Annotated in this window: 102 protein-coding genes and 1 riboswitch (2 of these 103 cut by a window edge); of the genes, 63 read left to right on the top strand and 39 right to left on the bottom strand. The window is 66.3% G+C overall.

What is annotated here, in order from left to right:
- Positions 1-437, top strand: partial view of a Spy/CpxP family protein refolding chaperone gene (locus H7F35_RS11870; RefSeq protein WP_187113049.1) — the 3' portion only. 112 nt of this gene lie to the left of the window's left edge; 437 of the gene's 549 nt are visible here — the last part of the coding sequence; its start codon lies beyond the left edge, outside the window; it ends in the stop codon at positions 435-437.
- A 93-nt stretch (positions 438-530) separates the two neighbouring features.
- On the opposite strand, the gene H7F35_RS11865 is transcribed toward H7F35_RS11870, so the two are convergent.
- Complete coding sequence (locus H7F35_RS11865; RefSeq protein WP_187113048.1) at positions 531-866, bottom strand: serine/threonine protein kinase; 336 nt, start codon at positions 864-866, stop codon at positions 531-533.
- 216 nt (positions 867-1082) lie between these two features.
- Between H7F35_RS11865 and H7F35_RS11860 the strand changes: the two genes are divergently transcribed.
- The 4 genes from H7F35_RS11860 to H7F35_RS11845 all read left to right on the top strand — a co-directional run bounded on the left by H7F35_RS11860 (position 1083) and on the right by H7F35_RS11845 (position 4792).
- Complete coding sequence (locus H7F35_RS11860; protein ID WP_187113047.1) at positions 1083-1874, top strand: endonuclease/exonuclease/phosphatase family protein; 792 nt, start codon at positions 1083-1085, stop codon at positions 1872-1874.
- A gap of 11 nt (positions 1875-1885) precedes the next feature.
- Positions 1886-3169 carry a cardiolipin synthase ClsB gene (gene clsB / locus H7F35_RS11855; protein WP_187113046.1) on the top strand — a complete coding sequence of 428 codons (1284 nt, stop codon included), beginning with the start codon at positions 1886-1888 and terminating at the stop codon, positions 3167-3169.
- Between the two features lie 19 nt (positions 3170-3188).
- Positions 3189-4145 (top strand): lysylphosphatidylglycerol synthase domain-containing protein, encoded by a 957-nt coding sequence (locus H7F35_RS11850; RefSeq protein ID WP_187113045.1) that lies wholly within the window; start codon positions 3189-3191, stop codon positions 4143-4145.
- Positions 4146-4294: 149 nt separating this feature from the next.
- Positions 4295-4792: a polyhydroxyalkanoate granule-associated phasin gene (locus tag H7F35_RS11845; RefSeq protein WP_187113044.1), complete on the top strand. Its 498-nt coding sequence runs from the start codon at positions 4295-4297 to the stop codon at positions 4790-4792.
- 27 nt (positions 4793-4819) lie between these two features.
- On the opposite strand, the gene H7F35_RS11840 is transcribed toward H7F35_RS11845, so the two are convergent.
- From H7F35_RS11840 to H7F35_RS11830, 3 genes are all read right to left on the bottom strand, one after another.
- Positions 4820-6067 (bottom strand): metallophosphoesterase, encoded by a 1248-nt coding sequence (locus H7F35_RS11840; protein WP_187113043.1) that lies wholly within the window; start codon positions 6065-6067, stop codon positions 4820-4822.
- 133 nt (positions 6068-6200) lie between these two features.
- Positions 6201-6686 (bottom strand): hypothetical protein, encoded by a 486-nt coding sequence (locus tag H7F35_RS11835; protein WP_187113042.1) that lies wholly within the window; start codon positions 6684-6686, stop codon positions 6201-6203.
- Between the two features lie 118 nt (positions 6687-6804).
- On the bottom strand, positions 6805-7323 hold the full coding sequence (locus H7F35_RS11830; RefSeq protein WP_187113041.1) for a hypothetical protein: 519 nt from the start codon (positions 7321-7323) through the stop codon (positions 6805-6807).
- Positions 7324-7612: 289 nt separating this feature from the next.
- Between H7F35_RS11830 and H7F35_RS11825 the strand changes: the two genes are divergently transcribed.
- Complete coding sequence (locus H7F35_RS11825) at positions 7613-8281, top strand: hypothetical protein (protein WP_187113040.1); 669 nt, start codon at positions 7613-7615, stop codon at positions 8279-8281.
- 3 nt (positions 8282-8284) lie between these two features.
- Here the strand turns inward: H7F35_RS11825 and H7F35_RS11820 are convergent, their stop codons facing one another.
- The 6 genes from H7F35_RS11820 to dnaA all read right to left on the bottom strand — a co-directional run bounded on the left by H7F35_RS11820 (position 8285) and on the right by dnaA (position 22583).
- Positions 8285-10555, bottom strand: a complete 2271-nt coding sequence (locus H7F35_RS11820; protein ID WP_187113039.1) for an AAA family ATPase — start codon at positions 10553-10555, stop codon at positions 8285-8287.
- Between the two features lie 21 nt (positions 10556-10576).
- The gene (locus H7F35_RS11815) at positions 10577-13855 is read right to left on the bottom strand and encodes an AAA family ATPase (protein ID WP_187113038.1); all 3279 of its coding nucleotides are present in this window, start codon (positions 13853-13855) and stop codon (positions 10577-10579) included.
- On the bottom strand, positions 13855-17058 hold the full coding sequence (locus H7F35_RS11810; protein ID WP_187113037.1) for an AAA family ATPase: 3204 nt from the start codon (positions 17056-17058) through the stop codon (positions 13855-13857). Before H7F35_RS11810 ends, H7F35_RS11815 begins: the two co-directional genes overlap by 1 nt.
- Positions 17059-17217: 159 nt before the next feature.
- Positions 17218-19839, bottom strand: a complete 2622-nt coding sequence (gene gyrB / locus H7F35_RS11805) for a DNA topoisomerase (ATP-hydrolyzing) subunit B (protein WP_187113036.1) — start codon at positions 19837-19839, stop codon at positions 17218-17220.
- Positions 19840-19973: 134 nt separating this feature from the next.
- Positions 19974-21080: a DNA polymerase III subunit beta gene (gene dnaN, locus H7F35_RS11800; RefSeq protein WP_124459780.1), complete on the bottom strand. Its 1107-nt coding sequence runs from the start codon at positions 21078-21080 to the stop codon at positions 19974-19976.
- A gap of 123 nt (positions 21081-21203) precedes the next feature.
- A complete protein-coding gene (gene dnaA, locus H7F35_RS11795) occupies positions 21204-22583 on the bottom strand; it encodes a chromosomal replication initiator protein DnaA (protein WP_093242284.1) in 1380 nt (459 codons plus the stop codon).
- A 307-nt stretch (positions 22584-22890) separates the two neighbouring features.
- Between dnaA and rpmH the strand changes: the two genes are divergently transcribed.
- The 7 genes from rpmH to H7F35_RS11760 all read left to right on the top strand — a co-directional run bounded on the left by rpmH (position 22891) and on the right by H7F35_RS11760 (position 28595).
- Positions 22891-23025, top strand: coding sequence for a 50S ribosomal protein L34 (rpmH, locus tag H7F35_RS11790; protein WP_007834827.1), 135 nt, complete (start codon positions 22891-22893; stop codon positions 23023-23025).
- 86 nt (positions 23026-23111) lie between these two features.
- Entirely contained in the window at positions 23112-23552 is a 441-nt protein-coding gene (locus tag H7F35_RS11785) for a ribonuclease P protein component (protein WP_187114248.1), read from the top strand.
- Positions 23549-23836, top strand: a complete 288-nt coding sequence (yidD, locus tag H7F35_RS11780; RefSeq protein WP_056574909.1) for a membrane protein insertion efficiency factor YidD — start codon at positions 23549-23551, stop codon at positions 23834-23836. The genes H7F35_RS11785 and yidD overlap by 4 nt, the downstream gene beginning before the upstream one ends.
- Positions 23833-25530: a membrane protein insertase YidC gene (yidC, locus tag H7F35_RS11775; RefSeq protein ID WP_187113035.1), complete on the top strand. Its 1698-nt coding sequence runs from the start codon at positions 23833-23835 to the stop codon at positions 25528-25530. Before yidD ends, yidC begins: the two co-directional genes overlap by 4 nt.
- Before the next feature lie 73 nt (positions 25531-25603).
- Complete coding sequence (gene mnmE / locus H7F35_RS11770; protein ID WP_187113034.1) at positions 25604-27010, top strand: tRNA uridine-5-carboxymethylaminomethyl(34) synthesis GTPase MnmE; 1407 nt, start codon at positions 25604-25606, stop codon at positions 27008-27010.
- Between the two features lie 100 nt (positions 27011-27110).
- Positions 27111-27572 (top strand): Crp/Fnr family transcriptional regulator, encoded by a 462-nt coding sequence (locus tag H7F35_RS11765; protein WP_187113033.1) that lies wholly within the window; start codon positions 27111-27113, stop codon positions 27570-27572.
- 90 nt (positions 27573-27662) lie between these two features.
- Positions 27663-28595: a zinc ribbon domain-containing protein gene (locus tag H7F35_RS11760; protein ID WP_187113032.1), complete on the top strand. Its 933-nt coding sequence runs from the start codon at positions 27663-27665 to the stop codon at positions 28593-28595.
- A 33-nt stretch (positions 28596-28628) separates the two neighbouring features.
- Here H7F35_RS11760 and H7F35_RS11755 read toward each other — a convergent pair whose 3' ends face one another.
- On the bottom strand, positions 28629-30614 hold the full coding sequence (locus H7F35_RS11755) for a monovalent cation:proton antiporter family protein (RefSeq protein ID WP_187113031.1): 1986 nt from the start codon (positions 30612-30614) through the stop codon (positions 28629-28631).
- A gap of 86 nt (positions 30615-30700) precedes the next feature.
- Here H7F35_RS11755 and H7F35_RS11750 point away from each other — a divergent pair, with 86 nt between their 5' ends.
- The 4 genes from H7F35_RS11750 to H7F35_RS11735 are packed head-to-tail and all read left to right on the top strand — an operon-like array spanning position 30701 to position 33723.
- Positions 30701-31702: an SIS domain-containing protein gene (locus tag H7F35_RS11750; protein ID WP_187113030.1), complete on the top strand. Its 1002-nt coding sequence runs from the start codon at positions 30701-30703 to the stop codon at positions 31700-31702.
- Positions 31702-32250 carry a KdsC family phosphatase gene (locus tag H7F35_RS11745; protein ID WP_187113029.1) on the top strand — a complete coding sequence of 183 codons (549 nt, stop codon included), beginning with the start codon at positions 31702-31704 and terminating at the stop codon, positions 32248-32250. The genes H7F35_RS11750 and H7F35_RS11745 overlap by 1 nt, the downstream gene beginning before the upstream one ends.
- Positions 32247-32906, top strand: a complete 660-nt coding sequence (lptC, locus tag H7F35_RS11740) for an LPS export ABC transporter periplasmic protein LptC (protein WP_187113028.1) — start codon at positions 32247-32249, stop codon at positions 32904-32906. The genes H7F35_RS11745 and lptC overlap by 4 nt, the downstream gene beginning before the upstream one ends.
- 34 nt (positions 32907-32940) lie before the next feature.
- Positions 32941-33723, top strand: coding sequence for an SDR family oxidoreductase (locus tag H7F35_RS11735; protein WP_187113027.1), 783 nt, complete (start codon positions 32941-32943; stop codon positions 33721-33723).
- An 87-nt stretch (positions 33724-33810) separates the two neighbouring features.
- Here the strand turns inward: H7F35_RS11735 and H7F35_RS11730 are convergent, their stop codons facing one another.
- The gene (locus H7F35_RS11730) at positions 33811-34374 is read right to left on the bottom strand and encodes an RNA recognition motif domain-containing protein (RefSeq protein ID WP_187113026.1); all 564 of its coding nucleotides are present in this window, start codon (positions 34372-34374) and stop codon (positions 33811-33813) included.
- 260 nt (positions 34375-34634) lie between these two features.
- Positions 34635-34777, top strand: a riboswitch (yybP-ykoY riboswitch).
- Between the two features lie 53 nt (positions 34778-34830).
- On the opposite strand from H7F35_RS11730, the gene H7F35_RS11725 reads away from it, so the two are divergent.
- The 4 genes from H7F35_RS11725 to H7F35_RS11710 all read left to right on the top strand — a co-directional run bounded on the left by H7F35_RS11725 (position 34831) and on the right by H7F35_RS11710 (position 37958).
- Positions 34831-35394: a TMEM165/GDT1 family protein gene (locus H7F35_RS11725; protein WP_187113025.1), complete on the top strand. Its 564-nt coding sequence runs from the start codon at positions 34831-34833 to the stop codon at positions 35392-35394.
- 218 nt (positions 35395-35612) lie between these two features.
- A complete protein-coding gene (locus tag H7F35_RS11720; RefSeq protein WP_187113024.1) occupies positions 35613-36767 on the top strand; it encodes a homoserine O-acetyltransferase in 1155 nt (384 codons plus the stop codon).
- Positions 36764-37351, top strand: coding sequence for a methionine biosynthesis protein MetW (metW, locus tag H7F35_RS11715; RefSeq protein WP_187113023.1), 588 nt, complete (start codon positions 36764-36766; stop codon positions 37349-37351). Before H7F35_RS11720 ends, metW begins: the two co-directional genes overlap by 4 nt.
- A 19-nt stretch (positions 37352-37370) precedes the next feature.
- Positions 37371-37958, top strand: a complete 588-nt coding sequence (locus tag H7F35_RS11710) for an IMPACT family protein (protein ID WP_187113022.1) — start codon at positions 37371-37373, stop codon at positions 37956-37958.
- Here the strand turns inward: H7F35_RS11710 and H7F35_RS11705 are convergent.
- Entirely contained in the window at positions 37903-38817 is a 915-nt protein-coding gene (locus H7F35_RS11705) for an ion transporter (protein WP_187113021.1), read from the bottom strand. The two genes, H7F35_RS11710 and H7F35_RS11705, sit on opposite strands and share 56 nt — an antisense overlap.
- Positions 38818-38929: 112 nt before the next feature.
- Between H7F35_RS11705 and H7F35_RS11700 the strand changes: the two genes are divergently transcribed.
- Positions 38930-39436, top strand: a complete 507-nt coding sequence (locus H7F35_RS11700; RefSeq protein ID WP_187113020.1) for a polymer-forming cytoskeletal protein — start codon at positions 38930-38932, stop codon at positions 39434-39436.
- A gap of 30 nt (positions 39437-39466) precedes the next feature.
- Here the strand turns inward: H7F35_RS11700 and H7F35_RS11695 are convergent, their stop codons facing one another.
- Entirely contained in the window at positions 39467-40258 is a 792-nt protein-coding gene (locus H7F35_RS11695; RefSeq protein ID WP_187113019.1) for a DUF72 domain-containing protein, read from the bottom strand.
- 92 nt (positions 40259-40350) lie between these two features.
- Here H7F35_RS11695 and H7F35_RS11690 point away from each other — a divergent pair, with 92 nt between their 5' ends.
- Both H7F35_RS11690 and H7F35_RS11685 read left to right on the top strand, forming a co-directional pair.
- Entirely contained in the window at positions 40351-41859 is a 1509-nt protein-coding gene (locus H7F35_RS11690; protein ID WP_187113018.1) for a M20 family metallopeptidase, read from the top strand.
- Positions 41856-42707 carry an alpha/beta hydrolase gene (locus H7F35_RS11685; RefSeq protein ID WP_187113017.1) on the top strand — a complete coding sequence of 284 codons (852 nt, stop codon included), beginning with the start codon at positions 41856-41858 and terminating at the stop codon, positions 42705-42707. The genes H7F35_RS11690 and H7F35_RS11685 overlap by 4 nt, the downstream gene beginning before the upstream one ends.
- Positions 42708-42717: 10 nt before the next feature.
- Here H7F35_RS11685 and H7F35_RS11680 read toward each other — a convergent pair whose 3' ends face one another.
- The 6 genes from H7F35_RS11680 to H7F35_RS11655 form a co-directional block, all read right to left on the bottom strand.
- Positions 42718-43893: an MFS transporter gene (locus H7F35_RS11680; protein ID WP_187113016.1), complete on the bottom strand. Its 1176-nt coding sequence runs from the start codon at positions 43891-43893 to the stop codon at positions 42718-42720.
- Positions 43890-46811: a DUF4132 domain-containing protein gene (locus H7F35_RS11675; RefSeq protein WP_187113015.1), complete on the bottom strand. Its 2922-nt coding sequence runs from the start codon at positions 46809-46811 to the stop codon at positions 43890-43892. Before H7F35_RS11675 ends, H7F35_RS11680 begins: the two co-directional genes overlap by 4 nt.
- A 123-nt stretch (positions 46812-46934) precedes the next feature.
- Positions 46935-47396 (bottom strand): YidB family protein, encoded by a 462-nt coding sequence (locus tag H7F35_RS11670; RefSeq protein ID WP_222622019.1) that lies wholly within the window; start codon positions 47394-47396, stop codon positions 46935-46937.
- 101 nt (positions 47397-47497) lie between these two features.
- Positions 47498-48853 carry a M20/M25/M40 family metallo-hydrolase gene (locus tag H7F35_RS11665; RefSeq protein WP_187113013.1) on the bottom strand — a complete coding sequence of 452 codons (1356 nt, stop codon included), beginning with the start codon at positions 48851-48853 and terminating at the stop codon, positions 47498-47500.
- 100 nt (positions 48854-48953) lie between these two features.
- A complete protein-coding gene (locus tag H7F35_RS11660; RefSeq protein WP_187113012.1) occupies positions 48954-49685 on the bottom strand; it encodes a 16S rRNA (uracil(1498)-N(3))-methyltransferase in 732 nt (243 codons plus the stop codon).
- Positions 49686-49754: 69 nt separating this feature from the next.
- Entirely contained in the window at positions 49755-50852 is a 1098-nt protein-coding gene (locus H7F35_RS11655; RefSeq protein ID WP_187113011.1) for an aminoglycoside phosphotransferase family protein, read from the bottom strand.
- Positions 50853-51091: 239 nt separating this feature from the next.
- Between H7F35_RS11655 and H7F35_RS11650 the strand changes: the two genes are divergently transcribed.
- The 3 genes from H7F35_RS11650 to rsmA are packed head-to-tail and all read left to right on the top strand — an operon-like array spanning position 51092 to position 55869.
- Positions 51092-53674 (top strand): LPS-assembly protein LptD, encoded by a 2583-nt coding sequence (locus H7F35_RS11650; protein ID WP_187113010.1) that lies wholly within the window; start codon positions 51092-51094, stop codon positions 53672-53674.
- Between the two features lie 19 nt (positions 53675-53693).
- Entirely contained in the window at positions 53694-55100 is a 1407-nt protein-coding gene (locus H7F35_RS11645; protein WP_187113009.1) for a peptidylprolyl isomerase, read from the top strand.
- A gap of 4 nt (positions 55101-55104) precedes the next feature.
- The gene (gene rsmA / locus H7F35_RS11640) at positions 55105-55869 is read left to right on the top strand and encodes a 16S rRNA (adenine(1518)-N(6)/adenine(1519)-N(6))-dimethyltransferase RsmA (RefSeq protein WP_187113008.1); all 765 of its coding nucleotides are present in this window, start codon (positions 55105-55107) and stop codon (positions 55867-55869) included.
- A gap of 56 nt (positions 55870-55925) precedes the next feature.
- On the opposite strand, the gene H7F35_RS11635 is transcribed toward rsmA, so the two are convergent.
- The 4 genes from H7F35_RS11635 to H7F35_RS11620 form a co-directional block, all read right to left on the bottom strand.
- The gene (locus H7F35_RS11635) at positions 55926-56165 is read right to left on the bottom strand and encodes a hypothetical protein (protein ID WP_187114526.1); all 240 of its coding nucleotides are present in this window, start codon (positions 56163-56165) and stop codon (positions 55926-55928) included.
- A complete protein-coding gene (locus tag H7F35_RS11630) occupies positions 56144-56569 on the bottom strand; it encodes a barstar family protein (protein ID WP_086011111.1) in 426 nt (141 codons plus the stop codon). Before H7F35_RS11630 ends, H7F35_RS11635 begins: the two co-directional genes overlap by 22 nt.
- Positions 56570-56619: 50 nt before the next feature.
- Positions 56620-57033 carry a ribonuclease domain-containing protein gene (locus tag H7F35_RS11625; protein WP_187113007.1) on the bottom strand — a complete coding sequence of 138 codons (414 nt, stop codon included), beginning with the start codon at positions 57031-57033 and terminating at the stop codon, positions 56620-56622.
- 182 nt (positions 57034-57215) lie between these two features.
- Positions 57216-59564, bottom strand: coding sequence for an NADP-dependent malic enzyme (locus tag H7F35_RS11620; RefSeq protein ID WP_187113006.1), 2349 nt, complete (start codon positions 59562-59564; stop codon positions 57216-57218).
- A 165-nt stretch (positions 59565-59729) separates the two neighbouring features.
- On the opposite strand from H7F35_RS11620, the gene H7F35_RS11615 reads away from it, so the two are divergent.
- The 12 genes from H7F35_RS11615 to H7F35_RS11560 all read left to right on the top strand — a co-directional run bounded on the left by H7F35_RS11615 (position 59730) and on the right by H7F35_RS11560 (position 79761).
- Positions 59730-60797: an SPFH domain-containing protein gene (locus tag H7F35_RS11615; protein ID WP_187113005.1), complete on the top strand. Its 1068-nt coding sequence runs from the start codon at positions 59730-59732 to the stop codon at positions 60795-60797.
- A 140-nt stretch (positions 60798-60937) separates the two neighbouring features.
- Positions 60938-62422 carry a DUF4178 domain-containing protein gene (locus tag H7F35_RS11610; RefSeq protein WP_187113004.1) on the top strand — a complete coding sequence of 495 codons (1485 nt, stop codon included), beginning with the start codon at positions 60938-60940 and terminating at the stop codon, positions 62420-62422.
- Positions 62423-62470: 48 nt separating this feature from the next.
- Entirely contained in the window at positions 62471-62689 is a 219-nt protein-coding gene (locus tag H7F35_RS11605; RefSeq protein ID WP_187113003.1) for a DUF350 domain-containing protein, read from the top strand.
- A gap of 14 nt (positions 62690-62703) precedes the next feature.
- Complete coding sequence (locus H7F35_RS11600; protein ID WP_187113002.1) at positions 62704-64245, top strand: polyamine aminopropyltransferase; 1542 nt, start codon at positions 62704-62706, stop codon at positions 64243-64245.
- 117 nt (positions 64246-64362) lie between these two features.
- Positions 64363-66000: an FAD-dependent oxidoreductase gene (locus H7F35_RS11595; RefSeq protein ID WP_187113001.1), complete on the top strand. Its 1638-nt coding sequence runs from the start codon at positions 64363-64365 to the stop codon at positions 65998-66000.
- The gene (locus tag H7F35_RS11590; protein ID WP_187113000.1) at positions 65997-67106 is read left to right on the top strand and encodes a saccharopine dehydrogenase family protein; all 1110 of its coding nucleotides are present in this window, start codon (positions 65997-65999) and stop codon (positions 67104-67106) included. Before H7F35_RS11595 ends, H7F35_RS11590 begins: the two co-directional genes overlap by 4 nt.
- Positions 67103-67480 carry a DoxX-like family protein gene (locus H7F35_RS11585; protein ID WP_187112999.1) on the top strand — a complete coding sequence of 126 codons (378 nt, stop codon included), beginning with the start codon at positions 67103-67105 and terminating at the stop codon, positions 67478-67480. The genes H7F35_RS11590 and H7F35_RS11585 overlap by 4 nt, the downstream gene beginning before the upstream one ends.
- Positions 67477-67953, top strand: a complete 477-nt coding sequence (locus H7F35_RS11580) for a DUF2269 family protein (RefSeq protein WP_187112998.1) — start codon at positions 67477-67479, stop codon at positions 67951-67953. Before H7F35_RS11585 ends, H7F35_RS11580 begins: the two co-directional genes overlap by 4 nt.
- A gap of 430 nt (positions 67954-68383) precedes the next feature.
- Positions 68384-74398: an alpha-2-macroglobulin gene (locus H7F35_RS11575; RefSeq protein ID WP_187112997.1), complete on the top strand. Its 6015-nt coding sequence runs from the start codon at positions 68384-68386 to the stop codon at positions 74396-74398.
- A gap of 10 nt (positions 74399-74408) precedes the next feature.
- Positions 74409-75998, top strand: coding sequence for a DKNYY domain-containing protein (locus H7F35_RS11570; protein ID WP_187112996.1), 1590 nt, complete (start codon positions 74409-74411; stop codon positions 75996-75998).
- Between the two features lie 16 nt (positions 75999-76014).
- Positions 76015-78333, top strand: coding sequence for a penicillin-binding protein 1C (gene pbpC / locus H7F35_RS11565; RefSeq protein ID WP_261803608.1), 2319 nt, complete (start codon positions 76015-76017; stop codon positions 78331-78333).
- A 75-nt stretch (positions 78334-78408) separates the two neighbouring features.
- Complete coding sequence (locus tag H7F35_RS11560) at positions 78409-79761, top strand: esterase-like activity of phytase family protein (RefSeq protein WP_187112995.1); 1353 nt, start codon at positions 78409-78411, stop codon at positions 79759-79761.
- Between the two features lie 52 nt (positions 79762-79813).
- Here H7F35_RS11560 and H7F35_RS11555 read toward each other — a convergent pair whose 3' ends face one another.
- From H7F35_RS11555 to H7F35_RS11525, 7 genes are read right to left on the bottom strand one after another with little or no spacing between them, the layout of a single operon-like run.
- Positions 79814-80278 (bottom strand): Mor transcription activator family protein, encoded by a 465-nt coding sequence (locus H7F35_RS11555; protein ID WP_261803607.1) that lies wholly within the window; start codon positions 80276-80278, stop codon positions 79814-79816.
- Positions 80275-80895: a DUF3164 family protein gene (locus tag H7F35_RS11550; protein ID WP_187112994.1), complete on the bottom strand. Its 621-nt coding sequence runs from the start codon at positions 80893-80895 to the stop codon at positions 80275-80277. The genes H7F35_RS11555 and H7F35_RS11550 overlap by 4 nt, the downstream gene beginning before the upstream one ends.
- Positions 80896-80906: 11 nt before the next feature.
- Positions 80907-81305 (bottom strand): hypothetical protein, encoded by a 399-nt coding sequence (locus H7F35_RS11545; protein WP_187112993.1) that lies wholly within the window; start codon positions 81303-81305, stop codon positions 80907-80909.
- Positions 81302-81709, bottom strand: coding sequence for a hypothetical protein (locus H7F35_RS11540; protein ID WP_187112992.1), 408 nt, complete (start codon positions 81707-81709; stop codon positions 81302-81304). Before H7F35_RS11540 ends, H7F35_RS11545 begins: the two co-directional genes overlap by 4 nt.
- Positions 81706-81954, bottom strand: coding sequence for a hypothetical protein (locus tag H7F35_RS11535; protein ID WP_187112991.1), 249 nt, complete (start codon positions 81952-81954; stop codon positions 81706-81708). The genes H7F35_RS11540 and H7F35_RS11535 overlap by 4 nt, the downstream gene beginning before the upstream one ends.
- A complete protein-coding gene (locus H7F35_RS11530) occupies positions 81954-82355 on the bottom strand; it encodes a hypothetical protein (RefSeq protein ID WP_187112990.1) in 402 nt (133 codons plus the stop codon). Before H7F35_RS11530 ends, H7F35_RS11535 begins: the two co-directional genes overlap by 1 nt.
- Complete coding sequence (locus H7F35_RS11525; RefSeq protein ID WP_187112989.1) at positions 82355-82684, bottom strand: hypothetical protein; 330 nt, start codon at positions 82682-82684, stop codon at positions 82355-82357. The genes H7F35_RS11530 and H7F35_RS11525 overlap by 1 nt, the downstream gene beginning before the upstream one ends.
- An 83-nt stretch (positions 82685-82767) precedes the next feature.
- Between H7F35_RS11525 and H7F35_RS11520 the strand changes: the two genes are divergently transcribed.
- From H7F35_RS11520 to H7F35_RS11430, 20 genes are all read left to right on the top strand, one after another.
- Positions 82768-83490 carry an XRE family transcriptional regulator gene (locus H7F35_RS11520; RefSeq protein WP_187112988.1) on the top strand — a complete coding sequence of 241 codons (723 nt, stop codon included), beginning with the start codon at positions 82768-82770 and terminating at the stop codon, positions 83488-83490.
- Positions 83491-83681: 191 nt separating this feature from the next.
- Entirely contained in the window at positions 83682-84173 is a 492-nt protein-coding gene (locus H7F35_RS11515) for a lysozyme (RefSeq protein WP_261803606.1), read from the top strand.
- Positions 84170-84823 (top strand): hypothetical protein, encoded by a 654-nt coding sequence (locus H7F35_RS34750; protein ID WP_261803605.1) that lies wholly within the window; start codon positions 84170-84172, stop codon positions 84821-84823. The genes H7F35_RS11515 and H7F35_RS34750 overlap by 4 nt, the downstream gene beginning before the upstream one ends.
- Positions 84820-85089, top strand: a complete 270-nt coding sequence (locus tag H7F35_RS11510; protein WP_261803604.1) for a hypothetical protein — start codon at positions 84820-84822, stop codon at positions 85087-85089. The genes H7F35_RS34750 and H7F35_RS11510 overlap by 4 nt, the downstream gene beginning before the upstream one ends.
- Positions 85090-85225: 136 nt before the next feature.
- A complete protein-coding gene (locus H7F35_RS11505) occupies positions 85226-85705 on the top strand; it encodes a hypothetical protein (protein WP_187112986.1) in 480 nt (159 codons plus the stop codon).
- A 70-nt stretch (positions 85706-85775) separates the two neighbouring features.
- On the top strand, positions 85776-86705 hold the full coding sequence (locus H7F35_RS11500; RefSeq protein ID WP_187112985.1) for a hypothetical protein: 930 nt from the start codon (positions 85776-85778) through the stop codon (positions 86703-86705).
- A 37-nt stretch (positions 86706-86742) separates the two neighbouring features.
- Positions 86743-87093 carry a hypothetical protein gene (locus tag H7F35_RS11495; protein ID WP_187112984.1) on the top strand — a complete coding sequence of 117 codons (351 nt, stop codon included), beginning with the start codon at positions 86743-86745 and terminating at the stop codon, positions 87091-87093.
- Between the two features lie 17 nt (positions 87094-87110).
- Complete coding sequence (locus H7F35_RS11490; RefSeq protein ID WP_187112983.1) at positions 87111-87461, top strand: DUF1799 domain-containing protein; 351 nt, start codon at positions 87111-87113, stop codon at positions 87459-87461.
- Between the two features lie 89 nt (positions 87462-87550).
- Positions 87551-90286, top strand: coding sequence for a phage tail length tape measure family protein (locus H7F35_RS11485; protein WP_187112982.1), 2736 nt, complete (start codon positions 87551-87553; stop codon positions 90284-90286).
- Entirely contained in the window at positions 90283-90906 is a 624-nt protein-coding gene (locus H7F35_RS11480) for a hypothetical protein (protein WP_187112981.1), read from the top strand. Before H7F35_RS11485 ends, H7F35_RS11480 begins: the two co-directional genes overlap by 4 nt.
- The gene (locus H7F35_RS11475; RefSeq protein WP_187112980.1) at positions 90903-91526 is read left to right on the top strand and encodes a hypothetical protein; all 624 of its coding nucleotides are present in this window, start codon (positions 90903-90905) and stop codon (positions 91524-91526) included. The genes H7F35_RS11480 and H7F35_RS11475 overlap by 4 nt, the downstream gene beginning before the upstream one ends.
- Positions 91523-91939 carry a DUF6950 family protein gene (locus H7F35_RS11470; protein ID WP_187112979.1) on the top strand — a complete coding sequence of 139 codons (417 nt, stop codon included), beginning with the start codon at positions 91523-91525 and terminating at the stop codon, positions 91937-91939. Before H7F35_RS11475 ends, H7F35_RS11470 begins: the two co-directional genes overlap by 4 nt.
- Positions 91940-92070: 131 nt before the next feature.
- Positions 92071-96849 carry a hypothetical protein gene (locus H7F35_RS11465; RefSeq protein WP_187112978.1) on the top strand — a complete coding sequence of 1593 codons (4779 nt, stop codon included), beginning with the start codon at positions 92071-92073 and terminating at the stop codon, positions 96847-96849.
- Positions 96846-97448 (top strand): hypothetical protein, encoded by a 603-nt coding sequence (locus H7F35_RS11460; protein WP_187112977.1) that lies wholly within the window; start codon positions 96846-96848, stop codon positions 97446-97448. The genes H7F35_RS11465 and H7F35_RS11460 overlap by 4 nt, the downstream gene beginning before the upstream one ends.
- Before the next feature lie 39 nt (positions 97449-97487).
- The gene (locus H7F35_RS11455) at positions 97488-97934 is read left to right on the top strand and encodes a hypothetical protein (RefSeq protein WP_222622018.1); all 447 of its coding nucleotides are present in this window, start codon (positions 97488-97490) and stop codon (positions 97932-97934) included.
- A gap of 2 nt (positions 97935-97936) precedes the next feature.
- Positions 97937-99070, top strand: coding sequence for a hypothetical protein (locus tag H7F35_RS11450; RefSeq protein ID WP_187112975.1), 1134 nt, complete (start codon positions 97937-97939; stop codon positions 99068-99070).
- Positions 99070-99558, top strand: a complete 489-nt coding sequence (locus H7F35_RS11445; protein WP_187112974.1) for a DUF4376 domain-containing protein — start codon at positions 99070-99072, stop codon at positions 99556-99558. The genes H7F35_RS11450 and H7F35_RS11445 overlap by 1 nt, the downstream gene beginning before the upstream one ends.
- Before the next feature lie 606 nt (positions 99559-100164).
- On the top strand, positions 100165-100554 hold the full coding sequence (locus tag H7F35_RS11440) for a DUF3649 domain-containing protein (RefSeq protein WP_187112973.1): 390 nt from the start codon (positions 100165-100167) through the stop codon (positions 100552-100554).
- Complete coding sequence (locus tag H7F35_RS11435; protein ID WP_187112972.1) at positions 100551-102197, top strand: PepSY-associated TM helix domain-containing protein; 1647 nt, start codon at positions 100551-100553, stop codon at positions 102195-102197. The genes H7F35_RS11440 and H7F35_RS11435 overlap by 4 nt, the downstream gene beginning before the upstream one ends.
- Positions 102198-102204: 7 nt before the next feature.
- Complete coding sequence (locus H7F35_RS11430; RefSeq protein WP_187112971.1) at positions 102205-102570, top strand: DUF3325 domain-containing protein; 366 nt, start codon at positions 102205-102207, stop codon at positions 102568-102570.
- Between the two features lie 2 nt (positions 102571-102572).
- Here the strand turns inward: H7F35_RS11430 and H7F35_RS11425 are convergent, their stop codons facing one another.
- Positions 102573-103178, bottom strand: coding sequence for a short chain dehydrogenase (locus H7F35_RS11425; protein WP_222622017.1), 606 nt, complete (start codon positions 103176-103178; stop codon positions 102573-102575).
- Positions 103175-104242 carry an aldo/keto reductase gene (locus H7F35_RS11420; protein ID WP_187112970.1) on the bottom strand — a complete coding sequence of 356 codons (1068 nt, stop codon included), beginning with the start codon at positions 104240-104242 and terminating at the stop codon, positions 103175-103177. Before H7F35_RS11420 ends, H7F35_RS11425 begins: the two co-directional genes overlap by 4 nt.
- A 128-nt stretch (positions 104243-104370) precedes the next feature.
- Here H7F35_RS11420 and H7F35_RS11415 point away from each other — a divergent pair, with 128 nt between their 5' ends.
- Positions 104371-105345, top strand: coding sequence for a LysR family transcriptional regulator (locus H7F35_RS11415; protein WP_187112969.1), 975 nt, complete (start codon positions 104371-104373; stop codon positions 105343-105345).
- On the opposite strand, the gene H7F35_RS11410 is transcribed toward H7F35_RS11415, so the two are convergent.
- The 3 genes from H7F35_RS11410 to H7F35_RS11400 form a co-directional block, all read right to left on the bottom strand.
- Complete coding sequence (locus tag H7F35_RS11410) at positions 105287-106684, bottom strand: aminopeptidase P N-terminal domain-containing protein (RefSeq protein ID WP_187112968.1); 1398 nt, start codon at positions 106682-106684, stop codon at positions 105287-105289. The two genes, H7F35_RS11415 and H7F35_RS11410, sit on opposite strands and share 59 nt — an antisense overlap.
- Positions 106681-107394 (bottom strand): nucleotidyltransferase family protein, encoded by a 714-nt coding sequence (locus H7F35_RS11405; RefSeq protein ID WP_187114244.1) that lies wholly within the window; start codon positions 107392-107394, stop codon positions 106681-106683. Before H7F35_RS11405 ends, H7F35_RS11410 begins: the two co-directional genes overlap by 4 nt.
- Positions 107395-107540: 146 nt before the next feature.
- On the bottom strand, positions 107541-107921 hold the full coding sequence (locus tag H7F35_RS11400; RefSeq protein WP_187112967.1) for an S-adenosylmethionine decarboxylase family protein: 381 nt from the start codon (positions 107919-107921) through the stop codon (positions 107541-107543).
- A gap of 145 nt (positions 107922-108066) precedes the next feature.
- On the opposite strand from H7F35_RS11400, the gene H7F35_RS11395 reads away from it, so the two are divergent.
- From H7F35_RS11395 to H7F35_RS11385, 3 genes are all read left to right on the top strand, one after another.
- A complete protein-coding gene (locus tag H7F35_RS11395) occupies positions 108067-110169 on the top strand; it encodes a transketolase family protein (protein WP_187112966.1) in 2103 nt (700 codons plus the stop codon).
- Positions 110170-110235: 66 nt separating this feature from the next.
- Positions 110236-111237, top strand: coding sequence for a type I glyceraldehyde-3-phosphate dehydrogenase (gene gap, locus H7F35_RS11390; RefSeq protein WP_187112965.1), 1002 nt, complete (start codon positions 110236-110238; stop codon positions 111235-111237).
- A gap of 250 nt (positions 111238-111487) precedes the next feature.
- The gene (locus H7F35_RS11385; RefSeq protein ID WP_187112964.1) at positions 111488-111949 is read left to right on the top strand and encodes a hypothetical protein; all 462 of its coding nucleotides are present in this window, start codon (positions 111488-111490) and stop codon (positions 111947-111949) included.
- 18 nt (positions 111950-111967) lie between these two features.
- Here H7F35_RS11385 and H7F35_RS11380 read toward each other — a convergent pair whose 3' ends face one another.
- The 3 genes from H7F35_RS11380 to H7F35_RS11370 all read right to left on the bottom strand — a co-directional run.
- Positions 111968-112573, bottom strand: coding sequence for a hypothetical protein (locus H7F35_RS11380; RefSeq protein WP_261803603.1), 606 nt, complete (start codon positions 112571-112573; stop codon positions 111968-111970).
- A gap of 22 nt (positions 112574-112595) precedes the next feature.
- Complete coding sequence (locus tag H7F35_RS11375; protein WP_187112963.1) at positions 112596-113189, bottom strand: hypothetical protein; 594 nt, start codon at positions 113187-113189, stop codon at positions 112596-112598.
- A 99-nt stretch (positions 113190-113288) separates the two neighbouring features.
- On the bottom strand, positions 113289-113542 hold the 3' portion of the coding sequence (locus tag H7F35_RS11370; protein ID WP_187112962.1) for a putative quinol monooxygenase. The gene runs 55 nt beyond the window's last position; the window shows 254 of its 309 coding nt (coding positions 56-309); its start codon lies beyond the right edge, outside the window; the stop codon is at positions 113289-113291.

The following is a 113542-nucleotide window of genomic DNA, read 5'->3' as shown; positions in this document are numbered from 1 at the left end:
CGGTGGCCCAGGCCGACAGTGCTGCCGCCCCCAAGGCGCAGCACAAGCGCATGGACCCGGCCCAACGCATGGAGCGCATGCAGGAGCGCCGCGCCAAGCGCCTGGCCGCGCTGAAGGACAAGCTCAAGCTGACCTCGGCCCAGGAAGGCGCATGGAGCACCTTCACCGCCGCGAGCCAGCCGCCCGCCGGCCCGCGTCCGCACATGGACCGCGCCGAGTTCGCCAAGCTGACCACGCCGGAACGCCTGGAGCGCATGCAAACCCGCCAGGCCGAGCGCAGCGCGATGTTCGCCAAGCGCGCCGACGCCACGAAGACCTTCTATGCCGCGCTGACGCCTGAGCAACAGAAGACCTTCGACACGGAAACGGCGCACTTCGGCGACCACGGCCATCGCGGCCACGGTGGCCCGCGCGGCGCCGCTCCTGCCAAGGGCTGATCGCAGCCGCCAGGGCGCCGGCAACGGCGCCATCGAAGAAAAGCCCGCAGCGCGAAAGCACTGCGGGCTTTTTCATTCATCGGCGTATGTCGATCACTTCGGCGTGCCGGTCTTGTCGGTCGGATTGGTCGCGACCTCCGGGCGCTCGCCCTTCTCGCCGAAATGTGGCTTGACCTTGCGGGCCTCCTGGCTCACTTCTGCGCGTGAGCGCTCGCCGGTCGGCTGCGGCATGGCATTGGGCTGGTGATTGACCGTGGTTGTCGCCTCGCCCTTGGGCACCATGCTGTTGTCGTTGTTGCGGTTCTGCACGCGGGCTTCGGCCTTTACAGACTCTCGGGAGGCCGGCTCGGATGGGGCCTGGGCCAGGGCGATGCCGGCCGTGCCCATCAGCGCGGCGAGGACCGTGGTGCGAAAAATAACTTGCTTCATGGAATGCTCCTTCTGGTTTGTCTCGAATTCAATGGATGAAAGCGCGGGCTGTTTTCTCCAAGCGCTGAAACCACCGTAGGAGGCGCGAAATCCGCGCTGTGTGAGGGTGCGGCAGGCCTGCCTGTAGGAGCCGACCGCCCAGGCGTGAAAGCCGGTGAAGAAGGTGGCGCGTTCCTACAGGTGTGGCGGGCGGGCCAACGTACAACCGGCATACCGATGTCTTCTCCCCCCATTCCTGATGCTGCCGCGGCCCCCGCGCCGCCGACCTCGCTCAAGGTCATGACGGTGAACACCCACAAGGGCTTCACCGCGCTGAACCGCAAGTTCATCCTGCCGGAGCTGCGCGATGCGGTGCGCACGGTGGGCGCCGATGTGGTGTTCCTGCAGGAAGTGCTGGGCACGCATTCGCGCCACTCGCGCAAGGTGAGCAACTGGCCCGACGCGCCGCACTACGAATTCCTGGCCGACACCATGTGGCCGCAGTTCGCCTACGGGCGCAACGCGGTGTATCCCAAGGGCCACCACGGCAACGCGGTGCTGTCGAAATTCCCGATCGTGCATTTCCGCAACCACGACGTGTCGGTGAGCGGACCCGAAAAGCGCGGCCTGCTGCATTGCGTGCTGCGCCTGCCGGGTCGCGTTGTCGATGTGCATGTGATTTGCGCGCACCTCGGGCTGGCCGAGTCGCACCGGCAGCAGCAACTGGAGCTGTTGTGCCACATCGTGCGCGACGAGGTGCCGGTGGGTGCGCCGCTGATCGTGGCCGGCGACTTCAATGACTGGCGCAGCCGCGCGCACGAGATCCTGGCGCAAGGCGCCGGGCTGCGCGAAGTGTTCGTGCATGCCAACGGGCGTGCGGCCAAGACCTTTCCGGCGCGCTTTCCGGTGCTGCCGCTCGATCGCATCTACGTGCGCAACGCGGGCGTGCATGCGCCCGTGGTGCTGCCGCGCAAGCCGTGGTCGCATCTCTCGGACCACGCTCCGCTGGTGGCGGACATCGATCTGTGAACACCCCCGCCATGAGCAACAACGACAACAGCAACGACAACCACTGGATCGGCGGCAATCGCATCGAGCTGCTGGAAAACGGCGAGCAGTTCTTTCCGCGCGTGTTCGACGCCATCCGGCAGGCGCAGCGCGAAGTGATCGTCGAGACCTTCATCCTGTTCGAGGACAAGGTCGGCCTGCAATTGCACGCTGCCATGCGATCGGCGGCCGGGCGCGGCGTGAAGGTCGATCTGATGATCGACGGCTTCGGCTCGCCCGACCTCTCGCGCGAGTTCATCGAAGGGCTGACCTCGGTCGGCGTGAAGGTGCGGGTGTTCGACCCGGGCCAGCGCTTCATGGGGCAGCGGCTCAACGTGTTCCGCCGCATGCACCGCAAGATCGTGGTGATCGACGGCGAGCGTGCCTTTGTGGGCGGCATCAACTACTCGGCCGACCATCTGCTCGACTTCGGCCCCAAGGCCAAGCAGGACTATGCGGTCGAACTCACGGGCCCGGTCGTGGCCGAGATCCACCAGTTCGTGCTGCGCGCCATCGCGCTCGGCGGCAAGGGCGCGGGCTGGTTCCGTCGGCGTCTGAAGCAGGCGCCGCGCGCGACCGGCAGCCACGCTGGCGAGGCCGACGCGATGTTCGTCACCCGCGACAACCGGCGCCACACCAACGACATCGAGCGCCACTACCGCGCCGCGATTCGCGCTGCGCGCGAACGCATCGTGATCGCCAACGCGTATTTCTTTCCGGGTTACCGGCTCATCAAGGAGCTGCGGCGCGCGGCGCGGCGCGGTGTGGACGTGCGGCTGATCCTGCAGGGCGAGCCCGACATGCCGATCGTCAAGACCGCCGCGAGCATGCTGTACCACCACCTGCTGCACGCCGGCGTTCGCATCTACGAGTACTGCGACCGCCCGCTGCACGGCAAGGTCGCGCTGATGGACGACCAGTGGAGCACCGTGGGGTCGAGCAACCTTGATCCGCTGAGCCTGTCGCTCAACCTCGAAGCCAATGTGGTCGTGCGGGACGCGGCCTTCAACCAAGTGCTGTGGGAGCGCATGGACCGGCTCATGCAGCACAGTTGCAAGCAGATCGACACGGCGGACCTTGCGAGCGAATGGAGCGGCTGGCGGCTGGTGCGCAGCTTCTTTGTCTTCCACATCCTGCGCTGGTATCCGGCGCTGTTGGGCCGGCTGCCGCGCCATGTGCCGCGCCTGACACCTGCCGAGGCCACCGACCTTGCCAGCCGGCGCGACACCGGCACGAGCGATTCGGCCGGTGGTGCCACGCACACGGAAGCGGCTTGATGCAGACGCCGGCTCCACCATGAGCACGATGGCCCTCACCCGTCAGTCCTGGTGGCCCTGGGCCCGCCGTGTGGCGATGTGGGGCTTCTTCGGGCTGATCGCGTGGCTGCTCGTGAAGCAGGCGCGCACCATCGAGTGGGACGAGGTGCTCGATGCGATCCACATGCTGCCTGCGTCCGCCTTGCTCGCGGCGGGTGCGCTGGCGGCCTGCAGCTTTGCGCTTTACAGCACCTACGACCTGCTGGGCCGGTATGTGACGAAGCACAGGCTGGGCACCGGCACGGTGATGGGCGTGACCTTCATCAGCTACGCCTTCAACCTCAACCTGGGTTCGTTGGTCGGCGGCGTGGCGTTTCGCTACCGGCTCTATTCGCGCCTGGGGCTGGAGAACGAGACCATCACGCGCGTGCTGGGCTTCAGCATGCTGACCAACTGGCTCGGCTACCTGGTGGTGGCCGGCGCGGCCTTCTGCTTCTGGCCGCTGACGCTGCCGCCCGACTGGAAGATCGACAACGAAGGCTTGCGTATCCTGGGCGCGGTGTTGCTGCTGCTGGCAGTGGCCTACGTGGCGCTGTGCGCTTTTTCAAAGGGGCGCGTCTGGCGTGTGCGGGGTCATGAGTTCAGTGCACCCCGGTTCCCGCTGGCGCTGCTGCAACTGGCAATGTCGTGCGCCAACTGGTCGCTGATGGGTGGCGTGATCTGGTTCCTGCTGCAGGGCAAGGTCGACTATCCGCAGGTGCTTGCGGTGCTGCTGGTGGCGGCGGTGGCGGGCGTCATCACGCATGTGCCGGCGGGGCTCGGCGTGCTCGAAGCCGTGTTCGTGGCGCTGCTGTCGCACCAGGTGGCCGAAACGAAACTGTTGGGCGCGCTGCTGGCCTATCGCGCGCTTTATTACTTGCTGCCGCTGGTCGTGGCCACGCTGGGCTATCTGGTCACCGAAATGCGGGCCAAGCGGCTGCGATCGGGTCATTCGTAACTTTGTGAGCTGGCGGCGTGCGATCAGCGCGCACCTTTTGTCCTGAAATGCACGACTTGTTCACCGAAAGAGGCCGTTTTTGTTGCGGTGCAGCAATCGAAACTCACGAAGCCTATAGTGGGCTCACCACCTCTACGCGCCAGCCTCCCATGTCATCTCTTACTTCCACCGCCCGCCTTGCCGATCCATTGATGCAATGGGTCGATCTGGCCGTCAAGACCCACGAGATGCTGCTCTCTTCCGGCTCGGTGATCCGCATGCGGACCGAGCGCATCGCCAAGGCCGGGCTCACGCCCAGCGCGGCCGACCTCGCAGAGTTCCAGCTCATGGGCCACGAGAAGCTCGCGGCCGCGAGCGAATCGGGCATGGCGATGGCAAAGCAGTGGCACAGCAGCCACTTCTCGCTGGCGAACCGCGCGTTGCAGCAATGGTTGCAGGGCACCACGGCGTTCTTCTCGCTGGCGGGCAGCGTCACGCCAGCGCAGGCGGCGGCGCACAGCGATGCGCTCGTGCGGGCCACGACGCGCACCGCGACCACGGCAAGCCAGTTGTCGGACGCAGCGGCCGGCATTGCGCGCGAAGGGCTCAAGCCCATCCATGCCGCGGCCACGTCGAATGCGCGGCGCCTGGCCGAGCTGCAAGCCTGAGGGCGAAGACGCGGAGCAGGACGACGCTCAGGGCCGTGCAGGCACCAGCGTCAGCAGCGTGATTTCGGAGGGCGCGCCAAAGCGCTTCGGCGGTCCCCAGTAGCCGGTGCCGCGGCTCACATAGATCCACATGTCATGCAACCGGTGCAGGCCCGCCGTGAAGGGTTGCTGCATCGGCACGAACAGATTCCACGGAAAGAACTGGCCGCCATGCGTGTGGCCCGACAGCTGCAGCTGGTAGCCCGCCGCTGCCGCCAGCGTTGCACTGCGCGGCTGGTGCGCGAGCAGCACGCGCGTGTGCACCAGCGGCGGCGCGTCGAACAACGCAAGATGCGGGTCGCTGGCATGTGCCGCGTCGAAATGCCCGGCGGTGAAGTCGGTCACGCCGGCCAGTACCAGCGCGCTTTCAAACAGCTCTTCGTCGGTCTGCGCGCCGCGCACGTTGCGCGTCTGCAGCACCACGTGTTCGTTCAACAGCACCTTCAGGCCGAGCCGGCGCAGCTCGTCGATCCAGGCATGCGCGCCCGCGTAGTACTCGTGGTTGCCCGTGACCACGAAGGTGCCGTGGCGCGCCCGCAGTCCGGCCAGTGGCGCGATGTGCTCGCGCAGTTCGGGCACGCTGCCGTCCACCAGGTCGCCGGTGATCGCGATGGCGTCGGCGCCCAGGCCGTTGACCACGTCGACGATGCGCTGGATGTACGCGCTCTTGATCGTCGGGCCCACGTGGATGTCGCTGAGCTGCGCGATCGTGAAGCCTTCGAGCGCCTGCGGCAGCCCGCTGATCGGCACGTCCACCCGCTTCACGCCGGCCGTGCGGCGCGCGTTGAAAAAACCGATCAGCGACGTGGCCGTGGCCATGGCCAGCACGGCCAGCGCGCTCCATGGCCGCAGCGCGTTCCACGGCACCTGCAGCACGCCCAGCGCGCTCGCCAGCCAGGCGAGCAGCAGGCCGGCGTCGCGCACCAGTGTCAGCACGAACATCGACGAGAACCAGCCCATGCTGATCAGCCCGACCCACTTGAGCACGTCGTCCAGCGAACCATCGCGCCCGATGCGGCGCGACACGAAGGGCAAGGGAATCGTGGCCGCCGACACCACCAGCGCGAGCAACGCCAACGGCCACGCCGGCGTGAGCACGGCCAGCGCAGGCAGCAGGCGCAGCGCGATGTAGACGTGCAGCAGCGCGGTCAGGACACTCAGGGGGCGGATCGGCATCGGGGCAATGGGTTCGGGCACTGCCCGGGATACACCATCTGCAAGGCGCATGCCGCGCATTCAAGGCGCTCGAAGACGCGGCAGCCGCTATTTTTTCTATAGCGCAAGGCACCCGGATAGCGGGCGTTGTGGCCGAGCCGGGTCCGCGAATCTGCGCCGGCGAAAAGCGGTGCCTGTGCCCACTTTCGCCGCGCTACTGCACCGTGCGCGTGCCGGCCGAAGCCATGTCGGTGCCCGCCGGCCACACGAACGTGGCCTTGGTCGGCGCGCCCGGCAGCACATGCAGCGGTTGTTTCAACACCTGGTTGCCGAGTTGCGCTTCGACTTCGTAGTTGCCCGGCTCCAGCCGCGCCACCATGAACGGGCCGCCCGACACCACATTGTCGAGCAGCGCGGTGCCGCTGCCGTCGCGCACCGTCACGTGCACGTTGGCTGCGAAATCGGCACCTTTGTGATCCTTGACCGCGAACTCGAAGGTCGCGGGCCAGCGCGGCGACACCGTCTCCATCAGCTGCGCTTCATCGCTGCCGATGCCGCCGCTCATGTATTCGACGCCGTGCGCCATGTAGATCGGCGGGTTCACCGTCGCGTGGGCCGACGAAAGCGCCCCCAGCAGGACGGCGCCGAACAGCATGGCGGCCGCCAGGGGCCGCGTGCGCGATGGAAAACGGGAGGTCATGGTCTGGGTCCTTTCCTTGTCGTCGTGGCAAGAGGCCACGCGACCAATGTGCGGCGCGTGGCTTAGGAAAGGCTGACCGATCAAAGACTGGCACGCCGCTCGGACGCGCCCGTGTCTCTCAGCGTGCGGCGGAAGTCTGCGCCAGCGCCTGCGGCAGCGGCGGCGTCACCGAAGCCATGTCGAAATTCGATGGCCAGACGAAGGACGCACGCGCCGGCAGCCCAGCAATCACCACCAGCGACTGCGTGAGCGTCAGCCCACCCAGCGTCACGTTCACGTCGTAGGCGCCCGGATTGAGCCGCGCCAGCATGTACGGCCCCTGCGACTGCACGTCCAGCACGACCTGCCCGGTGTATTTCTGGCGCACTTCGACCAGGGCCTTGGCCGGGAAGCCCGGCTGCTGCGCGCCCTTGCCGTCGCTCACACCGAATTCGATGGTGGCGGCCCAGCGCGGCGACACCATTTCCATGAAGGCGGCTTCATCCCGGGCGGCGCCACCGCACATGTATTCGATGCCCTGCGCCACCTGGATGGGCGGGTTCGAGAACGCGTGGGCCGAAGACATGGCCCCGAGGAATGCTGCTGTACCGCCCAATACCAGCGCGGCCAGAGGCCGGCGGAGACGCGATGGGTTCATTGCTGTGTGGTCCTCGATCTTGCGTGACGTGAAATCCGTCGACGATTTTGCTTAGCAAGAGTCGGGCTAGATATAGCGTTTACGAGGAACGATCCTCGCCCGGAAGTTGAATGCTATTGTTTTCATAGCTGGTGACGCCCGTGTGACGGGCATGAAGTCAGTTTTATGACTTAGACCTCACGGAAACCCTGATATGGGCTGTTTTCGGGCGGCCTTGGTGCAGGATTCCGCAAAGGGGCACGGCGCACGCCCGCCGCGGTGCATCGCGGGCCGGAGATACTGCGGCCCCATGAAGCCCGACGACGACTACGACCCGATACGTGAGCGCCGCGAGGCGATGAATGCGTGGGAGCAAGGCCTACGGCCGAAGCCGGAGCGTCATTGGGCGCTGTGGCTGGCGCTGGCCGTGCTGGCGGTGTACCTGTTCTATCTGGGCGCCGAGTGGCTGCTGGCGCAACAACGGGCGGCGAGGCTTCCCACGGAACCGGTTGCGGCACCATCCCGCGTCGCTCCGCCCGTGCAGGAGACCCGGCCTGCGCCCGCCCCGCCCGTGACATCTCCCGGCGTGACCGGACTCGACACCTTCGATGTGACCAAGTGCCTGACCCCATCAGGCAAGGCGGCCTACTCCGATGGCCCGTGTCCCGAAGGCTCGCGCGCCACGACGGTCCGCCTGCGGCGCGACGTGAACATCGCCGACGGCATGAGCCCGGAAGCGCGCGAAGCCTCGATCCGCGACAACGCGGCCGTCGCCGCGCAACAGCACCAGTACGAACGGCAAGCCGCGCAGAACGCAGTGAACGAAATGGCCGAGTGCGGCGGCCTTGCCGAACACATCAAGTGGATCGACGCGGTCGGACGGCAACCGCAGGGCGCGTATTCACAGGATGGGCTGCGCGACGAGCGAAAGCGCACACGGGATCGGCAGTTCAGGCTGGGGTGCCCCCAGCAGCGCTGAGGTTCAGCTGGGCGCTGGCTTCGCCACGACCGACCCGTCCACCAGCACCACCTCCAGGCAAGCCCCGTCCGCGACAGGCCCGAACATCGCCCGCGCGACCGCAGCCACCACATGCTGCTCGACGGCGCGCTGTAAAGGCCGCGCGCCGTACTTCGGGCTGAACCCCTTGTCCGCGACGAACGCTACGACCTCGGGCGAAAAGTTCAGGCGCATGCCGCGGCGCGCCAGCCCTTCGCGCTGCGCGATCGCCTGCAGCTCCTGCACGGCGATGGCCTCGATGGCCATGCGCGACAGTGGTGCGAAAGGCACGACGCGGTCGATCCGGTTGAAGAACTCCGGCCGGAAGAACTGCCGGATGTCGTGCACCGCGCCGTCGCTCGGCGCCGGCTCGCCGAACCCCAGCGACGCGCCGTGGCGCACGCCCAGGTTGGTGGTCATCACGATCACGGTGCTGCGAAAGTCGGTCATGCGTCCGCGGCTGTCGCGCAGTCGGCCCTCGTCAAGCACCGTCAGCAGCAGGTCGAACACCGAGGCATCGGCTTTCTCGATCTCGTCGAGCAGCACGACCGAGAACGGCTGCCGCCGTACATGTTCCACCAGCTTCCCGGGCCGTTTGCCGGAGCCGATCAGGCGCGCGATCTGGAAGGCGTGCTGGAACTCGCTCATGTCGATGCGGAACAGCGGGTCCGTGCCACCACCAGCACCGAAGAAGTAGCGCGCCAGCGCCTTGGCTGCCGCGGTCTTGCCGACACCGGTCGGCCCGGCGAACAGCAGGGTCGCGATCGGCTTGGCAGGGTCGTTCAGCCCGGCCTTGAAGAGATAGACCACGTCTTTCAGGTGGCCGATGGCCGCGTCCTGGCCGAACAGCTTCTGTGCGAAGAAGTCGTGCACCTGCGTGTCGTCCAGCGGATGGTCGTCGCGCAGGAAGCTCTCGGGCAGGCCGGTGCTTTTCGCGAAGTGCGCGATGGTGGCGGTCTCGGTCACGATGCCTGTTTGCCCGGCGATGGCTTCGCGCACGCAATCGCCGAAGAAGCGCACTGCCTTGCCCGGAAAGCTGTCGTAGCGCACATAGCGGCCGAGCAGCCGGTAGCCGGTGTCCAGCGCCGGTCGCTCGATGTCGATCGACAGCGTGTTCTTCGCATGGCTCGCGAAGAGCTCGAGCACGCGGCGCGCGCGCACGCTGTCCATCTCGGGCAGGCGCAGGGTTTCGAAGCAGTCGATGAATCCGGGCAGCCGCTGGCGCGCAATCTCGAGTTCGCTGGGATTGGCTTCGCCGACCAGCCGCAGCGTGCCGCGGCGCAGTGCCGGCAGCAGGTAGGCGGCCATCGATTCCTCGGGGCTCTCGCCGCCGATCTGCAGCAGGTTCACGAAGTCCGTGACCCACAGCAGGCCGTTCGACATGTCCAGCCACTCGACCGTCTGGTCGCACAGCGCCTGCCATTCGCCGAGGTACTTCGCGCGGCCGACGAGCCGCTCGGCATGGCTGCGCCAGAAGGTCGGCGATGCGTCGCGCGCAACCGTGAGGCGGTGCGCCTTGCGGATCGCCTCGAGGATCACCACGCTCTTGCCGACGCCGGGCTCGCCGACCAGCAGCAGGTTGCCGCCGCGCGCGAGCCGCTCCGCGATCTCGTCGCTCAGGGCGCCCTGCTCCCAGGCCACTTCGGGAAACACATGCAGGCCGCGGCGCGCGCCGGTCTCGGGCAAGCGATCGGCCACGGCATCGAGCTGCGCATAGGCCTCGCGCAGGTGGCGTGGCACATGCTGCCTGTTCGTGGTCTTGTCGTCGCGCCGCACATCGATCTGGTCGAGCCACGGCGCGGCGGGCATCAGGAAGCGTTGCGCGGCCTCGGGCGAGAGTCCGTCGAGGCATTCGCGTGTGTAGTGCTCGATCAGCACCGGCAGTTGCGCGTCGTCGTAGTAATAGAAGCTCTGGTCGAGCCAGGGCAGGTAGCACTTGGCGTAGCCGTCTTCCTCGTTCTCGCCGAACACGGCGGCCACATGGAACTCCGTTGCCCGAGGCACCGGGAAGCTGCCCTTCTCCGTGCGGTGCGCGAGATTCACCGACACATGCACCAGCTTGAGCCGCGCGTTGTCGATGTCCGGCTCGGGCACGTAGCCGTCGCGCTCGCGTTCACGCTGCAGGGTCTCGGCCAGCGCAGCCTTCACGCGGCGGGCGTTGCGCTCGATCACCTGGAAGTCGGTGCCGAGCAGGATGCCGCAGACGGACGTGTCGTCGAGCTGCCAGCACACCAGGGGATACGAAAGCGTTGCCATGCGGATGCGGGTCTTTTTCTTTCAGTCCTGTGCTGCGGGTGTGCGGGCCGCAGCACGGCCGTCCCACAGCAGCAGGCGCCAGTCTTCTTCGGTGAGCGAGCCGCTGAACTTGCGCACGCGGCCGGAGCGCAGATCGGTCAGGCGCCGATGGTCGCCGGGTCGCGCGGGTTCGAGGCGGATGCGCACGATCTCTGTGGGCAGCGGTGTCGGCGCCGCATCGGGCGCTGCCTGCTCTGCGGACAGCAGCCGCACCGCCAGCGGCAACGGCCGGTCGTCGCCGGCGTACCAGAGATGAATGCCGCATTCCCCGCTGAATGCGTCGCGCAGGCCGATGCCCTCGAAGCAACGCACGCCGGCGCGCGGCGACGGCAGTTCGTGCAGATCGAGCTGCGCGATCAGCGTTGCGTAGTCGGCCCACGCAGTCTCGACTGTGGCCTCGCCGGCGCCGGTCTGCAGCGGCACGATTTCCACCGCCACGCGCTCGATGCCATGCCGGCCGAGGCTGTCGGCGCGGCCCGCTAACTGGTCAATCTCGAGCTGCCAGCGCACGAGTTCGGTGTCCATGCCGCGCACTGGCGACGCGCCCGCAAACAGTTGCTCGAAGAATTCCCGCATGTCCTGCTGCGCTATCAACTCGTCGAGCACCTGCTGGTGGCCCGTCTGGCGCCATTCGCGTGGCCGTGGCGGGCTTTGCCTGACAGTGCGTCCCGGCGCGACACGGTGCTCCGAAAGATCCCAGTTGCGGCGTGCCAGCACCTCGCGCAGCGGGTCCAGCCGCACTTGCAGCGCACGCAACGCCAGCGATTCGGGCTCTGCCGGCGCTGCGTCGAGCTGCGCACGCAGGCGTTCGTGCAGCGCGTCGGCGTTGGTTGCCAGTGCCTGGTAGCCGGCGGCCGAGCCGATGTCTTCCGGCAGCGGGACCGTGCGCCGCGTGGCGTAGTCGAGCACAGTGGCGCGGGTCGTCAGCCCGCCCTCGCCGAAGGCCACGTCCAGCAGCATCGGCTGGCCGCTGTGCGAAGCCGCCAGGCGCTGCGCGATGGGCTGCGTCAATGCACGCTCGATGCCGCGCTTCAGCGCCCGCGCGCCAAGCGCCTCGTCATGCCCGAGCCGCGCCAGATGATCCAGCGCCTGCGCCGAGACGTTCAGGAAGGTCAGCCTGCGCACGAAGCCGTCGCGTGCCAGCACGCGCTCCAGCTGCAGCCGGGCGATGGCGGCGATGTCGTCCGCACCCAGCGGCGTGAAGCCTACGACCTGGTCGATGCGGTTCAGGAATTCGGGCCGGAAGAAGCGCTCGACCGCCTCGCGGTAGGTGTGCGCCACATCGGCTTGTTGCCGCACGAAGCCGGTGTGGCGGCTTGCCGCGCTGGCGCCGAGGTTCGAGGTGAGCACGACCACGCATTGAGAGAAGTCGGTGGTGCGGCCCAGCGCATCGGTCAGCCGGCCCTCGCCGAGCACCTGCAGCAGCAGGTCGTGCACGGACGGATGGGCTTTCTCGATCTCGTCGAGCAACAGCACACAGGCGCGGCGCTGGCGAACGGCGGCGGTGAGCTGGCCGTCGGGACGGTAGGCGTCGCCGATCAGGCGGCCAGTCGCGTCGCCGTCGACGTATTCGTTCATATCGAAGCGCACCAGGCCGCCTTCGTCCTCGAACAGGAAGTCGGCAAGCAGCTTCGCCGCCTCGCTCTTGCCGACGCCGGTCGGTCCGATGAAGAGCAACGAAGACAGGGGCTTGCCAGGCGCCGCGAGGCCGGACTTGATCAGCGCGACGACATCGACCAGTTGCGCGCGCGCCTCGGGCTGGCCGATCAACCGTGCCGCGAAATGCGCCGCGGCTTCCGCCGGTGCCAGGCCGATCTGGCGGGAGAACAGCTTCTCGCGGAAGTGGTACGCCGCGGTGTACGCGGCCAGCACTTCGGCGCGGCCGACCTCTCCGCGCGCGTGGCGCACGGCAAGCCGGTCGAGCACGCGGATCGCGGAGCCCGGCAGCACCTCGTCGGCGGCGAAGCGGCGCTCCATTTTCAGCAGCTCGGCCACCGCGCCGGCAGCGATGCGGCACTCGTGCTGGCGCTCCAGCTCGGCACGGCGCCAGCCGACGATGCGGATGGCCGCCTCGCGCGATGGCGGCTCGACGCGGATCACGCGAAAAAGGTCGGCAAAACGGCGGTCGCGCTGCTGCACTTTCTGCCAGGCCTCGGGCGTGGCCTCGCCAATCATGGTGAAGGCGCGCTTTTCGAGCAGCGGGCGCAGCACATCGGCCAGCGTCAATGTGTTCTGCGAACTCTTGCCGATCGCCAGCAACGCGACGAGGTTGTCGCAGTACAGATGGTCGGGCCTGGCAATGCGGAAATCGTCGCGCAGGCGGAACTGCAGGTGCTGCAGCAGCACGGCCATGCGGCGTTGCCATTGGCCGATCACGCTCATGCCGGAGATCACGCGCATCGGGTCGAGATGCCAGATCTTCTGCAGCTTCGCGCGGTCGCGGCCGGTCTCGGAGGCCATGAATTGCCGCAGCGCGCCGTGCACCAGCGCCGTCTTGCCGGCGCCGCGCGGACCCACGAGCACGATGGCTCCGGCACCGCCGTCGGGCCGGTAGATCGCGCGGCCCAGTTCCTCGATCGCGTCGTCACGCAGGATCGCCTGGGTCAGTTCGTCCGGGTAGAGATCGTTCAGGTCGACGGCGGCGCGCGCCATCTCGGTCGGCCCGTCGCCGATGCCGTCGTCGCGCAACGCGGCGCGCAGGTCGTGCTCGCTCTCGAACGGGAAGCGCCCCTGCGCCAGGTGCATCGAGATTTCGAGCTCGCCGAGTTCGTCATTGGGCGCGGCCAGGTAGCGTTGCGGGTCGAAAGCGTCGCCCCGCTCCTTGCGCTGCTCGCGGAACCAGGCCTGGATGCTGGCCACCAACCGCTCGGTGCGCTGCGCCTTGTCGAGGTGCGATTCGCCGAGGTCGGCCACCGTGCCGTCGAGCTGCGGCAGGCAGGCGTAGCGGCGTCCGCCGACCGTGAAGTGGGCCGCGGCAAACGCGCCCTCGACCCAGCGGCGGCCGCTGTCGAAGCCCAGCGGCACGAGCTCGAAACGCAGTTCGGGTGCGAAGCCGAGCCACAGGCGCTCGTCGAGCGTGGCGCGCGTGCTGCGCGTGCCACGGAAGTGATGCACGACGGCCTGGCGCAGCTTGTTCAGCGCCGCTTCGTAGCGCATGGCCGTCGCATCGATTTCCGGCAAGAACAGGCAGCGCAGCCGGTAGCCCGCTTCCTTTCGATGCGTGACGAAAACCGGAATGCGCAGGCTGCCGCGTCCGCTCATCAGTCGTCCTCCCCGAGCAGCATGCGATCCATCAGCACGTCGAACTGGGCGTCGAGCGCGTGCTTCCACGCGGGCGCATCCGGGAACGGGGCGCGCCAGTCGGTCTGCTGCGCGGCCAGCACGCCTTCCCTGAGAACGCGGTGCACGGGCCGGCCGTCGAAGAAGTGCTGGCGATGCACGTTGTGCGGCGTCTTGAAGCCCGAGAGCGTGCCGCTGCGCACCGAGACCCAGGCGTCGGATTTGTTGCGGTCACCGACCCAGATGCGCCAGACGCCGCTTTCTTGGCGGAAGTAGTCGGACACCGCGGGGCCCTTGAGTTCGATCTCGAAGCCCACGATCAGGCTCTTGCGGCCCGATGCCTGCGGCCAGGGAAATTTCAGGTACGGGCTGGGCTGTGCCTCGTCATCGGTTTTCTCCTCGCGCTTTTCATCGCGCGCCTCGGTGTCGGCGGGCGGCGCGGGCTTGCGGGGCTCGTCGCCGAGCCGGACCACCTGCGAGCGGAATTCGAAACCGGCGAGCGCCGCGAGTTCGCACCACGCGTCATGCAGCGTGGTGGCCAATGCCGGTGCGGCGTAGAGGCCCACGGTGCAGACCCCGCTGTCGGGCCGCACCGCATGGAAGGCCTGCTGCTTGAACGCGGTGAAGCCGGCGCGCCACGCGGCGATGTCGGGCGGCGCATCGGACTCGCCGACCAACGCGAGCAGGGCTTGACCCTCGAGCGACATGATCTCGGCGAACAAGCCCTGCGCCGTCTGCTGCACAGCGCTCAGCGTGCGTGCGCGGCTGGCGGACGGCGTGCCGTCCCAATGTGGCAGGTGCGGTGCGCGGTGGCGCTTTTTTTCGTAGCGGCGCCGTTCGTCGTCGAGGCGGAACACGTGGTTCACCAGGTTCACGAAGAGCGGACCTTCGGTAACGCGCTGCCAATGGCGGCGCGCGTCGGCCAATGCCTCGGCGGTCAGCAGTGGCGCGTTGTCGATCGGGCGCTGCAGCGGGTCGACGCGCACGCCGAGCGGCTGGCCGGCTTCGCCCGTGCCGATCCGCACAGCCAGCGGCGTGACGTAGGCATGCGGCGACAGCGCATGCGCGAGCGGCAGCAGCAGTTGCTGGCGCAGCACGCGCTGCACGTCGCGGGCGCCATAGCGTTCGTCGCCGGGCAGCGCGGCGAGACGGGCGGCGACGCCGTCGTCGAGCGTCATTTCAGCGCTGCGTTCGAGCAGGCCTTCCCGCTTGCGCAGCAGCGTCATCTCGCGGCCGAAGATCGGCGCGCGCTCGGCGGCCGACAACGTGGCGAAGGGCACGATGTGGTCGATGCGATTGAACAGTTCGGGGCGCAAGGCCTGTTGCACCGCCTGCTCGAAGTGAGCGCGCGGATCGCCGCGCACCGCGCCCAGGCCCATCGGCATGCGCTGCATCGCCTCGGCGCCCAGGTTCGACGTCATCACCACAAAGCTGCCGCAGAAGTTGGCGGTGAGGCCGTCGCCGCCGGTCAGGCGGCCTTCTCCGAGCACCTGCAGCAGCAGATCGAAGAAACTGGGGTGGGCCTTTTCGAGTTCGTCGAAGAGCACCACGGAGAACGGCTGGCGCCGCACCGCGCCGATCAACACACCCTCGTCGCCGCCGAGATCGCCGAGCAGGCGCAGCACGGCGGCCGGGTCGGCGTATTCGCTCATGTCGATGCGGATCATGCGGTGCGGGTCGCCGAACATGAACTCGGCCAGTGCCTTGGCCGTCTCCGTCTTGCCCACACCGGTCGGGCCGATCAGCAGCATCGACGCGATCGGCTTGCCGCCGCGCGCAAGCCCGGCCTTGGTGGTGACAAGCAGGTTCGTCACGATGGACAGTGCCTCGGGCTGGCCGAACAGACGACTGCGGAAGAAGCCTTCGACTTCGTCGAGCGAGAGCGGCAGGCGCGCGTCGAGCATGCGCCGCGGCATGCCGGTCTCGGCGCAGAACGCGGCGAGCGCGTCATCGCGCCCGATCACTGCGCCTTGCTGGCCGCGCATGTGCAGGATCAACTCCTCGAAGAAGCGGATGCCCTTGCCCGGGAAGCCCGAGTACGGCGAGAAGCGGCGCTGGAGCGCGATCAGCTCGGACACCGCATCGGGCGAGACCTCGACACGGTGTTCGGCCGCCAGGGCCGCCACCGCGGTGAGCATCGTGCGCTCCTGCTCGGCCTCGGGCAGTTCAGGCAGGCGCACCGTCTGAAACAGCGCCGAGAAGCCGGGGCTGCGCAGGTCGATCTGCGAGAGTTCAGCGGGCGTGGCTTCGGCCAGCAGCATCAACTGGCCGCGTGCCAGCGGCTCGCGCAAGGCATCGCCCAGGCTGATGCTGTTGCCCTGGTACTGGCCGACCTCGAACAGCTCGGCCAGGTGGCCGACGTACAGCACCACCTCGCGCGCGGCCAGTTCACGGCACAGCGTGGTCAGCGCCTGCTGCCAGCTGCCGTCGCGCGTCAGGCCCTGGATGAGCCGTGCCGCGCTGGTTTCCCACGGAGAACCGGCGGCACGGTCGCGGCGCTCGCGTGTGTACTGATGGATCAGCGCCGTCTTGCCGCTGCTTTCCGAGCCGACGATCAACACGCTGCGCGCGAACCGGCCTTCCGCTGCACGCTTCAGCGCTGTCAGCGGCACAGCCAGCCCGACGGCGGTGCGCGAGCCGATGCTCATTTCGTCGGCCACCGTGGGAAGCAGCGGCTTGGCGCGATCGTCCTTCAGCTTGCGCAGGGCTTCGGCGCTGTGGAACACGAGGTCGAGCGGCAATTGCGCCAGCTCGACCTGTTCGAACCATTGGGCGGCCACCTGGCGACGCACGTCGGTCTGCCGGCCGGTGCGGCGGTGTTCGAGCACGATGGCCTCGCTCACGGCTTCGCGCAGGCGCTCCGCCTCGGCGAGCGCGACGATGCCCAGCGCGGGGACGTAGCCGATGCAGGGCGTGTTCGCCGGGCCGCTGGATAGAAACGCGACATGTCGGCAGCGGCGCGGCGGGTGCAGCAGCGGGTCGCTGCCACCCTGCAGGTCGACCTCGAACTCATGCCGCTCGAATGCCGGCGGGTCGCTGATCTGCACGGCCTCGAGATAGCGGCCCTTGTCGATCAGATGCGACTGCACCGCCTGCGTCATGCGCCGCGCCATTGCATGCGCGCTGCTGCCGAGCCACGCCATCTCGGGAAAGGCCAGCGAGGTGACGACGGTCTCGCCGGCCACGGTGGTCAGTTCGAAGAAGGCGAGGCTGGAGGGAATGGGAGGAGTCCTGTGGGCGCGAACGAAATTGGCGGAGATTCTGCCTCAAGGATTTGACACATCCGCCAAGCAAAACGCCCGGCAAAGGCCGGGCGTTCTGGGGTGCTGGGAAGCCTGGACGGCTTACACGTCGATATTCGCCGCCCGCAACGCGTTCTGCTCGATGAATTCCCGACGCGGCTCGACCTCGTCGCCCATCAGCATCGTGAACACGCGGTCCGCTTCGATCGCGTCGTCGACCTGCACGCGCAGCAGGCGGCGCACGGTCGGGTCCATGGTGGTTTCCCACAGCTGCGCGGGATTCATTTCGCCCAGACCCTTGTAGCGCTGGCGCGAGGTGGCACGCTCGGCTTCGCCGATCAGCCACTTCATGGCCTGGCGGAAATCGCCGACCTTTTCTTCCTTGGCGCGCTCGCCCTCGCCGCGTCGGACCAGGGCGCCCTCGTCGCTCAGCAGGCCGCGGAACGTGTTGGCGGCTTCGGCCAGCGCGGCGTAGTCGGCGCCGTGCACGAAGTCCTGCGTGAGCACGCTGCTCTTGATGTTGCCGTGGTGGCGGCGGCTGATGCGCAGCAGCGGCTTGTCGGTGCGGGCATCGAACTCGCTGCTTACTTCGGCCGGGATGCCGGTGGTGTTGAGCTCGCGCAGCTTGACCTGCAGCGCCGCGGCGGAGGCTTCGGCGGCCGGGGTGGTGTCGAGGTCGAGCTTCACGCCGTCGGCAATGGCGCGCAGCGCTTCGGCATCCATGAAGTTGCGCAGGCGCGCGATCACGGCCTCGGCCAGCTGGTGCTTGCGCGCCAGTTCGGCCAGGGTGTCGCCGGCGAGCGTGGTCGACGCGCTGCCGCCGGTCTGGATGCTCGCGTCCTTCAGCGCCACCTTGAGCAGGAAGGCGTTGAGGGCGGTTTCGTCCTTCAGGTATTGCTCTTCCTTGCCGACCTTGACCTTGTACAGCGGCGGCTGCGCAATGTAGATGTGGCCTCGCTCGACCAGCTCGGGCATCTGCCGGTAGAAGAAGGTCAGCAGCAGCGTGCGGATGTGGGCGCCGTCAACGTCGGCGTCGGTCATGATGATGATGCGGTGGTAGCGCAGCTTGGCAACGTTGAAGTCGTCCGCGCCGCTGCCAGCGCTGGTGGCGCCGGCACGGCCGATGCCGGTGCCGAGCGCGGTAATCATCACGAGAATTTCGTTGCTGGTGAGCAGCTTCTCGTAGCGTGCTTTTTCCACGTTCAGGATCTTGCCGCGCAGCGGCAGGATGGCCTGGAACTTCCGGTCGCGGCCCTGCTTGGCGGAGCCGCCGGCGGAGTCGCCCTCCACCAGGTAGACCTCGCACAGCGCGGGGTCCTTTTCCTGGCAGTCGGCCAGCTTGCCGGGCAGGCCCATGCCGTCGAGCACGCCTTTGCGGCGCGTCATTTCGCGGGCCTTGCGGGCTGCTTCGCGGGCGCGGGCGGCCTCGATGATCTTGCCGCAGATGATCTTGGCGTCGTTCGGGCGTTCCTGCAGGTAGTCGCTCAGCAGGCGGCCGACGATGTCTTCCACCGGCGCGCGCACTTCGCTGGACACCAGCTTGTCCTTGGTCTGGCTGGAGAACTTGGGCTCGGGCACTTTCACGCTCAGCACGCAGCACAGGCCTTCGCGCATGTCGTCGCCGGTGACTTCGACCTTCGCCTTTTTCGCGAACTCGTTTTCTTCGATGTACTTGTTGATGACGCGGGTCATCGCGGCGCGCAGGCCCGTGAGGTGGGTGCCGCCGTCACGCTGCGGGATGTTGTTGGTGAAGCAGAGAACCTGCTCGTTGTAGCCGCTGTTCCACTGCATCGCCACTTCGACGCCGATGTGCGTGCCGGGAATGCCGCCGTAGGTGTCGGCGGGCTTTTCGCCCTCTGCATAGAACGAGTTCGGATGCAGGACGGTCTTGCCCTTATTGATGAACTCCACGAAACCGCGCACGCCGCCGGCGCCCGAGAAGTCGTCTTCCTTGCCGCTGCGCTCGTCCTTCAGGCGGATGCGCACGCCGTTGTTCAGGAAGCTCAGCTCGCGCAGGCGCTTGCTCAGGATCTCGTAGTGGAAGTCCGAGTTCTCCTTGAAGATCTCGGTGTCGGGCAGGAAGTGGACTTCGGTGCCGCGCTTGTCGGTCTCGCCGATGATCTTCATCGGTGAGACTTCGACGCCGTTCACCATATCGAGCAAACGGTTCTGCACGAAGCCGCGGCTGAATTCGAGTTCGTGGATCTTGCCTTCGCGGCGCACGACCAGGCGCAGCTTGATGCTCAGCGCGTTCACGCAGGACACGCCCACGCCGTGCAGGCCGCCAGAGACCTTGTAGCTGTTCTGGTTGAACTTGCCGCCGGCGTGCAGTTCGGTGAGCGCGATCTCGGCGGCCGAGCGCTTGGGCTCGTGCTTGTCGTCCATCTTCACGCCGGTCGGGATGCCGCGGCCGTTGTCGGTGACGGAGATCGAGTTGTCGCTGTGGATGGTCACGACGATGTCGTCGCAATGGCCCGCGAGCGCTTCGTCGATGGAGTTGTCGACGACTTCGAAAACCAGGTGATGCAGGCCCGTGCCGTCGGAGGTGTCGCCGATGTACATGCCGGGGCGCTTGCGCACGGCTTCAAGCCCTTCGAGGATCGTGATCGAGCCTTCGCCGTAGCTGGTGTCGGCGGGTATGCCTTCGGGCGGCACGACCTGGACTTCAGGCGTGTAGACCGGCTCGGTGTGCGGCACTTCGGGCTTGTTTTCTTCAGCACTCATTCGGATATTCCTCTATCTCTCACGGCATTCACGTGATTTTTCGGGCTCTCAAAAGCTCAATTCATCGCCTCTTGAAAGCGCAAACCCGCGGAGGGCCGCGGGCTGTGTGCGCAAGGCGCTGTGTGGTCTGTCTGCTAGATACGCATCGGCATGACGACGTACTTGAAAGATGCGTTCTCGGGGATGGTTAACAAGGCCGAACTGTTGGAGTCGGCCAGGTCCAGCTTGACCATGTCCTGGTCCATGTTCGACAGCGCGTCGATCAGGTAGGTGACGTTGAAGCCGATCTCGATGGCGTCGCCGCCGTAGTCGATGTCGAGTTCGTCCTGGGCTTCTTCCTGCTCGGCGTTGTTCGATGCAATGCGCAGCGTGCCCGGCTCGATGTTCAGGCGCACGCCCTTGAACTTCTCGCTGGTCAGGATGGCGGTGCGCTGCAGGCTGGCCAGCAGCGGCGCGCGGCCCAGGGTGACAGTGTTCTTGTGGTTCTTCGGAATCACGCGGTTGTAGTCGGGGAACTTGCCCTCGACCAGCTTGGTGACGAACTCCATGCCGCCGAAGCTGAACTTGGCCTGGTTGTTCGCGAACTGCATCTCGATGGCGCCTTCGGCGTCCGACAGCAGGCGTTGCATTTCCAGCACGGTCTTGCGCGGAAGAATCACTTCTTGCCGCGGCACTTCGACGTCGAGCGTGGCGGAAGAGAAAGCCAGGCGGTGGCCGTCGGTGGCCACCAGACTCAACTGCTTGCCTTCGGCAACGAACAGGATGCCGTTCAGGTAATAGCGGATGTCGTGCACGGCCATTGCGAAGGACACCTGCGAGAGCAGGTCCTTCAGCGTCTTTTGCGGCACGCTGAACACAGGGCCGAAATTGGCGGCTTCCTGCACCAGCGGAAAGTCTTCGGCGGGCAGCGACTGCAGCGTGAAGCGGCTCTTGCCACCTTTGAGCACCAGCTTGCTTGCGCTCGATTCGAGGCTCACGGTCTGGTCGGACGGCATGGTGCGCAGGATGTCGATGAGCTTGCGCGCGCCGATGGTGGTGGTGAAGTTGCCTTCGTCGCCGCCGAGCTCGGCGGTGGTGCGGATCTGGATTTCGAGGTCGCTGGTGGTCAGCTGCAGCTGGCCGCCGGTCTTGCGGATCAGCACGTTCGCCAGGATCGGCAAGGTATGGCGCCGCTCCACGATGCCCGCCACCGACTGCAGCGCGGCGAGGACTTTGTCTTGGGTTGCCTTCAAAACGATCATGTGTGCTTACCTCTTCTCTTATCTCTTTGAATCTGCTTGGTAGTCGTAGATCGGAGCCTCACCCGCCCCGTCGAAGGCGCCATTCTCCGCTGTCCGAAGGGACACTTTGAACGACATCCGGCTTCAGCCCTTGAGCGTCTGTTCGAGCACGTGGAGCTGCTGGTTGAGCTCGGTGAGCTGCTGGCGCTCGCCCGAAATCTTGCGCACCGCGTGCAGCACCGTCGTGTGGTCGCGCCCGCCGAACAGCTCGCCGATTTCCGGCAGGCTTTTCTGCGTGAGTTCCTTGGCCAGGTACATCGCGATCTGCCGTGGCCGCGCAATGCTGGCCGGGCGTTTCTTGCTGTACATGTCGGCGACCTTGATCTTGTAGTAGTCGGCCACCGTCTTCTGGATATTTTCGACCGAGATCTGCCGATTCTGGATCGACAGCAGGTCGCGCAGCGCCTCGCGCGCCAGGGCGATCGAGATCTCCTTCTGGTTGAAACGCGAGTAAGCCAGGATCTTGCGCAGCGCGCCTTCGAGTTCGCGCACGTTGGAGCGCACGTTCTTGGCGACGAAAAAGGCCACTTCTTCCGGCATTTCGGCCGATTCGGCGCGTGCCTTGTTGATCAGGATGGCCACGCGCATTTCGAGTTCGGGCGGCTCGATGGCGACCGTGAGGCCCGAATCGAAGCGCGACACCAGGCGCTCGTGGATGTCGGCCAGCCCCTTCGGATACGTGTCGCTGGTCATCACGATGTGGGATTTCTTGGCGAGCAAGGCCTCGAACGCATTGAAGAACTCTTCCTGCGTCCGGTCCTTGTTGGCGAAGAACTGCACATCGTCGATCAGCAACAGATCGAGCGAGTGGTAGCGCTCTTTGAACTCATCGAAAGTCTTGCGCTGATAGGCTTTGACCACATCCGAAACGAATTGCTCGGCGTGGATGTAGAGAACTTTGGAATCCGGCTTGTCGGCCAGCAGCCGGTTACCCACAGCGTGCATCAAGTGGGTCTTGCCCAGGCCGACGCCGCCGTAGATGAAAAGCGGGTTGTAAAGATGGCCGGGCATGCCCGCCACGTGCATCGCCGCGGCGCGCGCCATGCGGTTGGCCGTGCCCTCGACGAGGGTGTCGAAAGTGAGGCCGGAATTGAGGCGGTTCTTGAAGCCGGCGGCCGCCGGTTCTTCGCCCGGGCCGGCCACGTCGCGCGGCACGTCCGTTTCGGTCATGACTGCCACAGGCGCAGAACGCACGGGGGCTTCGCGAGGAGCAAGCGCTAACTCGACAGCCACTGGCTGGCCGTACATCTTCTCGGCCATTGCGGCGATCTTGCCGGCGTACTGGGCCCGGATCCAGTCGAGTTTGAAGCGGTTGGCAACGAACACCGTCATGCGCGAAAGGTCGTCGGCGACCTGCGCTGTCAGGGGCTTGATCCAGGTGTTGAACTGTTGCTCGGACAGCTCCTGCGCGAGCTGGTCGACGCAGGCCTGCCAGAGGCTCTCACCGATGCCGTCAGTCGACATGGGCGCTTGAAAAAGTGAGGAAACCTTCGGGCATTTCTTGGTATAGGTATTGTGGATATTCTCTGCTGGAAGGCGCCCGGCATTCTAACTTGTCAAAACCTTATCCACACGCTGCCGAGGACGGTGAAAGGCCCGCAAATCCAGTCGAAGATTGTTCCCGGCGCCAATGTTTGCGATAATTGCGGGTTTCCCTGAAAACCTATTGCGTCTTTCGGGGGCCATCCCAAACACGCTCCCCCGGCGCCCCGCAGGTTCTTCATGCTTTACATGCGAAGGATCAGCGTGAACAGGGAACTAGGAAATCACCATGAAACGCACCTATCAAGCATCCAAAGTCCGCCGCGCCCGTACCCACGGCTTCCTGGTCCGCATGAAGACCCGTGGCGGCCGTGCCGTCATCAACGCACGCCGCGCCAAGGGCCGCAAGCGCCTGGCTGTCTGACGGCAGCCCACCTGCCGTTGCCAGCAGCCGACACGCCAGCGCAGGCTCCCGCAGCCATCGCGTCTGACGTGCCCGGCCCGGCTTCCATGCAGCGGCTCAAGACCCGCGCGCAATTCCAGGCCGTCCTCGCAGGTGCCACCGTGGCGCGCACTGCTCATTTCGCATTGCACCGTTGTGCGCTCGATCTCGCATCGAGCGCACAACCGTTGTTCGCGTCCGACGATGTCTGGCTGGGTGCCATGGTGCCCAAGCGCTGGGCGCGTCGCGCGGTCACGCGCAACGCCATCAAGCGCCAGATCTATACCGTGAGCGCCGCACCCGACGTCGGCCTGCCTCGTGCTGCGCACGTGGTGCGGCTGCGCGCGGGTTTCGATCGCAAGGAATTCGTGAGCGCCTCTTCGGACAAGCTCAAGGCAGCCGTGCGCGCTGAACTGCAGCAACTGCTGGCGCGTGCCGCGCGCCCGCCGGCGCCGCCGCGCGAGCGTTCCGAACGTTCTTCTTCCGCGCCTTCTTCCGGATCACCATGAAACGCCTGCTGATCGGCCTCGTGAAGGGCTATCGCCTGCTGCTGAGCCCCTGGCTCGGTCAGTCGTGCCGTTTCACGCCGACCTGCTCCGTGTATTCGATCGAAGCGCTCGAGGTGCATGGCGCACTCAAGGGCAGCTACCTCACCCTGCACCGCATCGCGCGCTGCCAGCCCTGGTGCCAGGGCGGCCACGATCCGGTTCCACCGAAATCACAGCGTCGCACTGACAAGTCAGGATCGCTGTTTTCGTCTCTTCTCTCCTCCGACAAGAAGTCTTCGTCATGAACGATATCCGCCGCACGATCCTGTGGGTGATTTTTGGGTTCTCGCTGGTGCTGCTGTGGGACCAATGGCAGGTCTTCAACGGCAACAAGCCGACCTTCCTGCCGTCGAGCAAACCCGCCGTGGTGGCCCCGGCCCCGGGCGGCACGCCCGCTGCCAACAATGGCGTGCCCACGGCTGCCAGCGCCACCGGCGGCAACGCCGGCGCCGTGCCCACGCAAGCCGCGGCGGCCGTGCCCCGTGAGCAGGTCAACGTCACCACCGACCTGTTCAAGGCCACGATCGACAGCGAAGGCGCCACGGTCAACCACCTCGAGCTGCTGAAGTACGACGAAGCCGACCGCACCAAGCGCGTCGTGCTGTTCGAGAACGGCTCCCCGGCCACGCGCTATGTGGCGCAGACCGGCCTGCTGAACACGGTCGACACCGGCGACCGCTTCCCCAACCACCTGACGCCGATGACGCCGAAGGCAGGTCCGCGCGAAATGGCCGACGGCCAGAACACGCTGGAAGTGAGCTTCGAGAGCGAGCCCGTCGGCGGCCTGAAGTACATCAAGACCTACGTGTTCCACCGCGGCGACTACGCCATCGGCGTGCGCCACGAAGTCGTCAATGTGAGCGACCAGCCCCGTGAAGCCCAGCTGTACATGCAGCTGCTGCGCCACGGCACGGTGGCCGCCGGCACGATGTTCGGCACCAACACCTTCACCGGTCCGGCCGCGTACACCAACGAGAAAAAGTTCCACAAGCTGGACTTCAAGGACATCGCCAAGGGCAAGATCGAACCGCCGCCGCCGGCCAACGACGGCTGGATCGCGATGGTTCAGCACTACTTCGTGTCGGCCTGGCTGCTCAAGGGCGACCCGGCCAGCGAACAGCTGCGTCGCGAATTCCGCGTGAAGGACCTGGGCGACAACCTCTTCACCGTGGCCATGGTGGCCACGCTGCCGAAGATCGCCCCGGGCGCCACGCAGGTCGTGAACAGCACGCTGTTCGCAGGCCCTGAAGAAGAAAAGAAGCTCGAACTCATTGCGCCGGGCCTGGACCTGGTGAAGGACTACGGCATCTTCGCGATCATCTCCAAGCCGCTGTACTGGCTGCTGAACCAGCTGCACGGCATCCTGGGCAACTGGGGCTGGTCGATCGTGGCGCTGGTGGTGCTGCTGAAGGCGGCCTTCTACTGGCTCAACGCCAAGGCCTACGCCAGCATGGCCAAGATGAAGGCCATCAACCCCAAGATCATGGAAATGCGCGAGCGGCTGAAGGACAAGCCGCAAGAAATGCAGCAAGAGATGATGCGGATCTACAAGACCGAGAAGGTCAATCCGATGGGCGGCTGCTTCCCCATCGTGATCCAGATTCCGGTGTTCATCGCGCTCTACTGGGTGCTGCTGTCGTCGGTCGAAATGCGCCATGCGCCATGGATTCTCTGGATCACCGACCTGTCGGCGCCGGACCCCTGGTACATCCTGCCGGTCGTGATGACGGCCACTTCGCTGTTCCAGACCTGGCTCAACCCGACGCCACCCGATCCGATGCAGGCCAAGCTGATGTGGATCATGCCGCTCGCGTTCAGCGTGATGTTCATCTTCTTCCCGGCCGGCCTGGTGCTGTACTGGATCACGAACAACACGTTGTCGATCGCGCAGCAGTGGTTCATCAACAAGCGGCTGGGCGTGCTGGGTACCAAGAAGTAGCCGCACATCAATCACCCCAGCCATCCGACAAAGGGCCGCGTAAGCGGCCCTTTTTGCTGAAAGAATCCGCACCATGCTCGCCCGCACCTCCGACCCCATCGTTGCCATTGCCACTGCCTCGGGGCGCGGGGCGGTCGGCATCGTTCGCGTGTCGGGTGCCAGGCTGGCGCCGTTGATCGATGCCATCTGCGGCCGCACGCTCAAACCACGCGAGGCCACCTACCTGCCCTTTCGCGATGCGGACGGCGAGCCGGTCGACCACGGCCTGGCGATCCACTTTCCCGCGCCCCACTCCTTCACCGGCGAAGACGTGCTCGAGCTGCAGGCCCACGGCGGCACGGTTGTTTTGCAACTGCTGCTGTCACGCTGCCTCGAAGCGGCGGCGCAGCCCGATGCGGTCACCGGCCGGCCTCGCCTGCCCGGCCTGCGGGTCGCCGAGCCCGGCGAGTTCAGCCAGCGCGCCTTTCTCAACGGCAAGATCGACCTGGCGCAGGCCGAGGCCATTGCCGACCTGATCGACGCCAGCACCGAGGCCGCCGCGCGCAGCGCTGGCCGTTCGCTGTCGGGCGCTTTCTCGCGCGAGATCCACACGCTGCGCGACGCGCTGATCAACCTGCGCATGCTGGTCGAGGCCACGCTCGACTTTCCGGAAGAAGAGATCGACTTTCTCCAGAAGGCCGACGCGGCCGGGCAACTGGTGAGGCTGCAGTCGCAATTGGCAGCCGTGCAATTGCGTGCGCGACAGGGCGCGTTGCTGCGCGAAGGCATCAAGGTCGTGATTGCGGGGCAGCCCAATGCGGGCAAGAGTTCGCTGCTCAATGCGCTGGCCGGCGCAGAGCTGGCCATCGTGAGCGCGGTCGCGGGCACCACGCGCGATGTGGTCTCGCAGACCATCCAGATCCACGGCGTGCCGCTGCATGTGGCCGACACCGCCGGCCTGCGCGAAAGCAGCGACGAGGTCGAACAGATCGGCGTGGCACGCGCCTGGGGCCAGATCGAGAGCGCCGATGCCGTGCTGTTCCTGCACGACCTGACACGCGCCGAGCTGCCGGACTACGCGGCCGCCGATGCTGAGATCCTGCGCGTCCTCCGCCAGAAGTTGCCCGCGAGCGTGCCCGTGCTCGACGTGTGGAACAAGCAGGATGCGGCGCCTTCCGCCCAGCCGGCGCAGGGCATCGCGCTGTCCGCCAAGACCGGCCTGGGCATCGAGGCATTGCGCGATCGGCTGCTTCACATGGCCGGCTGGCAGTCTGTGCCCGAGGGCGTCTACCTGGCGCGGGCGCGCCACGTGCAGGCGCTGGGCCGGGTCGAAACGCACCTTGGGTTGGCTGCGAGCCACCTGGCGGCGCAGGCCCAGCTGCTCGACCTGCTGGCCGAAGAGCTGCGGCTTGCGCAGAACGCGCTCAACGAGATCACGGGCGAGTTCGGTGCCGACGATCTGCTGGGCGTCATCTTTTCGCGCTTCTGTATCGGGAAATAGCGACACTTGGCGACAGGTGGCTGGCAAAAACGTAAACACTTGTAGCCGAATCTCGTGGCCATCGCGGATACTTCGGCACAGATGCGGGGTTGAGAAAAACATGTCCATCCAGAACCTGAGCCGCGCCATCGCGGAGAACACGAACCTCGACGCTTTTGCGTTGACGTTCAACGTCCAGCAATGGGAAACGCTTGCGGGCTATTTGCAGCCCATCGACGCGAGCGTCGGCGACGTGCTGATCGAACAGGGCACGCCGGACCGCTCGGTGTTCTTCATCGAGAGCGGCGCCATCAGCGTGCACCGCGTCAGCAGCAAGGAGCAGATGCGCCTTGCCGTGCTCACGCCCGGCTCGGTCGTCGGCGAAGGCTCTTTCTTCTCGCGCCAGCCGCACTCGGCCAATGTGGTGGTCACCGGCGCGGGTCGCGTGTGGCGGCTCAACGCCATCCGCTTTGCGGAAATGTCGAACCGCCAGCCCAACATGGCGCTGGAAATCGCAATGGCGCTCGGCGCTGTGATCGCCAAGCGCATGGCACACCGCTCCAAGCGCGTTGCCGTGACCTGAAGCCCGAGCAACACGTACCGCCAGCAGGCCCGCAGCGGCAGCCGCCGCTGTTTTTCGTTTTGGATCCCGAGAGTAGTCAGTAAGTAAGCCATGGCCTTGATCTGTCCGGTCTGCAGCACGGAAAACCGTGACGGCGCGAATTTCTGCAGAAGCTGCGGTGACCCATTGGTTGCCATGACGACCCGGATGCCCCCGGCCCCGAGCCCCGATCGCGAATGGGCCACCACCGCGCCGGCCCAGTTGCGCGCACCGACCATTCCGGCGCCGCTCTTCGATCCTGGCGAGCCTGTACCTTCGCGGTCCTTTTTCGGCAAGGCGCCTGTTGCCCCGCCGGAGGACGAAAGAACCCTGATCGCGGCGCCCGGTGAGCCGCCGCATGCGCCTTCGTCGCCTTCTGTTTCATCGTCGATGTCGGATGCCGCCCGGGCCGAGAGGGCTGAAAGAAAAAAGACCCGGGTCAAGGTCCGGCGAACGGTTCCCGTCGAACGGCCGCCGCGCAAGCGCGTGATCCTCCTGTGGCTGGGCCTGCTGGTGGTGGCACTGCTGATGATCGTTGCGGGCTGGTATGGCTACGGCACGCGCAAGACGCCGGTGGCTGTCGAGGAGGCTGCGCCGCCTGTTTCCGAGCCGGCTGCCGCAGCGGTGCCAGCGGTTGAAACGCCGCCAGCAGCGCCGGCTGCCGAGCCGCCCGCGCCAGCGCCCGAGGCAGAAGCGCCGCCAACTCCGACGACCACGGCTCCCAAGCCCACCGCCAAGCCGCGCAAGCAGGCGACGGTTGCCGCGCCGCCACCGAACACATCCGAGCTCCCCGCTCCAGCCGTCGCGGCAGCCCCGCCGCCGCCAGCGCCCGCTCCTGCGGCCGAGCCGCAGGCCATGTGCGGCGACCGCAACTTCATCGCCAAGGCGCAATGCATGGCCGCCCAGTGCCTGAAGCCCGAGTACAAGGCGCACGCGCAATGCGAGGCGGTGCGCCGTCAGCAGCGCATCGAAGAAGAAAAGCGCAATCCCACGCTGATCAATTAGCCCGCCTCAGGCTGGCGGACGCTCAGCAGGGCGTCAGCCTTTTTGCAGGCGCTCGATGGCGATCGCCAGCGCGGTGGGCTTGCCGGACAGCACCAGGGTGTCGCCATCCGACAGCACCGTGTCGCCGGCTGGCGTGCGGGGTTGGCCGTCGTGGCGGCGCAGGCTGGCCACGCGCACGTTCAGTGTCGGCAGCGCGATCTGTTCGAGGGTCTGGCCGATCGCGCGTGCACCCGATGTGAGGGTGAAGCTGTTGAGCCGCTCGTGGTCGATCTCGTCGGCGTTGTCGTCGTCGGCACCGTGGAAGTAGCCGCGCAGCAGGTTGTAGCGGGCGTCGCGCTGGTCCTGCACCACGCGGATCACGCGCCGCATCGGCACGCCGACCAGCGCCAGCGCATGGCTCGCGAGCATCAGCGAGCCCTCGATGGCCTCGGGCACCACCTCCGTCGCACCGGCCGCCTGCAGTTTTTCGAGGTCGTGGTCGTCCTGCGTGCGCACGATCACCGGCACATGCGCGGCGTGGGCGCGGGTGTTGGCCAGCACCTTCATCGCGCCCGGCACGTCGAGGTAGGTCACGACGACGGCGCTGGCGCGGGCCAGGCCGGCGGCCATCAGGGCCTGCAGCCGCGCGGCGTCGCCGAACACCACCGAGTCGCCGGCGGCGGCGGCCTGGCGCACGCGGTCGGGGTCGAGGTCGAGCGCCATGTAGGGAATGCCTTCGCGCTCGAGGATGCGTGCCAAGTTCTGGCCGCAGCGCCCATAGCCGCAGATGATCACGTGCTTGGCGGTGTTGATGGTCTTGCGCGCGATGCTTGTCATCTGCAGCGACTGTTGCAGCCAGTCGCTGGCCACCAGCTTTCGCACGATGGCGTTGCTGTACATGATGATGAACGGCGTGGCCAGCATCGACAGCACCATCGAGGCCAGCACCGGGTTGGCCAGCCACGGCGGCAGCAGGCTGCGCTCTTGTGCCAGCGTCAACAGCACGAAGCCGAATTCGCCGGCCTGCGCCAGATAGAGGCCGGTGCGCAGCGACACCCCCGAGGTGGCGCCCAGCACACGCGCCAGCACCGTCACCAGCGCCAGCTTGAACAGCAGCGGCACCAGCAGCAGCACGCCCACCAGCATCCAGCGCTGCACCACGATGTGCCAGTCGAGCGACATGCCGACCGTGATGAAGAACAGCCCCAGCAGCACGTCGTGGAAGGGGCGGATGTCGGTCTCGACCTGGTGCTTGTATTCGGTCTCCGACACCAGCATGCCCGCGATGAATGCGCCCAGCGCCAGGCTCAGGCCGGCCAGCTCCGTGAGCCAGGCCAGGCCCAGCGTGATCAGCAGCACGTTAAGGATGAACAGTTCTTCGCTGCGCCGCCGGGCCACCAGCGTGAGCCACCAGCGCATGATGCGCGGGCCGCCGTAGAGCAGCACGCCGATCAGGAAGGTCGCCTTCAGCAGCGCCAGGCCGAGCGCCTTGGCCAGCGCCTCGGGCGGCGCGCCGAGCGCGGGGATCAGCACCAGCAGCGGCACCACGGCCAAATCCTGGAACAGCAGCACGCCCATCACGCGCTTGCCGTGCTCGCTTTCGAGTTCGAGCCGCTCGGCCATCAGCTTGACCACGATGGCGGTGCTGCTCATGGTGAGCGCGCCCGACAGCGCCAGCGTCGTTTGCCAGCCCAGGCGCCAGGACGGCGGCAACTGCGTGGAGATGAGCAGCGCGCCGATCGTGGCGAAGGCCATCGTCAGCAGCACCTGCAGCAGGCCGAGCCCGAACACGTGCTTGCGCATGGCGCGCAGCTTGGGCAGGCTGAATTCGAGCCCGATCACGAACATCAGGAACACCACGCCGAATTCGCCCAGATGGCGGATGCCCTCGGAGTTCTGCGCCAGCGCAAACGCATGCGGCCCGATCAGCACGCCGGCCGACAGGTAGCCCAGCATCGGCGGCAGCTTCAGCGACCGGCAGACCACCACGCCGATCACTGCGGCCAGCAGATACAACAGCGTGAGATCGAACGAAGACATAGGCGCCGATGCTAGAGCAATGTCCGTGCCCCGGGCTTCCCCGGGCCATGAGGTTCCGGGCACCGCCCGGCCCGTAAAATCGGCCAATGAGTTCCCGCCCCGCCCCGGCCCATGTGGTCGACCCCGAAGCCATCCTCGCTCGGGCACGCGTCACCTTCGACATCGAAGCCGAAGCCGTTCTTGGTCTGAAGACCCGGGTCGGCCCGAGTTTTGTCGAGGCCGTGCGCAAGATCCTCGACGTTCGCGGCCGCGTGGTCGTGATGGGCATGGGCAAGAGCGGCCATGTCGGCCGCAAGATCGCCGCCACCCTCGCCTCCACCGGCACGCCCGCGATGTTCGTGCACCCGGCCGAGGCCAGCCATGGCGATCTCGGCATGATCAAGTCGGTCGACCTGGTGCTCGCGATTTCCAACAGCGGCGAGGTCGACGAGCTGACCGTCATCCTGCCGGTGGTCAAGCGCCAGGGCGTGCCCCTGATCGCCATGACCGGCCGCGCCGACTCCACCCTGGCGCGCCACGCCGACATCGTGATCGACGCCGGCGTGGCCAAGGAAGCCTGCCCCCTGAACCTCGCCCCCACCGCGAGCACCACCGCACAGATGGCGATGGGCGACGCGCTGGCGGTGGCGCTGCTCGACGCGCGCGGCTTCGGCTCCGAAGACTTCGCGCGCTCGCATCCGGGCGGCGCGCTCGGACGCAAGCTGCTCACGCATGTGAGCGACGTGATGCGCTCGGGCGACGAAGTGCCGCGCGTGCCGCCGTCCGCCACCATCAGCGAGCTGATGCGTGCCATGAGCATCAAGGGCTTCGGCGCTGCCGCCGTGGTCGAGCCGGACGGCCGCGCCTCGGGCATCTTCACCGACGGCGACCTGCGCCGCCTGATCGAAGCGGGCGCCGACCTGCGCACGCCCAAGGCCGCCGACGTGATGCACCGCGAGCCGCGCACCATCCGCGTCGACGCGCTGGCGGTGGAAGCCGCCGAGCTGATGGAGCAATGCGGCATCACCCGCCTGTTCGTGATCGACGGCGCGGGCGTGATCGTTGGCGCGATCAACACCAACGACCTGATGCGCGCGAAGGTCATCTGATGCCGCTCGAGTTCCAGGCCGAGACCTTGCTCGCCGCACAGGATGTGCGCATCGTCTTCTTCGACATCGACGGCGTGCTGACCGATGGCGGCGTGTACTTCACCGAACACGGCGAAACGCTCAAGCGCTTCAGCATCCTCGATGGCTACGGCCTGAAGCTGCTGCGCAAGGCGGGCATCACGCCGGCCGTGATCACCGGGCGCGATTCCAAGCCGCTGCGCGTGCGGCTCGAAGCGCTGGGCATCGAGCACGTGCGCTACGGCACCGAAGACAAGCTGCCTGCCGCCCAAGCCATGCTCGAACAGCTTGGCTTCAACTGGGCGCAGGCCGCTGCCATCGGCGACGACTGGCCCGACCTGCCGGTGTTGACCCGCGTCGGCTTTGCCGCAGCGCCGGCCAACGCGCACGCCGAGGTGCGCGGCATTGCGCGCTACGTCACCAAGGCGCGCGGCGGCGAAGGTGCGGCGCGCGAATTCTGCGATCTGCTTCTGACAGCCTGCGGCCAGTACCGGCCGCTGCTCGAGGCTGCCATGGGCCCGAACCGATGAACGACATCCAACGCGTGTGGAGCCAGGTGCGCAATGTGCTCGACCGCGCGACGATCTATCTGCCGATCATCCTGACGGCGGCCGTGGCGCTGGGCACCTACTGGCTGGTGCGCAATGCGCCCAAGCTGCTGGAGCCTTCCGCCAAGACCGCGCCCACGCATGAGCCCGATTACTTCATGCGCGACTTCGTGATCAAGAATTTCCTGCCCAGCGGCGAGCTGCGCAGCGAGCTTCATGGCACTGAAGGGCGGCACTATCCGGACACAGACACCATCGAGGTGGACAAGGTGCGCATGCGCTCCGTGTCCCCCGAAGGACTGGTCACGCGCTCGACGGCCAACCGCGGTCTGTCGAACTCCGATGGCAGCGAAATCCAACTGTTCGGCAATGCCATCGTCATTCGCGACCCGTCGGTGGGCGCCAACGGCAAGCCGATGCCGCGCCTCGAATTCCGCGGCGAGTTCCTGCACACCTTTCTCGACACCGAGCGCGTCACGTCGAACCAGCCGGTCACGCTCCTTCGCGGCACCGACCAGTTCACGGGCGACACGCTCGACTATGACAACCTGAGCGGCGTAGCCAACCTGAACGGCCGGGTGCGCGGCATGCTGATGCCGTCGCCGGCGATGGCTGCGGCTCCGGCCAAGAAGCGCTGAAGAAAAAAAGAAAACACCCGGAAGCCACTCACGCATGACCACGTCCCCGCTTGTCTTCATCACCGGCGCATCGAGCGGCATCGGCCAGGCCCTGGCCGCGAGCTTCAGCGACGCGGGCTATCGCCTGGCGCTGGTCGCACGGCGCACGGCGGAGATCGAATCATGGGCGAACGCCCGTCAGCTAAGCGCAGACCGCTACCAAATCTACAGCGCCGACGTGGCGCAAACGGACAGCATCGTGGCTGCCGGCGTCGCCTGCATCGCGCAGCAGGGGCTGCCCGACGTGGTGATCGCCAATGCAGGCATCAGCGTTGGCATCGACACGGCGCAGCGCGCGGACCTCGACGTGCTGGCGCAGACCTTCGCCACCAACAACGTCGGACTGGCCGCTACTTTCCATCCGTTCGTGAAAGCGATGGAAAAGCGCGGCAGCGGCCGGCTGGTCGGCATCGCCAGCGTCGCTGCCATTCGCGGGCTGCCGGGGCATGGCGCGTATTGCGCCAGCAAGGCTGGCGTGGTCGCGTACTGCGAGAGCCTGCGCGGCGAGCTGCACAACAGCGGCGTCAAGGTCGTCACGCTCTGCCCGGGCTATATCGACACGCCGCTCACGCAAGGCAACCGCTACGGCATGCCCTTCCTGATGAAGGCCGAGGACTTCGCCGCGCAGGCGCTGCGCGCCATCGAGTCCGGCACGAGCTACCGCGTGATTCCCTGGCAGATGGGCGTGGTCGCCAAGATCATGCGCATGCTGCCCAATGCCGTGCTTGACCGGGCGGTGCAGGGCCGCGAGCGCAAGAAGCGCAGCGGCGAAGCCTGAAGAAGAAAAAGCGCCAGGCACAGATCCATTGCCATTGAAAAAGGCTCCCGAGGGAGCCTTTTGTCTGTGTGCGTTGAAGCGCGGGAATCAGTAGCCGCTGTTGCCGCCACCACCGTAGCCGCCGCCACCACCGCTGCGACCACCACCGCCGCCGCCACGGGGGCCAGCGCCGTAGGGGCTGCGGAAACCGCCATCGCCACCACCGCCGCCGCCGCCACTGCGGCCACCACCGCCGCCGCCGTAGCCGCCGCCACCCGAGCGACCACCGCCGCCGCCGCTGCGATCGCCGCCACCACCACCGTAGCCACCACCGCCGCCGCCGTAGCCTCCGCCACCACCGCCGCCATAACCACCGCCGCCACCACCGTAGCCGCCGCCACCACCGCTGCGCGGGGGACGTGCTTCCATGGGACGTGCTTCATTGACGACGACGCTGCGGCCGCCCAGGGGCTGGCCGTTCATGCCGGTGATGGCTGCCTGTGCTTCCGCGTCACTGCCCATTTCGACAAAGCCGAAGCCCTTCGAGCGGCCCGTGTCGCGTTCCATCATGACCTTGGCGCTGGTCACTGCGCCGAACTGGCCGAAGGCCTGTTCGAGATCACCGTCGCGCACCGAGTAAGGCAGGTTGCCGACGTACAGTTTGTTGCCCATCAAGGGACTCCTATAAACACATCAAGAAAAGCGATGGAGTCCCGAAAGCATCACTCAAACGAGAGCCGTCGAGTCGCGCGAAACTGACCGATCACCGAACTGCCTCCCCACCAAAATTAAGAGGGAGGCTCTTGCATTATGGGTGAAATATGCGAAATGCAAGCAGAAAATTGATTCTTGAGGTAGCACTTGTCAAAACTAAAAAAGCGAGCGCACGCTTACCGAATTCAGCCGAGGTCTTGAGGGCTGCAGGTAGAATCCGCCCCGTCATTGGGGAGTAGCCGCCTTCCGACTTCGAGAAGGGCCCGCGTCAACAGACTTGTCCTGCCCCACACAGGACATGGCGCGTGCAGTGAAAACACCTGGCGAGACCTTTGACCGTGCAACTTCGGGAAATATGGCCGAAGGTGTTGCACGGTCAATTGCGTCCTTCGGCCCAAGGAACCCACGTTCATCATGGAAGCTTTTCTCGTTGCAACCGGCGTAGTTGCGCTCGCCGAAATGGGCGACAAGACCCAACTTCTGGCCCTCTTGCTCGCTGCCCGTTTCAGGAAACCCTGGCCGATCGTGCTGGGCATCTTCGTCGCCACCATCGTCAACCATGCCCTTGCGGGTGCCGTCGGCAACTACATCACGCACTGGCTGGGGCCCGAGGTCCTTCGCTGGATCCTGGGCGGCTCGTTCATCGCGATGGCCGCCTGGATGCTGATTCCCGACAAGCTCGACGATGACGACGCCCCCGGTGCCTCGCACTTCGGCGTCTTCGGCACCACGGTCATCGCGTTCTTCCTGGCCGAGATGGGCGACAAGACGCAGATCGCCACCGTCATGCTCGCAGCCCGCTTCACCCAGGACTATTTCTGGGTCGTTGCCGGCACCACGCTGGGCATGATGCTGGCCAATGCGCCTGTGGTGTGGCTTGGCGACAAGATCGTCAAGCGCGTTCCCATCAAGCTCGTGCATGGCATCTCCGCCGCGATCTTCCTGGTGCTGGGCGTCGTCATGATCGTGGGCTGGTAGAGGGGCGGGCTCCTTCCAGGAACACCGCGGAACCGGCTTTGCCGGGCCGCTGGTGTTGCCCCCGGAAAGGGGGTTGGAGAAGCGACACGAAGTGCGCGAAGCCTGGGGGATATACTTGCTCTGCGCCGATTTGCTACAGCTTGCGGGCGCTTTATAAATTCTGCTAAAGACGGCTGCCGGACCCGGCTCGTTTTTGGCGAGGCCGGGTTTTTTCATTCATGCCGTCACCTTTGGTCGTCACTTCGCAGTCGATGCAGTTCGCAGGCCCGCTGGCCTTGCGCAGCGGCACGTCGATCAGCGACTACACACTCGCCTACGAGACCTATGGCACGCTGAACGCCGACCGCAGCAATGCGGTGCTGGTGTGCCATGCGCTCAATGCCTCGCACCACGTCGCGGGGGTCTACGAAGGCCAGGCCCGCTCCGAGGGCTGGTGGGACAACATGGTCGGGCCGGGCAAGCCGGTCGACACCGACCGCTTCTTCGTGATCGGCGTCAACAACCTCGGCTCCTGCTTCGGCTCGACCGGCCCGATGCACGTCAACCCGGCCACCGGTCAGGTCTACGGCGCCGACTTCCCGGTGGTGACGGTCGAAGACTGGGTCGACGCCCAGGCCGCATTGCTGGACGAACTGGGCATCCGCACGCTTGCAGCCGTCATGGGCGGCAGCCTCGGCGGCATGCAGGCGCTGTCGTGGACGCTGCAGTACCCCGACCGCGTGCGCCACGCCGTGGTGGTGGCCAGCGCACCCAACCTCACGGCCGAGAACATCGCCTTCAACGAAGTCGCGCGCCGCGCCATCGTGACCGACCCCGACTTCCACGGCGGCCACTTCTATCAGCACGGCGTGATCCCCAAGCGCGGCCTGCGCATCGCCCGCATGATCGGCCACATCACGTACCTCAGCGACGACGTGATGAACGAGAAGTTCGGCCGCATCCTGCGCAGCGCTGTCGAGGGCGAGACGGTCGGCCTTAACTACCGCTACTCCACGCAGGACGTCGAGTTCCAGATCGAGAGCTACCTGCGCTACCAGGGCGACAAGTTCAGCGAGTACTTCGACGCCAACACCTACCTGCTGATCACCCGCGCGCTCGACTACTTCGACCCCGCCCGCAACCACGGCGGCAATCTCAGCACCGCGCTGGCGCAGGCCACGGCCAAGTTCCTGCTCGTGAGCTTCAAGACCGACTGGCGCTTTTCGCCCGCGCGCAGCCGCGAACTGGTGAAGGCGCTGCTCGACAACCGCCGCAACGTGAGCTACGCCGAGATCGATGCGCCGCACGGGCACGACGCCTTCCTGCTGGACGACGTGCGCTACATGGGCGTGGTGCGCTCCTACTTCGAACGCGTGGCGCAGGAATTCCAATGAGCGACCTCGACAATCAACGACTCATCGCTGCACTCGTGCCCGAAGGCTCGCGCGTGCTCGACCTCGGCTGTGGCGACGGCGCCCTGCTCGACCTGCTGCAGCGCGAACGCGGCTGCAGCGGCTATGGCGTGGAGATTGCCGACGGCAACGTGCTGCAGTGCATCCGCCGCGGCGTCGACGTGATCCAGCTCAACCTCGACGAAGGCCTCGCGATGTTCGATGACGCCTCGTTCGACGTGGTGCTGCAGATCGACACGCTGCAGCATCTGCGCAATGCCGAGGTCATGCTGCGCGAGACCGCGCGCGTGGGCCGCATCGGCGTCGTCGCCTTCCCCAACTTCGCGCACTGGCCCAACCGCCTGAGCGTGGCGCGCGGCCGCATGCCGGTGACGCGCCGCCTGCCCTACCAGTGGTACGACACGCCCAACATCCGCGTGGGCACCTTCAAGGACTTCGAAGTGCTGGCCGGCAAGAACAAGCTGCGCGTGCTCGATTCGTTCGGCCTGCAGAACGGGCGTGACGTGCGCTGGCTGCCGAATGCGCGCGCCAGCACGGCGGTCTTCAAGTTCGAGCGGGGCGGCTGAGCCGCAAGCGCCGCACCGGATGAGCTTCACGCTGGCGCAACCGGTTCACAGCGAGCTGGTCATCAAGAAGAGCCGCTTCATCGGTTGCGTGCAGCCGGTGCCCGACCGGGCCGCTGCGCTGGCCGTCGTCGCCTCGCTGCGGGCCGAGCACCCCGCGGCTGCGCATGTGTGCTGGGCCTTGATGGCCGGTGGCCAATCAGCGGCCAACGACGACGGCGAGCCCGGCGGCACGGCCGGCCGGCCGATGCTGGAAGTGCTGCGTCATCAAGAGATCGAGGGCGCGCTCGCGACCGTGGTGCGCTACTTCGGCGGCGTGAAACTCGGCGCGGGCGGCCTCGTGCGGACCTACACCGACGCCATCGCGCAGGCCCTGCTGGGCGCCACGCTCGTGCCGCTGGTGCGGCAGCGCAGCCTGCGGTGCGCAGTGCCCTATGCGCTCGAGGGGCTGTTGCGGCGCGAGCTTGCCGCAGCAGGCGCGGTGCTCGATGAGGTGCAGCACGGCGACGATGTGCACTTTGCCTTCACGCTCCCCGCACCCGACGCCGATGCCTTCATCGCCCGCCTCGACGATGCTGCGCAAGGGCGCGTCGTCTGGCCGCAGGCGTAATCCGTCGCGCAGGTGCGGCGGTGGGCGGCGGCGTCATCGCCAGCACGCCGCGCGACGCCACAGCCACCGGAGCCGCATCGTCGTCGGACCCGCGCCGTGCCATCTCTGCCGTCACGATGCCGGTGGGCACGGCCAGCACGCCCCAGCCCAGCAACATCATCACCGAGGCGATCGCGCGGCCCAGGTCGGTCTTGGGCACGAGGTCGCCGAAGCCCACCGTGGCCATGGTCGAGATGGCCCAGTAGATCGCCACCGGAATGCTGGTGAAGCCGTGCGTCGGCCCTTCGACCACATACATCAGCGTGCCCATCACCAGCACCACCAGCATCACGAAGCCGACGAACACGGTGATCTTCCGGCGGCTCGACGCCACGGCCAGCACCAGCGCGCGGTATTCCACCGAGTAGCGCGAGAGCTTGAAGATGCGGAACACGCGCAACAGCCGCAGGATGCGCACGTCGATCAGGTAGGCCAGCTCGGGCGCCAGCGCCACCAGAAAAGTGGGCAGCAGCGCGAGCAGATCGATCACGCCATAGAAACTCAGTGCATAGCGCAGGGGCTTGTTCACGCACGACAGCCGCGCGATGTATTCCAGCGTGAAGAGAATGGTGAACACCCATTCGAGCGCGTTGAACACCGGGCGCCATTGCTCGCGGATCGACTGCACGCTGTCCAGGATCACCACCAGCACGCTGGTCACGATCACCGCGATCAGCGCCAGGTCGAACCACAGGCCGGCAGGCGTGTCGGCCTCGAAGATCACGGTGAACAGCTTGCGTCGCCAGCCGCGCGCGGGCTTGTCGAAGCGCGAGTCGGTGGCGGCGGGGGTGGAAAGGGCTTCGATGTTCGGGCGGCTCATGCGGAGCATTGTCATGTCGAGGGCGATTTATTCAGTTACGCTTATTGCGCAATGAAGTGCCGCATGCCATGAGTGCGTTCTTACGATAGTCCCTTTCTTGAGGAGCTCCCCTTTGGCTACACAGTCCCCCTTTTTCGGCAAGCGTGATCGTGACACCGACTCGTTGACATCCCGCCCCGCCCCGCTGGTTGGTTCGGGCACCAATCTCTCCGGTACCCCCGTCAATCCTTCATCGCTGACCGCACAACAAGGCGGACTCGGTGCTGCTGCTGCAGCAGCACCCGCCGTCAAGGAAGGCGGCAGCAAGCTCACCGTCGGCCCGAACATCAAGCTCAAGGGCGTCGAGATCACCGATTGCGACACGCTCGTGGTCGAAGGCCTGGTCGAAGCGACCATGGACTCGCGCCTGATGCAGATCGCCGAACAGGGCGAGTTCAAGGGCTCGGCCGAAATCGACATCGCCGAAATCCGCGGCATCTTCGACGGCAACCTCACGGTGCGCGAGAAGCTGGTCATTCACTCGACCGGCAAGGTCACCGGCAAGATCCGCTACGGCAAGATCGTGATCGAAGAAGGCGGCCAGCTGTCGGGCGAAATCAGCTTCGGCGCCAAGGCTTAACGCAGTCTTCGGTTTACACGCCGCCCGGGTTCAGGCCGGCGGCGTCCATCCCAGGCGCTCCAGCAAGGCACCGGCCGCGGCCGGTGCCTTTTCCTTGGCGCCGTTGATGAAGTAGACGAACACGTCGCGTTTCTTCGTTGGCGATCCCGCCCATCCCTGCGCGCGTTCGGCCCAGGTGTCGAGCGCCTTCGGCCCATAGCCGGTCTTGAGCTTCGCGTCGGCCATCATGAGCCGTGCATAGGCGAACTCGCCCTCGGGCTCCTCGAAGGACGGAAACTTGTCGGCGTCGGTGAACACCGTCGACACCTTGTGCTTCTTCGCGAGTGCCTTGTAGGCCGGCACGATGAAGCTCTCGTGCCGCACGTCCATCACGTGGCGCAGCGCGCGGCTGCCTTCCTTCTTCGGCAGCAGTTCGAGAAACGCCTCGAAGTCTTCGGCATCGAACTGCTTGGTCGGCATGAACTGCCACACGATCGGCCCCAGCTTGTCGCCCAGCTCGACCACGCCGCTGTCGATGAAGCGCTTGATCGAATCGCCCGCGCCCGACAACAGCTTGCGGTTGGTGGCGAAGCGCGAGGCCTTGAGCGAGAACATGAAGTCCGCCGGCGTCTCGTCGTGCCACTTCCTGAAGTGCTCGGGCTTGAAGGTGCTGTAGTAGGTGCCGTTGATCTCGATGGCGCTCACCTTGCGGCTCGCATAGTTCAACTCCTTCGCGTGCGCGAGGCCCTTGGGATAGAAGTTGTCGCGCCAGGGCTCGTAGGTCCAGCCGCCGATGCCTGCCTTGATGTTCGCCTGGGTCCGAGTCGATGCTGCCTTGCTCACATTGCGCTCCCGGTTGAGATCGCCCGCACTCTACGCGCGCTCGTTCCAGGGCGCAAAATGCGTTTTTTCGTCACCCTGCGGAGAACCCCCCGATGAACGCCCCCCTGCACCGCGAAATGCCCGCCGGCACGCTCGACGCCGCGCGCGCCCTCTCTGATGTCACCGCCCAATGGGACGGCGACATCGTCAGGCAACTCACCGACTACATCGCCATCCCGTCCAAGTCGCCCGGCTTCGACAAGGACTGGGCCGCCAACGGCTACCTGGAGACCGTGCTGCGCAACGCCGCGGCCTGGGTCGAGGCGCAGAAGGTCGAGGGCTTGAAGCTGGAGATCGTGCGCCTGGAAGGCCGCACGCCGGTGCTGTTCTTCGAAGTGCCGGCCAGCGGCACCGACATGACCGAGACCGTGCTGATGTACGGCCACCTCGACAAGCAACCTGAATTCACCGGCTGGCGCAACGACCTCGGCCCCTGGACGCCCAAGTACGAGAACGGCCTGCTCTACGGCCGCGGCGGCGCCGACGACGGCTATGCGGTGTACGCCAGCGTCGCCGCACTGCAGGCCCTCAAGGCCCAGGGCGTGGCGCATCCGCGCATCGTCGGCCTGATCGAGACCTGCGAAGAAAGTGGCTCCTACGACCTGCTGCCGTACGTTGACGCGCTGCGTCCGCGCCTGGGCAATGTCGAGCTGGTGATCTGCCTGGACTCCGGCGCCGGCAACTACGACCAGCTGTGGCTCACGACCTCGCTGCGTGGCATGGCCAGCGGCACGCTCAAGGTCGAAGTGCTGACCGAAGGCATTCACTCGGGCGACGCCTCGGGCCTCGTGCCGTCGAGCTTTCGCATCATGCGGCAGGTGCTCGACCGCCTCGAAGACAGCGCCACCGGCCGCCTGCTGCCCGCGAGCTTCCACTGCGAAGTGCCGGCCGACCGCCTGGCGCAGGCCAAGGCCACCGCCGCGATCCTCGGTGAAGAGGTCTACAAGCGCTTCCCGTGGGCGCACTACGACTGCGGCGGTTCGACCATGTTCGCGCTGCCGACCACCACCGATCCGCTCGAAGCCCTGCTCAACCGCACCTGGAAGCCCACGCTGTCGGTCACCGGCGCCGAAGGCTTTCCGGCGCTGAAGGATGCGGGCAACGTGCTGCGTCCGTACACCGCTTTCAAGCTCTCGCTGCGCCTGCCGCCGCTGGTCGACGCGGCCGAGACGGTGCAGAAGCTCAAGGCGCTGCTGGAAGACAACGCGCCCTACCAGGCGCGCGTCACCTTCGAAGGCAGCGGCGCCACCGGCTGGAACGCACCGACGATCACACCGTGGTTCGAGGATGCGCTCAACAAGGCTTCGCAGGCGCACTTCGGCGCGTCGTGCGGCTACATCGGCCAGGGCGGCACGATCCCGCTGATGAGCATGCTCAGCGCGGGCTTCCCCAAGGCGCAGATGATGGTCTGCGGCGTGCTCGGCCCGAAGAGCAACGCGCACGGACCCAACGAGTTCCTGCACGTGCCCTACGCCAAAAAGCTGACGGCCGCCGTGGCCGAGGTCATCGCCGCACTTCCGGCCGCGCACCGCGCCGCCGCCGCGGAGCCCGTGGCGGCTTGAGCGCCCTGCCCTTGCCGCATCGCGTGTCGCTGTCCACGCCGGACGGCGAGACGCTGGCGCTGCGCCGCCTGCCGGCGCCCGGCCAGCCGCGCGCGGTGGTGGTGATCGTGCATGGGCTTGGCGAGCATGCCGGCCGCTATCACGCGCTCGCCGAAGACCTGCACGAATGGGGCTTTGCCGTCTGGGCGCATGACCACCACGGCCACGGCGAATCGACCGGTGCGCGCGGCGGCCTGCCAAGCGAGCGGCGGCTGGTCGACGACCTCGCATTGGTGATCGACGATGCGCGCCGCGAAAACCCCGGGCTGCCGCTGGTGCTGCTGGGCCACAGCCTCGGCGGCCTGGTCGCGGCGAGTCTGGTGGCGCGCGGCGTGCGGCCGGTCGACGGGCTGGTGCTGTCGTCGCCGGGGCTCGACCCGGGCCTGAGCGGATTCCAGAAGGCGCTGCTCGCGGTGCTGCCGCGCATTGCGCCGAACCTGCGCGTGGGCAACGGGCTCGACGACAACTACCTCTCGCACGACCCGGCCGTGGTGCAGGCCTACCGCGACGATCCGCTCACGCACGATCGCATCGGCAGCCGGCTTGCGCGCTTCCTCGCACATGAAGGGGCGTCGGTGCAGCAGCACGCCGCCAACTGGCCTGTGCCGACCCTGCTTCTCTATGCGGGCGACGACCGCCTCGTGGTGCCCGCCGCAAGCCGCGCGTTCGCCGCCGCCGCCGCGCCCAGCGGCATGGTCGAGGCGCACTGCTTCCCGTTGCTGTACCACGAGATCTTCAACGAGCTGGAGGCAGCGCCCGTGTTCGCAGCCCTGCGGCACTGGCTCGACCGGCGCTTTCCGCCGGGCTGAACAGCAACTGTCAGATCGCGGCCGCAGCGGCGATTCGCCGCTTGCGCTCCAGCCAGATCAGCGCAATGCCCGTCAGCGCCACCGGCACCAGCGAACCGAAGTTCAGCAACTGCCAGCCTTGGGTCGTGACCAGCACACCCGAGGCGAACGAGGTCAGCGCCAGCGTGGCGAACACGCAGAAGTTGAGCGCGCCCTGCGTCCGGTCACGCTCTTCGGGCGTATAGGCCGTGAGTGACAGCGTCGTGCTGCCGGTGAACAGAAAATTCCAGCCCACGCCCAGCAGGCACAGTGCCACGATGAAGTGATGCAGCTCGACGCCAGAGAGCGCGACCGCGATGCAAGCCAGGTTGAGCGCCAGCCCCACGCCCATCACCGGCAACGCGCCGAAACGGCGGATCAGGTGCCCGGTGAAGAAGCCCGGCGCGAACATGCCGATCACATGCCATTCAAGCACCAGCGCGGCATCTGAGAAAGGCAGGCTGCAGATCTGCATGGCGATGGGCGTGGCCGCCATCAGCAGGTTCATCACGCCATAGCCCAATGCGCTCGAAGCTGCGGCCACGATGAACACCGGCTGCCGCATGATCTCGCGCAGCGGCCGGCCGGCCGCTGCTTCCTTGCGCGTCAGCGCCGCGGGAAATTCGATGAAGTGCATCACCGCCATCGACAGCAGCGCCACCCCGGCCAGCGCGATGTACGCGCCCGCGAACGGCACCGAAAAGGCCTGGCGCGTGACGGTCGCCAGGTTGGGCCCCGCGACCGCGCCGATGAGGCCGCCCGCCATCACCATCGAGACGGCCTTCTCGCGCCACGCCGGCGCCGCAAGCTCGGCGGCGGCGAAGCGATAGAGCCCGGCGTTGGCGTTGTAGTAGCCCGCGACCACCGTGGCAAAACAGAGCAGCCAGAAGTTCTTCGAGACGGCGGCGTAGGCGCACACCAGTGCCGATGCCACCGCCACCGCCAGCCCGATCTGGAACGAACCACGCCGCCCGAAGCGCTGCTGCGTGCGCGCCACCAGCCCGGTGCTGAGCGCGCCGCCCACCACATAGCCCATCACCGGCAGCGTCGCCATCCAGCCGTGCGGCGCGATGCCGAGGCCAACCAGCCCGTTGATCGCGATGAAGGTGACGTTGTTGGTCAGCAGCAGGCCCTGGCAGATGGCCAGCAGCCAGAGGTTGCGGTTCATGGCGCAGCCGCCCGGATCACGCGGTTCAGGTCGCGCTCGATTTCGCTGAGCACGATCGGGGTGAGCTTGCCGAGTGTGGCGTCGGTGCTGTCGAGCACCACGGCACTCACGGTCTGAAGAACCTTCGCGTCCGGGCTGTCCTGCACGAACCAGCCCTCTTCGAGCTGAAGGCAGATCCGGCGCCCACCGGGCAGCGGCTTGTTGAAGCTGTTGACCATGCCGCCGTCGCCCACCTCGCGCTGCCAGCCGCGCGTTTCCAGGCCGAGCAGGCCGGCATTCGACACAGGCCGGCCGGCCCAGTGGTCGAGCGCCCGGCGCGAGCGCTGCGCTTCGTCGAGCGTGAAGGTCTCGCGCATCAGTTGCTCGAAGGGTTGCACCAGCTCGTAGTCGGCGAGCACCGACGCCCACGCGCGCGCCAGCGCGGGATCGAGCGCCGCAATCTCCAGCGGGTGCGGGATGCCTACGCGCCCGTCTTCGGGCAGCTCGAAAGCGTCGTCCTGCAGGTCGGTCAGCTCGCCCTCCGCGCTGACGCGGAAGGCGCCCGCCAGTTGGTCCTGCGCATCGAACAAGCCCCAGACCAAGGGCCGGCTGAAGACGCGCAGCACCGGATGGTTGGCGAAGAAGGGGACGAACTCGTCGACCGCCCAGCGGCGCTGTTCGCACATGGCGGCTTCGAGCCGCTTGAGCTGCGCGCTGGCGACGGTCTTGGCGAGCTTGCGCAGTTCCTTGAGCTGTGTGGTCGCGGCAGCGGCCTTGCCCGTGTCGTCGCTGGCGTTCGGCTTGGGCAGTGCCTTGAGCAGCTTGCCGGCGCTGTCGCGCAGCACGGGCTGGAAGTTGTCGTCCATGCGCACCTCGAAGCTGCGCGCGCCGAAGTCCAGCGACAGGCGGGCGCGTGCGTCGAGGCCGAGGTCGGGCACGGTACGGTCGGCCAGTTGTTCCAGGCTGAGGCCGCGCTGCTCGGCCACGTCGACCAGCATGCGATCGGCCCGGCTGCGCAGGTCGTCGTAGCGCGTTTGCCGGGCCAGCTCGCTCAGGTGCATCAGGGCCGCGTCGCTGCCGATCTCGCCCAGCATCGCGAGCGCGTCATAGGCCCGCACGCGGTCGAGGGCGGCGCGCCACTGGCGCAACAGGCCGAACAACTGGCGCGCCGTTTCGTCGTCGCCGAAGCGGCCTTGCAGCGCGAAGGCCCAGCGCTCCTTGCTCGGGCGGCCGTTGCCGATCCACCAGGCCAGCAGCGCGCGGCCGAAGCGCGCAAAGGAGTCGGGTGTCAGCACTGCCAGCAGCGAGGTCAGGCCGGGGTACGGCGCGTCGGATTTGCTCAGCATCATCGCCATCAGCACGTCCGGCACCGCGGCTTGCGGCAGTGCGTGGCCGCTGTCTTTCAGGACCAGGCGCGGCAGCGTCGTCAGCGGCAAGGCCTTGGGCACGGCGGGCAGGCTGTCGGGCAGCAGGTCTTCGGGGGCGATGGACAGCAACTGCGTGATGGCCTCGACGGCTTCCGGGCCGTAGGCGACCGCCTGCGCGCGGACCTTGTCGGCATGGCCGGCCGTCTGCAGCCAACGCAGCGCGGCCTGGGCGGTGTCGCGCGGTGCGCCGGCCTCGCCCAGCGCGGCGGGGATGAGTCCGCGCGCGGCGGTGTCGGGGTAGCGGCTCAGCCATTCGCCCGCTTCGCGCCGGACCCAGCGGTTGGTGTGAAAGCCCTTCGCGACCCAGTTGGCGAGCTGGTCCCATTCGATCACCGAGACCAGCTCGAACATCGCGCGCGCCCCCTGCTTCAGGTAGGGCAGCAGGCCCGGCAACGCGGCGGGGCCGAAGTGATAGAGGACGGGGCGCAGGCGCGTGGCCTCGCCCAGGTAGTGGCGCTCCTGCGGCATGTGCTCGAACGCCGCCATGGCCACGGGGGCCGGCAGTTGCCAGAGAAGGTCGGTGTGCCCCCATGTGCCGGCCGACGGCTCGGCGAAGTCTTCCGGTTCGATGCGGCGGCCGTTCAGGACAGCCTCGACGGACTCGGGCCGCACGCCAACCAGCCACAGGGCCTTGCGCGGGTTGTCCCAACCCTGAACCTGCGCCGGGATCGGCGTCACGGACTGGGTGCGCCCGAAATCTTCCATCAGCTTGTCGGAGTCTTTGCGCCGGGACGAGGCCTCCTGCTTCAGCCAGTCGGAAATGTTCCCTTCCACCTGGACATGCGACGCGGGGACGAAGTCGTCCCAATGCAGCACGGCCGGCTCGGACACGGGTTGCAATGCCAGCGTTGGAATGGTCGGCAGTGCCTGCCGGTTCTTCCAGGGCGGATGGCGCAGGAAGGCGGGCCATTCGTCGGGCGCGGCATCGGCCAATCCTTCAGAGCTGTCTTCCTGCAGGCGTTCGAGCGTCTTGCGCTGGGCGGCGTCGCAGGCTGCCTCCAGCGGCGCCTGCCATTCAGGATTCGCGGCCAGCAGTTCCAGCACCAGCGCGGCACCGGCCTGGTGGCGCGCCGGGTTGGCAGACAGCAGTTCGCACAGCACGAACAGCGGCCAGCGAGCCGCCTGCTTGATCAGGGCGTTCTTGCAGTCGAGGTGCTTGACCTGGGTGACGAGGAAGCGCACGACCGCGGCATCGTGGATGGCGAGCAGGTCGGCAGCGGCTTCCTTGCGCGGCGCGGGGTCGAGGAGAAACAGTTCCACCGCGTCGAGCCCGTGCAGCTCGAGCATGCGCAGTCGCGCCTCGCGTCGCTGCCAGGATGAGAGGTGATGGCGCCGGAAGAAGTCCAGGCTGTCGGCCAGGCTGCGCTCGCCCGAGAGCGTGCCGCCACAGTTGCGGCAGGGATGGTCCTTGAACTGTGCGAGCGCCTCGCGCATTGCCTTGGACCATCGGACCGTGCTGTCGGGCTGCGCCTGCAGACCATCGTCCCCCTTCGACTTGCGACTCCCTGCCATGCCGTCCTCCGGAATTGATGCGAGCGGGATTGTCGGCCAACGGGAGCCCTTGAAGCGGGCGAAAGCGGGCAAAAAAAAGCGCCCTCGCGGGCGCCGGAATTCCTGACGAAAGGCAGCCCTGTCTCAGGGCTGCTTGCCTTGCAGCAAACCGCTGAGCGAACCCAGCAGGTCTTCATGGTTGCCCAGGCCTTGATCGGGCACCTTGCCATGCGGCGTGAGCTGGTCGATGAGCGACGGCAGCATGGTGGCGAGCATCGGCAGCAGCGTTTGCGCATTGACGCCGAGCTTGGACGCGATGTTGGCGATGGTGTCGCTGCCCAGCGCGTTCTGCAGCTGGTCGCCCGATACCGGCTGGTTGTCTCCCTTGCCGATCCACGAGCCGATGACATTGCCCAGGCCGGCCTGCTCGAATTTCGAGACCAGCCCTCCCAGGCCGCCCTGACCGCCGTTGTTGGCGAGCAGGCCGCCCAGCGCGCCAGCCAGGCCGCCAAGATCGCCCAGCCCCCCGAGGCCTCCGCCTTGCGGCTGCTGTTGTTGTGCAGCGCCCCCTAGCACTTGACCGAGTACCGAATCGAGCAATCCCATGACCGTTTCCTTGGTGTGTGACAGAACCGCTGGCATTTTGCGGTGCCGCGGACCATAAGTAGAAAGTGGTGCATCCACTTCCAAACTTGCATCGTGACAAATTACTTGGTGCGCGCAGTCCGTTTGGAAAGCAATGGAGGATTGACCCCTTGCACACCCACCAAGCCCAGCACGGTGACGAGCGAATTCTGCGCGCCTTTCCATGCATCTGTCACGTCGATCGATTCGCTCAGCGAGTGAAAGCCGGAGGCCTTGCCGCCGCCGCCCACGATGATGGCCGGGATGCCCAGCGAGATCGGCACGTTGGCGTCGGTGCTGCCGCCGCGCAGCAGGGTCTTGTGGCCGAAGGCGGCGTTCGAGCGGGTTGCGGCTTCCACGATCACCGAATCGGGCGGCGTGCGGCCGCCGGGCCGGTCGCCGATCAGCTTGTTGCTGGCGCTCAGCGTCGTGACGTTCCAGCGCTTGTTTTCTTCGACCACGGCTTCGTCGATCGCCGTGAGGATCTTCTTTTCGGTGTCCAGCAGCGAGGCCATGTCGTCCGAGCGGATGTCGATGGCCATGCGGGCGTCGGGTGCGATGGTGTTGACGGAAGTGCCGCCGCCCACGGTGCCGACCGTGAAGGTGGTCTTCGGAAAACTCGGCGTGCGGATGTCGGCGATCTTGGCGATGGCGCGGCCCATGCCGTGGATGGCGCTCGGCACCTGCCCGAAGGCGCCGAAGCTGTGGCCGCCGGGGCCCTGGAACGTGACCTCGTAGCGATGGCTCGCAGTGCCGAGGATCAGCACGCTGCCCGGCGCAGACGGCTCCAGCCCGACCATGCCGTCGATGTCGAGATGGTCTCGAAAGATCGCCTTCATGCCACGCAGGTTGCCCAGCTCTTCCTCGCCGACGTTGCCGACGATCATCAGGTCGCCCACGGTCTGGATCTTGTGGTCGTTGAGCACCTTGATCCACGAAAGAAGCACGGCGAGCCCGCGCGTGTCGTCGGCAATGCCGGGGGCATACAGACGGCCGTCGCGCTCCTTCACCTTCACGTCGGTGCCGGCGGGGAACACGGTGTCGAGGTGGGCCGAGATCAGCAGCTTGGGCCCGTTGCCAGTGCCCTTGCGCAAGCCGACCACGTTGCCTTCGGCGTCGATCTTCGCGTGGGTCAGGCCGAGCGCCTTCATGCGCGCAAGAAAGGCTTCGGCGCGCTTGTGCTCCTTGAAGGGCGGTGCTTCGATCTCGGTGAGCATCTTCAGGTCTTCGACCGAGCGCTCATGGTCGGCCTTGACCGCGTCCAACAGCTTCTGGATGGTGGGCGAGGCCATCAACTGGGCGAAAGCCTTGTCGACTTCGGGGCTGACCTGCGCGGGTGTGGGGGCGACGGCCGGGTTCTGGGCGTGGACGCCCTGCGCCGCGCACAGGGCGGCAAGAACGAGAGGGGCGAGGCGCAGCGCGCTGGGCAAGCGGGGCATGGGGCAAAAGTCCTTCTTTTGTACTAGTTGAGTAAGGATTGTTTCCCAAGCTCTCCGCGAGCGCGTCGCGGAAAACACTCACCCCTTCGCTTCGCTCTGTCTAGAGTCCGGCGAGCGACACCAGCGCGGCCAGTGCTGCGGTTTCGGCACGCAGCACGCGCGAACCGAGCGTGACCGGCGCAAAGCCACGGGCGATGGCCTCCTGCTCCTCGGTGCCGCTCAGGCCGCCTTCGGGGCCGCTCAGCACGAGCACGCCGCGGGCATTGTCTGGCGCGATGTCGGCGATCCGGCGCGTGCCTTCGGCGAGGCTCAATATGAGGCGCACGGCCTCGGCATCGGCGCTTTGCGCGTCGATCCAGCCCGAAGCACCCGAGAACGAGCGCACCGGATGGATCACCGGCACGCGGTTGCGGCCGCACTGCTCGCAGGCCGCGACCGCGATGGCTTCCCAGTGCGCCCGCTTCTTCTCGGCGCGCTCGCCCGACAGGCGCAGCACGCCGTGCGCGGTGGCCAGCGGCTGGATGCTCGCCACGCCCAGTTCGGTGGCTTTCTCGACCAGCCAGTCCATGCGCTCGTTGGCCGGCATGCCGACCGCGAGATGCACGGCGCGCGGCGCCTCGCGCTCCACCGGCAGGTGGGCGCCGACCATCACCGAGACATCGCTGCGCCCCATGCGCTCGACCGTGGCCGCGTACTCGCCGCCCGCGCCATCGAACAGGGTGAGCGCGTCGCCGGGCTGCATCCGCAGCACCTGCACGTGGCGTGCGGCACCGGCGGGCAACGCCAGGCTGGCGCCGGCGGTCAGCGGGATGGAACAGTGAAAACGGGGCATGCTATGAAATAAGGAGCGAAAAACGACCGTTGCATGGGCGTCACAGGCCCTTCGCTTTTCAGCTTTCCTTCAGACACGGCCGTAGGCGAAGCCGGTGAGCGCCGAAGTGCCCTCGATTTCGTCGATCACACGCACCAGCGGCGTCAGTTCCATGTAGCGACCCGCGGTGGCGCGGATGTAGGCGATGAAGCGTGGCGTGTCGGCCAGGTAGCGGGGCTTGCCGTCGCGCAGCGTGAGGCGGGCGAAGATGCCGGCGACCTTCAGGTGGCGCTGCAGGCCCATCCACTCGACCGCGCGGTAGAAGGCGCCGAAATCCTCGTCGACCGGCAGGCCGGCCTTGCGCGCGGCCACCCAGTAGCGGATGGTGATGTCGAGCACGAACTCCTCGTCCCAGCTCAGGAACGCATCGCGCATCAGGCTGGCAACGTCGTAGGTGATCGGGCCGTAGACCGCGTCCTGGAAGTCGAGCACGCCGAGCGCCGTGCTGTTGCCGGTCATCAGGTTGCGCGGCATGAAGTCGCGGTGCACGTAGACGCTGGGCGAAGCCAGGTTGCTGTCGACGATCAGCTTGAAGCTGCGCTCGAGCCGCTCCTTGAGCTTGCCCTCGACGGCGATGCCGCGATGGCGTGTGATGTACCACTCGGGGAAGAGGGCCAGTTCGCGCTCGAGCAGGGCCCTGTCGTAGGGGGGCAGCACGCCGAGTTGGGAGCTCAGTTGCCAGCGGATCAGCGCGTCGATGGCCTGGTCGTAGAGGGGGCGGCTGGCGTCCGGGCGGGCCGGATCGAGTGCGTCCAGCATGGTCTGGTGGCCCAGGTCGTCGAGCAGCAGGAAGCCGTTGACCCGGTCCCATTCGAGCACCGTGGGAGCGAGCACGCCGGCGTCGGCCATGAGCTTGGCCACCTGCACGAAAGGGTCGCTGTTTTCCTTGTCGGGCGGGGCGTCCATCACGATGCGCGTGCGGGCTGCGGCATCGGTGGTGTCGAGGCGGAAGTAGCGGCGGAAGCTGGCGTCGACCGAGGCGAGCCGGACGGTGTCCGGCAGCAGGTGATGGGCGCCGGCGATGCCGGTCAGCCAGCCCCGGAAGACTTCGGCCCGCTGCGGATCTGTCCAGAGAATGGTCTCGGCGGGCCCTGGGGGCAATGAGGTCGGGGGCAGGGGTGCTGTCATGGATAATCGATTCTACAAATCCGCCTGGCGCGGCAATCCCCTTGGGCCGGCTTCCGGTTGAACCGGGTTGCTGCCGGCCCCTGCAACCCGCCGGCCTGCCGCGCCGTCTCCCCCGACGATACCCTTCGTTCCGAACCGATGCCTACGACCCAATGCCCTGACGCTTGGCACCTTGTGCGCTCGCTGCTCTCCCCGGGAGAGTCGCCGGCTTTCCCCGGAACGGCGAGGCGGAGGGCTTGATGAGCCGACGTGTCGTCTCGCGGCGCGCCAGCCCGCCGCTGCCACTGGCCGTGTTGTCGCTGGCGCTGCTGCATGCGCATGGGGCGTTCGCCCAATCTGCTGCTGGCAGCCTCGACGGCCCGCTCACGCTGAAGCGCACACCGCTGCTGACGGAAATCGTGCCCCCCGCAGAGCGCGGCCAATTGCCCAGCCTGCTCAGCGGCGACCGCATGTCCGGCCGGCCCGATCTGGAAACCGTGGTCGAAGGCAACGCCACGCTGCGACGCGGCACCCTCGCCATCACCGCGGACCGCCTCGAGTACTACCAGCCCGACGACCGTGCCAAGGCCACGGGCAACGTGCGGGTCAACCAGGGCGGCAACGTGTACGAAGGGCCGGAGCTGCAGCTCAAGCTCGAGACCTTCGAGGGCTTCTTCAACAACGTGCGCTATCACTTCCTGGCGAACGACGCGCACGGCGAAGCGCAACGCATCGACTTCGTCGATTCCAATGTGTCGATAGCCCGGCAGGCCACCTACACCACCTGCCGCCGCGAAGATTTTCCCGGCTGGATGCCGGCCTGGCTGCTGACCGCGACCTCGATCACGACCGACACCCAGGAAAGCGAGGGCGTGGCCAAGAATGCCAGGCTGAGCTTCATGGGCATCTCGACGCCGGCGCTTCCGAGCGTGAGCTTCCCGCTGTCGAACGAGCGCAAGAGCGGCCTGCTGCCGCCCACGGTCGGCATCGACAACACCAACGGCATCGAGATCGCGCAGCCGTATTACTGGAACATCGCGCCCAACCGCGACGCCACGTTCACGCCGACGCTGATGACCAAGCGCGGCATCAATTTCAGCAACGAGTTCCGCTACCTCGAGAAGGACTACAGCGGTTCCATCCGTCTGGACCTGATGGGCAGCGACCGCCTGGTGGGCCAGCGCTTCAACGAGGCGCGCACCACGCAGCTTCAGCAACTGGCGAGTGGGCAAATCCAGGCCAGCAGCCTGAATCTCAACCCACCCAGCAGCAAGCGCTGGGGCCTCTGGCTCAACCATCACCAGGATTTCGATGCGAAGGCGCTGGGCCTGGACTCGCTGTCGGCCAGCATCAACATCAACCGGGTCAGCGACAACGACTACTGGCGCGATTTCACGCGCACGCCGTCGGTCGCGCTGCGCCAGTTGCCCAACGATGCCTCGCTCAACTGGGGCAAGGGCGACTGGACCGGCAGCGTGCGTACGCTGGCCTACCAGACGCTGCAATATTCGCTGTCACCGATCACGCCTTCGTACGACCGGCTGCCGCAGGTCACCGCCAACTACAAGAAGTACGACTGGCACGGTTTCGATGTTGCGTTTACCGCGGACTACACGCACTTCAGCGCGCCGCGCATCCTGTTCGGGCAGAACGGCTTCGACATCAACCAGCAGTCGCAGCCCGATGGTGACCGCGCCTACGTGCTGGGCTCGATCAGCCGGCCATTCATCACGCCGAGTTCGTTCGTGATCCCGAAGCTGCAGGTGCAGTCGGCCGCGTACAACTACTTCGTGCCGCAGGCGAATCTGCCGAAGTTGACGGTCAACGGCATCACGTACGTCAACGGCATACCCTACAACGCGAATTCACCCGTGCTCTTCGGGACCTCGAGCACCAGCACCGTGCCGACGTTCAGCCTCGACAGCGGCCTGATCTTCGAGCGCGATGCCAACTTCTTCGGCCGTGCCTTCCGCCAGACGCTGGAGCCGCGTGCGTACTACGTCTACACGCCGTACCGCGACCAGAGCATGCTGCCGAACTACGACACGGCGGCCAACGACTTCAGCTTTGCAACCATCTACACCGAGAACGCCTTCTCGGGCAACGACCGCATCTCGGACACCAACGCGCTCACGCTCGGCGTGACCTCGCGCCTGATCGACCCCGGCACCGGTGTCGAAGCCGTGCGCTTCGGCATTGCCCAGCGGTTCCGTTTTTCCGACCAGAAGGTCACGCTGCCTGGCGTGGCGCCTGTCACCGACCGCACCAGCGACCTGCTGCTCGGCGCCCAGATCAACTGGACACCGAAGTGGAGCCTGGACACCCTGGTCCAGTACAACCCCGACACGCGAAGGTCGACGCGTTCGGCCATCAGCGCGCGCTACAACCCCGAGCCGTACCACAACCTCAGCGCCGCCTTCCGCTACCAGGCGCCGAGCACGCCGACCGCGACCGATGGCAGCAAGTCGATCGACGTGGGCTGGCAATGGCCGATCAACGACCTGTGGGGCGACAAGGGCAAGAACCTCGGTCCGGGCAAGGGCCAGGGCGGTGGGCGCTGGTACGCCGTTGGCCGCCTGAACTATGACCTGCAAGCCAAGCAGCTCACGGACGGCGTGCTCGGCTTCGAGTACGACGGCTGTTGCTGGATCGGCCGCGTGGTGCTGCAACGCATCACGACCGGCCAGGTGACGGCCAACACCCGACTCATGTTCCAGCTCGAATTTGTCGGTTTCTCCAGTATCGGGTCGAGCCCGATGCAGGCCTTGCGGCAAAACATCCAGCGCTACCAACCCTTGCGCCAACCTGGCGAAGCACCAAGCCGCTTCACCAATTACGACTGACGACAGACTGAGCTAAGCCATGAAACACATCCGTTCCATCATCACCCTGGGCTGCCTCGCAGCAATGGCTGCAACGTCGGGTGCACAGGGCTTTCGCTCTGGCAGCGGCATCACGGACATCATGCGCGCCGGCCCGCGCCTTGGCCCGCCCGCGGCTCGCCCCGCGGCCAACGCACCTGCTTCGCCGCCGGTGCAGCGCTCCGCCGAGTTCATCGTCGCGCTGGTCAATTCCGAGCCGATCACCAACACCGACGTGCAGTCGCGGGTGGATCGCCTGATCAAGGAAAACGCCGAAGCCGCGCGCGTGCCGCGCGGCGAGCTCACGCGGCTCGTGCTGGAGCGCCTGATTTCCGAGCGCGCCCAGCTGCAGCTGGCCAAGGAAAACGGCATCAAGGTCGACGAAGTGGCGGTCGACCAGGCCGAGCAGACCGTGGCCCGCCAGAACGAGATCAGCCTGACCGAGCTGCACCGCCGCGTGGCCGCCGAAGGCATCGTACTGGCGGACTTCCGCCGCGACCTGCGCGACCAGTTGCTGCTCACGCGTCTGCGCGACCGCGAGGTCGAATCGAAGGTCAAGATCAGCGATGTCGAGGCCGACGAGTACCTGCGCGACCAGCGCAACAGCGCAGTCAAGAACGCGGCGCTGGAGAACCTCAACCTCGCCCAGGTGCTCGTTGCCGTGCCCGAGAACGCCACCGACGCACAGGTGGCCGCCGCGCAGAAAAAGGCACAGGACCTCACGCAACGCGCCCGCTCCGGCGAGGACTTTGCCAAGTTGGTGCGCGAGAACTCGGATTCGCCCGACCGGGCCAATGGCGGCGCGATCGGCATGCGCAGCGCCGACCGCTATCCGCCGCTGTTCGTCGAGGCCACGCAATCGACGGCGGTGAATGGCATTGCCGGACCCGTCCGTTCGAGCGCCGGCTTTCATGTGCTCAAGGTCCTGGCCAAGGCCCAGCTCGGCGCGGCGGACGCGACGGTCACCCAGACGCAAGTGCGCCACATCCTGCTGCTCAACGACCCCAAGCGCACCACGGCGCAGGCGGTGGCGCAGCTCGCGGAATTCAAGCGCCGCCTGCAGGCCGGGGCTGACTTTGCCGGTCTTGCCCGCGACAACTCGCAGGATGGGAGCGCCAAGGATGGTGGTGACCTCGGCTGGTCGCAGCCAGGCCAGTTCGTGCCCGAGTTCGAGGAAGCCATGGACCGGCTCTCGCCGGGCCAAATCAGCGACCCCGTGGTGTCGCGCTTCGGCGTGCACCTGATTCAGGTGGTGGGCCGTCGCGATTCCAAGCTGAGCCAGTCGGAGCAGCGCGAAGCCGCGCGGGCGGCGCTGCGCGAACAGCGTGTCGACGAAGCCTTCAACACCTGGGTGCAGGAAGTGCGTGCCCGCGCCTACGTCGAGTACCGCGAACCGCCGCAGTCCTGATTCGATGGCACACATCGCCAGAAAGCGATTCGGTCAGCATTTCCTGTCCGACGGCGGGATCATCGACGCGATCGTGCACGAGATTGCGCCGCAGCCCGGCGATGCGATGGTCGAGATCGGCCCGGGGCTCGCGGCGCTGACGCAGCCGCTGGTCGAGCGGCTCGGCCGCCTCACGGTCATCGAACTCGACCGCGACCTGGCCAAGCGCCTGCGCGAGCATCCGCAACTCGACGTCATCGAATCCGATGTGCTGAAGGTGGACTTCGCCGAGCTGGCCGGCCGGTTCCCGGGGAAGCCGCTGCGTGTGGTGGGCAACCTGCCCTACAACATCTCCACGCCCATCCTGTTCCATCTGCTGGGCTGCGCCCATCTGGTCGCCGACCAGCACTTCATGCTGCAAAAGGAAGTGATCGACCGCATGGTGGCCAAGCCCGCCACGTCGGACTACAGCCGCCTGAGCGTGATGCTGCAGTGGCGCTACGACATGGCCAACGTGCTGTTCGTGCCACCGGAGAGTTTCGATCCGCCTCCGCGCGTCGACAGCGCCGTGGTGCGGATGGTGCCGCTGGCGCAGCCGCCGGCGGTCGATGCGGCACGGCTTGGCGAGATCGTGCAGGTCGCCTTCAGCCAGCGCCGCAAGATCATGCGGCACACGCTGGGCAGATGGCTGGAAGAGCACGGCTTTGCAGGCACGTTCGATGCCCAGCGTCGGGCCGAAGAGGTGCCGGTGGCCGAATACGTTGCATTGGCCCAGGCCGTTCCCCCATGAAAAAAGCCCGTCGACGACGGGCTTTTCTACAAGGGCAAAAGCCCATTGTTGCTTACTTACGCTGCTGCGAGCCAGTAACCCGCATTGAACGGGCTGCTCATGCGCAAGGCGAGGGGCGAAACGTCGACCAGTTTGTCGGTCGGCATTTTTTCGCCCGCCGGCTCGGTGCTGGCGGCGGCCGTTGCGGTGGTGTTGACTTCGATGCCATCGAGGGTTTCAGCATTTGGCTGAGCCTCGTTCGCCCGTTCTGCTTGGCTGGTAGATGCAGAACGGGCTACAGAAAAGAATAGAAGCACCGGAAGGGGACCTTGCGGTCACCCCAGTAATCCGAGGCGTCGCGGAAGATGTCGAGCAGTTGCTCGCGTGCTTCCTTATCGAACTTGGCGTTGGCCGGGATCTGCTCGAGCACGATGACAAAACCTGGCTGCGGGCCCGATTTATGCAACGGATCGGTCATGCAGTCGTACAGCGCGTCGAAGTTCTTGCCGAAGTGCGCCGGGAAGGTGAACTGCTGGGCGATCAGGTCGAGCACGTCCTGCTTGGTCTGGGCGTTGCCCAGATTGGCATACAGGAAGTGCTGGCCGGCCGCGTTGGCAGCGTCCTGCAGGTCGTTCACGCGGAAGGCGCGGATCGATTGCACGATGTTCGGGCGTACGGCACGAAGGGATAAAGTCATCTCCGCTGGTCTTTCCATAGTCATCATCATTTCTTCGGGGCGCTTCGGGGCGCCGCTCAGGTCGTTGTCATCGCTCATGGCGCAATCCGTCTGAAACTCGCATAGTGGTCTGCCGTGTACCAGCAGGCCTCGGGCGTCGTGCGTTGTTCACCACCGCAGACTATTCGTTGTGCACCACGATTGCGCGAGCCCGGTGTTGTCACCGTGTACTCGCGGTAGTGGCCGCGTCGTGCCGATGGCAGGAGACGCTCGCGATTGCCAAATACCGTGCCGTCCTTGTCGTACCGGAAGGGGCCGCCGTTGAGGATGGCCTGGTAGGTTCGCTGGCCCTGCACTGGCAGGTCGGTCAGTGCAATCGATTCCTCGGTGGACGTTTTTCCGGCGCCGAACCATCCGCGGGCCTCGGCCCCGGTCGTCAACGCTGCCAGCATCAGGCCGGTGAGCGCAAACTTTGTGACAGAGGACGTGATCGAGGCGTAAGCCGCCATGGGGGCACCACAAGAAAAGAGCGGGGGGTCCGAATCAGCGATCAACCTCGGGGTTAACCCGCAAATTCAAGCCCGCGAGTGTGCACCACGCTGGAGAAAATAGCAAGCGACTGCTCAAAGTTTGAGCAGTCGCGGGGCTATCGAGTGGCAATTTAAGTTGGCGGCCACTCTCGCCGAATGACCTATCTCTCGGCGTTTGCGTCGGCCACTGTCAAGGCTGTCATGTTCACGATGCGCCGAACAGTCGCGCTGGCCGTGAGAATGTGCACAGGTTTGGCCGCACCCAACAGAACCGGGCCGATTGCGATGTTGCCGCCTGCCGCCGTCTTGAGCAGGTTGTACGAAATATTGGCCGCGTCGATGTTCGGAAATACCAACAGATTGGCATCGCCAGCCAGCGCGCTGTGCGGCATGACGACTGCGCGCTGCTTGCTGTCCAGTGCCACGTCGCCGTGCATTTCGCCGTCGACTTCGAGCCAGGGTGCCTGCACGCGCAGCAGATCGAGCGTCTTGCGCATCTTGATGGCGCTGGGCTCGTTGCTGGTGCCGAAGTTGGAGTGCGACAGCAGCGCGGCCTTCGGCTTGAGGCCGAAGCGCATCATTTCCTCGGCCGCCATCGTCGTGATCTCGGCCAGCTCTTCGGGGGAAGGGTCGTAGTTGACGTGCGTGTCGACCAGGAACACCTGGCGGTCGGGCAGCAGCAGGCCGTTCATGCAGGCGTACACCGGCACGTCCTGCGGCGTGCTCTCGCAGCCGCCGGGGCGCTTGCCGATCACCTGGTCGATGTAGTGCAGGTGGATCAGCGTGGTGCCCCAGGTGCCGCAGATCATGCCGTCGACCTCGTCCTTGTGCAGCAGCATCGCGCCGATCAGCGTGAGGCGGCGGCGCATCTCGATCTTGGCGGTCTGCACCGTCTGGCCCTTGCGCTCGGTCATGCGGTGGTAGGTCTGCCAGAAGTCGCGGTAGCGGTGGTCCTGCTCGACATTGACGATGTCGTAGTCCAGCTCTTCCTTCAGGCGCAGGCCGAACTTCTCGATGCGTTGCGCGATGACGGCGGGGCGCCCGATCAGCGTCGGGCGCGCGATGCCTTCGTCGACCACGATCTGCGCGGCGCGCAGCACGCGTTCTTCCTCGCCTTCGCAGTACGCCACGCGCTTTTTCTGCGCGCGACGGGCCGCTTCGAAGATCGGCTTCATCGTCGTGCCCGAGGCGTAGACGAAGTTCTGCAGCTTGTCGCGGTAGGCGTCCATGTCCTTGATCGGACGCGACGCCACGCCGCTTTCCTCGGCCGCCTTGGCCACGGCCGGCGCGATCTTCATCATCAGGCGCGGATCGAAGGGCTTCGGAATCAGGTATTCGGGGCCGAAGGACAGCTTTTCACCCACGTAGGCGGCGGCGACGCGCTCGCTCTGCTCGGCCTGTGCCAGCTCGGCAATGGCCCGCACCGCGGCGATTTCCATCTCGTCGGTGATCGTGGTCGCGCCGCAATCGAGTGCACCGCGGAAGATGTACGGGAAGCACAGGACGTTGTTGACCTGGTTCGGGTAGTCAGTGCGGCCCGTGGCCATGATCACGTCGTTGCGCACCGCATGGGCGTCTTCGGGCGCGATCTCGGGGTTCGGGTTGGCCAGCGCGAAGATCACCGGCTTGGCCGCCATCTTCGCCACCATCTCGGGCTTCAGTACGCCGCCGGCCGACAGGCCGAGGAACACGTCGGCACCTGCAATCACTTCCGCCAGCTTGCGCATGTCGGTCTTCTGCATGTACTGGCGCTTGTCGTCGTCCATCAGCTCTTCGCGGCCTTCATAGACCACGCCGGCCAGGTCGGTGACGAACACGTTCTCGCGCTTCAGGCCCACCTTGAGCAGCAGGTTCAGGCAGGCCAGCGCCGCGGCGCCCGCGCCCGAGGTGACCAGCTTCACTTCGGCGATGTCCTTGCCCGCCACCTTCAGGCCGTTGAGCATGGCCGCCGCCACCGTGATGGCCGTGCCGTGCTGGTCGTCGTGGAACACCGGGATCTTCATGCGCTTGCGCAGCTCGCGCTCGACGTAGAAGCAATCGGGAGCCTTGATGTCTTCGAGGTTGATGGCGCCGAAGGTGGGCTCCAGCGAGGCAATGATCTCGACCAGCTTGACCGGGTCCTTCTCGTCGATTTCGATGTCGAACACATCGACGCCGGCGAACTTCTTGAACAGAACGCCCTTGCCTTCCATCACCGGCTTGGAAGCCAGCGGGCCGATGTCGCCCAGGCCCAGCACGGCAGTGCCGTTGGAGATGACGCCGACGAGGTTGCCGCGCGACGTGTACTTGAAGGCGTTGGCCGGGTCCTTGACGATTTCCTCGCAGGGCGCGGCCACGCCGGGCGAGTAGGCCAGCGACAGGTCGCGCTGGTTGACCATCTGCTTGGTCGCCGCAATGGCGATCTTGCCGGGAACGGGAAACTCGTGGTACTCGAGGGCGGCACGGCGCAGTTCGGCGCGCTTGTCTTCGGGCGTGGGAGTCGATGAGGTCGATGGGTTCGAATCGGACATGTGCCGTAGCTCCTGGTGGCGCTTCTTCTGGGGGCGCCGATTGTAGACCTCGCCCCGTGACGGCCTACGCCGCATGGCCGAGCAAGGCATGACCAATCGCACTGCGCGCCGTCAAGACGATGTGGCAATATGCACAGTTCGGAAAAAACCTGAAGAGGAGCAACCATGGCCCTGATGGATTTCATCAAGAAACAGTTCATCGACATCATCCAGTGGACCGAGACCGGCGATGGCACGCTGGCCTGGCGCTTCCCGATGGCGGACATGGAAATCCAGAACGGCGGCTCGCTCACCGTTCGCGAATCGCAGGTTGCCGTCTTCGTCAACGAAGGCAAGGTGGCCGACGTGTTCGGCCCCGGCATGTACAAGCTCACGACGCAGACGCTGCCCGTGCTCACGTACCTCAAGAACTGGGACAAGCTGTTCGAGTCCCCCTTCAAGAGCGACGTCTATTTCTTCAGCACGCGCCAGCAGATCGACCAGAAGTGGGGCACGCCCCAGCCGATCACGATCCGCGACAAGGACTTCGGCGCCGTGCGCCTGCGCGCCTTCGGCAACTACTCGTTCCGCATCGGCGACGCCAAGATCTTCCACACCGAAATCTCCGGCACGCGCGACATCTACAGCGTGGCCGACCTCGACGGCCAATTGCGCGGGCTGGTGTTGCAGAACATCAGCAACGCCATCGCCTCCAGCGGCGTGCCTTTCCTCGACCTTGCGGCCAACCAGATCCAGTTTGCGCAGGCGCTCGCCGTGCAGCTCGTGCCCGAGTTCGAGAAGATCGGCATCAAGCTCGAGAACCTCACGGTCCAGAACGTCTCGCTGCCCGAAGAACTGCAGAAGATCCTCGACCAGAAGATCGGCATGGGCATGGTCGGCAACGACATGGGCAAGTTCATGCAGTACCAGACGGCGCAGGCCATTCCCAAGTTCGCCGAAGGTGCGGCGGGCGGTGGCGGCATCGCGGGCGACGCGATGGGCCTGGGCGCCGGCGTGGCGCTCGGCCAGGTGATGGCGCAGAACCTCGCGCAAGGCCTGAACCCGAACAACGCCAACGCGGCTGCTGCGGCAGCGGCCGGGGCCGCCGCAGCGGCGCAACCCACCGTGGCGGTGGTGAGTGCGGCCGACGTGATGACCACGCTCGAAAAGCTCGGCGAGCTCAAGACCAAGGGCATCCTGACGCAGGAAGAGTTCGACGCCAAGAAGGCCGACCTTCTCAAAAAGCTGGTCTAACCCAGGCTTCGCGCACTTCGTGTCGCTTCTCCTTCCCCCTTGCAGGGGGCGATGCCCGTGGCCCGGCGCAGCCGGTTCCATGGCGTTCCCCGCAACTGCATCCGTAGCCGCAGCCCCAGCCATCGCTTCCGTGTGGTGCCATGGCTGAGGAAACCGGCAACCAACGCTACTACCGCGCGCCCTGCCCCGGCTGCGGCGCGCCGGTCGAATTCCGCTCGGCGCAATCGACTCACGCGGTCTGTCCCTACTGCCAGAGCACCGTCGTGCGCCAGGGCGACACGCTCGCGCGCACCGGCAAGATGGCCGAGCTGTTCGACGACTTCAGCCCACTGCAGCTGTTCGCCGCCGGCCGCATCCAGGACAAGCCGTTCACGCTGATCGGCCGCCTGCAATACACCTACCCCGGCGGCCGCTGGACCGAGTGGATTGCCGCCCTCGACGGCGGCCGCACCGGCGTGCTCAGCGAGGACAACGGCGCCTACGTCTTCGCCCTGCCCTTCGACCTGCAGCGCGCCGCGCCGCCGCCGGTCGACCTGCGCGTGAGCGCCACCAGCGCCTTCGCCGGCCAGAGCTACACCGTCACCTCGAACGAGCAGGTGGCGCTGACCTCCGCGCAGGGCGAGCTGCCGCACCTGCCCGAACTCGGCCGTTCGTTCGCGATGGTCGAGCTGCGCAACGACCAGGGGCTGGTGCTCAGCATCGACTACGGCACCGCAACGCCCACCGCGTACCTGGGCCGCTCGGTGCAGCTTGACGACCTGCAGCTCACCGGCCTGCGCGCCGAATCCGCCAAGGACGAAAAGGGCCGCAGCTTCAATTGCCCCAATTGCGGCTCGCCCGTCACCGTCAACCTGGCCGACAGCAAGAGCATCACCTGCGGCTCCTGCAACAGCATCATCGACCTGTCGCAAGGCATCGGCGGCGAGCTCAAGCATGCGACGCAGGACGAGCCCGTGCGCCCGCTCATCGCGCTCGGCACCATGGGCCAGTTGCAGGGCGCGCAGTGGCAGGTGGTCGGCTTCCAGCACCGCATGGGCACCGAGCCCGGCGACGACGAGCAGTTCGGCTGGGACGAATACCTGCTCTACAACAACAAGCGCGGCTTCAGCTTTCTGGTCGACGCCGAAGACGGCTGGAGCCTCGTCAAGCCCACCACCGGTGCGCCGGTGATGGCCGAGAACGGCAGCACCGCCACCTACCTCAACAAGCGCTACCAGCAGCAGTACGCCTACAACGCCGAAACCAGCTACGTCGCGGGCGAGTTCTACTGGCAGGTCGAGCGCGGGCAGAAGACCTTCAACCGCGACTACGCCAGCGGCCCCGCGCTGCTGTCGATGGAGCGCTCGGCCAACGAGCTGACGTGGTCGTCCGGCATCAAGCTCGACAGCGGCGTCGTGGCCACGGCCTTCAAGCTCGACGCCAAGAAGGACATGTTCAAGCGCGGCGACGCGCTGCCCGTGAGCGCCGCATCCGGCCTGGGCTGCGGCACGATCATCATCATCGTCGTGGTGATCATCATCCTGCTGGTCATCCTGAGCACCTGCAGCAGCGGTGGCTCCTCGAGCGGTTCGCGCAGCTCGGGCGGCTCGTACGGCGGCTATTCGAGCGGCGGCGGGCACAAATGAAGCACATCATGTCGATGGCACTTGTTATTACTACGACTGGAGGTCCCCATGGGATTTGAATGGCTGAAACCGGGCGTGGTCCTCGGATCGCTCGTGTACGCGCTGATCGGCGTGGTGATCTTCTGGCTCTGCTTTTTGATCATCGACAAGATCACGCCCTATGACCTGTGGGCGGAAATCGTGGAGAAGCAGAACGTGGCATTGGGCCTGGTCGTGGCCGCCATGAGCCTGGGCATCTGCATCATCGTCGCCGCAGCAATCCATTGAACGAGAAGGCGGCCTTGTCCGCGCGCCCTGCCGACGCGCGCGGCCCGCAGCCCGTCGAAGTCGCGCTCCTCGCCAGCGTGTTCGTGGTCGCAGCCTGCGGGCTGGTCTACGAACTGAGCGCGGCGGCACTCAGCTCCTACCTGCTCGGCGATTCGGTGCTGCAGTTCAGCACCATCATCGGCACCTACCTGTTCGCGATGGGCGTGGGCTCCTGGCTCTCGCGCTATTTCGACCGCCAGCTGCCGGCCCACTTCCTTCGCATCGAGCTGATGGTGGCGCTGATCGGCGGCGCGCTGCCGGCGATCCTGTTCCTGGCGAACGCCTACGCGCCGGGCGCCTTCCGGCTGCTGCTCTACGGCCTCGTGATGGTCGTCGGCACGCTGGTGGGCCTCGAAATTCCGCTGGTGATGCGCATCCTGCGGCGCAACATCCAGCTCAAGAACCTGGTGTCGCAGGTCCTGACCTTCGACTACCTCGGTGCGCTGGCCGTGTCGGTGGCGTTCCCGCTGATCCTCGTGCCGCAGCTCGGCATGATCCGCACCGGCCTGCTGTTCGGCTTCATGAACGCCGCGGTGGCGGTGTGGGCGCTCTGGCTGTTCCGCCATGAACTGCGCCGCGTCGGCGCGCATGCGCTGGCCTGCTTTCTTGCGCTGGCCGCGCTGCTCGGCGCCTTCATCGGTGCCGACCACATCACCTCGCTGGCCGAAGACAAGTTCTACCAGGACCATATCGTGTTCAGCGCCACCTCGCCCTACCAGCGCATCGTGGTCACGCGCGGGCTGCTCGGGCATCGGCTTTTCCTGAACGGCAACCTGCAGTTCGCCGAGCGCGACGAGTACCGCTATCACGAAGCCCTGGTGCATCCGGTGATGGCCGCGCAGGGCGCGCCGAAGAAGGTCGCGGTGCTCGGCGGCGGCGACGGCATGGCGGTGCGCGAAATCCTCAAGTACCCCTCGGTCGAGTCGGTCACGCTGGTGGAGCTCGATCCGAACATGACCCAGCTCTTCACCACGCACGAAACACTGGCCGCGCTCAACGGCCATTCGCTGTCGTCGCCGAAGGTGAAGATCATCAACACCGACGCTTTCCAGTGGCTGCAACAGCCGGGCGATACGTACGACGTGATCGTGGTCGACTTCCCTGATCCGACCAACTTCGCCATCGGCAAGCTCTACACCAACAGCTTCTACGCGCTGCTCGAAAAGCGCCTGTCGGCCAGCGGCTACGCGGTGATCCAGACCACCTCGCCGCTGGTTGCGCGCAAGAGCTTCTGGACCGTGGCGACCACCATCGAATCCGTCGGACTGACCGCAACGCCGTACCACGCGCATGTGCCGAGCTTCGGCGAATGGGGCTACATCATTGCGAGCCGCCGGCCCTACCGCATGCCCGATGCGCTGCCTGCGGGGCTGCGCTTTCTCTCGCCTTCCACCTTGCCGCTGATGTTCGACTTTCCGCTGGACATGGCGCGCGTGCCGACGGAAGTGAACCGCCTCTCGAACCAGATCCTCGTCACCACTTACGAACAGGAGTGGGGCAAGGTGATGGCGCACTGATATGGCTCGCCCCCAGGCTGCGCGCACTTCGTGTCGCTTCTCCAACCCCCTACCGGGGGCAACACCAGCGGCCCGGCAAAGCCGGTTCCGCGGTGTTCCCCGAAGGGAGCGGATCCGATGAAGCGCCGTGGCTTCCTTGGCGCAGCCGCAGGTGCGGCGGGCGCCTTGGCGCTGGCCGGCTGCGAAGCGCCACCGCCGCCCATCGAAGGCGGCTTCACCGGCATCGACGTCACGCGCGGCCATGCCATGCGCGATGGCGCGCTCAAGAGCCAGGCGCCCGCCGTCGTGAAGCGCACGCGTGTGGTCATCGCTGGCGGCGGCGTCGCCGGCCTCGCGGCCGCGCGCGCGTTGCGCCTGTCAGGCACCGAAGATTTCGCTTTGCTCGAACTCGAAGACACCGCCGGCGGCAATGCGCGCGGCGGCATGGTCAACGGCATTGCCTGCCCGCTCGGTGCGCATTACCTGCCCGTGCCCGGCGACGATGCGCGCGAGGTGCAGGACCTGCTCGAAGAACTCGGCCTGCGCCGCCGCGTGGCGGGCCGTTGGGAATACGACGAGCTGAACCTTTGCCACAGCCCGCAGGAACGGCTGTTCCTCCACGGCGAGTGGCAAGACGGCCTGCTGCCCGTTCATGGCGTGGGCGAGGCCACGCTCGCGCAGTACCGCAAGTTCGCGCAGCGCATCGACGCGCTGCAGCACGCGGCGCACTTTGCCATTCCCACGCTCAAGGTCGCGGTCACGCCCGAGTTGCTGGCGCTCGACGCCATTCCTTTCGCCAAGTGGCTCGACAGCGAAGGCTTCGGCGATGTGCAGCTGCGCTGGTATCTCGACTACTGCTGCCGCGATGACTACGGCGCGGGCATCGAGCACGTCTCTGCCTGGGCCGGCATCCATTACTTCGCGAGCCGGCACGGCTTTCACGCGCCCGGCGATCCCACGGGCAGCGTCAACGATTCGAGCCCCGAGCGCGACGGCATCCTCACCTGGCCCGAAGGCAACGGCTGGCTCACGAAGCAACTGGCCACGCCGCTCGGCGACCGTCTGCACACCGGCCAGGTCGTCACGCGCATCGCCGACATGCGCGGCGGCGTCGAGGTCGATGCGTGGGACGCCGCCACCAAATCTCTCGTGCGTTGGCAGGCCGAGCGCTGCATCGTCGCGTTGCCGGTGTTCATCGCCGCGCGCGTGGTCGAGAACCCGCCGCCCGTGCTGACGAACGCCGCCGCGCACGTGCGCTACGCGCCGTGGCTGGTTGCCAATGTGCATCTGCGCGGCCCGCTCGTCGACCGCCCTGGCGCCGCGCCGAGCTGGGACAACGTGATCTACGGCACGCGTGGCCTCGGCTATGTCGATGCGCGCCACCAGACGCTCGACCCCACGCCGCGCGGCACCGTGCTGAGCTGGTACCGCCCGCTCGGCCCGAGCGGCTACGACACCACCGACGGCCGCCGCCTGCTGCTCGACCGCCCGTGGACCGGCTGGCGCGACGACCTGCTGGCCGAACTCTCGGTGCCGCATCCCGACCTGCCTTCGCTGGCCACGCGCATCGACATCACGCGCTACGGCCACGCCATGTCGATTCCCCGGCCGGGGCTGCTGGCGCAGATCGGTTCGCAGCGCAGCGCGCCGGATGCGGCGCATCGCGGCAGCGTCGTCGCCGGGCGGCTGTCGTTCGCGCATGCCGACTGGTCGGGCTATTCGATCTTCGAGGAAGCGTTCACGCGCGGACACGTTGCGGGGTCTCGAACGGCATGAAGACGCTGGTGCTCGGCGGCTACGGCAACTTCGGCGCACGCATCTGCCGCGCGCTGGCACCGGGCCCCGGCATCGAACTGATGGTGGGTGGCCGCGATCTCGAACGCGCGACTGCCTTCGCGCAAACGCTGGGCGGCCATACACGCGGCGTTCGCGTCGATGCCCAATCGCCCGACCTCGCGCAAGGCCTGGCTGACCTGGGCGTCGACCTCGTCATCCACACGGCGGGCCCGTTCCAGAACCAGGACTACCGCGTGCCGCAAGCCGTCGCAGCGGCTGGCGCGCACTACATCGACCTGGCCGATGGCCGTCGTTTTGTCTGCGACTTCCCCGCCGCACTCGATACCGCCTTCTGCGGCGCAGGTCGCACGGCAGTGACTGGCGCGAGCACCGTGCCCGCGCTGTCATCGGCGGTGGTCGACCACCTCGCTGCGGGCTGGCAAGGCATCCACAGCATCGACATCTGCATCGCACCGGCACAGGGCGCGCCGCGAGGCGAAGCAACCCTCGCCGGCGTGCTCGCCTACTGCGGCGCGCCAATCCGCGTCTGGCAGCACGGCCAATGGACCGAACAGCCCGGCTGGGCCGACCCGGTGAAAGTGCAGTTCGCACGCATGAAGCCGCGCCGTGGCGCCTTGTGTGACATCCCCGATCTCGAACTCTTTCCCGCGCGCTATGCCGGCGTGCAGTCGGTCATGTTCCGCGCGGCGCTCGAAGTCGGTCTGGCCCAGCAGGCCTTTGCCTTCATGGCTTTCATGCATCGCGTGGGCGTGCTGCCCGCGCCGCAAAAGCTGGCGCCGCTGCTGCATTCGACAGGCCGCGTGTTCGATGCGCTCGGCACGGCATTGGGCGGCATGGTGGTGCGCGTGACGGGCGCCGATGCGCAAGGCAACGCAGCGCGACGCGCGTGGCACATCGCATCCGACGACAACCACGGCCCCGAGATCCCCTGCATGGCCGCGATCCTGCTGGCGCGCCGTCTCGCCTGCGGCGACGCATTGCCCATCGGCGCACATGCTTGTGCAGACCTGCTCGCCCTGCCGGAGTTCGAGCCCGAGTTCGCCCGCTGGGGCATGGTGACCGACCTCATCGACGAAGCCCCATGACGCGCACCGAAAACGATGACCGCCTGCTGCGCCTGAGCCTCGTCGCGGTGTGGCTGGTGACCGCCATCGTCAGCATCGTGGAACTCGACGGCCAGAGCCGGCAGGTGCTGGCCCAGGCCGGCATCGCATCGCCGCCGTGGCTGGTGCAGTGGCTGATCGTCGGCGGTGCGGCAGCGGACCTCGCCATCGGCCTTGCGCTCTGGTTGCGGCCTGGCCGTGCCAGCTACGCAGCGGCCCTGGCCTTGATGCTCGTCATGACCCTCGTGGCGACCGTGCTCCAGCCCAGCTTGTGGCTGCACCCGCTGGGCCCGCTGCTCAAGAACCTGCCCATCGCCGCCCTGCTCTGGCATTTGTACCGACGCGCGACGCCGTGAACACCTACCTCTTCCTCAAGTGGCTGCACATCGTCTCCAGCGTGCTGATGGTCGGCACGGGGCTGGGCTCGGCTTTCTACATGTTCTTCACCAACCGCAGTGGCAGCGTGCCGGCGCAGGCTGTGGTGAGCCGGCTGGTCGTGCGGGCCGACTGGTGGTTCACGACGCCTACCGTCATCCTCCAACCGGTCACGGGCTTTGCTCTGGCGCACATGGCGGGCTGGCCACTCTCGACACCCTGGCTCGCGCTCTCGCTGATGTTGTTCGTGATCGCGGGCCTCTGCTGGTTGCCGGTGGTGTGGCTGCAGATTCGCATGGCGGCCATTGCGGCGCAGGCGCACCGCGACGCCACACCGTTGCCACCGCTCTACGCGCGCTACCAACGCTATTGGGAACTGCTCGGTTATCCGGCCTTCGTGGCGATGGCGGTCGTGTTCTGGCTGATGGTGAACAAGCCTCAGCTCTCGTTCTGAGATGGCGTCTTGTTCTTCTCGTTGGGGGCGCTGTTGTTCAGGGCGTCGCTCACGCCGACACGGTGCTCTTTTTCGCGAATGTCCCCCGCTTCGCTCCTCCTTTATTTCGCGAAAAAGAGCCCCGTATCGACGTGAGCGCTCAGGGCGGTCGTTGATCGGCCGCAAACGCAGAGCCTGCCCATGTGCGAATGACGCCAGGTGCTCCCCGCAGCGAAATAAAGGAGGAGCGAAGCGGGGGACATTCGCGGAGGGGAGCACCTGGTGTCATTCGCACTCGCCCTGAACGCTCAGCGAAACAACGCACCCCGGACCACTGAGACAGCCCAGATGCAGCCTGTGCAGTTTTCACGCAGACTTCACACGCAGCGCCATCGCTTCACAGACCGCCAGCAAACTGGCAAGCGCCTACAAAAACATCGGGGGAGCTTCCATGCTTCAAGTTGCCAATCGAAAACTCGCGTCCCTCAGTGACGTGCTCTTCACCGGCCTGGGCCGTGTGCTCGGTTTTCTGCGTCCGCTGGCCCGCGGACTCATCGGCTCCTGGCGACCCCCGGGCTGGCTGCGCATCATCGGCGCCTTCATCCTCTTCGGCCTGCAATGGCTGCAGCAACGCCTCGCGTGGCTGGTGCTGCTCGCGTTGCTGGTACTGGCCGGCTGGGCGGCGAGCCCGCATCTGTTGAAGTGGTGGCACGGCCTCACGCCGGACCGCGTCGAGCCCATCGTCGCCACCGCGAAGCTGGAGCCACCGCAGCGCACGCAGATCGAGAACGACAAGGGACCGAACCCCGTCGTCATCAACTTCACGGCCTCCGTGGCGCCCATCGCGCGCATCGGGCAAGAGGCAACCGGCATCACCATCGAGCCCGCCGTGGCAGGCCGCTGGACCTGGACCAAGCAGAACCGTCTTGAATTCCTGCCCGCGCAGGACTGGCCCATCGGCCAGCCGTACAAGGTGCAGTTCGCCGGCAACGCCCTCGCGCCGCACATCGAGATGGAACTGCGCAAGTACGAGTTCACCTCGCCCGAATTCAACGCGCGCATCGGCGGCGCCGAGTTCTACCAAGACCCCGTGCAGGCCAACGTGCGCCGTGCCCTCTTCCAGATGCGCTTCTCGCACCCCGTCAACACCGCCGAGTTCGAGAAGCGCCTGGTGCTGACCTATGACCAGCCCTGCGGCTCCTCGATCTTCAGCGTGGGCAAGTGCGCCAGCGAGAAGTTCACCGTGAGCTACGACAAGCTGCGCCTTGCCGCCACCATCCAGTCGGAGCCGTTGCCCATTCCCGAGAAAACGCGCCCGGTCGTGCTCAGCCTCGCGGCCGGCGCGGTGGCGCAGAAGGGCGGCCCCGGCCAGCGCGGCGACCTCTCGCGCGCGGTCGACATCCCCGGCCTCTTCAGCCTCGACATCGCCAGCGTCGAGCCCACCATCGTCACCGGCGAGAACGGCGAGCCCGAGCATGTGATGCACGTCACCGCCTCGATGCCGGTGCATGAGCGCGAAATGGCGCGCGTGGTGCAAGCTTGGCTGCTGCCGGTGACGGAAGAAGCCAAGGGCGACCCGGAAGACAAGTTCGACTGGTCCGCCGCTCCCGCCAAGATCACCGACGCCGTGCTGCGCCGTGCGAAAAAGATCAACCTGCAGCCCATCGCCAGCGAGCGCGAAGTGACCGAGATGGTCAGCTTCCGCATGCCCCAGGCCGAAGGCGGCCGTTACCTGCTGGTGCGCGTGGCCAAGGGCCTGAAGACGCCGGGCGGCTACCAGCTCGGCAACGCGCGGCAAGACGTGCTGCTGCTCAAGACCTTCGCGCCCGAACTCACCATCATGAGCCAGGGCTCGCTGCTCGCGCTGTCGGGCGAGCGCAAGCTGCCGATCCTGGTGCGCGACCTGCCGGGCATCCGCCTTGAAATCGGCCGCCTGCTGCCGCAGCAGTTGCAGCACCTGGTCACGCAGACCAACGGCGACTTCGCGCATCCGCAGTTCAACGGCGGCCTGCAGTCGGACGACCTCGTCGACCGCTTCCAGAAAGAGATTCCGCTGAGCATCCCCGCTGGCAAGGCGCACTACGAAACCGTCGACTTCGCCGAGTACCTGCGCAGCGATGTGGCGGACCGGCGCGGCGTCTTCCTGCTCAAGGTGCAGGGCTACGACCCCAAGGCCAAGAAGAAGCCCGAGGGCGATGCCACGCAGGCCCAGTCCGAAGAGGGGCAGCAGCAGGAAGAACAACAGTCCTCCGACGAAGAAGGCAACCCCGAAAGCGGCAACCCCGAAGACCAGAAGGACCAGCGCCTGGTGCTCGTCACCGACCTGGGCATCGTCGCCAAGAAGTCGCTCGACGGCACGCGCGACGTGTTCGTGCAGAGCATCGCCAACGGCCAGCCCGTGGCCGGTGCGCTGGTCGAGGTGTGGGGCCGCAACGGCATGATCGTCGCGTCGCAGGCCACCGATGCCACGGGTGCCGCGAAGCTGCCCAACCTCGCCGGCTACCAGCGCGAGAAGGCGCCCGTGGTGCTGGTCGTGCGCAAGGACGGTGACCTGAGCTTCCTGCCCTTCAACCGCAGCGACCGCACGCTCGACATCTCGCGCTTCGATGTCGGCGGCCTGCGCGCGGCCGGCGTGCCGAACCAGATGACGGCCTATGTGTTCAGCGACCGCGGCATCTACCGCCCCGGCGACACCATGCACATCGCCATGATGGTGAAGGCTGGCAACTGGGGCACCTCGCTGCGCGACCTGCCGCTCGAAGCCGAGATCATCGATGCGCGCGGCCTCAGCGTGCGCCGCGAAAAGCTCAAGCTCGGCCCCGGCGGCGCGGCGGAAATCGCCCACACCACGCAAGACACCTCGCCCACCGGCAACTACACCGTCAACCTCTACCTGCCGCGTGAATCCTCGCCCGGCACGCCCGAGGTCGAAGGCCTGCTGATCGGCAGCACCACCGTGAAGGTGCAGGAGTTCCTGCCCGACCGCACCAAGGTCGTTGCCAAGCTCAGCAGCGAGATCGCCGAAGGCTGGGTCAAGCCCAAGGACCTGAAGGCGCTGATCGATGTGCAGAACCTCTTCGGCACGCCCGCGCCCGACCGCAAGGTCGAAGGCACGCTCACGCTGAGCCCTGGCTTCCCGGTGTTCCGCGCCTTCACCGACTACGCCTTCTTCGATCCGCAACGCGCCACCGAGAAGCAGGTCGACGACCTGGGCAGCGTGCAGACCAGCGCCGACGGCAAGGCCGAGTTCGATCTGCGCCTCTCACGCTTCGACGCCGCCACCTACCAGGTGCACGTGCTGGCCAAGGCCTTCGAGCCCGAGGGCGGCCGCAGCGTCTCTGCCGAGGCCCAGACGCTGGTGAGCGACATGCCCTACCTCGTGGGCGTGAAGGTCGACGGCGACACCAGCTACGTGAGCAAGGGCGCCGCACGCAATGCCACCGTGATCGCCATCGACGCGCAGGCGAAGAAGACAGCGGTGGCCGACCTGAAGATCGAGCGCGTCGAGCGCAAGGTGCTGTCGGTGCTCATCAAGCAGGACAACGGGCTGTACCGCTACGAGTCGCGCAAGAAGGAAATCGTGATCGACGAGAAGCCCTTCGCCATCGTGGCGGGCGGCAACACCGTGGCGCTCAACACCGGCGTGCCCGGCAACTTTGCCTACGTGGTGCGCAACGCCGACGGGCTGGAGCTGAACCGCGTCGAGTACAGCGTGGCGGGCAACGCCAACGTCTCGCGCTCGCTCGACCGCAATGCCGAGCTGCAGCTCACGCTCGACCGCAAGGACTACGAGCCCGGGCAAGAGATCGAGGTGAGCATCCGCGCGCCGTACGTCGGTGCCGGCCTCATCACCATCGAGCGCGACAAGGTCTACGCCCATGCGTGGTTCAAGACCGACAAGACCGCCTCGGTGCAGAAGATCACGCTGCCCAAGGACTTCGAGGGCACCGGCTACATCAACGTGCACTTCGTGCGAGACCCGGCTTCGGACGAGGTCTACATGAGCCCGCTGTCGTACGGCATCGTGCCCTTTGCCACCGCGCTGACCAAGCGCACCGCCAACCTGCAGCTCACCAGCACCGAGCTGGTGAAGCCGGGGCAGACGGTGAAGATGAAGCTCACCAGCGACAAGCCCACGCGCGCCGTGCTGTTCGCGGTGGACGAAGGCATCCTGCAGGTGGCGCGCTACAAGACGCCCGATCCGCTCAAGCACTTCTTCCAGAAGCGCGCGCTCGAAGTCGGCACCTTGCAGACGCTCGACCTGATCCTGCCGGAGTTCAAGAAGCTCATGCAGGGCGCAGCGCCCGGCGGTGACGGTGAAGGCGAACTCGGCAAGCACCTGAACCCGTTCAAGCGCAAGCGCGACAAGCCGGTGGCCTACTGGTCGGGGCTGGTCGACGTGAACGGCAGCCGCGAGTTCAGCTACACCGTGCCCGAGAGCTTCAACGGCAGCCTGCGCGTGATGGCCGTGGCCATCAACGACGAAACCACCGCCGCCAAGAGCACCCGCACCGTGGTGCGCGGCGACATGGTGATATTGCCGAACGCGCCGCTGGCGATGGCGCCCGGCGACACCGTCGAAGTGGGCGTGGGCCTTGCCAACAACATCGCGGGCTCGGGCAAGGAGGCGCCCATCGCGCTCACGCTCACCGCCTCGGGCGGCCTCGAAGTGGTGGGCGACGCCACGCAGACGCTCAAGGTCAACGAGCGCGGCGAAGCCAGCACCAAGTTCAACGTGCGCGCCAAGCCGGGCGAGCAGGCGGTGCTGGGTTCTTCCGCGCTGGTGTTCACATCGACGCACAAGAGCTTCAGCGCGCGCCTGTCGACCGAAGTGAGCGTGCGGCCCGCATCGCCCTTCGTCACGCTGGTGCAGGCCGGCAGCTTCCAGCGCGCGGGCGAGCTGTCGAGCCAGGCCGACCTGTACCCGAACTTCCGCCAGAGCGATGTGGCCGTGTCGGCCGCACCGTGGGCCTTCGCGACCGGCCTCATGCAGTACCTGGAGGCCTACCCGCATGGCTGTACCGAGCAGATCACGAGCCAGACCTTCCCGGCCGTGCTGCTGAGCAGCCGCCCCGAGCTGGTCAAGGAAATGGCACGCGGCCGCACGGCCGAGCAGGGCCCGATGCCCGAGGCGCGCAAGACCTTCGAGCGCTACCTCGTGCAACTGCGCGCACGGCAGACGGCCGACGGCGGCTTCTCGCTGTGGCCCGGTGCCGGCACCGACCCCTTCGCCACGCTCTACGCGGTGCACCTGCTGGTCGAGGCCAAGGACCACAAGCTGCCCGTGCCGCAAGACCTGCTGCAGAAGGCCAACACCTACCTGCAGGGCTGGCTGGGCAGCGGCGACACCACGCTCGACGGCTGGCGCCAGCGCACGCAGGCGGCCTACCTGCTGACGCGCCAGGGCATCATCGCGCCGGCCGCGCTGGCCAACCTGCGCGAAGCCTGGCGCAACAAGCAGACGCAGGGCTGGAGCGACGACCTCGGCGCCGTGTACCTCGCCGCGAGCTACCAGCTCGTGAAGCAGGAACAGGTGGCCAACGAGCTGCTCAACCCGGTGTGGTCCGACCTGCTCACGCGCACCGAGAAGAACACGCGCCGCAACGTCTGGGGCGCCTACTACGACCCGCTGGTGCACGACAGCATGATGCTGCACCTGGTGGCGCGGCACTTCCCCTCGCGTCTGAAGACGCTCAATCCGGCAGTGTGGGAGCGCATGGGCGCGATGGTGCGCGACGGCTGGTACAACAGCCTGTCGTCGGCCTCGATGCTGCTGGCGGTCGATTCGTACTTCGAGGCTGTGGGGCAGAACGTCGAAGGCAAGCTCACGGCGCAGACCGTCAACGCGCAAGGCCAGGCGGCAGCGCTGGCATTGGGCGCGGTCAACCCGATCACGCGCGCCGCGGTGCCGACCGGCACCGCCAAGCTGAAGCTGTCGAACGACAGCGACTTCAACCTCTACTACAGCTGGGCCGAACAGGGCTTCGAGCGCAACGTGCCCGCCACGCCGGTGAACAAGGGCCTCGAGATCTTCCATGAAGTGCTCGATGCCAAGGGCAACCCGGTCACCAAGGTCAAGCTCGGTGAAGAGGTCACGGTGAGGGTGCGCGTGCGCAGCCTGGAACGCGCGCAGCTCAACGACGTGGCGCTGGTCGACCTACTGCCCGGTGGGCTGGAGCCGGTGCTGCAGGCCGTGGGCGACGACGACGATGCCAACGCCGATGCGCCGATCTGGAAAAAGCGCCTGGGTGGCGGCGGCTCGTGGAAGGTGCAGTACGCCGACATCCGCGAAGACCGCGTGGTGTTCTACGGCAGCGTCAACAAGGACCTGCTCGAAGTGACCTACAAGGCGCGCGCCACCAACGTGGGCGACTTCGTGGTGCCGGCGGCGTATGGCGAGGCGATGTACGACCGGCGCGTGTTCTCGCGCTCGGCGGGTGCGCGCTTCCAGGTGGTGGCGAATTGAGGCGCATGGCATGACACGGCTCTTTCTGGCGCTGATGCTCGCGTCGTGGCTGACCGTCGGCTGCGGGCAGGACTCGTGCACCGACACCTTCCATGTCGATGCTGCGCACGGCGAGCGCGACAAGAGCGGCAGCCGCGGCGAGACCAAGCGCTGCGGCGACCACCGCCCGGCGAAGGGCAACTCCAACGCTTACGTGGTTCACGACGGCGCCGTCTATTTCAGGGAGGAGCATTCCTCCGTCAACGGAACCTGCGTGGGGAACTTCGGCAGCTACAGCTCGGCGGGGCGCAGCTTCTGCCCGATGGGCACCACCACCTACACCACCGATATGAACGAGCTGTTTCCGCTGCAGCCCGCGCCTGATGCCCGGTCGTTCCAGTCGGTCTCGCAGGAATACGGCGTCGACAAGGCGCAGCTCTACTACAAGCAGTTCGCGGTGCGGGGTGTCGAGGCACTGCCTGCCAATACGCCGGTGCAACCGGTGATGCAGTCGTACGACGAAGCGGGTCAGGGCCTCCGCACCTCGTCGTATGCGACCTACGGCGCGCATGTCTTCTTCGAGGGTCATCCCGTCGAGGGGGCCGATGCGGAGAGCTTCAAGGTCCTGTTCCTGAGCAACGGCAAGAGCATGCAGACCGACAGCGACGCCTATGTCTTCTACGACTTCGCGCGCGACAAGGCGCGCGTCTACTGGCGCGGCGTTGTGCTGGACGACTCCGATCCTGAAAGCTTCAAGGTTGCTTCTCGGACCTTCGTTCAAGACAGGAAGCACACCTGGCAGGTCTTTTTCGACGACATCGGGCTCGTCTTGCCAAACACGCCGAAGGCACTGGGCGGCGACTACTTCCGCTCGAACTTCACCTCCGCCGCCGGCGTGCCCTACAGCCGGGTGCAATGGCGCGGGAAGCTCAAGGACGACAGGAATCTTTTCTACGCCCTGCCCTTGCCGATGCTGGAAGGCGGCGACTTCACCGTGCTGAAGCCGTCCTGCAAGGCGAAAGACCGGCCCCTGGGAACGCATCCGGAGTTCAACTGCGTGCCGTCCCGGGAAGACGATTCGCTGGAATTCGGGCGCACCGCCACGAAGGCATTTTTCAGGGACCTGGAAGTGCAAGGCGCGGACGCCGCCAGCTTTCAGTTTCTCGAAGTCACGCGCTACGCGGACGGCCGCTTCGCGAAGGCCTACGCCATCGACGCCCATACCTTCTACCGCTTCAGTCGTCGCGACGAGAAGCCCTCGACGGTAGCCCTGCAAGGCCCGGTGGTCGGCACCATCCCCGGCGAATACGGGTGGTTCGACCTGATGGCCGACAGCCAGGACATCTACGACTACACCCTCGCGCAGAGTGCCAGGCTGTGCCGGTATGCAGGCCCGTCGTCGACGAGCGGCCTGAAGGTTGTGGGTCCGAGGGACGGGACGGGCGACCAGCCCTTCATCGTCCTGGCGAACGACAAGTACCGGTATGTGTTCTATCGCTCGCAGCCCAGCGTCACGCCGAACCGCAGCCATGTCGTCGAAGTGGCGACGGGCAAGCGCTTCTACATGTACGAACAGACGGGCGATGACGCCCACCCCTGCGGCCCGATGGCCGCGAGCTGAGCACACAGGGCGCGCCGTGGCCTCCAGAACAAAGCGCATCGCAGCACTCGCGGGCCGGGCCTTGCTCGCGCTGGCCGTGCTGCTGGCGCTGCTGCGCTTCTGGCCGCACGCGCCACTGAGCGAGACGGTCGGCAGCTCGCGCGCCGTGTACGCACAAGGCGGTGAACTGCTGCGCCTCACGCTCGCGGGCGACGAGCAATATCGGCTGTGGGTGCCGCTCGATCGCATCTCGCCCACGCTGGTCGATGCGGTGCTGCTCTATGAAGACCGGCGCTTCTACGCGCACCCAGGCGTCAACCCCGCCGCGCTGGCGCGCAGCGCCTGGCGCATTGCCAGCGGCGAGCGCCGCCAGGGCGGCTCGACGCTCACCATGCAGCTCGCGCGCCGCGTCTACGGCATCGACAGCCGCACGGCGACCGGCAAGGTCGCGCAGATCGGCGCGGCGCTGTGGCTCGAAGCGCGCTTCGGCAAGCGTCAGATATTGGAGGCGTACCTCAACACCGCGCCCTATGGCGGCAACATCGAAGGCGTGCAGGCCGCGAGCCTGATCTACTTTCGCAAGGACGCCGCCAAGCTCAGCCTGCCCGAGGCGCTGACGCTCGCGGTGATTCCGCAGAACCCCATCAAGCGCATCGCGGAGCGCGGCCGCAATGCCGAGCTGCAATCGGCGCGCGAACGCCTGTGGGCGCTGTGGGCCGAGCGCGACCCGGCCGCGAAGCAGCATGCGCCCGATGCGCAGCTCGCGCTGTCGGCGCAGTCGCGCGGCAGCCTGCCCTTTCTCGCGCCGCACGCCACCGACATGCTGCTCGCACAGGAGCGCGGCGTGCTGGAAGTGCGCACCACCCTCGACCTGCGCATGCAGGCCACGCTCGAACGCGTGATGGGCCAGTACCTGCGCACGCATGCCGACGTGGGCATGACCAACGCGAGTGCCCTGCTGCTCGATGCCTCGACCATGCAGGTGCGCGCGATGATCGGCTCGGCCGACTTTCGCAACGATGCCATCGCGGGACAGGTCAATGGTGTGCTGGCCAAGCGCTCGCCGGGCTCCACGCTCAAGCCCTTCATCTATGCGCTCGCGCTCGACCAGGGGCTGCTGCATCCGAAGACCATGCTGAAGGACGCGCCGACTTCCTTCGGCCCCTACACGCCGGAGAACTTCGACCATCGCTTCGCGGGGCCCTTGTCGGCGCAGGATGCGTTGATCCGCAGCCGCAACATTCCGGCTGTGTCCGTGGCGGCGAAGCTCTCGAAGCCGGGGCTCTACGACTTCATGCGGCTCGCCGGTGTGCAGAAGCTGCAGAGCGAATCGCACTACGGCCTGGCACTGGTGCTGGGTGGTGGCGAGGTCACGCCCGAAGAGCTTGCAGGCCTTTACGCCACGCTGGCCAATGGCGGCGTCTCGCAGCCGATCCGTTACACGCAGCCCGCGCCTGACGAGCAGCCCGTGCAGCCACTGCGCCTGCTGAGCGAAGAGGCATCGTTCATCACGCTCGACATGCTGCGCCACACGCCGCGCCCCGACACGACGCTGCCCGCGCGCCCCGCCATCGCATGGAAGACGGGCACCTCATGGGGCTTTCGCGATGCGTGGACTGCTGGCGTGTTCGGTCGCCATGTGCTGGTGGTGTGGGTCGGCAATTTCGATGGCAGCAGCAATCCCGCGCTGGTGGGCGTCGATGCGGCCGCGCCGCTGTTCCTGCGCATGGTCGACGCGCTGCGTGCCGAGCGGCTCGACCCGGGCGAGGTCGCGACGCGGCAGCCACCCGACCTGCGGCAGGTCGAGGTCTGCGCCGCCACCGGTGGCCTGCCCGATGCGCTGTGTCCGGTGCGCACCACCACCTGGTTCATCGCCGGCAAGTCGCCGATCCAGGTCAGCAATTTGCACCGCGCGGTGTGGGTCGATGAAACGACGGGCAAGGTGGTCTGCGGTCCGCAGCCGAATGCGCGGCAGCAGGTGGTGGAGCAATGGGGCAGCGACATGCGCCGCCTGTTCCGCCAGGCCGGCCTGCCGCGCGCGAGCGCACCGGCCGATGGCTGCGAGAAAGACGGTGCCCCCGAGAGCGCGCCGCTCATCACTTCCCCGCTGCGCGGCGTGCGGCACACGCTGCGCGTGAAGAAGCCCGAGCCCCTGGTGTTGCGCGCCGAGGCCGCGGCGGGCACGCAGACGATCTACTGGTTCGCCGACGATGCACTCATCGGCCGCGCCGCGCCGGGCGAAGGCATCACCTGGATGCCCGACCTTGCGGACTCGGGCCGGCGCTATGTGCTGCGCGCGGTCGATGACCAAGGGCGTGCCGAGTCACGCGAAGTGACGGTCGACATCGCACCTTGACTTGAAAGGATGTCACGCACGCGTCATGCCTGCCCGGCATGGTCACGCGTTTTGTACTTGAAGACTTTCTCGCTCATGACGCGCCTTGCTTCCCTCTCTTTCATCGCCCTTGCCGCCGCGCTCGCATGTGGCAGCGTGACGGCCCAGACCGCCTTCCCCTCCACGCTCGCCGGCCACGCCGTACTGCCTGCGCAGAGCTTCGTGGCTGCACCGAAGGACGCACCCGCCGACCTGCAGGTCAGCGGCAAGTTCACGACGGCCAGGCGCGTCGAGGCGCTGGGCAGCGTCGAAGGCCTCTCGGCCGGCCGTGGCACGGGCATCTCGGTGCCTTTCAAGGGGCAGCCGCTGCAGGGCCACTCGGGCATCAAGAAGATGGACGACGGCAGCTTCTGGGTGCTCACCGACAACGGTGCGGGCACCAAGGCCAACTCGCCCGACTTCATGCTCTACCTGAACCACTACAAGGTGGACTTCAAGAGCGGCAAGTTCAATCGCCTGAACACCATCTTCCTGCACGACCCCGACAAGAAGGTGCCCTTTCGCATCGTTCACGAAGGCACCAAGCAGCGCTACCTGACGGGCTCGGACTTCGACCCCGAGAGCTTCCAGTTTGCCGGCGGCGCGCTGTGGATCGGCGAAGAGTTCGGACCCTTCCTGATCAAGGCCGACCTCAAGGGCAAGGTGCTCGCGGTGTTCGACACGCTGGTCGACGGCAAGGCCGTGCGCTCGCCCGACCATCCGGCCGTGACCACACCGGGCGCACCGGGCGGCGCTGTCGATTTCCAGATCAAGCGCTCCAAGGGCTTCGAGGGCATGGCCGCGTCGAAGGACGGCAGCAAGCTCTATGCGCTGCTCGAAGGCCCGGTGTGGAACGCCGAGGCCAAGGACTACGAACGCGTCGAAGGCAAGGAAGCCCTGCGCGTGCTGGAGTTCGACGTGGCCACCGAGAAGTGGACCGGCCGCCATTGGAAATACGTGCTCGAAGCCAACGGCAACGCCATCGGCGACTTCAACATGATCGACGACACCACCGGTTTGATCATCGAGCGTGACAACGGCGAAGGCACCAGCGACAAGGCCTGCCCCGAAGGCCAGAAGCGCACTGACTGCTTCCACGACATCGCCAAGTTCAAGCGCGTCTACAAGGTCGAGCTGACCGATGCGAACGTGGGCGGGCCGGTGCGCAAGATCGGCTACATCGACCTGCTGAACATCGCCGATCCGAACAAGCTCGCGCGCAAGCCGCTGAACGACGGTGTGCTCAAGTTCCCGTTCTTCACCATCGAGAACGTCGACGTGGTCGATGCCACGCACATCGTGGTCGGCAACGACAACAACCTGCCCTTCTCCAGCAGCCGCGAGCCGAACAAGGCGGACGACAACGAGCTGGTGCTGCTCGAAGCGGGTGCGTTGCTGCAGGCCAAGTAAGAGGCGAGCCGCAAAAAAAAAGCCGGGCCCGAGCGGGCCCGGCTTTTTCAATTCAGAACGCGATGTCCGCGACGATGCGCGCCACCTGCCTCTCGACCAGGTGGTGCTCCGCCGCCAGCGCGCGCACCGACTTGCCGCAGCTGAAGTCCGTGCGGATCTGCTCGTTGCGAATGGCGTCGAAGGCACGCTGCGCCTTCGGCAGCACGAAGCGAAGGCCGGTGCCGTCGATGGCGTACTCCGCGCTCAGCGCACGCAGCTTGTCGAAGCCGATCAGCCCCGCGAACGGATGGTCCGGCGCGGGGTGTGCCGGAATGTAGATCCGCAGGCCGCCGTAGCGCTCGATCAGGCGCAAGGTGGCGGGCAGCCCGATCAGCCGCACGAACTCGCGCAGCCGGGGCGGCAGCAGTTCGTTGGCCAGCACGGTGACGGCTTGCCGCAGGCCGTTGCCTCGAGGGGGCGACGGCGCAATGCCGTGCGACGAAAACGGCGCCGTGCCGATGAGTTCCGGCGTGTTCATACGGCCGCCACGTCGAGGTTGATGGGCGCGTACTCGCCCGTGGCGTCGTCGCGCTCGTAGAAGCGGATGTACGGCTTGGTGCTCGCGACTTTCATGCTGTCGCCGATCGCCTTCATGGCCTGCTGCCACTTCTCGTCGGCGATGTCGTGGCGGCGCAGGCCGAGCACGCGGGCGGTGCTGATCTTGCCTTGCTGGTCGACCTGGAAGGCGTCGTTCACCAGCACCTTGATGTTGGCGTTGCTGCCTTTGCTCCAGCCCTGGATGCATTCGTCGATCAGCGCCTTGGCGGCCTGCAGTCGCTCGTCGAAAGTCACGGTGTCCTGCATGCGGCGCTCGACCTTGTGTTTGCCGTCGAAGCTCAGCAGCGTGACGTTGCCCTTCTTGCCGCCCTTCTTCACGTCGTAGGCCGCCAGGCTGCGCTCGATGAACTCGTGCACCGCATTCATGGCCGCCAGCTTGAAGCCGATCAGCGCCGCGCTCTGCTTGCGTGCCTGCTCGCAGAGTTCGCTGACGACGGCGTGGCGGTCCTTGTCGATCGGCTTGATCTTCGACACCGGGATCAGCGCGTCGTTGGCGTCTTTCCAGTAACCGGGGTGGTGTGCGATGGCTTCTTGCATGGTGTGTCCTCTCAGGCGTTGACGGTGTCGGTGGGGTTGGTGCTGCTGCTGCTGCTGTCGGAAAGCGCGAGCTGCCCGAGCAGCGCGGGCATGGAGACCTGGCGCATGCGGCTTTCGATCAGCAGGCCGGAGACGGCGCGGCCGCGCAGGTAGCGGCAGGTCTCGTCCAGCTCGGCGGCGCTGGCGGCCATGAAGTAGCCGGTGTCGGGCTTGCCGCAGATCTGCTCGCCCTGCAGCCGCAGCGCCGAGACGAACTCGCGCACGCGGCGCTCCAGCGCCGGAGCCGGTGTTGTCTGGCCTGTGATGCGCGCGACGAGGTCGCGCACGTGGATGCCGTTGTCGCGGCCCAGGCGCGTTTGCAGTTCGGCCAGAACCCGGGCGGCGGTGATGGAGGGCGTGCCGCTGCTCATCGCGAAGTGCCCCAGTAGCCGCTGCGGTGGCCGAGCAGCAGGCTCGGGATGCGGGCGAAGTCCATCGCGCCGGGGCGCACGACCGTGGTGGTTTCGGGCGTGTAGACGCTGGTATCGAGTCGCAGCACCTGGCGCGCCGCCGCGATGCGCGCGGGCAGCGGGCCGGGGCCCTGCTTCCAGCGCGGCTGGCCGCCGACGGTCACGCGATGGACGTGTCCGCAGTCGGCCAGTTTGGCCAACTGCTGCCGCAGCGCAGCGCGACCGGCCTCGGGCTGGTAGCCATCGACGCACGCGGCCAGCATGCCTTCGAGCTCCTTCGCGGATGCGGCCTCGTGCGCTTCGAGATGCGTGGCGACGGCGCGTTGCACCTGGCCTGCCAGTTGGGAATCGGATGTCGTGTTCATGCGTCGGCCTTCTCGTTCGTTGCGGGGCTGCCGAAGGTGTCGAGCACCCGGCGAGCGATGCGGTCGGTGCGGGCCTTGCCGGCGCCGTACTTGCCGCTGCCGTTGAGCACCTGGCTCACGGCGGCGGGGCTCAGGTGCAACTGCGCTGCGACCTCGGAGCGCCGGCGTTCGATGCAGGCGTTGCGGAGCAAGGCGAACCAGGGCTCGCTCATATAAGAGGGGCACGGTGCAGGCGCGCTGGTCATCAAACACCTCCACGCGATGTCAGTGGCACTGGCGGCGTGGCGCCGATGTCGCGCAACAGCGCGTAGCGCTTCAGGCCGTCCACGCGCCGGGCGTCGACACGCACGGCCTGCGGGCATTGCCGCGACCAGGACAGCATCAGCGCGCCGGCCTGGCGGCGGCCCAGCGCGAGGTCGTCGTCGGTATCGGCCAGCAGCAGGGCCGCGGCTTCGTCGGCCGTGAGCGCGCGGCGAATGCGCAGCAGGTTCCACAGGCGGGTGGCGAAAGGGTCCGCGGTGCGCACGACCGCGTCGGGTGCGGCCGTGGGCGCAGTCGTTTCGCCCTGTGCCGCTTCGGCGCGGCGGTCTGCCAGCGCCGTCAGCGCCTTGGCGACGAACCATTCGGATGTCGTTGTGTTTTCCATCACGCGCCTCCTGCCCGGCGCGCGGGGCCTTCGGTTTTGACTGAGCCTTTTTTCACGGTAGATCTCTCCTCGCTTGTGGCACTGCTCGGTTCACTGGCTTGCCCGGTGAGGGGTGCAACCTTTGCAACCCGCGGACGGTTCAGAACTTCGTTGATATGCGCGTATTTGTGTTCTTTTGCCAACTTGGACAGGTTGGTACCACTCATCTCCAGTGCTTCTTTAACCTGAGTGGGGTGCCAATTCGTCAAAATATCTTGTTTTGTGTTGATGGCTCTGATTATGCACACAAATAAGGTTTTCACAATCAAGAGAAACATGAAAACCAACATTTACACGTTCTTCGACATACAGCGGGTTGTAAAAAGACCTCTATATGTCTAGGATGTGCGCGTTCGCACAAATCAAAGTTATCGTGACGTCGCAAATCAACACTCCACCCGACGACACCCAAGTGAAGGCTCGCGTCGGCGAGCTGGCCCTCGCGCAAGGCGCGCGGGTGCGCGATCTGCGCAAGCAGAAGGGGCTCACCATCGATGACCTCGCCCAGCGCAGCGGCCTGCACTTCAATACGGTGGGCCGCATCGAGCGCGGCGTGAGCGATGCCAGCCTCGAGCAGCTGTACGTGATGGCGCTGGCGCTGGGGGTCGATCCTTCCGAGCTCAACCCGTTTCAGTCCGCCAACCCGCCGAGCCAGTTGTCGAGCGGGCTGGACGACGAGGTCTTCGTGCTGGTCGAGTTGCTCGACGTGCGCGTCAGCGCCGGCAACGGCGCCATCAACGGTTCGCAGGAACACATGGGCCGCTTCGCGTTCAGCCGTTCATGGATGGCGCGCAAGGGTGTGAAGCCGGCGCATGCGCGCATCGTCCACGCGCGCGGCGACTCGATGGCCGACAAGATCAACAACGGCGACATCCTGCTGGTCGACACCGCCACCAAGTCGCTCGACCAGGACGGCGTGTACGTCATCCAGCTCGACGGCCACGACTACGTGAAGGTGCTGCAGCGCGACTTCTCCACCGGCGGGTTGCAGATCATCAGCTACAACCCCGCGTACAAGCCGCAGGTGCTGAGCGCCGACCAGGCGTCGGAGCTGCACATCAGCGGCCGGGTCGTCTGGCACGGCGGCGAAATCTGAGGCGTCGCGACAGGCGACGCAATGCAGGGCGCAGCGCGCCCTGAAACAAAGGGGGCCGGCTCATGTCGGCCTCAGTCTTTTGAGCCCCTCGCCCGACCATTCGGGTCATGGGCAAAGACACTTTTCGAACCGTTCTTTTTAACCGGCGGCGCACGCGTGAGCGGGGCCAGGCGCCGCGGCAATTGCTGGCCGTGCTCGCACTCAGCGCGGCGGGGCTGATCGGCATCGTTGCGCGCGAGGGCTACAGCGACAAGGCCTACCCCGACCCGGTGCATGGCACGGCCGTGCCGACCATCGGCTTCGGCACCACCGGCGGTGTGCGCATGGGCGACACCACCACGCCCGTGCCCGCGTTGCAGCGCGCATTGCGCGACGTGCAGACCTACGAGAGCGAACTCAAGCAATGCGTGAAGGTGCCGCTGCACCAGCACGAGTACGACGCGTACGTGAGCCTGGCCTACAACATCGGCGCGTTCAACTTCTGCACCGGCGGCCAGAAGGGCCGCACGTCGGTGCTGGTGCAGCGGCTCAACGCCGGTGACTACGCGGGCGCGTGCAACGCCATTCTCGGCTGGAAGTACGTGGGCAAGACCGACTGCTCGGCGCCTGGCAACAAGACCTGTGCCGGCATCTGGAAAGACCGCCTCAAGCTGCACGCGCAGTGCATGGGGAACGCGCCATGAACCTCCTCATGGGCAAGGCCTGGGCCGGCCTGATCGCCGTCGTCCTGACGGTGTTGCTGCTCGCGGTTTGCGGCCTCGCGATCCACGACGCCGGCCGCATGAAAGAGCGCGCCGACTGGCAGCAGAAGGAAGCGCAGCGCGCAACGCAGTTCGCGCAAGACCTGCAGGCCGAGTACGAGCGCGGTCGCGCCGCATCGGCGCAGTACCAGCTCGGCGCGAGCGCCCTGCAAGCCAGCTACCTCTCCCTCGAAGGCCCGTCCCATGATCTACGTCAGCGCGTTTCTCTTGTCCTTCCTCCTGCTGTTCCTGATCGCCGCGCTCAGCGGCCTGCCGGTCCTGCGCGGGCTGCAGCGCCCGGACCGCATGCGGATGCTGCGCCGCCTGGCGACGCACAGCGCGACGCTGTCGGCAGCCCTCATCGCCTCAGCCTTGCTGCTGTCTGGCTGTGGAACAGCGCCCTTGCGGGCACCGACACACCCGCAGGTGCCTGCGGACTTGCTGACACCTCCAGCGAAGCCTGTGCTGCTGATGCCGGCCTCACGGTCGACGACGCCTGGACCAACCACGACATCAACGCCAGGTCATGCGCCGCAGACCGGCTCCGGCACCGCGCGCTGATCGAGTTCCTTACAGAAAGACCCGCCCCATGAGCGACCCCCACGAACGCACGCAGGAGCTGTTGCTGCTCGGCCAGATCCACGGCCTGGTGCAGGCCCTGAAGGACGGACAGGACCGGCAGAACCGCCGCATGGACGGCTTCGACACCCGCTTCGACGCACTCGACGGCCGGCTGCGTTCGGTCGAGCAGCGCGCCGCGGTGTTCGGCGCCGCATCGGGCGGCGCGATGGCCATCGGCACGGCGCTGCTCGCCGAGGCCGTCAAGCAGTGGTTTCGCAACGGGCCCGGCGTCAATTGATGCGAGGGGCCGGCAGATGTCGGCCTCAGCCATTCGGGCCCTCGCCGCGACAGTTCATACACCAACCAACGAAGCGATCGATGTACTTCTCCAACAGCAAGCGCCGGTCCTCACACACACTGAACGGAGCCCAGGCATGAGCCGTCTCGACACCCTTCGCAGCGCCATCGTGCAAACGCTGAACACCGTGCCGCAGATCGGCCGCGTTCACGACCGCGAGCGTTCCCTGGTCGACGAAGTCGCGCTGCGCGCGCTCTACCTCTACGACCTGCCGGCCGGTGGCCAGCAACTGCGTGGCTGGTGGCTGCGCCGCGCCGCCACCGAAGAGCGCAGCGTCAACAGCGGCCGCACGATGAGCGTCGACACCTGGACCGTGCAAGGCTATCTCGCGCTCGACGACGCCGCCGCTTCGGAGCGCGTGTTCGACGCCCTTGTCGAAGACATCCGCGACGCCGTGCGCGCCGACCCCACCTTCGGCGGCGCATGTGCCTCCGGCCCGCTCACCGACGACAAGCGCACCGACGGCGTGCAGGTCGACGGCACCGGCCTCGTCACTTTTTGCGGTGTGCGCTGTCACGGCGTTGCACTGCAGTTGCGGACCTGGCGCTACCTCTGACTGCCGCGAGCAGATCTTTCGTTTTTTCTTTCTTTCGACAACCCAACCACCACCAACGGAGAACGCCGACATGGCAAAACTCATGCGCAAGATGGCCATCCTGGCCAAGGCTGAAACGGTACGCGGTACCGACGCGTTGCCCACCGGCGCGGCCCACGCGATCCTGGTCAGCGAAGTCACGCTGACCCCCATCGAAGGCGACGTCGTCCAGCGCGACAACGTGCGGCCCTACTTCGGCTCGCGCGGCTCCGTGCTGGTCACGCAGTACAGCAAGATCGCCTTCTCGGTCGAGATCGCCGGCGTTGCAGCAGCGGGGGACGTGCCCGGCTACAGCGCGCTGATGCGCGGCTGCGCCATCGCCGTCACCACGGCCGCCGGCGTCAGCACCACCTTCGCGCCGGCCACCGATGCGCTGGAGTCGCTCACCATCTACGGCAACGTCGACGGCACCGTCTACAAGATGACCGACGCGCACGGCAACGTGAAGGCCACCATCAATGCCAAGGGCATTCCGAAGTGGCAGTTCGAGTTCACCGGCCTGTTCGTGCCCGCCGAAGACGCACCGCTGCCCGTGGCCGACTACACCAAGTTCATGGACCCGCTGGGCGTGAACAAGGCCAACACCACGCTCACGCTCGACGGCCTCGGCGTGGCCGCAAACGCCTTCGCCTTCGATGCCGGCAACACCGTCGTCAAGCGCGACCTGATGACCGTGGACGCCGTCGACATCACCGCGCGCGTGTCGACCGGCTCGGTGACCTTCGAGAACACCTCGATCGCCACCAAGGACTGGATCGGCATGGCACGCGCCAGCCAGCGCGTGAACCTGGCGCTCAAGCACGGCCAGGGTGCGAGCAACGTCGTCGAGTTCCTGTCGCCGCGCGCGCAGATCGGCAAGCCGACCTTCAGCGACGTCGACGGCGTGCAGATGATCACCGTGCCGCTCGAGTTCGTGCCCACCGGCGCGGGCAACGACGAGTGGTCGATCGTCGTTCGCTGAGCCGCATTCCCACACACATCCACAGGAACAGACAGAGATGCCCCAGAAACTCAAGATCGCCGTCAAGCCGACCTTCGTCGCGCCGGTGCTGATGCGTGTGCCCGGCGACGGCCAGGTCGAGGAGGTGCGCTTCAGCGCCGTCTTCAAGCGCCTGACCAAGAGCGAGAACGACACGCTGCAATCGCGCCTCGAAGCCCGCACCCTGACCGACAAGGACCTGCTCGACATGGTGCTGGCCGACTGGAAGGAGCTGGACGGCGACGACGGTGCGCCCTACATCTGCACGGCCGAGAACCGCGCCGCAGCGGTGGAGGAATGGACCGGCTTCGAAGCCGCCATTGCCTACAGCTACTTCGAGCATGCCTACCCGGCCGCGGTAAAAAACTGAGAGGCGCCGCGCGCCTTGTGCTCGGAGCAGAGCATCGCGTCCACGACGAGCTGGACGACGATCTCCGCAGCCAGTGCGCGTCGCTCGGTCTCGACCCGAAGAAGCTCGTCTCTTCGACAGCCAACGGCGGCGGCCCGCCACCTTTCGAGCTATGGCCGGAACACCAGGAAGCATTCGAGGTGTTCCATGCCTGCCGAACGCAGTGGCGGGTCGTCGCGGGGGCGGCGGGCGCGTGGTTCCAGGGGCTCGACTTCGGCGCGGTCGACGTGGCGATGCGGCGCCTGGGCATTCCGCGTGCGCGGCAGCGTGAAGTTTTCCTGCAGCTGCAGGTGATGGAAGACGAAGGCATCGCGGTGCTGAACGTCTAGCGACAGCGCGGGCCCACGGCCATCGAAGAAGCATGGGGCCGGCAGATGTCGGCCTTATTTTTTCTTTCTCTCAAACGGACCATACAGACATGGCTGCAACACAACAAATGGCAATCCGGATGACGGTGGACGCTTCATCGATGAATGCGGACCTCTCCCGGGTCGTCAACGAATTCTCGAAATTCATCGACCGGATCTCCAGCGGAGCGAGCCAGGCGGAGGAGGCCAAAGCCAAGGCTGTAGCTTCTGCGAAGGAGGTCGCCTCGTCTTTTCAAAGCCTGTTCTCCAGTATCCAGGGCGGGCAGTCGCCCCTGACTTCGCTGGTGGGAGAGGGCACGAAGCTCATTTCCTCCTTTGGTGGCGTCGGTTCGGCTGCCGGTGCGGTGGGGGGCTACATCAAGGGCTTGCTGTCGCCGCTCAGTTTGGCGACACAAGCCGTCACCACGCTCACGGACGCCTATGTGCAAGGCAGTAAGGAGGCGACGGGCTACGCCAACGCGAGAATCCTGTCCGGCAACTACGCGGGTCAAACGAACGACCAGCTCCAGGCCCAAGCCGTGGAGATCGCGGGAACGAAGGGCACACAGGCGCGAGCAGCGGAAGCTCTGACGGCAGCGGTGGGGACCGGCAAGGTTGGCGGTGAAGTTCTGCGCGAAGTGGCGGGCGCAACTGCGGAAATGAACCGCGTGCTCGGAACCTCGATCAGCGAGGCCACGGAGAATTTCGTCAAGCTTGCCGATGAACCGTCCAAGGCGTCGGCCAAGCTCAACGAAACGTACCACTACCTGAGCGCAAGCACGTACGAGCGAATCAAGGCATTGGAAGACCAAGGTCGCCACGAAGACGCTGCGGCTCTGGCGCAGAAGTCTTTCGCCGATGCCATGAATCAGCGGACACAGCAGGTGGTTGGCAATCTCGGCACCATGGATCGTGCTTGGATGGGCATCATCGGCACCATCAATCGTGCGGGGGATGCCATTCGCAACATCGGGCGAGCCGAACCGATGCAAAAGAAGATCGATGAGGTCTCGGAGCAGATCGAACGCTATCGCAAGCGCAATGGAAACGACAGCGGCAAGTTCGCCGAAACAGCGGGCGGGGCCGCTGTCGGATTCCCCAAGAAAAACAACCTGGAGACTCTGACACTGCAGCAGTCGTATCTGCAGAACGATCAACGGCTTCTGAGTAAGGATGCAACTCTTCAAGGGGAGCGCGCTCGCGTCGATCAGAAAGGCATCAAGGCGGGCGAGACGTTGACGGAGCTCCGCGGTCGATTCAACAAGAAAGACGAAGTAGCTGCGGCCGTCGAGCTATATAGAAAGAGCATTGCCGATGCCAAGGCCGCCAGTCTTGCAGTGCCGACCGCGGTTGAGCAGGCAAGAGAAGTCGCGGCCCTGAAGAAATCCTTCACTCCCAAGGGAGACTCCTCCGGCATCAATCGTGCCGAAGACGAAGGTCTCCGTGCCGGCGTGGAGGCCGTACGCGAGGCGTACAGCACCAAAGCAAAGGAGACGGCAGAAGGTCTCAAGAAGATCGACAGCCTGCGCAAGCAGGATCTGCTTACCGATTACGACGTCGTTCGCCGCAAGCGCGATCTGCGCTTGCAAGACCTGAAGGACCAGGAAGACGCCATCCAGGAAGAACTGCGTTTGTTGGGCTCCAAGAAGGGATCGGCCGCCGATAGGCAGAAGCTGGAAGTCCGTTCGAAAACTGTCGAGCAGCAACGCAAATTCGTCAACGACGAAGCCGATCGCTCGTATGCGGAGCTGGATGCGACGCCCCGAAACGCAGTGCTCAAGACTTCGCAGCAAGCTACCGACAAGATCCGCGAACAGACACGCGCCTTGGAGGAACAGAACGCCGTGTACGGCCTGTCCAAGGAAGAGATCCAGAAGCTGAGCATCGCGCAGATGGAGCGGCAGGTCAGAGAGCTCGACGCCACTGAAAACGTCGACCCTGCGTACATCCAGTCCTTGCGTGATCGCTTGCGCGCAGAGCAGGACTTGCTGCAAGCCACTCAAAAATCCGACAGCCTGAAAACCACCGACGAGAAGCAGAAGAAGGAAAAGGCAAAGGACGAGGAAAAGTCGAAAAAGATGGCCGACGACATCGGCGGCGTGTTTCGCGATGGTTTCGTCAACCTGCTTGAAGGCGGCGGCCGGGATGCCATCGACAAGATCGGTGAAGGGCTCAAGAAGAAGCTCGTCAAGTCGCTGGCCGATGCGTTCTACGACGCGACGTTGAAGGACGCAGTGGATGGGTTCGCCGGTTGGCTGACTGGTGCGCTCAAGGGATCGATCTCGGGCGGTGGCGCATCCGACTCGAAAGGTTCTTCATCGGGACTCGGTGGACTTTTCGGCGCGGTTTCGGGCCTCCTCGGCGGGGCATGGACTTCTGCGACGGCAGGTGTTTCCAATCTTCTGGGCGGCGACACGCTGGGCACCTTCATCGGCCTGAAGGGCTGGACTCCGAGCGCCAACGCCAACGGCAACGTCTTCTCATCTTCCGGCCTGCACGCCTACGCCAACAGCGTGGTCGGCAGCCCCACGTTCTTCCCGTTCGCCAACGGCATCGGCCTCATGGGCGAAGCCGGACCCGAAGCCATCATGCCGCTGCGCCGTGGCTCCGACGGCCGCCTGGGCGTCAGTGCCCAAGGCTCGGACGGCGGTGGCGGCAGTGGCCTGCACTACGCGCCGACCAACGTCTTCAACATCGATTCAAGGTCCGATCGCGGCGCTGTGCTCGCCGATCTGGACCGCGCGCTTCAAGCCAACAACAAGGGCCAAATGGAACAACTCAAGCGTCTGCGGGTGGTGCCCCAATGAGCATCGTCACCCTGCCCCCCAACCTGCCGGTCAAGCGCCAGGATTTCGGTATCCAGACCTTCGACCTGAGCTTCAGCAGCGGCGACACCGGTTCGTCGCAGGTGGCTGTGCTGGCACCGCCGCGCCGCACGTGTGCGCTCGTGAGCGAAGAGCGCATTCCGCTGATGAGCGAGGCCGCCATGTGGCGCAGCTTGGTGCATGCGCTGCGCGGACAGGTCAATGTGCTGGCGGTCAGCGACATGCTGCAGCCGGCGCCTCGCGGCACGGCACGCGGTGTGTGGACCGCACTCGCGGCTGCGGCCGGTGCCTCTTCGCTGTCGATTCAGCTCGGCGTGGCCCAGGCGGGCAAGACGCTGTTGCAAGGCGACTGGATCGGTGTCAACCAAGGATCGATTCAACGGCAGTTGCTGCACGTGCAGGCCGATGCGGTGGCCAATGCCGCAGGGCTGATCGTGGTGCAGATCGAGCCGGTGCTGCGCGTGGCGGTTGCCGCGGGCAGCGCGGTGATCTGGGACCGTCCGACCTGCCTCATGCGCAAGACGGATGCAAAGAACAACTGGTCTTCGGAGTCGCGCACGCAAGGCGGTTTCAGCCTCGATTTGATGGAGTCCTGGGAATGACGGTACCTGTCAACAGCGGTTTTCAGGCCAGTGCGAATGCACCTGCCTACGGCGAGCTGGCATTGGTGGAATTGCAGTTGCGTTCCGGCACCGCACGCTTCACCAACTGGCCACTCAGTGTCCAGGTGATGGGCGAGACCTGGCAAGGCGTGGGCAACCTCGGCTCCATCGGCGAGTTGCACGAGAGCGAAGACGGCGCGGCCGAGAAGCTCACGCTGACGCTCTCGCCGGTGGACATCGGCACGCGTGCTTTGGCGCTTGGTGATCCCTCCGACTACCAGGACCGTCGTGTGCGCGTGTGGATCGCGATGCTCGATGCCAACACGCTGCAGATCAACGGATCACCGGTGCTGCGCTTCGTGGGCGTGATGGACCAGATGAAGATCGATCGTGATGGCAACAACGCCTCGATCAGCATGGACTGTCGCACCGCGAGCTACGACGTGCGCAGCAACCCCGCAGCCCTTCGCATGAACAACGCGCAGCACCAGGCGCGGCATCCGGGTGAGATGGGTTTCGTCTATCTCACCAGCCTAATCGGCAACCCGGCCGTCTGGGTCGGCAAGTGGCTGCAGGTCAATCTCCAGTATCGGCAGGTTCTCGGCGTGCACAACAAATGAACATTGATCTCGACACTTTCATCGACGCGCGACGCCACACAGGCTTCGCTTACTTCGAACACGACTGCGCAACCATCGCGGCGGATTGGGTGCGTGAACGGCGCGGGACCGATCCGTTGGAGCCACTGCGTGCGCAGGGTGGCGCGCTGGCGCCGAAAAGGTTGCTGACGGCGTTGCGCCATGTGCGTGCCGCTGGCGGCTTCGAGGCGATCGCCACGGCTCTTCTGGGGCAGTCCCTGCCTGGGCGATTGGCGCAACGTGGCGATGTGGTGCTGGCACGCAGTGGCGGGCGCATCGGGCGCGTTTCGGGGTACAGCTTTGGCGTTTGCACGGGCTCGAACATCGTGGCGCCCGGCAAGGACCGCCTGCAATTCTTGCCTTTGACGACGGGGGTGGCAGCATGGCGCGTCTGATTCGTTTCGCAATCGTCTTTGGGGCGTTCTTTGGTGTCAGCACCGCGGCAATGGCGGAACCAGTCTCCGGTTTCCTCGCCTGGATTGGCACGGCGGTAGGAGCGACTACATCGGCCGCTGCGGTAGGCGGCATGATCGTTAGCGCTGCGCTCTCTCTGGTCAGCAACGCCTACTCGTCCTCACAAGCCAAGAAAAAAGCACGCCAAGCAGCAGCCCGCAAGTTCGCCGAAGACGTGGCCAACCTGCGCGACCGCACGGCCACGCTGGTCAGCTCCGAATCGCCTTGGGCCACGGTCTACGGTGCACCCGCACGCGTCGGCGGTGCCATCGTCGCGGTGCTCGACAGCGGCCCGATGGCCCAGTTCAAGCACATCGTGATGGTCTTCGCTTCACACGAGTGCGAGGCCATCGACGAGATCTTCATCGACGGCACCTCGGTGGGCCGGCCCAACGGATTCGGCTGGACCGACGGCCCCGAATTCCAGATGCCACCGCTGTTCACTGGCTGGCCTTCGGAAGGCCCGGCGGTGAACGTGCAGTTCCACACCTCGCCAAGTGGCGTGGACACGGCCGATGCTTTCATTCGCTGGAATGTCGACCAGTCGTTCCCGGGCTTCAATCTCTGGACCGAGCAACACAAGCTGAGCGGCTGCACCTACGCAGTGGTCACGCTCAACCTGCTGTTCGAGCGCTTCCAGGGCGGCATTCCCGAGATCACGGCCAGGCTGCGCGGCAAGAAGGTGTACGACCCACGCACCGGCCAGACCGCCTACTCGCGCAATCCCGCGCTGTGCCTGGCCGACTTCCTGCGCTCGGAAACCGGCTACCTCGCTGCGCAGGACCAGATCGATGAGAACGCGCTGATCGCTGCAGCCAACGCTTGCGACCAGGAGGTCTACGGCGCGGTCGATGCCGTCAACTACGGCAACTCTCGGGCGCTGTATGTCTGCGACGGCATGTTCCGTTCGGACCAGGATCGCGAGTCGACGCGGCAGCAGCTCGAAGATTCGATGGCGGGCTTCAGTCTCGAATCGGGCGGTGTCTGGCGCATCCAGGCCGGTGCCTGGTCCACGCCGGTGCTCAACCTCACCGACGACGACATGCTGGCGCCCACGGCCGTGGCGCAAACCGCCAACCCCGGCGCGAGCCGCTTCAATGGCATGCGCGGCACCTACGTCAACGCGGCGCGCAACGGCGTCAGCGAAGACTTCACGCCCTACCAGAACCCGACCTTCCGCGCGCTCGATGCGAAGGACAAGTTCACCGACATGGCACTGTCGTTCACGACCTCGCACGTGCGCTGCCACCAGATCGCCCGCGTGGTGGTCGAGCAGAGCCGCGGCGGCTTCGTGCTGCGCATCCATCCCAAGATGCTGGCGTGGCACCTGCAGCCCGGCGACCGCATCGTGCTCACGAGCGCCTTGTACGGCTTCGCCAACAAGACCTTCCGCGTACAGGACTGGACCTATGCCCGCAACGCGCCACTGTCGCTGCTGGTGATCGAGGATGTGCCGGCCTACTACGACCTGGCCGATGAGGTGCAGGCCGATGCGGCGCCGAACACGAATCTGCCGAGCCCGTTCATTGCGCCACAGCAACCCAATGATCTCTCGGTGAACTCCGGCCCCGAGCACATGGTGCAGCAGGACGGCTCGATGGTTATTCGTGCGAAGGTGAGTTGGGCGAAGTCGACCGAGGCATCGGTGCTGCGTGGTGGTGCCGTCCGTCTGCAATGGCGCCTAGTGCAGACCAATGAGCCCTGGCAGACCATCGATCTGCCGGGCGAAAGCGTCGACACCTACCTCTTGGGCCTTTCGGTCGGTGGTATCTACCAGGTTCGCGCGCGCTTCATGACGGCCTACGCCGTCAGCAGCTGGACGATGGTCGAACACGTGGTCGTGGGCAAGGCCCAGCCGCCCGGCAGCGTCACGGGCCTGCAGCTCACGGTCGAACTCACCGGGGTGTTTGCGCGCTGGCAGGAGCCGACTGGCCTGGATCTGCTCGACTTGAACGTGACGGAATTGCGCATTGGCGCCGAATGGGAAACCGCCGCAGACGTGTTCTCGGGGCGAACTACCGTGGCCAACATCGGTTGGCTGCAAGCTGGCATCGTGAAGGTGTGGGCCTCGCACAACGACACCACGGGTCGATGGTCGGCGCCGATCTCAACCGCCATCCAGATCCTGCCACCCGCACAGCCCGTGGTGACAGGCGAAGCCCGGCGAGATCAGGTCGAGCTGCAGTGGCCTGAGTGCCGCACGACGCAGCCGCTGCATGGTTATGAAGTGCGCGTCGGGAACATCTTCTCGGAGGCGGTTGTTCTGACCGTGGTCAATGCGCTGGGCTACGCTCACACGCAGGCCACGCCAGGCAACTATCTCTACTGGATCAGTGCCATCGATACCGCAGGCAACCGAGGGGCGCCTGGCTACAAGGTACTGACCACGCTGCCGGGCATTGACGAAGCCATTGACGAGCTGACAGAAGGCCTGGACGAGGCCATTGCCAATCTGATGGACATCGGGAGCCGCCAGACCGACGCGTTGTTGATCGAGGCGATGCAGCGTGGCACGTCCATCTCGCGTGTCGAAAGGCTGATCACGGAAGGAGATGAGCAACTCGCCCAGGAGATCGAGCTGGTCGTTGCCCGCGCGGTCGGCTACACCCGTGCCAACCTCCTTTTCAACGGCGGCTTCGAGTTCGATCTAAAGGACTGGACCGGCAACGTCGCCGGCTGGGTCACGGCGGATTCCGAGTTCGGCCGTGTGGCCGTGCTGGCAGCACCTCCAAACTTAGCCGGTCGCATCACGAGCAAGGCCTTCAAGGCTGGCGTGAACGCCTGGTATGCCGTCACGGGCGACTCGCGTTTCACCTCCGCGTCGGGCGCTTGCCGCTTCGGCATCGAGTATCGCGATGCCGTCGATACCGTTCTGCGTGTGGACCTTGGCCCGCAGTTTGCGCAACACGAGTTTTCCAATGACGCGGCGCGCCGGATACAAAACGCCCTTGAATCGCAGGCGCCCGCCGGCACCGCGACTGCACGGGCGTTCTTCGAATGGGCGGGTTTTGTCGCGCCCGGCGTGATTTCCGTGCGCTATGTGAAGGCCGAGGCGGGACGCCTGCCTGCCACCGGCTACACCGCAGAGTCCTCGGACGTCGGCACCGTGGCGGCCGTGCAGACCGAGACCACGGCACGGATCACCGCCGTCGAAGCGGAAGCGACCGCACGGCAGACCCTTGCTGTGCGGGTGAACGGCGTCGAGGGGGCCATCGCTACTGAAGCGAACGTCCGAGCGGAAGAGACCGGCGCGCTGAAGCTGCGCTATGGCGTGCGCCTCACGGCGAACGGCAAGGCCAGCGGCTTCATCATGAACAACGACGGCCAACAGAGCGACTTTGTCGTGCTGGCCGATAAGTTCGCCTGGGCGACGGAGGGCGCTGACGGCAAGGTCAAGTACCCGGTGGTCTTCGGCAGCATCGACGGCGTCGCCTCGTTCGGCTTTGCGGGGAACATGTTCCTGGACGGCACACTGAAGGCCCGCATGATCGACGCCGAGCAGATCTACGGCACGCACATCAGGGGCGACGAGATCACGGGCGAGAAGATCAGGGCCGGGACCATTTCCGCGCGCGAGATCAACGTTGGACTGGGAAGCAACCTGCTGGTCAACTCGACCTTCGTGGATCGCGTTGTCGCGTCGGGCACGGTCAAGATTCCCACCGGTTGGGTCGGCGACATCAACCTCAATGGCGACTCTTACGAGTTCCTGGCGATGCCCGAGTACTTCCCCGAGTACACCCCGACCGGCCTGCAGGGCTTGGACATGCATCATCCGGGCGGTGCCTGGGAGCCGGGCTTCATGCTCATCCAGGCCGAGTTCCCGGCTGAAGCTGCCAAGCGCTACGAATGCTCCGTCTACTCGGGGGCAGTGCGCTCTCGCATCGTTGCCGAGATCCTGTGGTTCGATGGCATTGGCGTTGCACTGGGCTCCTCATCGGACCTTGCCATCGAAAACAACAATGACCGAGCGGGCGGGCGCACGCTGTCTCAGTTCAAGCGCATCGGCTGCTTCGGCACTGCGCCCCCCGATGCCGCTAAGGGCTTGATGCGCCTGATCAAGTACGCCACGGATGCGGACAGCCATGCCTTCCTGGTCGCGCCAATGGCGGCCGAGGCGAGCGTCTATCAGACGGTGTTCTCCAACTACGCGCCCAGCGGCATCGGCACTCAGATTACGCCCTACGGCATCAGGACGCCGAGCATTTCCGCGCTCAGTGCGGACCTCGGCGACATCACGGCCGGCCGCATCACGATCAACGGAGGAAGCGGGGGCAATTGGGGATACATGCGCAGCGCTGGTAAGTGGCGCGATGCCAATTGGGGCTGGGCACTTGCGCAGCATCCCAGCGGCGCGATGTTCGTGGACTTCTCCCTGAACGGCTGCGGTCTGGTTATGGACTACGTGCCCGGTGGCCAGGCCGCGTTTGATCTGTGGGGGCCGGGCTTTCGGCTCAACAACAACAAGTTGACCATCAGCCAGATCGACGTGATCGACACGCTCCAGGTGCAAGGTGGTGCCGTCTCCACCTCACTCGTCGCATCGGGCAACGGGTCGGCGACGTTGGGTGTGAGCGTCCCGACCGGCCAGGTGCATCGGATCGTTGCCACGGCATTTCACACGGGCGGCTATCGCATAGGCGTGTCCAACATGGTTTGCTACCTCACAGATGCTGTGCCGGAGGCATCTCTTGCGGTCGAAAACAGCATGGCCTCGATGCCTGCGTCGACCACGCCAGCGCTCACGATGATTTCGACTTTCGACAGAGGTCCGGGCAACCACACGATCTCGGCATCCAACGACAAGAACGCGCGGGTTGTCTTGTCGCTCTCCATACAGAAACGACCATGAGCGACGCATTCAACGAAGAGGCGCCACGGTCGCCATTTCCGTTCACAGTGATCGATGTGCATGGGCAGGTCCTGCAAAGCGGCCTGACCATGCATGTCGAGGGCCTGGTGCCCGAAGGCTGCACGTGCCTGCGCGAGCGAGCGCCGCTGAATGCTTATCGCATTGGCAATGCATGGGTGCCAATGCCGGTGCAGCCCAGCCCCTTCCATATCTTTGACTGGTCAACCAAGCAATGGGTCGACCACCGAACGCTTGACGTGCTGCGAGCCGACCAGATCGCGGCCATCGACCAGTCGTTCCGACGCGGGGCCGCAGCGCTGACAGCCGGCTACCCCGAGGAAGAGCGTCTGACTTGGAGCGTCCAGCAATCGGAAGCGCTGGCATGGGGCACCGACCAGGCCTCGGCTACGCCATTCCTCGACGGATTGGCTCGATCACGCGGCATCGACCCAGCCCTGATGCGCGAGAAGACTCTGGAAGCGGTCAATGTCTTCATGGCGGCTTCGCAGCAACTCATAGGCATGCGCCAGCGGCTACGGGACGCGGTGTGGGCGGCCGAGACGCCTGAGCAGATCGCCGCAGTGGTGTGGCCCAACTAATCAACAACCAAGCATCGACGAAAAGGAACTGAGATGGCAATGAGCAATGATTTCGCGGCCGCCCTGGCCAAGCTGATTTTTCAAGGGACAGCCATCGCCGGCATCGCGAGCAACGCGACGGCCGCGCCTAAAGATCGCCTGTACATGGCGCTGCACACCGGAAACCCCGGCGCAGCAGGCAAGCAGTCCGTGTCCGAGCTGGCATACCCCGAGTACGCGCGCGTCGAGGTGATGCGCACAGCGGGTGGCTGGAGCATCGTGGGCAACGTGGTGCGGCCCGTGGCTCCTGTTGAGTTTCCCGGCATGGTCACGAATGTGGGTGGCGGCAACGTGACGCACTTCACCGTGGGCGAACTGGCGGCCGGCGCCGGCATGGTCTACATGCGCGGCACGGTGACGCCGAATCTCAATGTGGGCTGGGGCGACACGCCGCGCCTTCTGAACTCCACCACGCTGACGCTCGTGACCGACGACGACGGGGTTTGAGCATGGCAAACATCTTCGAGAACCGGATTCTGGAGACGTCCGTCTCCACGGGGGTGGGCTCGATGGCGCTCGACGGCGCGGTGGCGAGCTATCGCCGTTTCGCCGCAGCGCTTGCCATCGGCTCGACCTGCCACTACCTGATCCAGTCGGTGGACCCGTTGGGGCGCCCCAGTGGGCAGTACGAATATGGGCGCGCCACCTACAGCGCCATCAATACGCTGACGCGCACAACGGTGATTGGCTCCAGCAACGCCGACGCGCTGGTCGATTTCGCGGCCGGCTTCAAACAGGTTTCGCTGACGGTGCTCGCACCCAACAACGATCAGTTGCAGCAGGACTGGCGCAACGCCCTGGCGATCGGAACGATCAACTATCGCAACCTGCTGATCAACGGTCGATTCGTGGTCAACCAGGAGGCGAAGACGGGCGTCGTCGTGCTTGCGGCCGGGAAGTATGGACACGACGGATGGAAGGCCGGTGCCGGCGGCTGTACCTATACCTTCGCCAAGGTCGGCAACCTCACCACGATCACGATCACCGCAGGCACGTTGCAGCAGGTGGTCCACGGCCGCAAGATCGACGGCGGCAACTACATCATGAGCTGGACAGGGACTGCAAAGGGGCGTATCAGCACTGGCGCATATGCCTCCAACATGGTGGCGGCGGCCAGCGTCGCTGCTGCGGCCAACCTAACGGTCGAGTTCAGCACCGGCACGCTGACCAACGTGCAGTTCGAGCCCGGCACGATCCCAACGATCTACGAGAACAAGCTGCCCCTCGAAGACTGGTGGGAGTGCCGGGAGTATTTCCGCACTAGCTACCAAGGCGCGGCGCCGGGCACTGTGACGCAGATCGGGCGAGAAATCACCCCAGCGGCATATACGCCGGGCGGCAACTACGCGGTGTTCTCCATCGACTTCACTCCGGCGATGTGGACGACGCCGGCGTTCACGGTCTACAACCCCGCCACCGGCGCCGTAGGATCAATCTATGACGAATCGGTGGGCGGGAGTTTCGCGGCTATCGGCTTTGGAACCCCGTACATCGCTCCGAACTTTGTTTCGATTCAAGTCGCCACGTCCCCGCCAGTGGCCAGTTGCATGACGCTCCACTACACCGCAGACGCGAGGCTCTGATGTACATCAAGCATGACACCCATATCGACCTCGACGGAACTTGGATTCCCATCGTCGAAGACTGCCCTGCATACCAGCGCTTTCTCGACTGGTGCGCCATTCCGGGCAACGTTCCGCAGAAGCCTCCTGGGCCGACACTTGAGCAGCGCCGGGCGGCGCTGAAGGATGCCGCGACAGCGAAGCGCTGGCAGTGCGAAACGGGCGGCATCACGCTGACCGGCATCCGCGTTCTCACCGGCAAGTCCGATCAGGACCGAATCGCCTCGGTCATCGTGAATGCCCAGACCAGCGGCATCCAGAGCGTCGATTTCAAGGCCGACAGCGGGTGGGTCACCCTGTCCATCGAGCAGATCACCGAGGTGGCCAGCGCGGTCGCCCGGCATGTGCAGGCGTGCTTCACGGCCGAGCGCGGGCATCACGCCGCCATCGACACCTTGACCGCAGCCGACCTAGACACCTATGACGTCACGACGGGCTGGCCGGGGTAGGTATGTTTGCAGCTAACCCCCTTGGCACAGGCCCATTCGCAGCCCTGTTACCCCCGCATCGGCGCTACAACGATGCGTCTGGTGCCGCTCGTCTCGCGCTGTATGCGGCGGGCGCAGGAGCTGCGTACGCTAGCGGAACCGGCGCCGCCGCTGCTGTGGCGCGGGCTGAAGCTGTCGGGAGTCGGATCATCCTGGCCTCCGGTGCTTCCACCTGGCGCATCGCTGCACGTTCCTCCGCTACATCCCTCCTGGGGGCTGTGGGCGCGGCCGGCATGCGGACCTCTGCTGCAGCATGGGCTGCACAGGTCAACTTTCCATCGCAGTCACCAGAACAGGGGCGTGTGATGAAGATCGGACGGCGTGTCTATCGGTGGGAGCGGACCCTCGGGAAATGGAGACCAGCCGGACCGGCTTGAAGGGCGGCAAAAAAGACAGGGCAAGTGATTTGGGTGCGGAAACATCTGTTTTCACCCGCTTCACCCGTGAGTAAAGCACGGCATCAACCGAAGACGCGGCCACTCCAAGCAAGCGTGGCAAGCCATAGATGGTGAGCTTCCGCAAACCCTTGCGTCGCTTGCTGGTTGCTCGAAAATGATCAGAACAAAGATGAGTATCATTCTCATTTTGTTGATCTTTTTCCCTTTCCATGAATTCCCGAACGACCTCGTGCGCCGTCCGGCGCGCGTCGTGACTACCGGCGTTCGCTATCGCCTCAGCGTGGCTTCGCGCGCAATCGCCGCCATCGCTGGCGGCTACGGCGTTGCGGCACTCTCTTCCGCCGTGCTCGCGCTGTGCCTGCCCGCTGCCTTCGGCATGGCCCGCAGCGAAGCCGCGATGACCGGCACGCTGGCCTCCTTCATCGTGTTCGCGCTCGCAGTGATGTGGGTCTTTGCCGCGCGCACCGCATGGCGCGCGTGGTCTGGTCTGGCCATTGCCGCAGTGCCGCTGGGCCTGCTGTTGCTGCTGCTCATCCGAATCACCGGGAGCCGCGCATGAAGGAAGGCTTTCGCCAGTCGATGGCCTGGTTGCACACCTGGTCGGGCCTGCTGGTCGGCTGGGTGCTGTTCATGGTGTTCGCGGCCGGCACCGCTTCGTATTTCAAGGACGAGATCACGCTCTGGATGAAGCCCGAGCTGCATGCCATCACGCAGACCCCGGTGTCTCAGGCGAAGACGGCCGAAGCCGCGGTGGCTTTCCTGCAGCAGCGCGGCGCGGATGCCCCCCGCTGGTTCATCACGCTGCCGACCGAGCGCGAGCCGTCGACCAGCGTGCTGTGGCTCAAGCCCCCGCCGCCGCCTGGCTCGGCGCCGGTCGAGCGACGCCGTCGCTTCGATCGCGCGATGCTCGATCCGGCCACGGGCCAGGCGATGACCGCTGCGCGCGAGACGCGCGGTGGCGAGTTCTTCTACCGCCTGCACTTCGACCTGCACTACATGCCTGCGCTGTGGGCGCGCTGGATCGTGGGCTTCTGCGCGATGTTCATGCTGGTCGCGATCTTCAGCGGCATCGTCACGCACAAGCGCATCTTCAAGGACTTCTTCACCTTCCGCCCCAAGAAGGGCCAGCGCTCGTGGCTCGACGCGCACAACGTGACGGCGGTGCTGGCACTGCCCTATCACCTGATGATCACGTACACCGGCCTCGTCACGCTGATGTTCATGTACATGCCGTGGGGCCCGCAGGTGGCCTACAAGGACCGCGGCGGCGAACAGGCGTTCTTCTCCGAAGCCTTCCCGGGCGGCGGTCGCGACCAGTTCAAGGCCTCGGGCAACAAGGTGCCGCTCGCCTCCATCACACCGATGGTCGCGCAGGCCTCCGCGCATTGGAACGGCGCGGCCGTGGGCCGCATCACCGTGCACCTGCCGAACGACGCGAATTCCGTGGTGTCGATCACGCGCGCGGAAGGGCCGCAACTTTCGTACGAACAACCGTCGATGCAGTTCAACGGCGCCACCGGCGCGCTGATCGGCGCGTTCGGTGACGCGACCAGGCCGGCCGCCGAAACGCGCGGCGTGCTCTACGGGCTGCACATCGGGCGCTTCGCCGATCCGCTGCTGCGTGCGCTGTTCTTCCTCTCGGGTCTCGCGGGCTGCCTGATGGTGGCGACCGGACTTTTGCTGTGGGCCGTGAAGGAGCGCCAGAAGTTCGCCAAGACGCTCAAGCAGGGCGGGCGCATCGGCTTCGGGTTGCGACTGGTCGACGGGCTCAACCTCGGCGCCGTGGCCGGCCTGCCCGTGGCGATGGCTTCGTTCTTCTGGGCCAACCGCTTGTTGCCGCTCGATGTGGCCGATCGCGGCGAGGCCGAGATCCGCTGGTTCTTCATCGTCTGGGGCGCGACGGCCGTGCTGGGCCTGCTGCGGCCGACGCTGCGCATGTGGCAGGCACAGTTGGCGCTCGGCGCGCTGCTGTTCGCGCTGCTGCCTGTGCTCAATGCGTTCACCGGTCCGGCGCCGCTGACGGTGAGCCTGCGCGCGGGTCCGAGCGCGGTGGCGGGTTTCGACCTGGTCGTGATGGCGCTGGGCCTTGGCCTTGCGGGTGCGGTCTGGCTCGTGGAGCGCAAGCGCCGCAAGACCGCCGCAGCACAGGCGGCCAAAAAACAAGCGCCGCCGGGGCTCGCTACTTCGAGCCAGGGCTCGTGAGGTCGCGATGAACTCGCTGCTTTTCGGACTGGTTTTCGCCGCATCGCTTGCCGGCTTCTGCGCATTGAGCCTCGCTATGGACCGTCACAGCGAAGACGTCTTCGGACGCGGCAGCACGCCGGGGCCGTGGCGTCGCTGGCTGCAGTTGGGCGGCACCGTGCTGTTGTGCCTGTCGCTCGGCGCCAGCCTGCAGGCCTCCGGCCGCACGATCGGTTGGGTGCTGTGGCTTGGCTCGCTCACGGCGGCGGCCGCGGCCACGGTCGGCCTGCTGAGTTGGGCGCCGCGCCGCTTTCACTGGATCGGATTCGCGGCAGCGGCCATCGCGCTGTTCGGCCTGCTGCTCTATCTGTTGCTCGCGGCCTTGCTCACCTGACGTCACGTGATGATGCGCAGGGCCTGCCCGCTCATCGCGCCTTCCACCGCCGCTACATAAAGCCGCGCCACCTCGTGCACCGGCGTGCCCCTCGGCCCTTGCAGGCCGAGCGCGTCCAGCGTCTCCTGCACCCAGCCGGGTGCCACCACATTCACGCGCAAGCCGCGCGGCAACTCCGGCGCGGCTTGCGCCACAAAGGCTTCCAGGCCCGCGTTCGCGAGTGCGCCCGCGCTGCCGCCCGGCAGCACGCCGTCGAAGCGGCCGCCGGTCAGCGTGACCGAACCGCCTTCACGCAGGCGTGTCGCCGCGCGTTGCAACAGTGCGATCTGTCCGAAGAGCTTGGCGTGCAGCGCCTGCGCCAGCCCTTCGTCCGACAGCGTGCCGAAGGGCGCGAGCGGCACGCTGGCCGCGGTGGACACGACGGCATCGATGTCGGGCACTGCGTCGAACAGCGCATCGATGGCGGCCGGCACGTCGAGATCGACACGCAGCAGCTGCGTGCCGTGGCGCGAGACCGCGATCACCTCATGGCGCTTGCCGAGTTCCGCCACCACGGCGCGGCCGATGGTGCCGCCCGCGCCGATCACCACGACCTTCAATCGCCTCACGCCGGGCGCCGCACCGAGCTGCCACCCGACAGCACGCCCTGCGTCATCGGCAGCGCCATGAAGTCGTGCGGGAAGCCCTTGGCGACGGCACTCACCGCATCGAGACGTTGCAGCGCATCGCTGTCGAGCACCACATCGAGCGCGCCCAGGTTGTCCTCGAACTGCGCGAAGGTGCGCGCGCCGATGATCGGCATGACCGTCGGTGCCGTGCGATGCAGCAGCCACGCCAGCGCGATCTGTGCCGGCGAGCGGTCCTGCTCCTTCGCGATCTGCGCCACGACATCCGCGATGTCGAGCGAGCGCGGCTGCAGCGCGCCATTGCCGGCCGCCACGTCCTTGCGCGTGCCGGTCACCCCCGCTTCGGCACTCTGCGTGTGGCCGAGGTCGGCGCGCGTGTACTTGCCCGTCAGCACACCGCTGCCCAGCGGCGACCAGGCCATCACGCCCAGGCCCAGCTCGTGCGCCATCGGCAGCAGCTCGCGCTCCACCGTGCGCTCGATCAGGCTGTGTTCGATCTGCAGCGCCACCAGTGGCGCCCAGCCGCGCAGGTCGGCCAGCGTCTGCATGCGTGCGACCTGCCAGGCCGGCGTGTCGGAGATGCCCGCGTAGAGCACCTTGCCCGAACGCACGAGGTCGTCGAAGGCGCGCATCACTTCGTCGATGGGCGTGAGGTTGTCCCAGATGTGCAGGTACAGCAGGTCGATGTAGTCGGTGCCCAGCCGCTGCAGGCTCGCTTCGACCGAGCGGATCATGTTGCGGCGATGGTTGCCGCCTGCGTTGGGGTTGCCCGGCTGCATGTTGAGCGAGTACTTGGTGGCCACGACGACCGAATCGCGCTTGCCGGCAATGAACTGGCCGAGCAGCTTTTCGGAGCTGCCGTTGGTATAGAAATTGGCGGTGTCGATGAAGTTGCCACCACGGTCCACGTAGGCGTCGAACATGCGACGCGATTCGCCGGCATCGGCGCCCCAGCCCCAGTCGCTGCCGAAGGTCATGGTGCCGAGCGACATCGGGCTGACGCGCAGGCCCGAGCGGCCGAGGGTGAGGTAGTTGTCGAGCTTCATGGTGAATGTCCTTTCGAGGTGCGGCGGTGCGGCTGCATCGCCAAGGCCTCGAAGGTAGTCGCGGCATTGCCTTGGAAAAAGCCCATCAGGATGGATGCTTTGTGAAGCCTGTCTTCATAATGAACCTCATGTCACCTGAACTGCTTCCCGCCATCGCCGCCTTTGCGCGGGTGGCGCATCACGCCAGCTTCACGCGCGCGGCGCAAGAACTGGGCGTGTCGCCTTCCGCGCTGTCGCAGACCGTGCGCGCGCTCGAACAGCGCCTGGGCGTGCGCCTGCTGGACCGCACCACGCGGCGCGTCGGCGTGACCGAGCTGGGGCAGCAGTTCCTCGATGGCGCACGTCCGGGGCTTGCCGCGCTGGCGCAGGCGGTCGAAGGCATCGACGAGGCGCGCGACAAGCCTGCTGGGCTGTTGCGCCTGAACGTCTCGCGCGTCGCGGCCGAGTTGCTGCTCTTCCCGCACATGGGCGATTTCGCCGACACCTACCCGGACATCACGCTCGAACTGGTCTGCGACAACCGCCTGGTCGAGCTGGTGGAAGGCGGCTTCGACGCCGGCATCCGCCTCGGCGAAAGCCTGGCGCAAGACGTGGTGGGTGTTCCGGTGGGCGGTCCGCTGCGCATGGTCACCTTTGCCTCGCCGCGCTACCTGAAGGGCCGCAAGCCGCCGCGCGTGCCGGAAGACCTGCGCGAGCACCGGTGCCTCAACTACCGCCTGACCACGGGCGGCCTCTATCGCTGGGAATACGCGCAGGACGGGCGCGTGCTGGACATCGCGCTGTCGGGTCCGCTGATCAGCAACGACAGCGAGGTGCTGCTGGCGGCGGCCCGCGCGGGTGCGGGCATCACCTCGGCCTTCGAGGGCGCGGTGCGCGACGACTTCGAGAGCGGCCGCCTCGTGCCGCTGCTCAAGCCCTGGTGGCCGACCTTTCCGGGCTTCTACCTGTACCACCCGAGCCGCGCGCAGATGCCGCGCAAGCTGCGGGTGTTCATCGACTTCCTGCAGGCGCGGCATGCGCCGCCGCCGGTGTCGCAGCGGGCCGTCAAGCTCGCATCAGCGCCTCGATCTCGTCCGCCTTCACCGGCACGCCGCGCGAAATGAGTTCGCAGCCGGTGGCGGTGACGATCGCGTCGTCCTCGATGCGGATGCCGATGTGGTGGAACTGCTCGGGCACGCCGTCGCCGGGGCGCACGTAGATGCCGGGCTCCAGCGTCAGCACCATGCCGGGATGCAGGATGCGGCTCGGCCGGTTCTTGATGACCTCGTTCGACAGCGGATCTTTTCGCTCGCTCACTTCGCCGACCTGCGTGGGCTCGACGTAGCTGCCGCAGTCGTGCACGTCCATGCCGAGCCAGTGGCCGGTGCGGTGCATGTAGAACTGGAAGTAGGCGCGCGAGTCGATCACGTCCTGCACGCCACCGACCTTGTCGGCGTCGAGCAGGCCCAGGTCGAGCATGCCCTGCGCCAGCACCTTCACGGCTGCATCGTGCGGGTCGTTGAAGCGGTTGCCAGCCTTGGTGACAGCGGCTGCTGCGTCCTGGCTCGCGAGCACGAGGTCGTACAGCGCGCGCTGCGGGCCGCTGAACTTGCCATCGGCCGGGAAGGTGCGGGTGATGTCGCTGGCGTAGCCGTCGAGTTCGCAGCCGGCGTCGATCAGCACCAGCTCGCCCTTGCGCACCGGCACGGCGGCGGCGCTGTAGTGCAGCACGCAGGCGTTGGCGCCGGCCGCGACGATGGAGCCGTAGGCGGGGTATTGCGAGCCGCCCAGGCGGAATTCATGCAGCAGTTCGGCGTCGAGGTGGTACTCGCGCACGTCCTTGCCCTCGCGCAGCATGCGGGCCGAGAGCTGCATTGCGCGGACATGGGCGCGGGCGCTGATCTGCGCGGCACGCCGCATGATGTCCTGCTCGTGCGCGTCCTTGAAGAGGCGCATCTCGTCGAGCGGGCCGCACAGGTCGCGCTGCTCCTCGGGGCACAGCGCGCCGTAGCGCACGCGCGCACGCACCGACTGCAGCCAGCCGTCGACGCGGGTTTCGAGCCCCTTGTGGATGGCGAACGGAAACCACACGGTCGCCCGGTTCTCAAGCAGCTTGGGCAGCTTCGCGTCGAGGTCGTCGACCGAGAAGGCCTCGTCGACGCGCAGCGCTGCGGGCGCCGCGTCGGGGCCGAGGCGATAGCCGTTCCAGATCTCGCGTTCCAGGTCCTTCGGCGCGCAGAACAGCGTGGCACGGCCGTCGCCTGCCAGCACCAGCCAGGCGTTGGGCTCGGTGAAGCCGGTCAGGTAGTAGAAGTAGCTGTCGTGCCGGTACAGGAAGTCGGTGTCGCGGTTGCGAGCGCGCTCGGGCGCGGTCGGAATGATCGCGATGCCGTCCTTGCCCAGTTGCGAAGCGAGGCGCGCGCGGCGCTCGGCGTAGATCGTGGTGGTGTCTGCTGAGGTCATCTTGGCGTGTTCAGTTGGGCGAGTCGTTCGGGCGTTCCCACATCGGTCCAGGGGCCGGTGTACAGCTCGGCGCTTGCCTGTTCATTGTCCATCGCGGCGCGCAGGATCGGCGCCAACGGGGCTTTGAGTCCCGCCGGGTTGCCGGGCGGGATGCTGCAGTACGGCGGCGCGAACAGCGCGGCGCGGTACAGGCCGATGGTCGAGAAGGTGAACTTCTCGTCGGCCGTGTCGTTGAGCGCAAGGCCCTCGGGCGACAGGCCGAAATCGCCCTTTGGGTTGTGCGCCGGATTCGGCACCAGCCACAGGTGCGCGAGCTTGCCGCTGGCGATGAAGCGATCGACCGACACCTGCGTGAAGGCAAAGTCCGGCGCGAACACGTCGCCGGCCGCGACCCAGAACACATCGCCCAGCAGGGGCAGCGCGCGCACGATGCCGCCCGCCGTTTCGAGTGCGCCGCCGAAGTCGCGGCCCTCGTCGGAGTATGAAATTGATAGCGCCGAGTGACCATTCAACAAAGGTTTCGGGCCGAAACGGCTCGAAACCTGCGCGCCCAGCCAGTCCGTGTTGACCACCAGCTCGGTGAAGCCGCCCGCGGCCAGCGCCTCCATCGGCCACTGCATCAGCGGCTTGCCGCGCACTTCGAGCAGCGGCTTGGGCGTGGTGTCGGTCAGCGGCCGCATGCGCTCGCCTCGGCCGGCGGCGAGGATCATGGCGCGCACGGAGGTCGAAGCCATGTTCACGGATCGGTCTTTTCGTGAAACACCGAGGAACCGGCTTTGCCGGGCCTCAGGTGTTGCCCCCGGTAGGGGGTAGGAGAAGCGACACGAAGTGCGCGGAGCCTGGGGGCGAGCTTCATTCACGCTGCGACGCGGCCGCGCTGCAGCTCGTTGCGTTCGCTGTGACGGGGCTGGAACAGCGCGATCAGCCCGTCCATCAGCGCGTGCGCCTTGGCCGAATGGTCACCGCTGAAATTGCAGACATACACGTCGAGCGTCACGCCGCGCTGCTCGGGCCAGGTGTGAATGCACAGGTGCGATTCGGCCAGCAGCAGCGTGGCCGTGACGCCGCCCGGCCCCTGCGAGGTGGCCGGAAACGCGTGGACCAGCTTGCCCACCGCCTGCAGTCCGGAGGCCGACACGGCCTTGGCGCAGACCGCGCCCAAAGCCGCGCTGTCGGTGAGCCATTGAAGACCGCATTGGCAGTCGTGGAGGTCGGCGGTGAGGTGCAGCCCATGCATGGGTGGCAACTCTAGCAGTCCGGCTGCCGCACAAGAACATCAGCGGGGTGTTGGGCCTGTATCGGCGCCGGCCTGGGCTCGCCCGGTAAAATCGCGGGTTCCCCCCTATCCCCTCCCACCCTTTTCCCCCGAAAGTCCCATGCCCATGGCAAACGAAGCCCTGATGGCCAACGCGATCCGCGCGCTGGCTATGGATGCCGTCCAACAAGCAAACTCCGGACATCCGGGTGCACCGATGGGCATGGCCGACATGGCCGTCGCACTCTGGGGCGACCACCTGCGCTACAACCCGGCCAACCCGCACTGGTTCGACCGCGACCGCTTCGTGCTCTCGAACGGCCACGCTTCGATGATGCTGTACGCGGTGCTGCACCTCACCGGCTACGACCTGCCGATGGAAGAAATCAAGCACTTCCGCCAACTGCACAGCAAGACCGCCGGCCACCCCGAAGTCGACGTGACCCCGGGCGTCGAAACCACCACCGGCCCGCTGGGCCAGGGCATCACCAATGCCGTGGGCTTCGCGCTGGCCGAGAAGCTGCTCGCCGCCGAGTTCAACCGCAAGAGCCACGCCATCGTCGACCACCACACCTACGCCTTCCTGGGCGACGGTTGCATGATGGAAGGCATCAGCCACGAAGCCTGCGCACTGGCCGGCGCCTGGCACCTGAACAAGCTGATCGCGCTGTATGACGACAACGGCATCAGCATCGACGGCCAAGTGAAGCCCTGGTACATCGACAACGTGGCCGAGCGCTTCCATGCCTATGGCTGGCACGTGATCGGCCCGATCGACGGCAACAACGCCAAGGAAGTGTCCAAGGCCATCGCCAAGGCCAAGCAATCGACCGACAAGCCCACGCTGATCAACTGCAAGACCGTCATCGGCAAGGGCAGCCCGAACCGCGCCGGCACCGCCAAGGCACACGGCGAAGCGCTCGGCGCCGAAGAAATCAAGCTGACCCGCGACGCCATCGACTGGCACTACGCGCCCTTCGAGATCCCGGCAGACGTGTACGCCGACTGGGACCACAAGGCCGAAGGCGCCAAGATCGAAGCCGCCTGGAACGACAAGTTCGCCGCCTACGCCGCTGCGTTCCCCGAACTCGCTTCCGAGTTCACCCGCCGCATGAAGGGCGAGCTGCCCAAGAACTTCCACCAGGTCGCCTTCGACACCGTGGTCGCCGCCCACACCAAGGCCGAGACTGTGGCCAGCCGCAAGGCCAGCCAGCTCGCGCTCGAAGCCTTCACGGCCGCGCTGCCCGAAATGCTCGGCGGCAGCGCCGACCTGACCGGCTCCAACCTCACCAACACCAAGAGCACGCCCGCCCTGCGCTTCGATCCGAAGACCGGCGCCGTGGTCATGAGCATGCCGGCCGTGGAAGCCAAGCAAGGCGCCGAAGACGAAGCCGCACCCGCTGCGCCGGCCGAAGCACCGCACGGCACCATCGGCCGCCACATCAACTATGGCGTGCGCGAGTTCGGCATGGCGGCCATCATGAACGGCGTGACGCTGCATGGCGGCTACATCCCCTACGGCGGCACCTTCCTCACTTTCAGCGACTACAGCCGCAACGCCATCCGCATGGCCGCGCTGATGAAGCGCCGCGTGATCCACGTGTTCACCCACGACTCCATCGGCCTGGGCGAAGACGGCCCGACGCACCAGTCGATCGAGCACGCCGCGTCGCTGCGCCTGATCCCGAACCTGGACGTCTGGCGTCCGGGCGACACGGCCGAAACCGCCGTGGCCTGGGCCGTGGCGCTGCAGAACCAGACGCGCCCGACCGCCATGCTGCTGAGCCGCCAGAACATCGCCTACGCCGCGAAGTCGGAGCTGGGCGACATCAGCCGCGGCGCCTACGTGCTGTCCGAGCCTGAAGCCGTCGGCCTCAAGAGCAAGAAGACCGTTGCCGTCATCATTGCCACCGGCTCCGAAGTGCAGCTCGCACTGGCCGCGCAGAAGCTGCTGGCCGAAAAGAAGATCGCCGTGCGCGTGGTGTCGATGCCCTCGACCACCACCTTCGACCGCCAGGACATCGCCTACAAGAAGGCCGTGCTGCCCAAGAAGCTGCCGCGCATCGCCGTCGAAATGGGCTGCACTGGCGGCTGGTGGAAGTACGGCTGTGCGGCCGTCGTCGGCATCGACACCTACGGCGAGTCGGCACCGGCACCGGAGCTGTTCAAGTATTTCGGATTCACGGCAGAGAACGTCGCTGCCACGGTCGAAGCCGCGCTGCGCGGCTGAGTCGCGGCAGGCGTTTCTTCTTCCCGTTCGTTCACAACAAGTTTTCAACCTTCAGGAGCAAGTCAGATGGCTATCAAACTCGGTATCAACGGCTTCGGCCGCATCGGTCGCAACGTGCTGCGCGCAGCGGTGCAGAACTTCAAGAACGACATCGAAATCGTTGCCATCAACGACTTGCTCGAGCCCGAATACCTGGCCTACATGCTCCAGTACGACTCGGTGCATGGCCGCTTCAAGGGCGAAGTGACTGTTGAAGGCAACACGCTGATCGTCAACGGCAAGAAGATCCGCCTGACGCAAGAGCGCGACCCGTCGCAACTGAAGTGGAACGAAGTCGGCGCCGACATCGTGCTCGAATCCACCGGCCTGTTCCTCACCAAGGAAACGGCACAGAAGCACATCGACGCGGGCGCCAAGAAGGTCATCTTGTCGGCACCCTCGAAGGACGACACCCCCATGTTCGTCTATGGCGTGAACGACAAGAAGTACGCCGGCGAAGCCATCATCAGCAACGCCAGCTGCACCACCAACTGCCTGGCCCCGCTGGCCAAGGTGCTGCACGACAAGTGGGGCATCAAGCGCGGCCTGATGACCACCGTGCACGCTGCCACCGCCACGCAAAAGACGGTGGATGGCCCGAGCAACAAGGACTGGCGCGGCGGCCGCGGCATCCTGGAAAACATCATTCCGTCGAGCACTGGCGCCGCCAAGGCTGTGGGCGTGGTGATCCCCGAGCTCAACAAGAAGCTCACCGGCATGAGCTTCCGCGTGCCGACCTCCGACGTGTCGGTGGTCGACCTCGTGGTCGAGCTCGAGAAGGAAGCCACGTACAAGGAAATCTGCGCCGAAATGAAGGCACAGAGCGAAGGCGCGCTCAAGGGCGTGCTGGGCTACACGGAAGACAAGGTGGTTGCCACCGACTTCCGCGGCGACCCGCGCACCTCGATCTTCGACGCCGAAGCCGGCATTGCACTGGACAGCACCTTCGTGAAGCTCGTGAGCTGGTACGACAACGAATGGGGCTACTCGAACAAGTGCCTGGAGATGGTGAAGGTCGTGTCGAAGTAAGACTTCGCGGCTCAAACAAAAAAAGCGCCCGAGGGCGCTTTTTTCATGAGCGGTCCACTGACGTTCGAACGCCTCCTAGAATCGAATAACAATTTCTTACGAGGAGAAACGAGTGATTAGAAAACTGGTTTGCATCGGTGTAGGCGCCTTCTTGATGGTTGGCTGTGCCCACAGAGCAGAAGTCGGGAGCACGTCGGCGGCGTACGAAGTGCGTCGCGACAGGGTTCAACAGACTAAGGCCTATGTTGCCGTGTCCGGAGATCTGGCCAATCTCGAGAAAGTCGTCAAGCCAGGACAGATCTGCGGCGCACACAACTATCCCCTCAGCGTGGGGCCTGCCATCAAGACGTCCATCGTGCGGACCGTCTCTGCGGCGCACCAGTCGGTGGTGCCGGTCCAGACCTCCGGCGAGTCCGGCAAGGACGGGATCCTCTACACCTTCGCGCTCGATGACTTCAATCCGCGGCTGCGTTTTCAGCCAGGCTTCTTCGGCGCCACTGCAGATGCGAGCGTTGAAATCTCCATCAGGACTACTGCGGTGTCACCTGAAGGGCGAGAGCTTGCAACCACGACGGTTCGTGGCTTCGGCCAGGAGTCCGTAGAGGGCGACTGTCCCGCGGGCGCGGAAGCACTGAGCAAGGCGACGGAGAAAGCTGTGCGCGTGTCGCTCGAGAATTTCGTTGCACGGGTGATCAACCAGCGTCTGGACTGATGTCTGGGAACGGGAAGCTCAACGCAGCTTCTCGTCCCTGCGAATCTCGCTGCTCAACTGCGACGTCAACCGCGTCGCAGCCCTTCGCGCGGCCAGCCCGAAGTCGCCCTTGAACTCGCCGAACTCCGCCGTGCCGTTGCCCGTTGCGCGCACGCGCGTCACCTCCGCACCTGCGGCATCGGTCACCACGCACGAGACCTCGGCCGTGAACGACGTTGGTGGCCAGCTGATGAAAGAAGTCGAGCTGGAGTCCGTCTTGATGCGCGGCGTGAACACCAGCGACACGCCCGCGGCCTCGTTCGCCTTCGCGTCGCCGGCAGTGCGCAGCACCACCACGTCGCGGTACACCGCACGCAGCGCATCGCGGATCGACTTCTCCAGATCGCGGTAGGGGTAGTAGCTCACGCGGTCGCCGCTGCCACCGGGCGTGATCACCTCCACATCGCGCTCGGCATCGGTCATCACGTAGGCCACCTTCTTCGGAATCAGGTGTGCCTGCGCCCGTGGAGGCGCGGTCTCGGTGATCATCGTGATCGGATGGACGCAGCCTGCAAGCAGGGCCACCAGCGCGGTGGTGGCTGCCAGCCGCACCGTTGCCCAAAGAAGAGAAGATCCCATCGTCATTCGTGCCTCCGGGCCTGTGGCGTCAGCGGCCGATGGCGGCCACGAACTGCGGGTCGGCATACACCTCGCGCAGCAGGGCGCGCACGAGGCGCGGATACGCCGCCTGCCCGGCGGGCACGGCCACGATGTTGGCGTAGCTCGAATCGAAGGCGGTCTGTGCGCGGTAGGTCTTGCTCAGGCGCTGCGTGGCGTCGCGCGTGACGGTCACCTCGACGTCCATGCGCCCGGTGCCGTTGACGATGCCCAGGTCGATGTCGTTCACCAGAATGCGCGCGGCGATGCGTGTCGACGCCTTCGGGTCATAGGCCGATATCTCGCCGAGGTCACGCATCAGCGCGTCTTCGAGGTACTGCGCGAAGCTGCCGCTGGGTGACACCAGCTTTGCGCGGCGCAGGCCCAGCGTGTTGACCTTGTCTTGCGGATCGACGGGTTGGGCCTTCGCGACGGCGACCATGCCGGGCCGGGTGGCTTCGAGCCGGTCGAGCGCTTCGTAGTCGGCCGCATAGGGCGGCGCCATGAGTGGTGCGCAACCGGCCGTCAGGAAGGCGGTGGCCAGCACGCCGAATGCGATGCCGAAAGCGCGCGAGCGGAAATCATGCGAACGAAAGATCGCCATGCCGGTGGCCTCCTCTGCGTGATGCCTGCTCCCCGGCGCGACGGTAGCACGCATCCCGCCGCGCGCGAAGGCACGCGCGGGTGCGAGCGGGGCGTGGGCTCAGACCGGTTCGAGCACGTGAATCAGCTTGGCCGCCGTCAGTTCCTTCGTCTTCGCGCTGTGCGCCACCATGTGCGGTGCCACGGCGTGCGCTTGCAGGTGGGCCAGCGTTTCCCACTTCTCGACCACGACGAAGGTATCGGGGCCGAAGCTGGCCTTCGACGGCGGAACGCCTTGCGCATCGACCGTGGCGGCAAATTCGATGCAGCCTGCTTCGGCGAGCACGGCCGCGCGGTTGGCGGCGAAGGCTTCGA

This window comes from Variovorax sp. PAMC26660 (genome assembly GCF_014302995.1).
Taxonomy (GTDB): Bacteria; Pseudomonadota; Gammaproteobacteria; order Burkholderiales; family Burkholderiaceae_C; genus Variovorax.
Note: the sequence above shows the minus strand (reverse complement) of the source record. Positions and strands in the feature narration are given on the sequence as shown.

Bases quoted from the DNA above. Each gene is read 5' to 3' on its own strand.
- H7F35_RS11535 (WP_187112991.1), bottom strand. From the start codon at position 81,954: ATGACCAGCGCGCCTGCACCGTGCCCCTCTTATATGAGCGAGCCCTGG.
- H7F35_RS34750 (WP_261803605.1), top strand. From the start codon at position 84,170: ATGAACCTCCTCATGGGCAAGGCCTGGGCCGGCCTGATCGCCGTCGTC.
- H7F35_RS11435 (WP_187112972.1), top strand. From the start codon at position 100,551: ATGAAGGAAGGCTTTCGCCAGTCGATGGCCTGGTTGCACACCTGGTCG.
- H7F35_RS11865 (WP_187113048.1), bottom strand. From the start codon at position 866: ATGAAGCAAGTTATTTTTCGCACCACGGTCCTCGCCGCGCTGATGGGC.
- H7F35_RS11680 (WP_187113016.1), bottom strand. From the start codon at position 43,893: ATGAACCGCAACCTCTGGCTGCTGGCCATCTGCCAGGGCCTGCTGCTG.
- H7F35_RS11505 (WP_187112986.1), top strand. From the start codon at position 85,226: ATGAGCCGTCTCGACACCCTTCGCAGCGCCATCGTGCAAACGCTGAAC.
- yidD (WP_056574909.1), top strand. From the start codon at position 23,549: ATGAAACGCCTGCTGATCGGCCTCGTGAAGGGCTATCGCCTGCTGCTG.
- H7F35_RS11820 (WP_187113039.1), bottom strand. From the start codon at position 10,555: ATGGCAACGCTTTCGTATCCCCTGGTGTGCTGGCAGCTCGACGACACG.
- H7F35_RS11655 (WP_187113011.1), bottom strand. From the start codon at position 50,852: ATGACAGCACCCCTGCCCCCGACCTCATTGCCCCCAGGGCCCGCCGAG.
- H7F35_RS11610 (WP_187113004.1), top strand. From the start codon at position 60,938: ATGGCTGAGGAAACCGGCAACCAACGCTACTACCGCGCGCCCTGCCCC.
- H7F35_RS11615 (WP_187113005.1), top strand. From the start codon at position 59,730: ATGGCCCTGATGGATTTCATCAAGAAACAGTTCATCGACATCATCCAG.
- H7F35_RS11405 (WP_187114244.1), bottom strand. From the start codon at position 107,394: ATGATCCTCGCCGCCGGCCGAGGCGAGCGCATGCGGCCGCTGACCGAC.
- H7F35_RS11710 (WP_187113022.1), top strand. From the start codon at position 37,371: ATGAGCTTCACGCTGGCGCAACCGGTTCACAGCGAGCTGGTCATCAAG.
- H7F35_RS11825 (WP_187113040.1), top strand. From the start codon at position 7,613: ATGAAGCCCGACGACGACTACGACCCGATACGTGAGCGCCGCGAGGCG.
- H7F35_RS11830 (WP_187113041.1), bottom strand. From the start codon at position 7,323: ATGAACCCATCGCGTCTCCGCCGGCCTCTGGCCGCGCTGGTATTGGGC.
- H7F35_RS11540 (WP_187112992.1), bottom strand. From the start codon at position 81,709: ATGAACACGACATCCGATTCCCAACTGGCAGGCCAGGTGCAACGCGCC.
- H7F35_RS11605 (WP_187113003.1), top strand. From the start codon at position 62,471: ATGGGATTTGAATGGCTGAAACCGGGCGTGGTCCTCGGATCGCTCGTG.
- H7F35_RS11550 (WP_187112994.1), bottom strand. From the start codon at position 80,895: ATGCAAGAAGCCATCGCACACCACCCCGGTTACTGGAAAGACGCCAAC.
- H7F35_RS11415 (WP_187112969.1), top strand. From the start codon at position 104,371: ATGTCACCTGAACTGCTTCCCGCCATCGCCGCCTTTGCGCGGGTGGCG.
- H7F35_RS11375 (WP_187112963.1), bottom strand. From the start codon at position 113,189: ATGGCGATCTTTCGTTCGCATGATTTCCGCTCGCGCGCTTTCGGCATC.
- H7F35_RS11835 (WP_187113042.1), bottom strand. From the start codon at position 6,686: ATGACCTCCCGTTTTCCATCGCGCACGCGGCCCCTGGCGGCCGCCATG.
- H7F35_RS11595 (WP_187113001.1), top strand. From the start codon at position 64,363: ATGAAGCGCCGTGGCTTCCTTGGCGCAGCCGCAGGTGCGGCGGGCGCC.
- H7F35_RS11665 (WP_187113013.1), bottom strand. From the start codon at position 48,853: ATGCCCCGCTTGCCCAGCGCGCTGCGCCTCGCCCCTCTCGTTCTTGCC.
- H7F35_RS11860 (WP_187113047.1), top strand. From the start codon at position 1,083: ATGTCTTCTCCCCCCATTCCTGATGCTGCCGCGGCCCCCGCGCCGCCG.
- H7F35_RS11575 (WP_187112997.1), top strand. From the start codon at position 68,384: ATGCTTCAAGTTGCCAATCGAAAACTCGCGTCCCTCAGTGACGTGCTC.
- H7F35_RS11750 (WP_187113030.1), top strand. From the start codon at position 30,701: ATGAGTTCCCGCCCCGCCCCGGCCCATGTGGTCGACCCCGAAGCCATC.
- H7F35_RS11670 (WP_222622019.1), bottom strand. From the start codon at position 47,396: ATGGGATTGCTCGATTCGGTACTCGGTCAAGTGCTAGGGGGCGCTGCA.
- H7F35_RS11660 (WP_187113012.1), bottom strand. From the start codon at position 49,685: ATGCCCCGTTTTCACTGTTCCATCCCGCTGACCGCCGGCGCCAGCCTG.
- H7F35_RS11705 (WP_187113021.1), bottom strand. From the start codon at position 38,817: ATGAGCCGCCCGAACATCGAAGCCCTTTCCACCCCCGCCGCCACCGAC.
- H7F35_RS11465 (WP_187112978.1), top strand. From the start codon at position 92,071: ATGATCGTTAGCGCTGCGCTCTCTCTGGTCAGCAACGCCTACTCGTCC.
- gap (WP_187112965.1), top strand. From the start codon at position 110,236: ATGGCTATCAAACTCGGTATCAACGGCTTCGGCCGCATCGGTCGCAAC.
- H7F35_RS11485 (WP_187112982.1), top strand. From the start codon at position 87,551: ATGGCTGCAACACAACAAATGGCAATCCGGATGACGGTGGACGCTTCA.
- H7F35_RS11720 (WP_187113024.1), top strand. From the start codon at position 35,613: ATGCCGTCACCTTTGGTCGTCACTTCGCAGTCGATGCAGTTCGCAGGC.
- H7F35_RS11590 (WP_187113000.1), top strand. From the start codon at position 65,997: ATGAAGACGCTGGTGCTCGGCGGCTACGGCAACTTCGGCGCACGCATC.
- H7F35_RS11420 (WP_187112970.1), bottom strand. From the start codon at position 104,242: ATGAAGCTCGACAACTACCTCACCCTCGGCCGCTCGGGCCTGCGCGTC.
- H7F35_RS11585 (WP_187112999.1), top strand. From the start codon at position 67,103: ATGACGCGCACCGAAAACGATGACCGCCTGCTGCGCCTGAGCCTCGTC.
- H7F35_RS11735 (WP_187113027.1), top strand. From the start codon at position 32,941: ATGACCACGTCCCCGCTTGTCTTCATCACCGGCGCATCGAGCGGCATC.
- H7F35_RS11475 (WP_187112980.1), top strand. From the start codon at position 90,903: ATGACGGTACCTGTCAACAGCGGTTTTCAGGCCAGTGCGAATGCACCT.
- H7F35_RS11755 (WP_187113031.1), bottom strand. From the start codon at position 30,614: ATGTCTTCGTTCGATCTCACGCTGTTGTATCTGCTGGCCGCAGTGATC.
- lptC (WP_187113028.1), top strand. From the start codon at position 32,247: ATGAACGACATCCAACGCGTGTGGAGCCAGGTGCGCAATGTGCTCGAC.
- H7F35_RS11445 (WP_187112974.1), top strand. From the start codon at position 99,070: ATGTACATCAAGCATGACACCCATATCGACCTCGACGGAACTTGGATT.
- dnaA (WP_093242284.1), bottom strand. From the start codon at position 22,583: ATGTCGACTGACGGCATCGGTGAGAGCCTCTGGCAGGCCTGCGTCGAC.
- metW (WP_187113023.1), top strand. From the start codon at position 36,764: ATGAGCGACCTCGACAATCAACGACTCATCGCTGCACTCGTGCCCGAA.
- H7F35_RS11690 (WP_187113018.1), top strand. From the start codon at position 40,351: ATGAACGCCCCCCTGCACCGCGAAATGCCCGCCGGCACGCTCGACGCC.
- H7F35_RS11510 (WP_261803604.1), top strand. From the start codon at position 84,820: ATGAGCGACCCCCACGAACGCACGCAGGAGCTGTTGCTGCTCGGCCAG.
- H7F35_RS11530 (WP_187112990.1), bottom strand. From the start codon at position 82,355: ATGGAAAACACAACGACATCCGAATGGTTCGTCGCCAAGGCGCTGACG.
- H7F35_RS11625 (WP_187113007.1), bottom strand. From the start codon at position 57,033: ATGGCGGCTTACGCCTCGATCACGTCCTCTGTCACAAAGTTTGCGCTC.
- H7F35_RS11460 (WP_187112977.1), top strand. From the start codon at position 96,846: ATGAGCGACGCATTCAACGAAGAGGCGCCACGGTCGCCATTTCCGTTC.
- H7F35_RS11400 (WP_187112967.1), bottom strand. From the start codon at position 107,921: ATGCATGGGCTGCACCTCACCGCCGACCTCCACGACTGCCAATGCGGT.
- dnaN (WP_124459780.1), bottom strand. From the start codon at position 21,080: ATGATCGTTTTGAAGGCAACCCAAGACAAAGTCCTCGCCGCGCTGCAG.
- H7F35_RS11815 (WP_187113038.1), bottom strand. From the start codon at position 13,855: ATGAGCGGACGCGGCAGCCTGCGCATTCCGGTTTTCGTCACGCATCGA.
- H7F35_RS11525 (WP_187112989.1), bottom strand. From the start codon at position 82,684: ATGTTGGTTTTCATGTTTCTCTTGATTGTGAAAACCTTATTTGTGTGC.
- gyrB (WP_187113036.1), bottom strand. From the start codon at position 19,839: ATGAGTGCTGAAGAAAACAAGCCCGAAGTGCCGCACACCGAGCCGGTC.
- H7F35_RS11760 (WP_187113032.1), top strand. From the start codon at position 27,663: ATGGCCTTGATCTGTCCGGTCTGCAGCACGGAAAACCGTGACGGCGCG.
- H7F35_RS11470 (WP_187112979.1), top strand. From the start codon at position 91,523: ATGAACATTGATCTCGACACTTTCATCGACGCGCGACGCCACACAGGC.
- H7F35_RS11545 (WP_187112993.1), bottom strand. From the start codon at position 81,305: ATGAGCAGCGGCACGCCCTCCATCACCGCCGCCCGGGTTCTGGCCGAA.
- H7F35_RS11645 (WP_187113009.1), top strand. From the start codon at position 53,694: ATGAAACACATCCGTTCCATCATCACCCTGGGCTGCCTCGCAGCAATG.
- H7F35_RS11725 (WP_187113025.1), top strand. From the start codon at position 34,831: ATGGAAGCTTTTCTCGTTGCAACCGGCGTAGTTGCGCTCGCCGAAATG.
- H7F35_RS11560 (WP_187112995.1), top strand. From the start codon at position 78,409: ATGACGCGCCTTGCTTCCCTCTCTTTCATCGCCCTTGCCGCCGCGCTC.
- H7F35_RS11650 (WP_187113010.1), top strand. From the start codon at position 51,092: ATGAGCCGACGTGTCGTCTCGCGGCGCGCCAGCCCGCCGCTGCCACTG.
- H7F35_RS11730 (WP_187113026.1), bottom strand. From the start codon at position 34,374: ATGGGCAACAAACTGTACGTCGGCAACCTGCCTTACTCGGTGCGCGAC.
- rsmA (WP_187113008.1), top strand. From the start codon at position 55,105: ATGGCACACATCGCCAGAAAGCGATTCGGTCAGCATTTCCTGTCCGAC.
- H7F35_RS11745 (WP_187113029.1), top strand. From the start codon at position 31,702: ATGCCGCTCGAGTTCCAGGCCGAGACCTTGCTCGCCGCACAGGATGTG.
- H7F35_RS11785 (WP_187114248.1), top strand. From the start codon at position 23,112: ATGCAGCGGCTCAAGACCCGCGCGCAATTCCAGGCCGTCCTCGCAGGT.
- clsB (WP_187113046.1), top strand. From the start codon at position 1,886: ATGAGCAACAACGACAACAGCAACGACAACCACTGGATCGGCGGCAAT.
- H7F35_RS11840 (WP_187113043.1), bottom strand. From the start codon at position 6,067: ATGCGCGGCATGCGCCTTGCAGATGGTGTATCCCGGGCAGTGCCCGAA.
- H7F35_RS11570 (WP_187112996.1), top strand. From the start codon at position 74,409: ATGACACGGCTCTTTCTGGCGCTGATGCTCGCGTCGTGGCTGACCGTC.
- H7F35_RS11495 (WP_187112984.1), top strand. From the start codon at position 86,743: ATGCCCCAGAAACTCAAGATCGCCGTCAAGCCGACCTTCGTCGCGCCG.
- H7F35_RS11430 (WP_187112971.1), top strand. From the start codon at position 102,205: ATGAACTCGCTGCTTTTCGGACTGGTTTTCGCCGCATCGCTTGCCGGC.
- H7F35_RS11440 (WP_187112973.1), top strand. From the start codon at position 100,165: ATGAGTATCATTCTCATTTTGTTGATCTTTTTCCCTTTCCATGAATTC.
- H7F35_RS11765 (WP_187113033.1), top strand. From the start codon at position 27,111: ATGTCCATCCAGAACCTGAGCCGCGCCATCGCGGAGAACACGAACCTC.
- H7F35_RS11555 (WP_261803607.1), bottom strand. From the start codon at position 80,278: ATGAACACGCCGGAACTCATCGGCACGGCGCCGTTTTCGTCGCACGGC.
- yidC (WP_187113035.1), top strand. From the start codon at position 23,833: ATGAACGATATCCGCCGCACGATCCTGTGGGTGATTTTTGGGTTCTCG.
- H7F35_RS11380 (WP_261803603.1), bottom strand. From the start codon at position 112,573: ATGACGATGGGATCTTCTCTTCTTTGGGCAACGGTGCGGCTGGCAGCC.
- H7F35_RS11450 (WP_187112975.1), top strand. From the start codon at position 97,937: ATGGCAAACATCTTCGAGAACCGGATTCTGGAGACGTCCGTCTCCACG.
- H7F35_RS11675 (WP_187113015.1), bottom strand. From the start codon at position 46,811: ATGGCAGGGAGTCGCAAGTCGAAGGGGGACGATGGTCTGCAGGCGCAG.
- H7F35_RS11850 (WP_187113045.1), top strand. From the start codon at position 3,189: ATGAGCACGATGGCCCTCACCCGTCAGTCCTGGTGGCCCTGGGCCCGC.
- H7F35_RS11500 (WP_187112985.1), top strand. From the start codon at position 85,776: ATGGCAAAACTCATGCGCAAGATGGCCATCCTGGCCAAGGCTGAAACG.
- H7F35_RS11620 (WP_187113006.1), bottom strand. From the start codon at position 59,564: ATGTCCGATTCGAACCCATCGACCTCATCGACTCCCACGCCCGAAGAC.
- H7F35_RS11455 (WP_222622018.1), top strand. From the start codon at position 97,488: ATGAGCAATGATTTCGCGGCCGCCCTGGCCAAGCTGATTTTTCAAGGG.
- H7F35_RS11630 (WP_086011111.1), bottom strand. From the start codon at position 56,569: ATGACTATGGAAAGACCAGCGGAGATGACTTTATCCCTTCGTGCCGTA.
- H7F35_RS11480 (WP_187112981.1), top strand. From the start codon at position 90,283: ATGAGCATCGTCACCCTGCCCCCCAACCTGCCGGTCAAGCGCCAGGAT.
- H7F35_RS11845 (WP_187113044.1), top strand. From the start codon at position 4,295: ATGTCATCTCTTACTTCCACCGCCCGCCTTGCCGATCCATTGATGCAA.
- rpmH (WP_007834827.1), top strand. From the start codon at position 22,891: ATGAAACGCACCTATCAAGCATCCAAAGTCCGCCGCGCCCGTACCCAC.
- H7F35_RS11395 (WP_187112966.1), top strand. From the start codon at position 108,067: ATGGCAAACGAAGCCCTGATGGCCAACGCGATCCGCGCGCTGGCTATG.
- mnmE (WP_187113034.1), top strand. From the start codon at position 25,604: ATGCTCGCCCGCACCTCCGACCCCATCGTTGCCATTGCCACTGCCTCG.
- H7F35_RS11410 (WP_187112968.1), bottom strand. From the start codon at position 106,684: ATGACCTCAGCAGACACCACCACGATCTACGCCGAGCGCCGCGCGCGC.